Origin of the sequence: Mitsuaria sp. GD03876 (assembly GCF_029840635.1) — a bacterium.
GTDB lineage: Bacteria > Pseudomonadota > Gammaproteobacteria > Burkholderiales > Burkholderiaceae_C > Roseateles.
In genome coordinates this window covers 1-81653 of record NZ_JAOCCU010000029.1, presented here as the reverse complement: position 1 = coordinate 81653, position 81653 = coordinate 1, and the positions used below count along the sequence as shown (strand labels likewise).

At 68.1% G+C, this 81653-nt stretch carries 92 protein-coding genes and 1 pseudogene; 38 read left to right on the top strand and 55 right to left on the bottom strand.

The window, feature by feature from the left end:
* A partial coding sequence (locus tag N5D62_RS18475; protein ID WP_279759341.1) for an aminotransferase class IV occupies positions 1-343 on the top strand: 343 nt, incomplete at its 5' end.
* Positions 344-455: 112 nt separating this feature from the next.
* Here N5D62_RS18475 and N5D62_RS18470 read toward each other — a convergent pair.
* Positions 456-2072, bottom strand: a complete 1617-nt coding sequence (locus N5D62_RS18470) for a gamma-glutamyltransferase (RefSeq protein ID WP_279759340.1) — start codon at positions 2070-2072, stop codon at positions 456-458.
* A 286-nt stretch (positions 2073-2358) separates the two neighbouring features.
* Here N5D62_RS18470 and N5D62_RS18465 point away from each other — a divergent pair, with 286 nt between their 5' ends.
* From N5D62_RS18465 to N5D62_RS18455, 3 genes are all read left to right on the top strand, one after another.
* On the top strand, positions 2359-3852 hold the full coding sequence (locus tag N5D62_RS18465) for an MFS transporter (protein ID WP_279759339.1): 1494 nt from the start codon (positions 2359-2361) through the stop codon (positions 3850-3852).
* A 123-nt stretch (positions 3853-3975) separates the two neighbouring features.
* Positions 3976-6042 carry a prolyl oligopeptidase family serine peptidase gene (locus tag N5D62_RS18460; RefSeq protein WP_279759338.1) on the top strand — a complete coding sequence of 689 codons (2067 nt, stop codon included), beginning with the start codon at positions 3976-3978 and terminating at the stop codon, positions 6040-6042.
* Positions 6039-7079, top strand: coding sequence for a membrane dipeptidase (locus N5D62_RS18455; RefSeq protein WP_279759337.1), 1041 nt, complete (start codon positions 6039-6041; stop codon positions 7077-7079). The genes N5D62_RS18460 and N5D62_RS18455 overlap by 4 nt, the downstream gene beginning before the upstream one ends.
* Positions 7080-7169: 90 nt before the next feature.
* Here the strand turns inward: N5D62_RS18455 and N5D62_RS18450 are convergent, their stop codons facing one another.
* The gene (locus N5D62_RS18450) at positions 7170-8267 is read right to left on the bottom strand and encodes a helix-turn-helix transcriptional regulator (protein ID WP_279759336.1); all 1098 of its coding nucleotides are present in this window, start codon (positions 8265-8267) and stop codon (positions 7170-7172) included.
* Between the two features lie 116 nt (positions 8268-8383).
* On the opposite strand from N5D62_RS18450, the gene N5D62_RS18445 reads away from it, so the two are divergent.
* From N5D62_RS18445 to N5D62_RS18435, 3 genes are all read left to right on the top strand, one after another.
* A complete protein-coding gene (locus tag N5D62_RS18445; RefSeq protein ID WP_279759335.1) occupies positions 8384-10756 on the top strand; it encodes a TonB-dependent receptor in 2373 nt (790 codons plus the stop codon).
* 89 nt (positions 10757-10845) lie between these two features.
* Positions 10846-11352, top strand: coding sequence for a hypothetical protein (locus N5D62_RS18440; RefSeq protein ID WP_279759334.1), 507 nt, complete (start codon positions 10846-10848; stop codon positions 11350-11352).
* A gap of 45 nt (positions 11353-11397) precedes the next feature.
* Positions 11398-11988, top strand: a complete 591-nt coding sequence (locus tag N5D62_RS18435) for a helix-turn-helix domain containing protein (RefSeq protein WP_279759333.1) — start codon at positions 11398-11400, stop codon at positions 11986-11988.
* A gap of 41 nt (positions 11989-12029) precedes the next feature.
* Here the strand turns inward: N5D62_RS18435 and N5D62_RS18430 are convergent, their stop codons facing one another.
* The 3 genes from N5D62_RS18430 to N5D62_RS18420 form a co-directional block, all read right to left on the bottom strand.
* Positions 12030-13724 carry a carboxylesterase family protein gene (locus N5D62_RS18430; RefSeq protein ID WP_279759332.1) on the bottom strand — a complete coding sequence of 565 codons (1695 nt, stop codon included), beginning with the start codon at positions 13722-13724 and terminating at the stop codon, positions 12030-12032.
* Positions 13725-13881: 157 nt separating this feature from the next.
* Positions 13882-14514, bottom strand: a complete 633-nt coding sequence (locus N5D62_RS18425) for a response regulator transcription factor (protein WP_279759331.1) — start codon at positions 14512-14514, stop codon at positions 13882-13884.
* 10 nt (positions 14515-14524) lie between these two features.
* A complete protein-coding gene (locus N5D62_RS18420; RefSeq protein ID WP_279759330.1) occupies positions 14525-15565 on the bottom strand; it encodes a PAS domain-containing sensor histidine kinase in 1041 nt (346 codons plus the stop codon).
* Positions 15566-15731: 166 nt separating this feature from the next.
* On the opposite strand from N5D62_RS18420, the gene N5D62_RS18415 reads away from it, so the two are divergent.
* From N5D62_RS18415 to N5D62_RS18380, 7 genes are all read left to right on the top strand, one after another.
* Complete coding sequence (locus N5D62_RS18415) at positions 15732-16976, top strand: branched-chain amino acid ABC transporter substrate-binding protein (protein WP_279759329.1); 1245 nt, start codon at positions 15732-15734, stop codon at positions 16974-16976.
* 18 nt (positions 16977-16994) lie between these two features.
* Positions 16995-17942, top strand: a complete 948-nt coding sequence (locus N5D62_RS18410; protein ID WP_279759328.1) for a branched-chain amino acid ABC transporter permease — start codon at positions 16995-16997, stop codon at positions 17940-17942.
* Between the two features lie 37 nt (positions 17943-17979).
* The gene (locus tag N5D62_RS18405; protein WP_279759344.1) at positions 17980-19338 is read left to right on the top strand and encodes a branched-chain amino acid ABC transporter permease; all 1359 of its coding nucleotides are present in this window, start codon (positions 17980-17982) and stop codon (positions 19336-19338) included.
* Positions 19335-20105, top strand: coding sequence for an ABC transporter ATP-binding protein (locus N5D62_RS18400; RefSeq protein WP_279759327.1), 771 nt, complete (start codon positions 19335-19337; stop codon positions 20103-20105). Before N5D62_RS18405 ends, N5D62_RS18400 begins: the two co-directional genes overlap by 4 nt.
* The gene (locus N5D62_RS18395; RefSeq protein WP_279759326.1) at positions 20105-20881 is read left to right on the top strand and encodes an ABC transporter ATP-binding protein; all 777 of its coding nucleotides are present in this window, start codon (positions 20105-20107) and stop codon (positions 20879-20881) included. The genes N5D62_RS18400 and N5D62_RS18395 overlap by 1 nt, the downstream gene beginning before the upstream one ends.
* Positions 20882-21011: 130 nt before the next feature.
* On the top strand, positions 21012-23579 hold the full coding sequence (locus N5D62_RS28290) for an SDR family NAD(P)-dependent oxidoreductase (RefSeq protein WP_347881824.1): 2568 nt from the start codon (positions 21012-21014) through the stop codon (positions 23577-23579).
* Positions 23580-23641: 62 nt separating this feature from the next.
* On the top strand, positions 23642-25318 hold the full coding sequence (locus N5D62_RS18380) for a carboxylesterase family protein (RefSeq protein WP_279759325.1): 1677 nt from the start codon (positions 23642-23644) through the stop codon (positions 25316-25318).
* A 28-nt stretch (positions 25319-25346) separates the two neighbouring features.
* Here N5D62_RS18380 and N5D62_RS18375 read toward each other — a convergent pair whose 3' ends face one another.
* Positions 25347-27317, bottom strand: a complete 1971-nt coding sequence (locus tag N5D62_RS18375) for an ATP-binding protein (protein WP_279759324.1) — start codon at positions 27315-27317, stop codon at positions 25347-25349.
* Between the two features lie 160 nt (positions 27318-27477).
* Entirely contained in the window at positions 27478-28011 is a 534-nt protein-coding gene (locus N5D62_RS18370) for a spore coat U domain-containing protein (protein ID WP_279759323.1), read from the bottom strand.
* Between the two features lie 333 nt (positions 28012-28344).
* Between N5D62_RS18370 and N5D62_RS18365 the strand changes: the two genes are divergently transcribed.
* The 9 genes from N5D62_RS18365 (at position 28345) to phaR (ending at position 36491) form a co-directional block, all read left to right on the top strand.
* Positions 28345-29469, top strand: coding sequence for a hypothetical protein (locus N5D62_RS18365; RefSeq protein ID WP_279759321.1), 1125 nt, complete (start codon positions 28345-28347; stop codon positions 29467-29469).
* Positions 29470-29491: 22 nt separating this feature from the next.
* On the top strand, positions 29492-30742 hold the full coding sequence (locus N5D62_RS18360) for a toxic anion resistance protein (protein WP_279759320.1): 1251 nt from the start codon (positions 29492-29494) through the stop codon (positions 30740-30742).
* An 8-nt stretch (positions 30743-30750) separates the two neighbouring features.
* Positions 30751-32313 carry a VWA domain-containing protein gene (locus N5D62_RS18355; RefSeq protein ID WP_279759319.1) on the top strand — a complete coding sequence of 521 codons (1563 nt, stop codon included), beginning with the start codon at positions 30751-30753 and terminating at the stop codon, positions 32311-32313.
* A gap of 1 nt (position 32314) precedes the next feature.
* Positions 32315-32947: a hypothetical protein gene (locus tag N5D62_RS18350; protein WP_279759318.1), complete on the top strand. Its 633-nt coding sequence runs from the start codon at positions 32315-32317 to the stop codon at positions 32945-32947.
* Between the two features lie 18 nt (positions 32948-32965).
* The gene (locus N5D62_RS18345) at positions 32966-33172 is read left to right on the top strand and encodes a ribbon-helix-helix domain-containing protein (RefSeq protein WP_279759317.1); all 207 of its coding nucleotides are present in this window, start codon (positions 32966-32968) and stop codon (positions 33170-33172) included.
* A complete protein-coding gene (locus N5D62_RS18340) occupies positions 33169-33549 on the top strand; it encodes a hypothetical protein (RefSeq protein ID WP_279759316.1) in 381 nt (126 codons plus the stop codon). The genes N5D62_RS18345 and N5D62_RS18340 overlap by 4 nt, the downstream gene beginning before the upstream one ends.
* 11 nt (positions 33550-33560) lie before the next feature.
* Complete coding sequence (locus tag N5D62_RS18335; protein WP_279759315.1) at positions 33561-34592, top strand: LacI family DNA-binding transcriptional regulator; 1032 nt, start codon at positions 33561-33563, stop codon at positions 34590-34592.
* 187 nt (positions 34593-34779) lie between these two features.
* Positions 34780-35772 (top strand): tripartite tricarboxylate transporter substrate binding protein, encoded by a 993-nt coding sequence (locus tag N5D62_RS18330; protein ID WP_279759314.1) that lies wholly within the window; start codon positions 34780-34782, stop codon positions 35770-35772.
* Between the two features lie 131 nt (positions 35773-35903).
* Positions 35904-36491 (top strand): polyhydroxyalkanoate synthesis repressor PhaR, encoded by a 588-nt coding sequence (gene phaR / locus N5D62_RS18325; protein ID WP_279759313.1) that lies wholly within the window; start codon positions 35904-35906, stop codon positions 36489-36491.
* A gap of 3 nt (positions 36492-36494) precedes the next feature.
* Here the strand turns inward: phaR and N5D62_RS18320 are convergent, their stop codons facing one another.
* Positions 36495-36743, bottom strand: coding sequence for a hypothetical protein (locus tag N5D62_RS18320; RefSeq protein ID WP_279759312.1), 249 nt, complete (start codon positions 36741-36743; stop codon positions 36495-36497).
* Positions 36744-36866: 123 nt separating this feature from the next.
* A complete protein-coding gene (locus N5D62_RS18315; RefSeq protein WP_279759311.1) occupies positions 36867-37334 on the bottom strand; it encodes a GFA family protein in 468 nt (155 codons plus the stop codon).
* A gap of 240 nt (positions 37335-37574) precedes the next feature.
* On the opposite strand from N5D62_RS18315, the gene N5D62_RS18310 reads away from it, so the two are divergent.
* Positions 37575-38087 carry a hypothetical protein gene (locus tag N5D62_RS18310; RefSeq protein ID WP_279759310.1) on the top strand — a complete coding sequence of 171 codons (513 nt, stop codon included), beginning with the start codon at positions 37575-37577 and terminating at the stop codon, positions 38085-38087.
* Positions 38088-38172: 85 nt separating this feature from the next.
* Here the strand turns inward: N5D62_RS18310 and N5D62_RS18305 are convergent, their stop codons facing one another.
* The 14 genes and pseudogenes from N5D62_RS18305 to N5D62_RS18240 form a co-directional block, all read right to left on the bottom strand.
* Positions 38173-38418 carry a hypothetical protein gene (locus N5D62_RS18305; RefSeq protein ID WP_279759309.1) on the bottom strand — a complete coding sequence of 82 codons (246 nt, stop codon included), beginning with the start codon at positions 38416-38418 and terminating at the stop codon, positions 38173-38175.
* A gap of 231 nt (positions 38419-38649) precedes the next feature.
* Complete coding sequence (locus tag N5D62_RS18300) at positions 38650-38853, bottom strand: hypothetical protein (protein ID WP_279759308.1); 204 nt, start codon at positions 38851-38853, stop codon at positions 38650-38652.
* On the bottom strand, positions 38850-39335 hold the full coding sequence (locus tag N5D62_RS18295; protein WP_279759307.1) for a hypothetical protein: 486 nt from the start codon (positions 39333-39335) through the stop codon (positions 38850-38852). Before N5D62_RS18295 ends, N5D62_RS18300 begins: the two co-directional genes overlap by 4 nt.
* Positions 39336-39354: 19 nt before the next feature.
* Positions 39355-40059, bottom strand: a complete 705-nt coding sequence (gene stbB, locus N5D62_RS18290) for a StbB family protein (protein WP_279759306.1) — start codon at positions 40057-40059, stop codon at positions 39355-39357.
* Between the two features lie 5 nt (positions 40060-40064).
* The gene (locus N5D62_RS18285) at positions 40065-40499 is read right to left on the bottom strand and encodes a hypothetical protein (RefSeq protein WP_279759305.1); all 435 of its coding nucleotides are present in this window, start codon (positions 40497-40499) and stop codon (positions 40065-40067) included.
* A gap of 10 nt (positions 40500-40509) precedes the next feature.
* Entirely contained in the window at positions 40510-40806 is a 297-nt protein-coding gene (locus N5D62_RS18280) for a hypothetical protein (protein WP_279759304.1), read from the bottom strand.
* Positions 40803-41000, bottom strand: a complete 198-nt coding sequence (locus N5D62_RS18275; protein WP_279759303.1) for a hypothetical protein — start codon at positions 40998-41000, stop codon at positions 40803-40805. Before N5D62_RS18275 ends, N5D62_RS18280 begins: the two co-directional genes overlap by 4 nt.
* A 7-nt stretch (positions 41001-41007) precedes the next feature.
* A complete protein-coding gene (locus tag N5D62_RS18270; protein ID WP_279759302.1) occupies positions 41008-41181 on the bottom strand; it encodes a hypothetical protein in 174 nt (57 codons plus the stop codon).
* A 13-nt stretch (positions 41182-41194) separates the two neighbouring features.
* Positions 41195-43933, bottom strand: a complete 2739-nt coding sequence (locus N5D62_RS18265; protein ID WP_279759301.1) for a toprim domain-containing protein — start codon at positions 43931-43933, stop codon at positions 41195-41197.
* Positions 43930-44301: a hypothetical protein gene (locus N5D62_RS18260; RefSeq protein ID WP_279759300.1), complete on the bottom strand. Its 372-nt coding sequence runs from the start codon at positions 44299-44301 to the stop codon at positions 43930-43932. The genes N5D62_RS18265 and N5D62_RS18260 overlap by 4 nt, the downstream gene beginning before the upstream one ends.
* 182 nt (positions 44302-44483) lie before the next feature.
* A pseudogene (locus tag N5D62_RS18255) lies at positions 44484-44735 on the bottom strand (ogr/Delta-like zinc finger family protein); the annotation flags it as partial.
* Positions 44732-44923, bottom strand: coding sequence for a hypothetical protein (locus tag N5D62_RS18250; protein ID WP_279759299.1), 192 nt, complete (start codon positions 44921-44923; stop codon positions 44732-44734). The gene N5D62_RS18250 and the pseudogene N5D62_RS18255, both read right to left, overlap by 4 nt.
* 45 nt (positions 44924-44968) lie before the next feature.
* The gene (locus N5D62_RS18245) at positions 44969-45160 is read right to left on the bottom strand and encodes a hypothetical protein (RefSeq protein WP_279759298.1); all 192 of its coding nucleotides are present in this window, start codon (positions 45158-45160) and stop codon (positions 44969-44971) included.
* Positions 45161-45211: 51 nt separating this feature from the next.
* Complete coding sequence (locus N5D62_RS18240) at positions 45212-45427, bottom strand: hypothetical protein (RefSeq protein ID WP_279759297.1); 216 nt, start codon at positions 45425-45427, stop codon at positions 45212-45214.
* Positions 45428-45479: 52 nt separating this feature from the next.
* Here N5D62_RS18240 and N5D62_RS18235 point away from each other — a divergent pair, with 52 nt between their 5' ends.
* Positions 45480-45860, top strand: coding sequence for a helix-turn-helix transcriptional regulator (locus N5D62_RS18235; RefSeq protein ID WP_279759296.1), 381 nt, complete (start codon positions 45480-45482; stop codon positions 45858-45860).
* A gap of 34 nt (positions 45861-45894) precedes the next feature.
* On the opposite strand, the gene N5D62_RS18230 is transcribed toward N5D62_RS18235, so the two are convergent.
* The 27 genes from N5D62_RS18230 to N5D62_RS18100 all read right to left on the bottom strand — a co-directional run bounded on the left by N5D62_RS18230 (position 45895) and on the right by N5D62_RS18100 (position 64154).
* The gene (locus N5D62_RS18230) at positions 45895-46935 is read right to left on the bottom strand and encodes a phage late control D family protein (RefSeq protein ID WP_279759295.1); all 1041 of its coding nucleotides are present in this window, start codon (positions 46933-46935) and stop codon (positions 45895-45897) included.
* On the bottom strand, positions 46932-47384 hold the full coding sequence (locus N5D62_RS18225; RefSeq protein ID WP_279759294.1) for a phage tail protein: 453 nt from the start codon (positions 47382-47384) through the stop codon (positions 46932-46934). The genes N5D62_RS18230 and N5D62_RS18225 overlap by 4 nt, the downstream gene beginning before the upstream one ends.
* Before the next feature lie 12 nt (positions 47385-47396).
* Positions 47397-49997, bottom strand: coding sequence for a phage tail tape measure protein (locus tag N5D62_RS18220; RefSeq protein ID WP_279759293.1), 2601 nt, complete (start codon positions 49995-49997; stop codon positions 47397-47399).
* 12 nt (positions 49998-50009) lie between these two features.
* On the bottom strand, positions 50010-50126 hold the full coding sequence (locus N5D62_RS18215; protein WP_279759292.1) for a GpE family phage tail protein: 117 nt from the start codon (positions 50124-50126) through the stop codon (positions 50010-50012).
* A gap of 8 nt (positions 50127-50134) precedes the next feature.
* Positions 50135-50428 carry a phage tail assembly protein gene (locus tag N5D62_RS18210; protein WP_279759290.1) on the bottom strand — a complete coding sequence of 98 codons (294 nt, stop codon included), beginning with the start codon at positions 50426-50428 and terminating at the stop codon, positions 50135-50137.
* 14 nt (positions 50429-50442) lie between these two features.
* On the bottom strand, positions 50443-50952 hold the full coding sequence (locus N5D62_RS18205; protein ID WP_279759289.1) for a phage major tail tube protein: 510 nt from the start codon (positions 50950-50952) through the stop codon (positions 50443-50445).
* A 61-nt stretch (positions 50953-51013) separates the two neighbouring features.
* Positions 51014-52207 carry a phage tail sheath protein gene (locus N5D62_RS18200; protein WP_279759288.1) on the bottom strand — a complete coding sequence of 398 codons (1194 nt, stop codon included), beginning with the start codon at positions 52205-52207 and terminating at the stop codon, positions 51014-51016.
* Between the two features lie 170 nt (positions 52208-52377).
* On the bottom strand, positions 52378-53229 hold the full coding sequence (locus N5D62_RS18195) for a hypothetical protein (protein WP_279759287.1): 852 nt from the start codon (positions 53227-53229) through the stop codon (positions 52378-52380).
* A gap of 301 nt (positions 53230-53530) precedes the next feature.
* Positions 53531-53803, bottom strand: coding sequence for a hypothetical protein (locus tag N5D62_RS18190; protein ID WP_279759286.1), 273 nt, complete (start codon positions 53801-53803; stop codon positions 53531-53533).
* Complete coding sequence (locus N5D62_RS18185; RefSeq protein WP_279759285.1) at positions 53800-54069, bottom strand: hypothetical protein; 270 nt, start codon at positions 54067-54069, stop codon at positions 53800-53802. Before N5D62_RS18185 ends, N5D62_RS18190 begins: the two co-directional genes overlap by 4 nt.
* Positions 54070-54073: 4 nt before the next feature.
* Positions 54074-54841: a hypothetical protein gene (locus tag N5D62_RS18180; protein WP_279759284.1), complete on the bottom strand. Its 768-nt coding sequence runs from the start codon at positions 54839-54841 to the stop codon at positions 54074-54076.
* The gene (locus tag N5D62_RS18175; protein WP_279759283.1) at positions 54838-55347 is read right to left on the bottom strand and encodes a phage tail protein; all 510 of its coding nucleotides are present in this window, start codon (positions 55345-55347) and stop codon (positions 54838-54840) included. The genes N5D62_RS18180 and N5D62_RS18175 overlap by 4 nt, the downstream gene beginning before the upstream one ends.
* The gene (locus N5D62_RS18170) at positions 55347-55994 is read right to left on the bottom strand and encodes a phage tail protein I (RefSeq protein WP_279759282.1); all 648 of its coding nucleotides are present in this window, start codon (positions 55992-55994) and stop codon (positions 55347-55349) included. The genes N5D62_RS18175 and N5D62_RS18170 overlap by 1 nt, the downstream gene beginning before the upstream one ends.
* Positions 55991-56986 (bottom strand): baseplate J/gp47 family protein, encoded by a 996-nt coding sequence (locus N5D62_RS18165; protein WP_279759281.1) that lies wholly within the window; start codon positions 56984-56986, stop codon positions 55991-55993. The genes N5D62_RS18170 and N5D62_RS18165 overlap by 4 nt, the downstream gene beginning before the upstream one ends.
* Complete coding sequence (locus tag N5D62_RS18160; RefSeq protein WP_279759280.1) at positions 56983-57345, bottom strand: GPW/gp25 family protein; 363 nt, start codon at positions 57343-57345, stop codon at positions 56983-56985. Before N5D62_RS18160 ends, N5D62_RS18165 begins: the two co-directional genes overlap by 4 nt.
* Complete coding sequence (locus N5D62_RS18155; RefSeq protein ID WP_279759279.1) at positions 57342-58013, bottom strand: phage baseplate assembly protein V; 672 nt, start codon at positions 58011-58013, stop codon at positions 57342-57344. The genes N5D62_RS18160 and N5D62_RS18155 overlap by 4 nt, the downstream gene beginning before the upstream one ends.
* A gap of 77 nt (positions 58014-58090) precedes the next feature.
* Positions 58091-58459 carry a hypothetical protein gene (locus N5D62_RS18150; protein ID WP_279759278.1) on the bottom strand — a complete coding sequence of 123 codons (369 nt, stop codon included), beginning with the start codon at positions 58457-58459 and terminating at the stop codon, positions 58091-58093.
* A 45-nt stretch (positions 58460-58504) separates the two neighbouring features.
* Positions 58505-58966 (bottom strand): phage virion morphogenesis protein, encoded by a 462-nt coding sequence (locus tag N5D62_RS18145; protein ID WP_279759277.1) that lies wholly within the window; start codon positions 58964-58966, stop codon positions 58505-58507.
* Complete coding sequence (locus N5D62_RS18140; protein ID WP_279759276.1) at positions 58963-59448, bottom strand: phage tail protein; 486 nt, start codon at positions 59446-59448, stop codon at positions 58963-58965. The genes N5D62_RS18145 and N5D62_RS18140 overlap by 4 nt, the downstream gene beginning before the upstream one ends.
* Positions 59432-59989: a lysis system i-spanin subunit Rz gene (locus tag N5D62_RS18135; RefSeq protein ID WP_279759275.1), complete on the bottom strand. Its 558-nt coding sequence runs from the start codon at positions 59987-59989 to the stop codon at positions 59432-59434. The genes N5D62_RS18140 and N5D62_RS18135 overlap by 17 nt, the downstream gene beginning before the upstream one ends.
* Positions 59986-60555, bottom strand: a complete 570-nt coding sequence (locus N5D62_RS18130) for a lysozyme (RefSeq protein ID WP_279759274.1) — start codon at positions 60553-60555, stop codon at positions 59986-59988. The genes N5D62_RS18135 and N5D62_RS18130 overlap by 4 nt, the downstream gene beginning before the upstream one ends.
* Entirely contained in the window at positions 60552-60794 is a 243-nt protein-coding gene (locus N5D62_RS18125; RefSeq protein ID WP_279759273.1) for a hypothetical protein, read from the bottom strand. Before N5D62_RS18125 ends, N5D62_RS18130 begins: the two co-directional genes overlap by 4 nt.
* A 2-nt stretch (positions 60795-60796) precedes the next feature.
* Positions 60797-60997: a tail protein X gene (locus N5D62_RS18120; protein ID WP_279759272.1), complete on the bottom strand. Its 201-nt coding sequence runs from the start codon at positions 60995-60997 to the stop codon at positions 60797-60799.
* Positions 60997-61467: a head completion/stabilization protein gene (locus N5D62_RS18115; RefSeq protein WP_279759271.1), complete on the bottom strand. Its 471-nt coding sequence runs from the start codon at positions 61465-61467 to the stop codon at positions 60997-60999. The genes N5D62_RS18120 and N5D62_RS18115 overlap by 1 nt, the downstream gene beginning before the upstream one ends.
* A gap of 92 nt (positions 61468-61559) precedes the next feature.
* Positions 61560-62261: a phage terminase small subunit gene (gene gpM, locus N5D62_RS18110; protein WP_347881823.1), complete on the bottom strand. Its 702-nt coding sequence runs from the start codon at positions 62259-62261 to the stop codon at positions 61560-61562.
* Positions 62262-62269: 8 nt separating this feature from the next.
* Positions 62270-63280, bottom strand: coding sequence for a phage major capsid protein, P2 family (locus N5D62_RS18105; protein WP_279759270.1), 1011 nt, complete (start codon positions 63278-63280; stop codon positions 62270-62272).
* A 37-nt stretch (positions 63281-63317) separates the two neighbouring features.
* Positions 63318-64154 carry a GPO family capsid scaffolding protein gene (locus N5D62_RS18100; protein ID WP_279759269.1) on the bottom strand — a complete coding sequence of 279 codons (837 nt, stop codon included), beginning with the start codon at positions 64152-64154 and terminating at the stop codon, positions 63318-63320.
* A 146-nt stretch (positions 64155-64300) separates the two neighbouring features.
* Here N5D62_RS18100 and N5D62_RS18095 point away from each other — a divergent pair, with 146 nt between their 5' ends.
* Both N5D62_RS18095 and N5D62_RS18090 read left to right on the top strand, forming a co-directional pair.
* Entirely contained in the window at positions 64301-66097 is a 1797-nt protein-coding gene (locus tag N5D62_RS18095) for a terminase ATPase subunit family protein (protein WP_279759268.1), read from the top strand.
* Positions 66097-67116: a phage portal protein gene (locus N5D62_RS18090; RefSeq protein WP_279759267.1), complete on the top strand. Its 1020-nt coding sequence runs from the start codon at positions 66097-66099 to the stop codon at positions 67114-67116. Before N5D62_RS18095 ends, N5D62_RS18090 begins: the two co-directional genes overlap by 1 nt.
* Positions 67117-67127: 11 nt before the next feature.
* Here N5D62_RS18090 and N5D62_RS18085 read toward each other — a convergent pair whose 3' ends face one another.
* Positions 67128-68549, bottom strand: a complete 1422-nt coding sequence (locus N5D62_RS18085) for a hypothetical protein (RefSeq protein WP_279759266.1) — start codon at positions 68547-68549, stop codon at positions 67128-67130.
* Positions 68550-69530: 981 nt separating this feature from the next.
* Here N5D62_RS18085 and N5D62_RS18080 point away from each other — a divergent pair.
* The 6 genes from N5D62_RS18080 to N5D62_RS18055 all read left to right on the top strand — a co-directional run bounded on the left by N5D62_RS18080 (position 69531) and on the right by N5D62_RS18055 (position 73263).
* Positions 69531-69950, top strand: a complete 420-nt coding sequence (locus N5D62_RS18080; RefSeq protein WP_279759265.1) for a hypothetical protein — start codon at positions 69531-69533, stop codon at positions 69948-69950.
* A gap of 176 nt (positions 69951-70126) precedes the next feature.
* Positions 70127-70450 carry a hypothetical protein gene (locus tag N5D62_RS18075; RefSeq protein WP_279759264.1) on the top strand — a complete coding sequence of 108 codons (324 nt, stop codon included), beginning with the start codon at positions 70127-70129 and terminating at the stop codon, positions 70448-70450.
* Positions 70451-70485: 35 nt separating this feature from the next.
* Positions 70486-70809 (top strand): hypothetical protein, encoded by a 324-nt coding sequence (locus tag N5D62_RS18070; protein WP_279759263.1) that lies wholly within the window; start codon positions 70486-70488, stop codon positions 70807-70809.
* Between the two features lie 68 nt (positions 70810-70877).
* Entirely contained in the window at positions 70878-71441 is a 564-nt protein-coding gene (locus N5D62_RS18065) for a hypothetical protein (protein ID WP_279759262.1), read from the top strand.
* Positions 71442-71481: 40 nt separating this feature from the next.
* Complete coding sequence (locus N5D62_RS18060) at positions 71482-72102, top strand: hypothetical protein (protein ID WP_279759261.1); 621 nt, start codon at positions 71482-71484, stop codon at positions 72100-72102.
* A 678-nt stretch (positions 72103-72780) separates the two neighbouring features.
* Positions 72781-73263, top strand: a complete 483-nt coding sequence (locus tag N5D62_RS18055) for a hypothetical protein (protein ID WP_279759260.1) — start codon at positions 72781-72783, stop codon at positions 73261-73263.
* Between the two features lie 50 nt (positions 73264-73313).
* Here N5D62_RS18055 and N5D62_RS18050 read toward each other — a convergent pair whose 3' ends face one another.
* Complete coding sequence (locus N5D62_RS18050; RefSeq protein ID WP_279759259.1) at positions 73314-74939, bottom strand: recombinase family protein; 1626 nt, start codon at positions 74937-74939, stop codon at positions 73314-73316.
* A 12-nt stretch (positions 74940-74951) separates the two neighbouring features.
* Between N5D62_RS18050 and rimO the strand changes: the two genes are divergently transcribed.
* Positions 74952-76355, top strand: coding sequence for a 30S ribosomal protein S12 methylthiotransferase RimO (gene rimO, locus N5D62_RS18045; protein WP_279759258.1), 1404 nt, complete (start codon positions 74952-74954; stop codon positions 76353-76355).
* A gap of 16 nt (positions 76356-76371) precedes the next feature.
* Here rimO and N5D62_RS18040 read toward each other — a convergent pair whose 3' ends face one another.
* A complete protein-coding gene (locus tag N5D62_RS18040) occupies positions 76372-76974 on the bottom strand; it encodes a hypothetical protein (protein ID WP_279759257.1) in 603 nt (200 codons plus the stop codon).
* Positions 76975-77092: 118 nt separating this feature from the next.
* Between N5D62_RS18040 and N5D62_RS18035 the strand changes: the two genes are divergently transcribed.
* Entirely contained in the window at positions 77093-78307 is a 1215-nt protein-coding gene (locus N5D62_RS18035) for a PLP-dependent transferase (RefSeq protein ID WP_279759256.1), read from the top strand.
* Positions 78308-78310: 3 nt separating this feature from the next.
* On the opposite strand, the gene smpB is transcribed toward N5D62_RS18035, so the two are convergent.
* Entirely contained in the window at positions 78311-78775 is a 465-nt protein-coding gene (gene smpB / locus N5D62_RS18030; protein ID WP_091732110.1) for an SsrA-binding protein SmpB, read from the bottom strand.
* A gap of 36 nt (positions 78776-78811) precedes the next feature.
* On the opposite strand from smpB, the gene N5D62_RS18025 reads away from it, so the two are divergent.
* Both N5D62_RS18025 and N5D62_RS18020 read left to right on the top strand, forming a co-directional pair.
* Positions 78812-79276 carry a type II toxin-antitoxin system RatA family toxin gene (locus tag N5D62_RS18025; protein WP_279759254.1) on the top strand — a complete coding sequence of 155 codons (465 nt, stop codon included), beginning with the start codon at positions 78812-78814 and terminating at the stop codon, positions 79274-79276.
* Positions 79263-79586, top strand: coding sequence for an RnfH family protein (locus N5D62_RS18020; RefSeq protein ID WP_279759253.1), 324 nt, complete (start codon positions 79263-79265; stop codon positions 79584-79586). The genes N5D62_RS18025 and N5D62_RS18020 overlap by 14 nt, the downstream gene beginning before the upstream one ends.
* Positions 79587-79627: 41 nt before the next feature.
* Here N5D62_RS18020 and N5D62_RS18015 read toward each other — a convergent pair whose 3' ends face one another.
* Entirely contained in the window at positions 79628-80134 is a 507-nt protein-coding gene (locus N5D62_RS18015; protein WP_279759252.1) for a DUF4124 domain-containing protein, read from the bottom strand.
* A gap of 60 nt (positions 80135-80194) precedes the next feature.
* Between N5D62_RS18015 and guaB the strand changes: the two genes are divergently transcribed.
* Positions 80195-81653 (top strand): IMP dehydrogenase (gene guaB / locus N5D62_RS18010; protein ID WP_279759251.1); only part of this gene is annotated, 1459 nt, incomplete at its 3' end.

The window sequence follows — 81653 nt, the reverse complement described above, 5'->3', positions numbered from 1 at the left end:
AGGCGCCGGCGAGAACCTGTTCATCATCAAGAACGGCGTCGTCTACACGCCGGACCTGTCGGCGGGCGCGCTCAACGGCATCACCCGGGACACCATCTTCGCGATCTGCCAGGACCTGGGCCTGAAGCTCGTGGAGAAGCGCATCACCCGCGACGAGGTCTACATCGCCGACGAGGCCTTCTTCACCGGCACCGCCGCGGAAGTCACGCCGATCCGCGAGCTCGACCGGCTCACGATCGGCAACGGTGGCCGCGGCCCGATCACCGAGCGGATCCAGGCGGCCTTCTTCGACATCGTGCACGGCCGCAACCCGCAGTACGCGGAGTGGTTGACAGCCGTCTGACTTCGAGCTGACCTCGGGCCGGGCGCGGCGCGGCCCGCATGGCCGAGGGAAGGCGGCGGCATCGGCCGCCGCCGCTCTCATCGACGCCGCCGCCAGGACGGCGGGCGTCCGATCACACGGCCTCGGCGCCGCCCGCGCGGCGCGGATCGGCGCAGGCCTGCGCGCCGTCCTTCGTGAAGTGGATGCCGTCGTAGCTGCCCAGCATGAAGTTCCACGGGCTGCAGGTTTCCAGCGGCAGGCCGCGGGCCAGCACGTCGGCGCGCAGCGCCTCGTTGCCGCAATCGACCTCGATGGTGGTGCTGAGGTTGCCCGGCATCAGCATCGCCGCCAGCGACGGGCCGCCCACGCGCGGCTGGTGCACGCTGGCCTCGATGTCCAGCCCGTACTCGACGATGTTGAGGATGTTGCTGACGCAGGCGGGGATCAGGCTGGCGCTGGGCGATCCGCCGGCCAGCAGCGGCTTGCCGGCGTCGTCGAACACCAGGTGCGGCGCGACGTAGACCGAGCCGCGGCCGCCCGGCTTGGGCATCTGGCGCATGAAATGCACGCCGCCGGCCCAGATGTTCACGCCGTCCACGATCAGCCCGTTGCTCCACGGCATCGACATCACCGAGTGCAGCACGGTGGCGATGTTGCCCCGCTCGTCGACGACGGTGAGGTGGTTGGAGCCGGGGTAGGGCGCGCCGGTGGCGCTGAAGGTGTTGGGCAGGCTCATCTTCATCAGTTCGAGCCGCTGCTGCGCGTAGGCCTTGCTGGTGATCAGGTCCAGCGGCACCGGGAAGGTCTCGGGGTCGCGCTGGCGGCCGCCTTCGTTGAAGACCTCGGTGCAGCAGCGCGCGAGCCAGTACATCGTGTCGGCGCTCTCGTGCGGCGCGCCCCACTGCGACAGCGGCAGCTGCTCCAGCAGCTGCAGGATCTCGATCAGGTGCGTGCCGCCGTTGTCCGGCGGCGGCGAGCCGGCGATGCGGTGGCCCTTGTAGCTGCCCCAGGCCGGTTCCTGCCAGCGCACCGCGAAGCGGTCGAAGTCCTCCATCGTCAGCACGCCGCCGGCGGCCTTCACGGTGTCGACGACCTTGCGCGTGAAGGCGCTGCGGTAGAAGTAGTCCTCGCCGCCGTCCGCCAGCGCCGCCAGCGTGTCCGCCAGGCGCGGCTGCTTGAGGCGGTGGCCGGGGCCGGCGAGGGCGCCGCCGGGGAAGTAGGTCTCGCGGCCCTCGGCGCCCAGGCCGATCCTGCCGGCCTGCTCGAACATGACGCCGTACAGGAAGGGATAGATCGGGAAGCCGTCGCGCGCCAGCTGGATCGCGGGGGCCAGCAGCCGCGCGCGGTCCAGGCGGCCGAAGCGCTTGGCCGCGGCCTCGAAGCCGGCCCAGAAGCCCGGCACGGCGACGCTGCGGCCGGTGCCGATGTCCGCGGCCGAGAAGCCCGGCAGGCCGGCCAGCGGCGCGTTCAGCGAGCCGTTCATGTACTCGGTCCTGCCGCTGGCGGCGTCGTGGTGCAGCAGGCTGAGCATGCCGAAGATCGTGCCCATGTGCGGCTCGATCACCGTCTGCGCGACGGCCGCGGCCAGCACCGCGTCGACGGCGCTGCCGCCCTCGCGCAGCACGTCCGCGCCGACGCGCGACACCACCGGGTGGGACGACACGATCACGCCGCGCCGCCCGGTGACCTTGCTCTTGCGGCCGAACACGGCGCGGGACGTCAGTTCATCGACCAGTTCAGGAGTCAGCATCTGGAGGGTCTCTCGTTGAAGGATGACGACGACCTTAGCGGCGCGGGGCGCGGCGAGCTTTGGACAAGCGGCTCGAGCGTTTGGCGCGACGCATCGACGCCGACGTCGACCGCGGTCCCGGCTCCAGCCCCAGCCCCAACCCCAGCCCCGGCCCCGGCCCCGCATTGGCGCGGCCGCCTAAGTCCGCGTGCGGATCGCCAAAGGCGCGGTGCCCGCCGCCCTCTATCGTCGTGCTTTCGGCAGCGCCGCGCACGGCGGTTGCCCCTACGCGTGACCGGAGCCCTGGATGACTGACGTTCGCCTTTCCCTGGACCTCGAGCGGAGCGCCGATCCGGTGGGCGAGGGCGGCCGCGCCGGCCTGGGATCGGCCTGGTTCGCGCTGGCCGTGCTGGTGGTGGTGAGCGTGTTCGCCGCGATCGACCGGCAGATCCTGACGATCGCGATCGAGCCGGTGCGGGCCGCCTTCCAGTTGAGCGACGTGCAGATCGGCCTGATCCAGGGCCTGGGGCTGACGCTGGTCGCGGCCTTCGCCGGGTTCCCGCTGGCGTGGCTGGCGGACCGCTTCGATCGCCGCCTGATCCTGATGGTCTGCATCCTGGGCTGGTCGGCCGCGACGGCGGCGCGCGGCTTCGCCCAGGACTTCGACCACCTGATGATCGGCACGATCGGCCTGGCCGTCGCGGAGGCCGGCCTCGGGCCGATCGTCTACTCGATGATCCCGGCGATGTTCCGCGGGCCCGAGCGGGCGCGGGCCAACCTGATCTTCTATTCGGCCGCGCTGATCGGCGGAGCGCTCGGCATGGGGCTGGCCGGACTGGCGTTCAAGGTCATCGCGTCCAGCGCGGGCGCGCAGCCGGAATGGCTGCGCGCGCTGGAGCCCTGGCGCGTGGCCTTCCTCGCCGCGGCGCTGCCGGGGCCGGTGCTGGCGCTGGTCGTCATGACGATCCGCGCGGAGCACGGACGGCCGCCGTCGCGTGCGCCGGCGCTGTCCGACGCCGCTGGCGCCCCTGGCACCGCTGACGCCCCTGGCGCCGCTGATGCCGCTGATGCCGCTGATGCCGCTGACTCGACGCCCGGCGCCGCGCGCGCGGCGCGTCATGCCCCTGCGCTGGCCTTCCTGCCTTACCTGCGCGCGCACGCGCTGCCGCTCGCGGGCCTGCTCGGCGCGGCCTGCGCGGCCTCGGCCGCGTTCGCCCCGATCACCGCGTGGCTCGCGCCCGCGGTGTCGCGCCGCTTCGGGCTGAGCCCGGGCGATGTCGGCGTCGCGCTGGGCGGCGTGCTCGGCGCGGGCGTGGTGGCCGGCGTGGCGCTCGCGGCGCTCGCGGTGAAGCTCTGGGGCCGCCGCCATGGCGGCATCCTCGGCCTGCGGATCGGCCAGTACCTGGCCGCCGTGTCGGCCGCGGCCGGCGGCCTGCTGGCCGTGTGCGCGTCGCCGTGGATGGTCTACGCGGCCACCGGCGTCATGTTCGCCACCGCCAGCGCCTTCTTCGCGCTGCTGCCCGGCGTCTGGCAGGAGGTGGCGCCGGCGACGCTGCGCGCGCGCATGCTGGCCTTCTCCGGCGCGCTGACGACGCTGGCCACCGCCGGCGCGCCGGTGCTCGTCGGCGTCGTGTCCGAGCGCCTGGGCACGCGCGGCGACGGCCTGCTGGTCGCGGTCGCGGTGACCAGCGCGCCCTGCATGCTGGCGGCCGCGCTGCTGATGCGCGCCGCGGCGCGGCCGGTGCAAGGCCTGCTGGCGCGGGTGCGCGCGATGGACGCCGGGCAGCCGTCCGGCGGCTAGCGCCAGCGAGCATCAAGCGGCGCCGGGCCGAGCCCGGCAGCGCGAAACCGATCTCCGCGATCGCCAAACCGATCTCCCCAATCGCGAAAGCGGCCGTCAGGCCCGGAAAGTAAGCTGACCCTCATGACCTCCGACCTCACTCCCACCCTGCGAGCCCAGCCGATCCAGCGGACCATCGGCGGCGTCACCTTCGAGGACCGCTTCGAGTACCTGCGCGAGGACCGGCCCGACGTGCTGGACTGGCAATGGGCGCGCGACCGGCTGGCGCAGCGCGCGACGCAGTCGTCGCCGAACTACGCCGCGCTGCGCGAGCGCTACCTCGGCATCGGCCATGCCGAGGGCTACGGCGTGCCCTGCAAGCGCGGCGCGCACTGGTTCGCGCTCGTCAACGACGGCGACGACCAGGTGCTGCGCGTCAGCGACGCGCCCGGCGGCCCGGGCCGCGCGATCGTGTCTCGGCGCGCGCTGGTCGAGTCCGTCGGCGGCGGCACCGCGATGCTGGTGTTCCTGGACCCGTCCCCGCAGGGCCGGTTCGTCGCGCTCGCCTGGGGCGCCAACGGCGACATGCTGGGCAAATGGTCGGTGTACGAGACGGCCACCGGCCGGCATCTGCAGGACCTGCCCGCGATCATGTACAGCGGCGCGCGCGCCGGCTGGCTGCCCGATGAAAGCGGCTTCTGGCTGGACGGGCGCGGCGCCGACGGCCTGCACCAGCTGCGCTTCGTGCCGGTGGCCGACGGCGCGGCCGAGCGCCCGGTGGTGCCGCTGCCGGAGGACCTGGTCGCCGCGAAGCACTCGGGGCTGACGCTGCAGGTCTCGCCGGACGGCCGGCGCGGCCTGCTGGTCACCACGCCGCATGAGCACGTGGCGCTGGTGCACCTGGACCTGGAGACGCTGGAAGCGACGCCGTTCCTGCCGGACGGCGTCGAAGGCGAATGCGACGGCGGCTGGATCGACCAGGACCACTACGCCGCGCGCGTCAGCCACGGCGCGGCGCGCGGGCGCGTGGTGGCCATCCCGGCGGCGACCTCGCGCGACACCGCCACCTGGCGCGAGCTGGTGCCCGAGAGCGAAGGCTTCCTCGGCTGGGCGGGCGTGGTCGCCGGGCGGCTCTATGTCGGCGACCTGGTCGACGTGTCCCTGCGGGTGCGGGTGTTCGACCTGAAGGGAACGCTGCTGGAGACGCTGCCGCTGGAGAACCCGGGCTCGTCGCTGTCGATGTCGGGCGCGCGCGCGATCGCGCCGAACGATGTCTTCGTGCTGACGCACGGCACCTTCACCCGCTCGTCGGTCACGCTGCTGCACGATCCGGATACCGGCGCGTTGCGCCAGCTCGACGCGCCCAAGTGCCGGCTCGACGGCGTCGTGGCCGAGCAGCGTTTCGCCACCAGCCGCGACGGCACGCGCATCCCGTACTTCGTGGTCCGCCGCCAGGACCTGCCCACCGACCGGCCGCAGCCGACGCTGGTGCATGCCTATGGCGGCTTCAACATGTCGCTGCTGCCGAACTACCCGGCGATGTTCGCGCCCTTCGTCGAGGCGGGCGGCGTCTACGTCCAGGCCTCGCTGCGCGGGGGCGGGGAGTACGGCAAGGCATGGCACGACGGCGGCCGCCTGGCCCACAAGCAGCACACCTTCGACGACCTGCGCGCCGTGGCCGAGGCGCTGATCGCCGATGGCGTCGCCACGCGCGACACGCTGTGCTTCCAGGGCGGCAGCAACGGCGGCCTGCTCGCCGGCGCGGCGATGGTGCAGCAGCCCGAGCTGTGGCACGCGATCGTGGCGCTGGTGCCGATCTTCGACATGATGGAGCCGCTGCCGCCGACCCCGGCCGTGGCCGGCGTGAAGGCGATCTTCCTGGAGGACTACGGCGATCCGGACCGCCCGGCGGACGCGGCCAACATCCTGCGCTGGTCGCCGTATCACAACGTCGCCGACAGCGTGGCCTATCCGGCGCTGTACCAGGTGTTCGGCGAACAGGACGTCGGCTGCATGCCCTTCCACGGCCGCAAGTTCACCGCGCGCCTGGACGAGGCCGACACCGGCGGCCGGCCGATCCACCTGCGCGTCTGGCGCGACACCGGACACAGCGCCTCCGATCCGGTGCAGGCCGCCGCGTACCACGCGGAGTGGATGTCCTTCCTGATGGACCAGCTCGGCATGACGGCGGCCGGCGCGGGGACGCGATGAGCGCCGACACCACCTCTGGCACCGGCGCCGGCACCGACGCCGCGATCGCGGCCCGCGCCGCCACGCTCGTCGCGTGCGGCCTGGTCTGGGACAACCACGCCTGCATGCCGCTGCGGCCGCACGACGTGTCCTTCCTGCCGCAGCTGGAGCGCCACCGCGCGGCCGGCGCGGACGTGGTCATGCTCAACGTCGGTTTCGGCGAGACCGGCATCGAGGACCACGTCCGGATGCTGGCCAGCATGCGCGACTGGCTGGCCCGGCACCGCGACCGCTACCGCCTGATCGAATCGATCGGCGACATCGCCGCGGCGCGGGCGGCGGGGCAACTGGCGGTCGGTTTCGACATCGAGGGTGCCAACGCGATCGACGACCAGATCAGCCTGGTGCGCCTGTACCGCGACCTGGGCGTGCGCTGGATGCTGATCGCCTACAACCGCAACAACCGCGCCGGCGGCGGTTGCCAGGACGAGGACGGCGGCCTGACCGACTTCGGCCGCCGGATGATCGACGCGATGGAGGAGGTCGGCATGGTCGTGTGCTGCACCCATGCGGGCCCGCGCACCGCGCGCGAGGCGATGGCGCACGCGCGCGGGCCGACGATCTTTTCCCACTCGAATCCGCGCGCGCTGCGTGAGCATCCGCGCAACATCGGCGACGAGCTGGTCCGCGCCTGCGCGGCCAAGGGCGGCGTGGTCGGCATCAACGGCATCGCGCTGTTCCTGAACGACCGCAACGAGGCCTCGGCCCGCGCGGTGGCCGAGCATGTCGACCACGTGGTCCAGCTCGTCGGCGCGCGCCACGCGGGACTGGGCCTGGACTTCGTCTTCGACCAGGAGGAGCTCAACGAGCAACTCCGGCAGATGAAGCACACCTTCCCGGACGGCTTCGGCTACGAGGCCGGCATCGGCATGGTGGCGCCGGAGGCGATCCCCGAGATCGTCGAGCAGCTGCTGCGGCGCGGCTACCGCGACGAGGACGTCCTGGCGATCCTCGGCGGCAACTGGATGCGCGTGGCCGAGCAGGTCTGGAAGGACTGAGGCCGAAGCGGCGCGCCGCCCCGTGAGGGAGAGGGGCGCCACGAAGGCGCCGCCGGATCCGGGCGCCGTCGACCCCGGACGCCGGCGGCCTCAGGCGCCGTCCGCCGCGCGCCGCGTCTCCAGCGGCGTTTCCCCGAAGGTCCGCCGGTAGGCGGTGCTGAAGCTGGAGTGGTGCTCGTAGCCGCAGCTCAGCGCCACGTCGAGCAGCGAGGTGCGGGTCTGCTGCAGCAGGCGCCGCGCGCGCGCCATGCGCGTGGCGATCGCGTGCTCGCGCGGCGAGATGCCGTAACGCGCCTTGAAGGCCGACACCAGCCGGCCGGTGCTCACGTCCAGCCGGGCCGCCAGGTCGGCGATCTCCGGGCAGTCGTCCGGGTCCGACAGCGCCGCGTGCGCGACCGCCGCCAGGTTGTCCTGCTGCAGCCCGCCGTCGATGCAGGCCAGGTCGGCCGGTTCCATCACCGGGCCGGTCAGCAGATGGCACATCAGCTCGCCCACCTTGCTGCGCAGGTACAGGCGGCGGCGCGCGCCGCTGAACGGCGTCCACAGGATCGCCTGCGCGGCACGGATCGCCGGCAGGTTGGAGTTGCTCACCGCGATGCGCGGCGAGCGGTCGCCGCGGTGCGCGCCCGGCGTGGCGGACTCGATCCAGCGCCGCACCTCGACCGGGTCCAGGCCGAACTCGCGCACCGCCTCGTCGTCGTCGAACAGCACCGACACGCCCTGGCAGCGCACGCCCTGCAGCGAGTGGCGGCAGATCAGCGTGTCGCCCGAGCAGGCCGTGGCCACCGCGCAGCCTTCGGTGTAGAGCACGCGCCGGTGCGCGCCCAGCGGCGTGCCGAGCATGGCCGCGCCGCGCAGCAGCATCGAGAAGTTCAGCGCGCGTTCCTCGCGGTGCCAGCAGAACTGCGCCGTGTTGAGCTGCAGGTCGCCGAACACGAGCCAGACGCCGCGCGACAGCTTCACGTACTCGAGCCCGCCCTGGCCCATCGCGTCGTCGCAGCGCCAGGCGAAGGACTCGCCGTCGAAGCCGGCCTCGTAGCCGGCGGAGGCCGCCTCGCCGGCCTGCAGCACCTCGTGGAAGGTGCGGCTCAGCGAACGCGCCTCGGACGGGGGCGCCGTCAGCACGGCGCCGAAGTCGGTGCGGGTCGACAGGCCGTCCGCGCGGCGCTCCAAGGTTCTCGTGTCCATGACGGTCGCTTCCTGCGTGAATACCCGGTGACGCCAAACTGCAGTCAGAATACTCCAAAAAAGACAGTTGTGTATGCTAAAAAATGCCTACACCTTGTCATCAACCGGACCTCAGCATGGTGTCTCCGATCTCGAAGAACGGCGCGTGGATGGTGTTGCAACCGCTGGCCCTGGCGGCCATCGCGGCGCTGGCGCCCAAGGCGCAAGCGCAATCGGTCCCGGCGCCCGCCGCGTCCGCCTCCGCGCCCGCGGGCGCGTCCGCCCCCACGTCCGCCGGGACCGCGCCGGGACGCGCGGTGGCGCTGGAAACGGTGGTCGTCACGGCCAACCGCCGCAGTGAGCTCGTCAAGGACGTGGCGGGCAGCGTCGGCGTGCTCGGCGGCGCGCAGATGGAGCGGCTGCACGTGACCTCGATCCAGGACGTGGCGGGCCTCGTCTCCGGGCTGCAGGTGGCCGGCGACAACCCGGGCATGAAACGCCAGACCATCCGCGGCATCACGACCGGCACGCTGCAGACCGGCGCGTCGGTGGCCTCCTACCTGGACGAGGCGCCGATCAGCTTCAGCTCCGGCGTCGTGGCCGGCGTGAACCTCAGCCCGGACGTCGACCCGCTGGACCTGGCGCGCATCGAGGTGCTCAAGGGGCCGCAGGGCTCGCTGTACGGCGCCAGCGCGCTGGGCGGGCTGATCAAGTACGTGACCGTCACGCCCAACCTGAAGGAACTGGAGGGGCGCGCGGAGGTCGGCTACAGCGTCGTCGACGGCGGGGGCGGCGGCTTCAGCGCGCGGGGCTCGATCAACGTGCCGGTCTCGCGCGACGTGCTGGCGGTGCGGTTGACCGCGTACTCGCGCAAGGACCCGGGTCATGTCGACGACGCGCTGCGCCATCGCGAGGACGTGAACAGCTTCCGCAACGAGGGCGCGCGCGTCACCGCCTACCTGAAGCCGAGCGCGCGCTGGGACGCCAAGCTGATGCTGGACACGCAGACCATCAAGACGCCCGATGGCGCCACGCCGCGCTTCGACGCGTCGACGCTCGAGCCGGTGGATGGCGGCCACACGTCGAGCAACGTCTTCGCTCAGCCGCTGAAGAACACCTACGACCGCGCCGCGCTGACGGTGAACGTCGACCTGGGCTTCGCCAACCTGCTGTCGGTCACCAGCCTGCTGCGCCAGAAGAGCGAGTTGACCGCCGACGCCTCGCGCTACCTGTCCTACCTGGACTTCGTCACCGCCGGCGCCTACGCGGCGGCGGGCCTGCCGGTGACGCCGCTGGGCGTGACCGGCGCGCTGTCCTTCAACCGGCTCAAGATGGACAAGAAGGTCCAGGAGTTCCGCCTGACCTCGCCCAGCGGGCAGCGGCTCGAATGGCTGGCCGGCGTGTTCTTCCAGAAGGAGACCGGCGACGCGCTGGTCAACTACGACGCGTTCACCGGCACCAACCTGGGCACGCCGGCGGTGCCGGGTTACGTGCACGGCCTGGTCACCGAGGAACTGCGCGAGTCCGCGATCTACGCCAACACCACCTACCACTTCACCGACCGCGTCGACGTGCAGCTGGGCCTGCGCCACACGCGGCTGACGCAGGACTACGACTCGACGGTCCAGAACTACAACTACCTGGTCGGCGCCCCGGTGGCGCTCCCGTCCGCGTCGGCCCGCACGTCCGAGCGGCAGACCACCTGGATGCTGTCGCCGCGCTGGAAGCTCGGCGACGACGACATGGTCTACCTGCGCGCGGCCTCCGGCTACCGGCCGGGCGGCCCGAACACGCCGCCGCTGGCCGGCGAGCAGAAGCCGCCGTTCCACTCGGACTCGATCGTCAACTACGAGCTCGGCTACAAGGGGCAATTCCCCGCGGCGAAGCTCGAGCTCACGGCGGCGCTGTTCCGCATCGACTGGAAGGACATCCAGGTCACCGCGGTCGACCCGACCTACGCGTTCTCGTACTACACGAACGGCGGCAAGGCCCACACGCAGGGCCTGGAGCTGGAGGCGGGCTGGCGGCCCTGGGCCGGGCTGCGGCTCGGCGCCAACCTGACCGCGATGCAGGCCCGGCTGGACCAGGACGTGCCCGAGATCGGCGGCCAGCGCGGCGACGCGATCCCGTACACGCCGAAGTTCTCCGCCGGCCTGACCGCCGACTACAGCTGGGCGATCGGCCCGGGGCAGGCCTCGGTCGGCGCGACCTGGGTGCACACCGGCAAGCGCGGCATCGCGTTCTCGCACCAGTCGGCCACGCCGCTGGCGCCGGGCGTCGTCACGCCCACGCTGCCGGCCTACGACCTGGTCGACTTCCGCGCGTCCTACGCCTGGGACCAGCTGACGCTGAGCCTGTTCGTCAAGAACGCGTTCAACAAGCGCGGCCTGCTCAGCTACAGCGGCGGGTCCAGCGCGATCACCGACCTCGTGACCGGCGTCACCTCGCCGGCCAATGTCGCGGTCACCACGCCGCGCACGATCGGCATCAGCCTGCGCGCGGACTTCTGACCGCGTCGTCGACAGCGTCCGCCTTCAACGCCCGCCCACCGACAACGCGCCCGATTCACCGTCACGCCTCGCCTTCACCCCACCACGCCATGACCGCTTCCGTCCCCGCCACCATCGTCAACCACGTGTCCCTGGAGATCCCGGCGCCGCCGGACGCGGTCTGGGCCGCCATCCAGGAGGAGTACGTCGAGGCCAGGAAGTTCAGCGGAGCCGGCAGCATCGAGCCGTTCGACGATCCCGCCGCGGTGCGCGCCTACCGGATGCGCGTCGTGCAGGGCGAGGTCGTCGACGAGCGCGAGGTCCGCATCACCGAGCGCGACCACGCGGCGCGGCGCCTGAGCGCCTACGCGGACTACCAGACCGTGCCCGCGAGCGGCATGGGCGTCTGGGCGACGTACCACGCCCAGGAAGTCCCGGGCGAGGCGCGACGCACGCGCTACGCGATCGACTGCCACGCGCGCTTGCGGGTGGACGTGCCCGACGGCGCCGGCACGCCCGAGGTGCAGGCCGCGATCGCCGCGATGAAGGCGGCGTTCGACACCGCGCTGCTGGCCTACCTCGAGCGTTTCCGCGCGCAGTTCGAGCCCGGCGCCTGAGCGGCCGCGCTATCCTCCCGGCCCTCATCCACGGACGCCAAGACGATGCCCAACCTCGTTCCCAAGGTGCCGGCGACGACCTGGGTCGACGCCGCGCGCGAAGCGCTGATCGACGAGGGCATCGACGCGGTGAAGGTCGACCGCCTGGCGCAGCGGCTGGGCGTCACGCGGGGCGGTTTCTATCACCACTTCGCCGACCACGCCGACCTGCTGGCCCGGCTGCTCGGCCTGTGGCGGGAGACGGTGATCTTCGTGCCGCCGGGGCCCGCGCCAGCCACGCCCGCGCAGGCGCTGGCGGCGATCGACGCGCTGGTGGAGCGCCTGATCACCGAGGACGGCTACGAGCCCCGCTTCGACATGGCGGTGCGCGCCTGGGCCCATGCCGACGCGGCCGTGGCGCGCGTGGTCGAGGAAGTCGACACCGCGCGCATCGCCAGCCTGCAGCGCCTGTTCGCGGCGCTCGGTTGCAAGCCGCAGGAGGCGCGGATCCGCGCCCGCGTCTTCTACTTCCACCAGATCGGCTACTACGCGATCGGCGTCCAGGAGTCGGAGCCGCAGCGGCGCCGGCTCCTCGGCCACTACCTGAGCATCCTGTGCGGCGAGGAGAACCTGCGCGCCGCCCGCGAGGCCGGCTGAGCCTGCGCGGCGGGGCATCCCGACCCGCCGCGCTCAGGCGCTCAGGGCGCGGTCACCTTGAGCTGCGTCGGCGACGCGTCCAGCACCAGCTTGGCGGGGTAGTTCTTCCAGGTCACGCCCAGCGCCGGCGTGTTGGGATCGCCGGTGCGCGCGAAGGCCGACAGGCTCGCGATCATCGCGTCCGACAGCGCCTCGCGGCCCGGCTTGTTCGCCGTCGAGTACGCGAACGAGAACACGTTGGCGCCGAAGTTGCCGAACACGAAGGGGATGTCCAGCGCATGCGTGGCGCCGTAGACGGTGTTGAACGGCGCCGGCGCCTCGTCCCAGTCGAAGCGGTAGTACCAGACCTTGGTCGGCTGCTTGGTCGCGATCGCGGCCAGCTGCGGCGTGACCGGGCCGACGAAGATCGAGTTCGTCGCGAAGGCCGACAGCGCGTTCCAGCCGAAGGGCTGCGCCGTCACCGGCAGGTAGGCGGCGTTGATCAGGTCCGATTCGGCCAGCGTCGCCGCGCCGTCGGGATTGAAGTTGAACTGCAGCCCGAAGCGGTCGTAGTCGCTGAGCTTGAAGCCCGGGATGCCGCTGCCGGTCACGCTGCCGAAGAGGTTGGCGAACAGCGTGCCCTCGTCGCGCGTGTTGCCCGCCAGCACCGGCACCTGCTGGTACTGCCCGGCGCCCAGCGCGGCCGCGGCGTTCACCGGCACGACGGTGCCGTCCTCGATCGGCGCGGGCGCGTTGCCCAGCTGCGGATTGGCCAGCACCACCTTCAGCAGCTGCGCCGCGGACTGTCCGCGCAGGTAGGCCGCGATCTGCGCGTCCGTCTGCGTGGCGATCCAGGCCTGCGCCGCGGTCGTGTCGGCGGCCTTGCCGTCGGCGACCACGATGGCCGCGAGCAGCGCCCGCGAATAGGTCTGCGCCGTGGCGCGCGTGGCGTTGACGATGCCGCCGCTCATCGGCATGGCCTTGTGGAACAGGCCCGCCGACTGCGGCGAGGTCAGCAGGTTCCAGACGTTCACCGCGCCGGCGGACTGGCCCATGATCGTCACGTTGCCGGGATCGCCGCCGAACGCGGCGATGTTGTTCTTCACGAACTTCAGCGCCTGCATCTGGTCCAGCAGCGCGAAGTTGCCGGAGTCGACCAGCTTGTCGCCGGTCTTGAGCTGCGGCAGGTCCAGCCAGCCCAGGATGCCCACGCGGTAGTTGATCGTCACCACGACGGCGTTGGCCTTCTTCGCCAGCGCCTGGCCGTTGTAGACCGGGTCGGCCGAGTAGCCCGAGATGTTGCTGCCGCCGTGGATGAAGAACAGCACCGGCAGCTTCTCGTCGCCGGTGGCGGGACGCCAGACATTGAGCGTCAGGCAGTCCTCGTCGCCCACCGGCTTGCCGAAGCCCTCGCGCACGGCCAGGCCGTAGGGCGCGTCGTTGGGCGCGGGGCTGAAGTAGCGGCCGCCCTGCGCGCAACCGTGGCCGAAGGACTGCGCCGCCCGGGTGCCGGGCCAGGCCGTCGGGTCCACCGGCGGCATCCAGCGCAGCGCGCCCACCGGCGGCTGCGCGTACGGCAGGCCGAGCCAGGCGTAGGTGCCGCTGCTCTGGCTGTTGTCCACGCCCAGCACCGCGCCGAAGGCGGTGGTGCGCTGCGTGGGCGGCGGCGGGCCGTCGGAGCCGCCGCCGCAGGCGGTCAGCGACAGGGTGGACAGGACGAGGGTCAGCGTCGAGGCTGAACGGAGGATGGGGTTCACGGGCTTGTCTCCTGGTGTCATCGGCGCCTTGTGGCGGCGCTCCGCCGGCTGGCAAGGGGGTCCAGCCCGGCGTGGTCGATGCTAGGAAGCAGGCCGCGTGCCGGCCCTAGGACGATTCCGAGGCCGGCTCGGGACTTCCACCGAGACCGGCCTCGCCCTAGTGCACCAGCCCCTGGCGCACCGCGTACAGCACCAGCTCCGCGGTGCTGCCCAGCCCGAGCTTGACCAGCAGGTTGGTGCGGTGGGTGCTGACGGTCTTCACGCTGATCATCATCTCGTCGGCGATCTCGGTGACCGACAGGCCGCGGATCGTCATCAGCATGATCTGGTGCTCGCGCACCGACAGCCGCTCATGCGGCGGCCGGTCGTCCAGGCCGCGCAGCCGGTCCTGCACCTGGCCGCTGACGCGCGCGCTCAGGTACTGGCGGCCGGCGGCCACGGTGCGGATCGCCCGCACCAGTTCCGCCGGCTCCGTGTCCTTGGCCAGGTAGCCGCTGGCGCCGGCCTGCACCGCCACCAGCGCGTACTGCGCCTCCGGGTACATCGACAGCATCAGCACCGGCGGGCAGCGGGGCAGGGCCCGCATCGACGCCAGCACCTCCAGCCCGCTGCGCCCCTCCATGTTGATGTCCAGCAGCACCGCGTCGAAGGCCTGCGCCCGCACCAGCTCCAGCGCCTCGGCGCCGTTCTGCGCCTCGGCGGCGACGCGCATGTCGGGCTCGTCCTGCAGCAGCCGCGTCAGGCCGGAGCGGAAGATGGTGTGGTCGTCGACCACCAGCACCTGGATCATGGCGGGGGCCTCACAGCAGCGGGACCCGCAGCACCAGCGTCGTGCCGCGGCCGGGCGCGCTGTCGATCGCCAGCGCGCCGCCGACGGCGCGGGCGCGCTCGGTCATGCTCAGCAGCCCCAGCGAGCCGCCGTCCCGCGTCGACGGCTCGAAGCCGCGGCCGTCGTCGCGCAGCGTCATGACGAAGCAGCCGTCCTGCTCGCCCAGCGTGACGTCCACCTGGCGCGCCTGCGCGTGGCGCGCGATGTTGGTCAGACCCTCGTTGAAGACCCGGTAGACGGCGATCGCGCGCCGCGCCGGCAGGCGCAGCGGCGCGTCGTCGCCGCCCAGCGTGTGCCGCACGCCGAAGCGCGCGGAGAACTGCTGCAGGTCGTGCGCCATCGCCACCGCCAGGCCGGCGTGGTCCAGGGCGCTGGGGCGCAGCGACTCGGAGATCGCCTTCACCGTCTCGATGATGTTCTGCGTCAGGCCGAGCGCCTCCTGCGTCAGCGCCTGCTGCTCGGCGGTCTCGGCGCGCCGCGCGATGCGGGTCACGTCCATCTTCAGCGCGGTCAGCATGCCGCCCAGCACGTCGTGCACGTCGCGGGCGAAGGTCAGGCGCTGCTCCTCGAGCTTCTCGCTGGTGTACGCCGTCAGCTGCTGCAGCTGCTCGCGCGAGCGGCGCAGCTCCTCGTCGCGGCGCAGCCGCTCGGAGATGTCGATGCCCACGCCGCCCACCGCCGGCCGGCCGCGGAACATCATGCGGCTGCCGTGGATCTCGATGTCGACGATGTGGCCGTCGCGGTGCACGCCGCGGGTGTGGAAGCGCATGCTCTGCACCTCGCCGTGCAGGCGCTGGTAGTAGCGGTGCAGCACCGTCTCGTACATGTCGGGCGCGACCAGCTGCTTGAGCGTCATGCCGGTCAGCTCCTCCGGCGTGTAGCCCACGATGCCGGCCCAGGTCGCGTTGGAGTAGACGAACTGCTCGTCCTGCATGATGTAGATGCCGGCCAGCGACTGCTCGATGATGGCCTGGAAGGGGATGGCCGGCGTGTCGTCGTGTGACGTGTCCATCGCCCCATTCTGAAAGCTTCGCGCGTCCCGCTCCAGACCGGGGATTGCCCTAGTGCGGCCTCGGAATCGTCCGATGGGCGCGGCGCGGCGCGATTCCTACTCTCCTGGCACCAGAACACGACCCCGGCGATGGCGCCGGCGGCCGGACGAACCAGGAGACAAGAGCATGAAAGTCGGAGCGCGGCTGGCCGCGGCCATCGCCCTGTGCGCCCTCGCGGGCGCCGCATCGGCGCAGAAGGGCGAGACCGTGCGGATCGCCTTCATCGATCCGCTGTCGGGACCCTTCGCCAACGTCGGCCAGAACCAGCTCAAGAGCTGGCAGTACACCGCCGAGCGCCTGTCGGCCGACAACCCGGCCGGCGTGAAGTTCGAGGTCACCGCCTTCGACAACAAGGCCTCGCCGCAGGAGAGCCTGAGCGCGCTGCGCGCCGCGATCGACCAGGGCTTCCGCTACGTGGTGCAGGGCAACGGCTCCGGCGCCGCGCAGGCCATCATGGAAGCGGTGGCCAAGCACAACGCCCGCAATCCGGGCAAGGAACTGGTCTACCTCGACTACGCCGCGGTCGACCCCGCGCTGACCAACGAGAAGTGCGACTACTGGCACTTCCGGCTGGACGCCGACACCTCGATGAAGATGGAGGCGCTGACCTCCTTCCTGCGCGAGCAGCCGCAGATCAGGAAGGTCTACCTGCTCAACCAGAACTACTCGCACGGCCACCAGGTCGCGAGCTTCTTCAAGGACGCGGTCAAGCGCCGCCGGCCCGACATCGAGATCGCCGGCGAGGACCTGCATCCGATCGGCCAGGTCAAGGACTTCGCGCCCTACGTGGCCAAGATGAAGCGCGCCGGCGCCGATGCCGTCGTGACCGGCAATTGGGGCCAGGACCTGACGCTGCTGGTGCGCGCGATGAGCGACGCCGGGCTGAACGTGCCGCTGTACACCTACTACGCGATGGCCGCGGGCACGCCCAAGGCGCTGGCCGCCGGCGGCGCCAGCGAGGTCTACGTCGTGTCCTACGGCCATCCCAACCTGCCCGCGCCGATCGCGCCGATGGCGGCCGAGTTCAAGAAGCGCTTCAACGACGACTACTTCACCTTCGCCACCTACAACGGCATCGGGCTGCTGGCGCAGGCGATGGCCAAGGCGAAGTCGACCGAGCCGGCCAAGGTGGCCGCGGCGATGGAGGGCCTGCGCCTGAAGAGCTTCGCCGGCGAGGTGACGATGCGCGCCGCCGACCACCAGCTGCAGCAGACGATGTTCATCACCCGCTGGCAGAAGGCCAAGCCCGGCGAGTACAGCGTCGAGGGCACCGGCTACACCTTCGCGCCGGTCAAGCGGCTGGAGCCCTACGTGTCGACGACGCCGACGAGCTGCGAGATGAAGCGGCCGGCCGGCGGGGCCGCGGGCTGACGCGGGGCGGAGCGACGCATGGAATTCTTCGCGATCTCGCTGCTGAACGGGCTGAGCTACGGGCTGCTGCTGTTCATGCTCAGCGCGGGCCTGACGCTGATCTTCAGCATGATGGGCGTGCTGAACTTCGCGCACGCCAGCTTCTACATGCTGGGCGCCTACTTCGCCTACACGGTGACTGACCTGGTGGGCTTCTGGGCGGCGCTGGTGGTGGCGCCGCTGCTGGTGGCCGCGCTCGGCGCGCTGTTCGAGAAACACGCGCTGCGCCGCGCCCACAAGCTGGGCCACGTGCCGGAGCTGCTGATCACCTTCGGCCTGTCGTTCATCGTGCTGGAGATCGTGCAGCTGACCTGGGGCACGAGCTCGGTCGACTATCGGGTGCCCGAGGCGCTGTCGGGATCGCTGTTCACGCTGTACGGCACCACCTTCCCGGTGTATCGCGGCTTCATGATGGCCGTGGCGCTGCTGATGCTGCTGGCGCTGTGGCTGCTGCTGACCCGCACGCGGATCGGGCTGGTGATCCAAGCCGCGCTGACGCACCCGGAGGCCGCGCAGGCGCTGGGCCACAACGTGCCGCGCGTGTTCATGGGCGTGTTCGGCGGCGGCGCGGGCCTGGCGGGCCTGGCCGGCGTGATCGGCGGCAATGCCTTCGTCACCGAACCCGGCATGGCGGCCACCGTCGGCTCGCTGATCTTCGTGGTCGTGGTGGTGGGCGGCATGGGCTCGCTGGTGGGTGCCTTCATCGCGTCGCTGCTGATCGGCGTGGTGCAGACCTTCGCGGTGGGCATCGACGCTTCGCTGCCCGGCGCGCTGCAGTCGCTGGGCGTGACCGTCACGCCGCAGACCTTCGGCTACGCGGTGCTCAAGCTCAAGGTCAGCCAGGTCGCGCCGATCCTGCCCTACCTGTTCCTGGTGCTGATCCTGGTGTTCCGGCCCAAGGGCCTGCTCGGCAAGCGGGAGGGATGACATGAGCACGCCCGCCACGCATCTCCCGTCCTCATCGATGTCCTCGTCCTCGCCGTCCTCCGCGTCCTCGCCCACCTCGCTCCCCGCCTCCGCGTCGCCGTCGGCGAGCGGGCGGCGGGCCGTCGGTCCCGTGCTCGTCTGGGGCGGCTTCGCGCTGCTGCTGGCGGTCGCGCCGCTGGTGTTCAGCGGCGGCCTGGGGCAGACCATCCTGAGCCAGATCGGCATCGCGATCATCGTGTGCCTGTCCTACAACATGCTGCTGGGGCAGGGCGGCATGCTGAGCTTCGGCCACGCGGTGTACGCCGGCTTCGGCGCCTTCATGGGCATGCATGCGCTGAACCTGGTGGCCGACGGCCGGTTGCCGCTGCCGGTGAGCCTGGTGCCCGTCGCCGGCGGCCTGGCCGCGATGGCGCTCGCGATGGTCCTCGGCCACGTCAGCACGAAGAAGGCCGGCACGCCCTTCGCGATGATCACGCTGGGCATCGGCGAACTGGTGTGGGCGTCCGCGCTGATGTTCCCCGAGTTCTTCGGCGGCGAGGGCGGCATCTCCGGCAACCGTGTCGCCGCGGCCGAGGCGGCGGGTTTCCTGCCCGGCCTGGGCCTGAGCTACGGCCCGCAGATCCAGATGTACGGCCTGATCGCGCTCTACACCTTCGCGTGCACGGCGGCGATGTACGCCTTCACGCGCACGCCGCTGGGCCGCATCAGCAACGCGGTGCGCGACAACCCCGAGCGCGTGCTGTTCATCGGCTACGACACCCGCCGCGTGCGCTACCTGGTGTTCGTGATCTCTGCGTTCTTCGCCGGCATCGCCGGCGGGCTGACCGCGCTGAACGCCGAGATCGTCACCGCCGAGGTGGTGGGCGCGTCGCGCTCCGGCGCCTACCTGCTGTTCACCTTCGTCGGCGGCACCACCTTCTTCATGGGGCCGATCATCGGCGGCGTGCTGATGGTGCTGGCCTTCGCGCTGCTGTCGGAGTTCACGCGCGCCTGGCTGCTGTACCTGGGCATCGCCTTCGTGGCGATGGTGCTGTGGGCGCCGGGCGGGCTGGCCAGCCTGGTGATGGCCAACGTCCGCGTCGCGGCGCACGGCCGGCTGAAGGCGCTGCTGCCGGCCTACCTGGCGCTGGCCGCGACGCTGCTGACGGCGCTGCTCGGCGCCGCGACGCTGATCGAGATGGTCTACCACCTGCAGCTGAACGCCGCGCTCGGCCCGGCGCTGACCTTCCTCGGCCTGCCGCTGAACGCCAAGGCGCCCGGGCACTGGATCGCCGCGGCGATCGCGATGGTGGCCGGCCTGGCGTTGTTCAGCGTCGCGCGGCGGCGCTTCGCGGATCGCTGGGAGGCCGCGCAGGCGGTCATCGAGGAAGAGACTAGGCGGAGGGACGCGCGATGAGCTACGCGCTCGAACTGAAGGACCTGCGCAAGCGCTTCGGCCGCGCGGAGATCATCCGCGGCTGCCACCTGCAGGTGAAGCCCGGTGAGCGCGTCGCCGTCATCGGTCCCAACGGCGCGGGCAAGTCCACGCTGTTCAACCTGATCAGCGGCCGCTTCGCGCCCACCAGCGGCGAGGTGCTGCTGCACGGCCAGCGCATCGACGGACGTACGCCGTTCGAGATCAACCGCCTGGGGCTCTCGCGCAGCTTCCAGATCAGCAACCTGTTCCCGACGCTGTCGGTGTACGAGAACCTGCGCTGCGCGGTGCTGTGGAGCCTGGGCCATCGCTACAGCTTCCTGAAGCTGCTGTCGGGCCTGCGGGACGCGAACGAACGCACCGAGCAGCTGCTGCAGCAGCTGCGGCTGGAGGCCCGGCGCGACGTGAAGGCGATGGACCTGACCTACGCCGAGCAGCGCGCGCTGGAGGTCGGCATCACCATCGCCGGCGGTGCCAGCGTGGTGCTGCTCGACGAGCCGACGGCGGGCATGAGCCGCGCCGAGACGCGCCATTTCATCGCGCTGATCAAGGACGTCATGCAAGGCCGCACGCTGCTGACGGTGGAGCACGACATGGGCGTGGTGTTCGGCCTGGCCGACCGGATCGCGGTGGTCGTGTACGGCGAGGTGATCGCCTTCGACACGCCGGAGAAGGTCCGCGCCGACGCGCGGGTGCAGGAGGCCTACCTCGGCTCCGCCGTGGCCGACGCGCAAGGAGGAGGCCACTGATGGCGCTCGAGATCGACGACCTGCATGCCTTCTATGGCAAGAGCCACGTGCTGCACGGCGTGCACCTGCGCGTCGCGCCCGGGGAGATCGTGGCCCTGCTGGGGCGCAACGGATCGGGCCGCTCCACGACCGCCAAGGCCATCATGGGCATGGTGGACGCGCGCGGCGGGCTGCGCTGGCAGGGCCGGCCGCTCAACGGCCTGGCGCCCTACGAGATCGCGCACCGCGGCATCGCCTACGTGCCGGAGAGCCGCGACATCTTCCCGCGGCTGACCGTGCACCAGAACCTGATGCTGGGCCAGAAGCGGGCCCCCAGGTCGCCGGGTACGGCGCCCGCCCCCCGAGGGGGTGAGCGCCTCTTGGGGCGGTCCGGCGAGGCGCTCGCCCCGCGTCGGCCCGGCGGCTGGACCTTCGACGACATGTACGCGATGTTCCCGCGGCTGAAGGAGCGCGAGCATGTCGAGGCCGGCGTGCTCTCCGGCGGCGAGCAGCAGATGCTGACGCTGTGCCGCGCGCTGATGGGCGATCCCGAGCTGATCCTCATCGACGAGCCGACGGAGGGGCTGGCGCCCAAGATCGTCGAGCTGGTGGGGCAGTACCTGCAGACGCTGAAGGCGCGCGGCGTCTCGGTGCTGTTGATCGAGCAGAAGCTGACCATCGCGCTGTCCATCTCCGACCGCGTGCTCGTGATGGGGCACGGCAGCATCGTCTTCGACGGCACGCCGCAGCGCCTGCTCGACGACACCGCCGTTCGCAAGGAGTGGCTGGAGGTGTGACGCGCCTCGCCGCCATCGCCGGCCGCCCGGCCGCGCCGCACGCGGCGTCGCGCCCGGGCCCGCGACCACGCCCCCGCCCCCGCCTGTTCGCCGACTCACGTCCGTTTTCGTCTTTCCATTCCTCATCGACATGACTTCCAGGACTCCGACCGCCGCGCGCCCCTGGCTCGCGCATTACCCGCCCGGCGCCGAGGCCGAGATCGACGCCGCCGCCTTCGACAACCTGCCGGCGCTGCTGGAGGCGATGACCGCGCCGTTCGCCGCGCAGGTCGCGGTGACGAGCGGCGACGAGCACCTGGGCTTCGCCGAGCTGCATGCCCGCGCGAACGCCTGGGCCGCGTGGCTCGGCGCGGTCGCCGGCGTGCGGCCGGGCGACCGCGTCGCGGTGATGCTGGGCAACGTGATGGCCTTCCCCATCGTGCTGCTCGGTTGCCTGAAGGCCGGCGCGGTGCAGGTCAGCGTGAATCCGCAGTACACGGTGCGCGAGTTGCGTCACCAGCTGCGCGACTGCGGCGCGCGGGTGCTGGTGGTGTCGCCGCAGGCCTTGCCGGTCGCGGTGAACGCGCTGGACGCGGCCGAGGTCGACCGCATCGTCGTGGTGGGCAGCACGCCGGCGAGCGTCGCGCGCGGGCGGGTGAGCGCCGTGTCCTTCGACGACGCGCTGGCGCGCGGCGCGGAGGCCGCCGGCTGGACGCCGCCGCCGTTGCGGCGCGAGGACCTGGCGCTGCTGCAGTACACCGGCGGCACGACCGGCCTGTCCAAGGGCGCGGAGCTGACGCACGGCAACCTGGTGGCCAACATCCTGCAGATGCGCGCGATGCTGGGCGGCGCGATCACGCCGGGCGCGGAGGCGATCCTGACGGCGCTGCCGCTGTATCACATCTTCGCGTTGACGGTGAACCTGCTGACCTTCGCGACCTTCGGCGCGCGCAACGTGCTGGTGGCCGATCCGCGCAATGCCGAGGCGCTGTCCCGCGCCTTCACCCATGAGCGGGTGACCGCCGTGACCGGCGTCAACACGCTGTTCGGCATCCTGCTGGCGCTGCCGCAGCTGCGGGACGAGCACCTGCGGCGGGTGAAGCTGGCGATCGGCGGCGGCGCGGCGGTGCAGCGCGCGACCTCCGAGCGCTGGTGCGAGCGCGTCGGCCGGCACATCCTGGAGGGCTACGGCCTGAGCGAGACCGCGCCGGTGCTGACGGTGAACTCGTTCGCGCAGACGCGCTTCAGCGGCACGGTGGGCCTGCCGGTGCCGTCGACCGACGTGCGCATCGCCGACGCCGCGGGGCGGCCGCTGCCACCGGGCGAGCAGGGCGAGATCTGCGTCAAGGGCCCGCAGGTGATGCGCGGCTACTGGCACCAGCCGCAGGCCAACGAGGTGGCGTTCACCGCGGACGGCTACTTCCGCACCGGCGACATCGGCCTGCTGGACGAGCAGGGCCTGCTGCGCATCTGCGACCGGCAGAAGGACATGGTGCTGGTGTCGGGCTTCAACGTGTACCCGAACGAGGTCGAGGGCGTGATCGCCGCGTTGCCCGGCGTGGCCGGCTGCGCGGTCATCGGCGTGCCCGACGAGAAGACCGGCGAGGCGGTGCGCGCCTTCGTCGTGAAGCGCGACGCGGCATTGACCGAGGCCGACGTGCTGGCGCACTGCCGCGAGCAACTGGCCGCCTACAAGGTGCCGCGCCACGTGGTGTTCCTGGAGAGCCTGCCGACCTCGTCGGTGGGCAAGGTGCTGCGCCGCGAGCTGCGCGAGCCGCCGCTGGCCGCGTACGCGCAGCCGCCGCGAGAGGGCGGCGCGATGCCGCTGCAGGGCCGCGTGGCCATCGTCACCGGCGCGGGCGCCGGGCTGGGCCGCGCGCATGCGAAGTTCCTGGCAGGGCAGGGCGCGCGCGTGGTGCTGGTGGACCTGGGCGACAGCGCCGCGGGCGTGGCCGAGGAGATCGCGCGCGCCGGCGGCGAGGCGGTGGCGCACCAGGCCTCCGTCACCGACGAGGCGCAGATCCAGGCGGTGGTGGCCGACACGCGCCGGCGCTGGGGCCGGATCGACATCCTGGTCAACAACGCCGGCATCCTGCGCGACAAGAGCTTCGCCAAGATGAGCCTGGACGAGTTCCGGCTGGTGCTGGACGTGCACCTGATGGGCTCGGTGATCTGCTCCAAGGCGGTGTGGGAGGTGATGCGGCGGCAGAACCACGGGCGCATCGTGATGACCAGCTCGTCCTCCGGCCTGTACGGCAACTTCGGCCAGGCCAACTACGGCGCCGCGAAGATGGCGGTGGTCGGCCTGATGCAGACGCTGGCGCTGGAGGGTGCGAAGTACGACATCCGCGTCAACTGCCTGGCGCCGACCGCGGCCACCGGCATGACCGACAGCCTGCTGACCCCCGAGGCCAAGCGCGCGCTGGTGCCCGAGGCGGTCAGTCCCGCGCTGCTCGCGCTGGTGGGCGGCGACGCGCCCACGCGGGCCATCCTGTGCGCCGGCGCCGGCCACTACGCGCGGGCCTATGTGTCGCTGACGGCGGGCCGCTACATCGGCATGGCGCCGGACGCGGCCCAGCGCGTGCAGTCCCACTGGGAAGACATCAGCGAGCGGGCCGGCGACTCCATCCCCGGCGCGGGCAGCGTCCAGGTGGACCAGCAGCTCGCGGCGGCCTTCGAGGCCCGCCACCTCCGTCCGGAAGGCGTACCCCCCGCGTAGGGCCGCGGCACGGGCCGCTGCCTGAGCGCTTGTTCCCCAACGACAACGACCAGGAGACAACGATGCCGAGATTCCGTTGGATGGCCCATGCCCTTGTCCTTGCCGGCGCCGCGCTGCTCGCGGCCGCCGCCCCCGCGGCCATGGCCGCCGAGGCGACGGCGGGCGCCGCGTCCGTCGACCCGCGCCTGTGGCGCGCCACCGCCCAGGGGCTGGTGCGCGGCGCGGCGGAGGCCCGCACCGGCACCTTCCGGTGGCTCGGCCTGCCGTACGCCAAGCCGCCAACCGGCGCGCTGCGCTGGAAGCCGCCGGTCGATCCCGACGCCTGGGCGGGCGCGCGCGATGCGACGGCCTTCGGCCCGTCGTGCGCGCAGTCGGGGCGCTTCTTCAGCCCCGCGCCGGACAACGCGCCGTTCGGGCTGTCGGTGCGCGACGGCTTCGGGCAACTGGTGGGCTCGGAGGACTGCCTGACGCTCAACGTCTGGCGCCCCGCGGACAACGCCGGCCCGCTGCCGGTGATCGTCTTCATCCACGGCGGCAGCAACATCAGCGGCTACTCGTCGGACCCGATCTACCAGGGCGGCCCGCTGGCAGCGAAGGCGCGGGCGGTGGTGGTGACGATCAACTACCGGCTCGGGCTGTTCGGCTGGCTGGACATGGGACAGCTCAAGACCGGCGAGCCCCGCAACGACTCCGGCAACTTCGGCAACCTGGACCACCTGCAGGCGCTCAAGTACATCCGGACCAACATCGCGGCCTTCGGCGGCGATCCGGGCAACGTCACGGTGATGGGCGAGTCCGCCGGCTCGGTGAACACCTGGGCGCTGCTGGTGTCGCCGCTGGCGCGGGGGCTGTTCCACAAGGCGGTGTCGATGAGCGGCGGCATGCAGACCACCGACGGGCTGACGGCCAAGCTGTACGCCGGCGCGCTGATGCACAAGCTGCTGATCGCCGACGGCCGGGCCTGGGACGACGTTTCCGCGGAGCTCTACCTGCTCACGCAGACGCGGCAGCAGGTGGCGGACTTCCTGCGTTCGCGCACGGCGCAGCAGCTGGTGCAGGCGGAACGGGCGGTGGGCGTGCCGGCGCCGGCGGTCTTCGCCGACGGCACGGTGCTGCCGTCCAGTCCGATCGCCGCGATCTGGACGGGCCAGTACAACCGCGTGCCGATGCTGGCGGGCAACACGCGGGACGAGGGCAAGCTGTTCGGCCCGTTCAAGGCGAGCGAGTACGACCGCTTCACGATGCAGTACCAGTTCGATCCCGACGCGCCGCCGACGCTGACGGAGGCGGATTTCCTGAACCCGCTGTTCCTGCCGGTGGACCGGCCGGTCACGGGCTGGAACACGATCTCGTCGGTGGCGACGACGGCGGTCTTCGGCAAGGGGACGATCGAGTCGATGAACGCGCTGTCCTTCCAGCAGCCGTGGCAGACCTGGTACTACCGCTTCGACTGGGACGAGGAGCCGGCGCCGTTCGACACGGTGTACGGCGCGGCGCATGCGATGGACCTGCCGTTCGTGTTCGGCAACTTCGGCCGCAGCGCGCTGTCCTTCGCCTTCAGCGAGGCCAACAAGCCGGGCCGGCTGGCGCTGTCGGACGCGATGATGCGGTCGATCGGCGCGTTCGCCTGGACCGGGAATCCGCAGAACGCGAGCCTGGGCAGCTACTGGCCGACCTGGCCGGGACGGATGGTGTTCGATGCGTCGAAGACGCAGGGGGCGATGCGGGCGGAGTGGTGAGGATGCCCCGGGCGGTGCCGGGCGGCGCTCACTGGAGCGCCCGCCCCAGCGCCGCCAGGTCGTACGGCTTCCTGATCACCGGCAGGCCTTCCGCGCTCGCGGTCGCGGCGGCGTCGCTGTAGCCGGTGACCAGCACCACGCGCAGGTCCGGCTTGAGGCCGCGGGCGCGGCGCGCCAGCGCGACGCCGTCGATGCCGCCCGGCATCACGACGTCCGAGATCATCACGTCCGCGCGCAGCTCGCCTTCGAGCAGCGCCAGCGCCTCCGTCGCGTTCCTGGCGCTGCGCACGACCCAGCCGCCGGCCGCCAGCAACTGCGCCGACGCCTCGCGGACATCGTCGTTGTCGTCGACCAGCAGCACCACCTGCCCGGCGCGCAGGCCGTCCGACGGCACCGTCTCCGCGTGGCCGGCGGCCTTCGCGTCGTCGACCGGGAAGGTCATCGTCACCGTCGTGCCGCGGCCCGGCGCGCTGTCCACCTCGATCGCGCCGCCGCTGGCCGACACGAAGCCGTAGACCTGCGGCAGCCCCAGCCCCGTGCCCCTGCCGGGTTCCTTAGTCGTGAAGAAGGGCTCGAAGACGCGTTCCAGCAGCTCCGGCGCCATGCCGGCGCCGCTGTCGCGCACCCGCAGGACCAGCGACGCGCGGCCGGCCGCCGCCGACCGGGACGCGGCGATCTCCACCGTCCCGCCGTCCGGCATCGCGTCGCGCGCGTTCGTCGCCAGGTTGGTCAGCGCGATCTCGAGCTCCAGCGGGTCCGCCTCGATGCCGGGCAACGGCGTCTCCAGGCTCAGCCGGACCTCGTGGCGCGGCGCCAGTAGCGCCCGCAGCCCCTCGGCGATCTCCGGCAGCACCGTCGCCGGATCCAGCGGCCGCGCGTTCAGGCTGCGCCGTCCCGACAGCAGCGTCAGCTGCCGGGTCAGCGCCTCGCCCTTGCGCACGTTGCGCCGGATCACCGCCACGTCGGCGTCGACCACCTCGCCCGCCCGCCGCTGCAGGATCGACAGCCGGCCCGTCACCACCTGCAGGATGTTGTTCAGGTCATGCGCCAGGCCCGCGCCCAACTGGCCGACGGCCTCGAGCTTCTTCGCCTGCGCCAGGTGCGCCTCGGCGCGCTCGCGCCGGTGGATCTCCGCCTGCAGCGCCTCCGTGCGGCCCTGCAGCATCGTCACCGTCTCCGCCAGGTCCAGTTGCAGGCTGCGGAAGTGCCGCGCCAGCACCACCAGCACGACGGTGCTGGCGACCAGGCCCTCGGCGCGGGTGACGTACCAGGCCAGCGTGTAGCGCCCGCCGCTGAAGGTGCTCAGCCAGACGCCCGCGGCCTCGGCCATCAGCACGAAGACCAGCCAGACGAAGAGGGAACGCCGGAACAGCCCGCGCAGCCCGATCAGCGCGGTCGCCAGCGCCGCGAAGGCCGCGCTCGCGTACGAGCCGTGGCGGCTGACGTCGCTGAACATCTGCCGCCCGGCGACCGTCGACAGGGCCGCGGCGTCCGACCACTGCGACACCGCGAAGGCCGCCACCGTGGCCAGCAGCGCGATCAGGATCGGGGCCGAGCCGGCCTGGCGCGGGCCGGGCGCGGTCTCCCGGCCGGCGACCAGCACGGCCCAGAAGACGAAGGCGGCGAAACCGGCCCGCCAGGCGATGAACAGCAGGCTGACCGCGTGCGGCGAGCCCAGCACCGGCTGGCCGGGAAAGACCGCGCCAGGGAAGGTCAGCACGTGCAGCACGGCCATCAGGCCGGCGAACAGGTAGGCCGCGGCCAGGATCGCGTGCGAACGGGGCTGCCGCGGCGCGGAGGCCAGCAGCCAGAAGGTCGCCAGGTCGATCATGGCGGTGGCGGCGCCGTAGATGCCGCTCACGTGCGGCAGCGCCTGCAGCGGCAGCGAGGCGAACGGCAGGGCCAGCGCCATCGACGCCAGCACCGCCAGCGTCATGAGCAGCGCCAGCCGCTGCTGCGCGCGGCCTGCCATGTCCTCCATCACCTCGGCATGCGTCATCGTCCGGTCCACCCGTCAGGGCCTGAAGCGGGGCGGATTGTCGCCGGACGGAAATGCCAAAGGCGCGCCCGGGGGCGCGCCTTGGGGGCGGGCGGCGGCGCCTGGACGCCGGGCCGCGGGGAGGGGGAACCCGCGGCCGGGGAGGCCCGTGCCGGGGGGATCAGTAGGTGATGGTGACCGTCACCGTGTCGGTGTAGGTGCCCGGCACCACGTTGGCCAGCGACGGGATGCGGCCGTAGACGGTGACGGACTGGGCGCTGCCCGAGCCGGTGCCGCTCTTGGTGCTGGAGCTGGCGGTGCCGTCGCCGAAGACCGTCGTGCGGCCCGAGTCCAGGTAGAGCTGGTAGCCCAGGGTGTTGGAACCGCTCTTCATCGTGCGGGTCGTGAAGTTGGACGCGCCGCCGGCGTTGGCGCCGGCGTTCAGGGCGACCGCGTAGGGGGTCGTGTTCGAGCAGGTGACCGTCAGCGTCGAGGTCGCGTCCAGCGGCACGCCGGCCGCCAGCGGGTCGATCGCGCTGCCGAAGTTCAGCGTCGAGCCCGACACGGTGCACGAGCTGGAGATCGTCGCCGTCACCTGGAAGGTGTTCTGCGCCGTGGTGGCGTTGGCCGTCATCGTGCCGGTGGCCGCCGCGGCCAGGCCCAGGCCGATGGCGATGCGCTTGAAACGGATGGCTTGCTTCGAGAACGTGTTCATGTGACCCCCTGCTTTGTGATGGATGAATCTTCGTTTCCAGGGAGGTTCTCCAACAGAAGCCAGGGGCGACACCCCGGGTCCGCGCGTCCACGCAGCCGCGTGTAGGCAATGTGCCGACGCCTGTGGGCCACCCGGCGGCGCCGGACGCCGGACGCCGGACGGCGGGACGGCCGTGGCGACCGCGGGGGAGGCGGCTCGCCCTGGGTCTTCCTGGCTCTTTCGGGCCCTGCCGCTCGTCACACACTCCACGGGGTGACTTGTTGGCGTCATCACCGGTCGATATCGTCCGCCCTCGCGTGGCCTTTCACGCCTGCCTTCAAGGGGCTTGTCACCTTGGAAATTCGCAAACTGATCGCCCCCGTCCTGGCGATCGCGCTCATCGCCGCGGTGGGCGGCGGCATCTGGTACTCCAACGCGCGGCTCGGGCAGGACAAGACCGCCGCCGTCACCGCCCAGCAGGAGCGCGACCGCCAGGTCACGCTGCGCGGGCTGATCGGCTCGGAGAAGGAAGCCTTCTTCAACGACCCCCGCGTCCAGCAGGCGCTCGCCGCCCGCGGCATCACGGTCGCGGTCGAGAAGGCCGGCTCCCGCGCCATCGCCGCCCGGGTCGACGCCACGAAGTACGACTTCGGCTTCCCCTCCGGCGCTCCCGCCGGCCAGCAGCTCAAGGCGGCGGCCAAGGCGCCCAACGTCTACACGCCGTTCTACACGCCCATCGTCTTCGCCAGCTGGAAGCCGATCGCCGAGATCCTCGTGGCCAACGGCATCGCCCAGCGCGACGGCGACTTCTATTACATCGTCGACCTGCAGCGCCTGATGACGCTGATCGAGCAGGGCACCCGCTGGCGCGACCTCAAGAAGAGCGAGGCCTTCGCCACCGGCAAGGCGGTGCTGGTGAACTCCACCGACGTGCGCACCTCCAATTCCGCCGCGATGTACCTGGCGCTGGCCAGCTACCTGGCCAACCAGCAGCAGATCGTCCAGAGCCAGGAGGAGGTCGAGCAGGTGCTGCCGGTGGTCGCGCCGCTGTTCCTGCGCCAGGGCTTCCAGGAGCAGAGCTCGGCCGGCCCCTTCGAGGACTACCTCGCGCTGGGCATGGGCAAGGCGCCGCTGCTGGTCGCCTACGAGTCGCAGATGGTCGAGTTCTGGCTGCGCAACCCGGACCGGGTCAAGGGCGACATGGTGGTGCTCTATCCGCGCCCGACCGTGTACTCGAAACACGTGCTGGTGCCCTACAACGACAAGGGCGCCCGCCTGGGCGAGGCGCTGGACACCGATCCCAAGCTGCGCGAGCTCGCGCATGAATACGGTTTCCGCACCGGCGGCGACGTCAAGGGCCCCGAGACCTGGGCCCAGCGCGGCGTCAAGGTGCCGCCGGTGCTGGTCGACGTCGTCGACCCGCCGAGCTACGAATGGCTCGAACGCATGATCCAGGGCGTCGAAGCCCGCTTCAAGTGACCCTCGTCCCCAGGAGGACCGCATGACCGCTTCGCAGAACCAGACCACCACCACCGCCGCTCCCACCGCGCTGGACACGCTCCAGCCGCCGCAGGCCTTCACGCTGGAGCCGCCCGCGCCGGTGCAGGTCGTGCCCGCCGAGGCCGCCGCCGGCAAGGTGCGGCTCAAGCCCGAGGACGTCGCCGAGCTCGACGGCCAGGTGCGCCAGTTCATCGACGACATCACCACCCACGACGCCCAGCATCCGACCTTCAAGCAGGCCGTCGAGCGCATCCACGCGATGGGCAACAAGGACATCGAGGCGGCCGCTTCGGCCTCCAACCGGATGCTGGACCGCCCGGTGGGCTCGCTGAAGAACGGCATCCTCGACCAGGGCGCGCAGATCGGCCAGTCGCTGATCGACCTGCGCCGCACCGTCGAGGACCTCGATCCGTCGCGCCAGGGCGACCTGTTCTCCGCGCGCAAGCTGCTGGGCTTCATCCCGATGGGCAACAAGCTGGCCGACTACTTCGACCGCTACCAGTCCTCCCAGGCCCACCTGAACGCGATCATCGAGGCGCTCAAGGGCGGCAAGGACGAGCTGATGCGCGACAACGCCGCCATCGAGCAGGAGAAGGTCAACCTCTGGACGCTGATGGAGCGGCTGGAGAAGTACATCCACATCGGCAAGACGCTCGATGGCCAGCTCGACGCGAAGGCCAAGGCGCTCGACCTGGTCGACGGCGAGAAGGCCCGCGTCGTGCGCGAGGAGATGCTCTTCTACACGCGGCAGAAGGTCACCGACCTGCTGACGCAGCAGGCCGTGAACATCCAGGGCTACCTGGCGCTGGACCTGATCCGCAAGAACAACCTGGAGCTGATCAAGGGCGTCGACCGCGCGACGACGACGACCGTCTCGGCGCTGCGCACCGCGGTGATCGTGGCGCAGGCGCTCAACAACCAGAAGCTGGTGCTGGACCAGATCTCCGCGCTGAACACCACCACCGGCAACCTGATCGCCGGCACCAGCGAGCTGCTGCGCGACCAGAGCGCCGCGATCCACCAGCAGGCCGCCTCCAGCACCATCGAGATCGCCAAGTTGCAGCAGGCCTTCACCAACATCTACCAGACGATGGACACGATCGCCGACTTCAAGACGAAGGCGCTCGCGTCGATGCAGACGACGGTCGACGTGCTCTCGGACGAGGTCGCCAAGAGCAAGACCTACCTGGACCGCGTGCGCCGCCAGGAATCCGCCGCGGCGCTGCAGGCCTCGGGGGAGGTGTCCCTGTGAGGTCGGCGATGCGGTGGGCGGCTGCGGCGCTGTCCTCGACGCTGCTGCTCGCGGGCTGCGGAAGGCGCGACGAGGCCTCGAGCGCGCCGCCCGCCGCGCCCGCGTCGCTGGCGTTCACCGTGCTGGCCGGTTCCGAGGTCAAGGACCTCGAACCCGCGATCGTCGCCGCCGGCAAGGCCGCCGGGGTCGAGGTGAAGATGAGCTACGCCGGCACGCTCGACATCGTCGAGCGCATCAACGCCGGCGAGGCGTTCGACGCGATCCTGCCGCCCAACGGCGCCTATCCGTCGCTGGCGCTGGCCAAGCCGCCGCTGGCGCGGGAGAAGCTCTTCTACTCGCGCATCGCGCTGGGCGTGAAGGCGGCCAAGCTGGCCGACCTGGGCTGGGACCGGCGCGCGCCGACCTGGGCCGACATCGCCAAGGCCGCCAGCGGCGGCAAGCTGCATTACGCGATGACGAACGCGGCCAGCTCCAATTCGGGCATGAGCGCGCTGTTCGCGGTCGCCGCGGCGTCCTCGGGCAAGACCGAGGACATGGCCGCGTCCGATGTCGACGAGAAGGTCATCACCGCCTTCCTGTCCGGCCAGCGGCTGACGGCGGGCAGCTCCGGCTGGCTGGCCGACGCCTTCGCCCAGGACCCCGGCCCGATCGACGCGATGGTGAACTACGAGGCGGTGATCCTGCGCGCCAACGAGAAGCTGCCGCCGGCGCAGCGCCTGACGCTGGTCTACCCGCGCGACGGGATGATCTCGGCGGACTACCCGCTGATGCTGCTGAACGAGGCCCGGCGCGAGCCCTACAACAAGCTGGTCGCCGCGCTCAAGGCGGTGGAGTTCCAGCGCGACGCGCTCGGCCCGGCCTTCCTGCGACCGGCCAATCCGCAGGTCGCCGCCGCGGCCGCGCTGCCCACCGCGGCGATCGCGGAACTGTCCTTCCCCAACAAGCTCGAGGTCATCGACGCGGTGCTGTCGGCCTACCAGGCCAAGTGGCGCAAGCCCTCGACGTCGATCTTCGTGCTCGACATCAGCGGCTCGATGAAGGGCGAGCGCATCGAGCTGATGCGCGAGGCGCTCAAGGTGCTCGGCGGCGCGGCGCAGACCACGGCCAGCGCGCGGCTCGCGGCCTTCCAGGGGCGGGAGCGCGTGATCCTGATCCCGTTCGACGACCGCGTCGACGAGCCCATCCTGGTGCCCTTCGACGCCGGCGACATCGCCGGCGCCCGCGCCCGGCTGGCCGGCGTCGCCGACGAGCTGCGCCCGCGCGGCGGCACGGCGGTGTACTCGGCGCTGGCGGCGGCGCTGGAGGTCGCCGCGCAGGAACGCCGCGAGCACCCCGAGCGCTTCGTCAGCGTCGCGCTGCTGACCGACGGCGAGAGCAACAAGGGCCTGTCCTTCGCCGCGTTCAAGCAGCGCTACGGGCAGGGCGCGCCGGCGCGGGTGTTCCCGATCCTGTTCGGCGAGGGCAACGTCGACGAGATGAAGCAGATCGCGCAGATGACCGGCGGGCGCGAGTTCGACGGCCGCCGCTCGCGCCTGGCGCAGGTGTTCCGCGAGATCCGCGGCTACCAGTGACATGGCGGCGCAGCGATCCCTGAAGCTCCGCGCGCTGCTGTTCCTGTACGGCAGCGGCAACATCCTGGGCTGCGCGCTGGCGCTGGCCGGGCCGGCGCTGCTGTTCGCCGGCGTCATCGACCACGGCTGGCTGCTGATCACCGCCGGGCTGTATGTCGCGGGCCTGCTGCTGGGCCGGCGCCAGCCCGAGCTCGAGCGCGCGATCGAGGACAGCCTGACCCACGAGCAGACGATGCAGCGCCTGGACGACGTGATCGCGCACGCGCTGCCGCACCTGCCCGACGAGGTCCGGCCGGGACTGGCCTCGATCCGGGCCTCGGTGGCCGAGGTGCTGCCGCGGCTGCGCGACTCCGGCCTGCACAGCGAGGACCTGTTCACCGTGCGCCAGACGGTGCTGCGCTACCTGCCGGAGACGCTGGCCAACTACGTCGCGCTGCCGCCGGCGTTCCGGGCCAGCCATGCGCTCAAGGACGGCAAGACCGCGCGGCAGCTGCTGGCGGAGCAGCTCGCGCTGCTGGAGGCGCAGATGCGCGAGATCGTCGCCAACGCGGCCCGGCAGGACGCGCAGGCGCTGATCGCCAACGGGCACTTCCTCGAGGAGAAGTTCCGCCAGCCCGACTTCCTGGTCCGCTGAGCGCGAAGGCCGAGCCGCATGACCCGCACCATCGTCGACATCCCCGCCGCGCAGCTCGTCGAGATCGACCGGCTGTGCCGGCTGATGGGCATCTCGCGCGCGGAGGCGGTGCGCCGGGCGCTCGCGGCCTTCGCCGTCGGCCATGCCGAGGTGACGCCCGAGGCCTTCGGGCTGTGGAAGGGGCAGGGCGAGGCCGGCACCCCGCCGCCCGGAGAGCGCCGGTGAATGCCGTCATCGACGAGGACCTGCTGCTCGACTACCTGAACGGCGAGCCGCGCGCGGCGCGGGCGCTGGAGGCCTGCGCGCACCGCTCGATCAGCGTCGTCACCTGGCTGTCGGTGATGGCGCGCTGCCCGGCCGGGCTGCTCGAGCCCACGCGCGGTTTCCTGCGCACCTTCGAGCGGCTGTCGATCGGCGAGGCGGTGGCCGACGAGGCGCTGCGGCTGCGGCTGGCCTCGCCGGCGCTGGCCCAGCCGCGCGCGCTCGCCTGGGCCACGGCCAACGTCAACCAGCTGATGTTCGTGACCTCGCGCCGGGAGGGGCTGGAGGCGGCGGGACGCAATGTCGTGCTGGCCTACGACGGCGAATCCGCGCCCCTATGATCGGCGCCCATATGTCCGACACCGAGACCTTTCCCCGTCCGCGCCGCCGCAAAGGGAGCGGCGCCGTCACGCTGCGCGATGTCGCGCAACTCGCCGGGGTGGCGCCGATCACCGCGTCGCGCGCGATCAACACGCCGCAGCAGGTCTCGCCCGAGGTCCGCGCGCGCGTGACCGAGGCGGTGAAGCAGACCGGCTACGTGCCCAACCTGCTGGCCGGCGCGCTGTCGTCGATGAAGAGCCGCATGGTGGGCGTCGCGGTGCCGACGATCGCCGGGCCGGTGTTCCTGGACACGGTGCAGAGCCTGACCGAGGCGCTGTTCGAGGCCGGCTACCAGGTGCTGCTCGGCCAGACCGGCTACGACAACGCCCGCGAGGACGCGTGGCTCGACGCCATGATCGGCCGCCGTCCCGACGGCCTGGTGCTGACCGGCACCAGCCATTCGCCGCAGGCGCGCACGCGGCTGCGCGCCGCCGGCGTGCCGGTGGTCGAGACTTGGGACCAGAGCGACGATCCGATCGACATGCTGGTCGGGTTCTCGCACGTGGAGGTGGGCCGCCAGGTCGCGAGCTTCCTGCACGGGCGCGGCTGCCGGCGCCTGGCCGGCGTCGCGGGCAGCGACGAACGCGCGATGCGGCGCTTCCGCGCGTTCCAGGACCAGGCCCGCGCGCTGGGCATCGCCGACGTGCCGGTGGCCACCGTCGAGACGCCGACGACGCTGGGCAGCGGCCGCCGCGGGCTGGCCGAGCTGCTCGAGCATCCGGCGGGCATCGACGCGGTGTTCTGCAGTTCCGACTCGCTGGCGCTGGGCGTGCTGATCGAGGCGCAGGCCCGCGGGTTGCGCGTGCCCGAGGACCTCGCCATCGTCGGCTTCGGCGACCTGGCGCTGGCCCGCGATCTGGAGCCGGCGCTGACCACGGTGCGCATCGACGGCTTCGCGATCGGCCGCCAGGCCGCGCGCTTCATCCTCGACCGCGCCGACGGGCCGGTGGACCGGCGCTCGATCGACATCGGCTTCGAGCTGGTCCGGCGCGCCAGCGCCTGACTTCCCCCTGACGCCGCCCGCGCGGCCGCCCCTCGCCCCCTCGCCGCGACCCCGGGGGAATCCCTCATCCACGCCGTCTTGACGCTCGGGACGGTACCGATACCATTCGTGCCATCACAACGATGGTATCGGTACCAACGCTGTTGGGGCGCGGGACCGGATGCCGTCATGGACGGAGACAAGCGAGATGAATTCGGTGAATCGGAACCGCCTGCGGATCCTGGCGGTCGCGGCGGCGGCACTGGCGGCCGGGTCGATGTCCTCGGCCTGGGCCGCCGACAACTGGCCGAGCCAGCCGGTGAAGCTGGTGGTGCCATTCGCGCCGGGTGGCACGTCGGACGTGCTGGCGCGCGAGATCGCGGCGCGGCTGCAAGTGGCGCTCAAGCAGACCATCGTCGTCGACAACAAGGCCGGCGCCGGCGGCGTGCTGGGCGCGGACAGCGTCGCCAAGGCGGCGCCCGACGGCTACACGGTGCTGCTGGGCACGATCGCGACGCACGCGATCAATCCGGCGCTGCTGCCCAAGGTGCCCTACAAGGCCGACAGGGACTTCGCCCCGGTGATCCTGCTGGGCAAGATCTCCAACGTGCTGCTGATCGGGCCGGGCTCGCAGGCGAAGACGGTGAAGGACATCGTCGCGGCCGCGAAGGCCAAGCCCGGCGACCTGACCTTCGCCTCGGCGGGGCAGGGGACGTCGCAGCACCTGTCGGGCGAGATGTTCCGCCTGCTGACCGGCGCGCAGCTGACGCATGTCCCCTACAAGGGCAGCGCCCCGGCGATCCAGGACGTCATGGGCGGCCAGGTGCCGATGAGCTTCGAGACGGTGACCGTGGCGCTGCCGCAGATCAAGGCGGGCAAGGTCCAGGCGCTGGCGGTGACCTCGGGCAAGCGCAGCGCGCAGCTGCCCGACGTGCCGACGCTGGCCGAGTCCGGCGTGCCCGGCTTCGACGTGTCGAGCTGGCAGGCGCTGTACCTGCCGGCGGGCACGCCGGCGGCGATCGTCGCCAGGCTCAACGCCGAGGTGCAGAAGGTCGTCGCGCAGCCCGAGGTGAAGGCCAAGATGGAGGCGCTGGGGCTGGAGTACGCGCCCAACACGCCGGCCCAGTTCGCCGAGTTCCAGAAGGCGGAGCAGGCCAAGTGGGCCAAGGTGATCAAGGACGGCAACGTCAAGCCGGACTGAGCGGATCCGCGCGCCCGGCGTCGCCCGGGCGTCGATGGGCGGAACGCCTCCCGCACAGCAAGGGAAATCACCCGGCGGAGGGCTCGACGGGGGCCTCCTAGAATGGGTTTCAGACCCTCAGAGGAGACAGCATGGTGACGGCCCGACGCGGCAAGACCGCCCCCGGCAGCGACGATCCGGCGCAACCGAAGGGACCGCGGGTCCTGAAGAAGTACCCCAACCGGCGGCTCTACGACACCCAGACCAGCAGCTACATCACCTTGGCGGACGTCAAGAAGATGGTGCTGGAGGGGGAGGACTTCGAAGTCCGAGACGCCAAGTCGGGCGAGGAACTGACCCGCTCCATCCTGCTGCAGATCATCCTGGAGGAGGAGATGGGCGGGATGCCGATGTTCTCGACGCCGCTGCTGGCGCAGATCATCCGGTTCTACGGCCATGCGATGCAGGGCCTGATGGGCGCCTACCTCGAGAAGAACCTGCACGCCTTCGCCGAGATGCAGTCGCGTTTCGCCGAGCAGAGCAAGGGCGCGGGTTTCGACCCTCAGCTGTGGTCGCAGTTCATGAGCGGCCAGGCGCCGATGATGCAGGGCCTGATGGGCAACTACCTGGAGCAGTCGCAGAAGCTGTTCCTGCAGATGCAGGAGCAGTTCCAGAACGCGGGCAACATCTTCCCGGGCGTGCCCGGCATGCCGGGCTTCACGCCGCCGACGAAGAAGTGAGGGTCACCGACCGGACCCGAGGCGGCACTCGATCTGGTTGAGCGCCGCGTTCACGACGACCGGCGTGCCCTCGCGTTCGAGGCAGGCCTCATGGTCGGCCTGGTGGTCCTGGCCGGTCCAGATCGCCAGCAGCACGATTCCCCCGATCAGCGCGAGCCCCGTCAACACGGGGCGCCGCTTCGTCCAGGCGAAGGGTTCGGCGCGCGCGCGGGGGGTGTCGTCGAGCAGCGGGGCGGGGCGGGTGCGGGACATGGGCGGGATGCTAGACAGCCGGTTCGGCCTTGTCTGCGCCGGCGCGCCGCCCGGCCGTGACCGAATGCGCGCCGCGCGCCGATCCGAGGCCGGGCTCCCCGGTTCGAGGGGACGGCCCGGCCGCTAGAGCCCGTGCCGGCGATGCCAGTCGGCCAGCGATTCGTCGGGGAACTGGTCGAAGCGCGCGTCGCCCGGTTTCCCTTCCACCTGCACCCAGGACGCCTTCGAGTCGAGCAGCCCATGCACGTTCTCCGGCGGCTCCGGGAGCGGCGTGTCGATCGCGCTGGCGTGCGGGTGGATGAGGTCGGGCCAGTTGTCGTCGTACATCCAGAGGGCGGTGCCGCAACGGCCGCAGAAGTGGCGCTGGCCGGAGCTTTCCTTGCCGTCGATGACGGCGCGGTAGACCTTCAGGTCGCGTTTGCCCTGGAGCAGCTTGAAGCTGTGGTGGTCGCCGGCGATGTTGATCGCGTAGCCGCCGGTGCCGGCGGTCTTGCGGCAGATCGAGCAGTAGCAGCGCATGAACGGATAGGGCTCGGTCGAGTCGAGCGAGAAGCGGATGCTGCCGCAGTGGCAGGAGCCTTCGAGGTGCATGGCGGACGCCCTCCGTGTGGGGAATTGACGGCAAGGTGGCGGCAAGTCGCATGCCCCGGGCGCACGCCGCCAGGGGCAGTGTCGTAGAATGCCGCCCCAGCTCCCAGCCAGGCCCTCCGGCGGAAATCAAATGGAATCAACGACTTACGACCCCTCCGCCGCCAAGCAGGCTGCCGCGCCCAAGATCGGCTTCGTCTCGCTCGGCTGCCCTTAAGCCAAGAGTTCTATACCATCCGACAGATGGCCTTTCCCGACGTCATGCTGGGTCCTGAGCCCCCAGTTAAGGGCTACATGATCTATGGGCATACCGAAACCGGTTACTGGTTTGACGCCCTGGGCTGGGTAGCCTACTTCTTTGCGCAGGTTGAATGGGCCGCCTACGTGGTGGTCGAGAAGTTAGAGGCACCTGCGGATCGTTTGCGGTCCTCCAAGTTGCTCTTCAAGGCTCGGTGCCAACGCGCTGATGTCTTGATGGCTGCGCATGTCAAAGACGCTCAGTTGGCCGATGAATGGTCTGAATTCTGGGCCGACGCAATCGCCGCCGCCCCGATGCGAAACAAGATCCTGCACAACCCGTTTACCCTGGGTCTCGATGGCAGGGACGTTGCGACAGAGCATGACGGCATCAAGCTTATTCAAGACGCGGGACAGCCGGTTCTGAAGCTTGGCCGGGTGCAGACCTACAACGAACAGCTCTCTGCGTTGGTGAGGCGGATGCACGAGTTGTTCTCACGGACACAGCTTCCTTTGTAGGGCCTCCCCGCTCTGCGACGACCAGGGAAATCAGAAGAGAAAAGGCCCGCAGATGCGGGCCCTTCTTGTTGCAGGAGGGGGCGACTCAGCGAGGCAGGGGCGCGCCGACAACGCGCATATGTCCTCGTCCTTGCAGCATCTCGCGATAGGCATTCACGGCCACCGCTTCAGCCTCTCGCGCGACGCGATCTCCTTCTGCGATCACGTGACCGTCTTCGGTCAGCACTGCAAGTCGCCCTGGCTTTCCGTCTATCGAGACGGTGAGGCCCTGATGGGATATCGCCGTGATGACGACACCTTCGATGGCGCCCTGTTCTTGATCTCCGATCATGGGTGTTTCAAAGGTTGGCCGGTTTTAGGATTCGACTTGTCTTCGACGCGTCAGCGCGGATCCCGAGACCCGGGATGCATCCCGACGCAAGTGCACGTTGATACGGGTCGTCCGAGGCTCGCATGGCGGCGACGCGAGCACTGGCCTTGCCAGACGCCGCTGATGCCTGGCGCCCCTTGGGGGTCATAGCCATGCTGGCGATCTGACCGACGTAGTTCCGATCGAAAGCGTTCATTCGACTATCCCTTTGGGAACGACGGCCCAAGCCTGCACCGGCTCGGCGACAACGCCACCGCTCTCGCACCAGCGCCATTCCACGCCGTCGAAGAAGCCGGAGTCCACGCCCGCTTCGGCAGTGCTCAGCAACACGGTCACTTCGGCATCGGGCATGCCGTCCTGCGGCAGCTCCTGCCACTCGATCACTTCGCGCTTCATGCCGCCAGCTCCAATGGCGTGACCTGGTAGATCTCCGCGCCGGCGACGTCGTCCATTCGAACGGTGCCGCTGCGCACTCGGGCGGACAGGAAATCGGCACCGGCCACCGCGACTACCGCAGCGTTCGGGTGGGCCATCATCAAGTCGCGAGCTTCCTCCACTGCAGCCCAGATCGGCTCCGCCAGGTCGGCTCGCCAGCGGCAGTCAGCAATCGCGAGCTGAACCAGGTTGCGCAGTACGGTGTGCTGGCGCCGGGCAGTGACGCTGCCCTCCACGACCTGCAGCGCGATCTCGGCGCCCATGCCGATGATCCAGGTCAGGTGCGATAGCAGCCCCTTCGCATGGTCGCCGTCCTGGGTCAAGAAGATCACGATGCCGACGCTTCGTGCGTGGCTGCGCATGGTGTTGCGAGCCACGGCGTGCGCGACGGAATTGTTGGGAAGGCCGCGCGAGGGAGCGCGGCTCTTGTTGGTCTTGGACACGTTCTCTCCCTCCGATGCCTTACGCCTGAGCCAGGCCAGCCCAGACCTGGTCCAGCTCGTCTTGCGCGGACTCGGCCATGCCGAGCGTCGCGATCGCGCGGACGACAGCCAGGCGCTCGTCGGGCGACTTCGCGCTCTTGCGGGCCAGCTCGAGCTGGCCGAAGTCCTGCATCACGACCTGAGCAATCGTCTGGCCCGACGCCGCCAGGCGGCCATAGACCTCGCTGTCGCTGATGTGGCCCTGGACAACGCTCCCGCGCTTCGTTTCCTCCAGGTAGGCCAGCAGCGGGGCGAAGGCCGTTGCGGCGGTCTCGGTCGCCTCGAGGCCGTTCAGGATGACCTTCACCTTGTCGGACGGCACGCCAATCTGCGACAGCGCGTCGATCGTGGCGATCGCGTCACGGATCTGTTTGGCGCCCGGCATCACCGGCACGATGAACGCATCGAAGAGCTGGTGCGATCGCCGGGTCTGGGACAGGCGTTGCAACCAGTCCTCGACGTTGCTGGCGCCGACGTCGACGACGACGCCGTTGTCGCTGATGGCGACCACGTCGAGCAGCTCGGTGAACTGACGACCGCGCAGCGTCACGTCCTCCTTGCCATCGGCGTTGATGCTCTCCACCGAGGCCAGGAGCGCGCCAGGGATGCGTGGCGCGAAGAGGTTGCGGGCCAGGGTGGTCTTGCCGGCGTTGCCCGAATAGGAGAGCAGGACGATGTTCTTCATGGGGGTCAGGTCTTTCGGTTGGTCTTGCTGGACAGCAATCGCGTCACCAGCGGGTTGTGGATCTTGTTGAGGTACTGGTCGCCCACGGCCTGGGCGCGATCCTTGAGGGTTGCGTCGGGCCCGGGTCGGGGAGCGGCGCTTGGGTTCGTCGATGTCTTCCATGGCTGCGTTCCTGTTGCCTCTCCTTGCATGTGGCTCAGCGGCGATTCACCGCGCTGGGGCCGGTTGGACGCCGGCGTCGACGCCGGTTCGGATGCCAGGGCCTTGGTCACGGCCTGGCGCGACACCTGGACGCCTTGGGCGGCCAACCAGGTGCGGATCTCTTCATGCGTGTAGCCAGCGTCGGAGAGCTGCTGCATCGCCTTCCTATGCGGCGCGAGCGGCCCGCGCTTTGCAGGCGGATTGCTCGCCATCCAGTCCTCGAGGGACTTCTCGGTCATGGGGCCTCCTTCAGTCATCGCGGTCAGCCGCGGCGGCGCGCTTGCGGTCCAGCGCTTGCGACGCCCTCGTTTGGCGGGGGTAGGGCCAGCGCGTCTCCGTTTGAGCCTTGGCGGGCCGTTCTGGCGCGTTGGCGGCTGCTCTGACCTTGGCTCCGGCAGCGATGCGAAGCAATCGAGAGAGCAGCGGGTCCTGCATGGCCGCACCGAAGTCGGCAGGCCAGTGATCGCGACCAGGGCGCATCCGCTCCCAGGCCTCTCGGAGGAGACTCTCCGGTAGATCCGCATGCGAAACGAACAGCAGGCTCACGGCTTAGCTCCCGGCGCACTGACGGAGCTGGCTCGCGCCGCGTCGACCAAAGCGACCGCGAGAGCGGCGCCGAACGACTGGTTCAACCGATCGGATGCTTCTCTGGCGATCCGCTGGCGCTCAAGCTCGAAGGCCTGGCGCACGTCGGTAGCGTGCCAAGGCGTGTAGGGCTTGTTGAGCACAGGCTTGACCATGGCGTCCTCAAGCGGCCGGCCGGACACGCAGCTGCACCAGGTCGTCACCAAGCAGCCGGACGGCGATCGCAGCAGCGCTGCCGCCGCAGCTCGTGACGATGACCAGGCGCCCACGCTGACCCGAGGACAGCAGGTAGCGGGCGCGATAGCGACGCAGTCGGATCGTTCGGTTCTTCTGCATGATTCCCTCCCGTTCAAGCCTTGGCAGCCTTGTTGCGCTCGAAGGTCCAGCAATGCACGGCGACGGAGCGGACGTCTCGTTGCTCGTCGAGCTGGCCCCGGATGGCGCTGTTGACGTTCTTGATGTCCTTGAACCGGTGTAGGCGGCTGGTCTTCAGCACCTTCTTCAGGTCGCCGATCGATGGCACCTGCTGATTGCGCTCGCGCGCCACCTGGATGAAGTGGTTCAGGTTGATCGCGATTTCCTCGTCGGGCTTGCGCGAGTGGTTCAGCGGCGCATTGCCGCCGTCCAGGTACTCGAAGGCTTCCCAGAACTCCTGCACCAGCGGGTGATCGCTGTTGATGGCTTGCTGACGCTCTGTCGCCATCACCACGATCTGCACCTGCAGCGCCTGGTGCTGCTCCTCGCTCAGCGGGACCACGTGCAGCAGCGCATCGGCGAGAGCGAGGAGCTGAGCGTGGTTCTTCGCAACGCGGGTGCTGCGCACCTGAGGGTGATCGAGCAGCGCGACCTCATGGACCGGCGTCCTCTCGGCCAGCGTCTTCAAGATCTGCTCCTCGCGCTGCGCGGCGAGAAGGATGAAACCGCTGACGTCCTCCACCGGCATGCCTTCCAGCGCTGTTGCGTCCTGACGCGTCTTGGGCGTTTGGCGCGACTTGTCGAAGGTCAGGTGGACGATCCGCTGCAGGATCGGGTCGGAGGCGTTGACCTCGTTGTTTTGGCTGATCACGATGGCGCCCCGGAACGGCGGCTCGTAGGTCTCGTTGCCGCCGGTCGCCATACCGCGTGCGCGCACGCTGCGACCGTTGAAGGCGGTCTTGAGCTCGTCCCAATCGAACGACTTCACGTGCGGGCCCTTCTCGCTGCCCAGGCGCTCGCGATCCGACTCGATCAGCACCACGGGCAGGTTGCTGACCTGAGCGAAGTTGCGAGCGCGCGCGGCCAGCGAGGACTTGCTCGGGTCGAAGCCTTCGTAGTCGCGGCGGCCGCACAGCTTCCAGAGGAACTCGATCAGCGTGGACTTGCCGGCGCCGGCCTCGCCGACGATCTCCAGAAACGGGAAGGACTTCTGCGTGGCGCGGATCTGCTCGGCAAAGAGGGCGCCGAGCCAGAAGGTGAGGGCGGCCAGACCTTTGGCGCCGAAGCAGTTCCAGAGCAAGCCCAGCCAATCCGCGTTGTAGTCGGCCAGGTCGCGGTTAATGGTGAGCTGGACGGATTGGTTGAGCGACTTCAGCGACAGGTTGCCCATGTCGAAGTAGTCCTCGGCGTTGATCTCGTACAGCCGGCCATCCTTCACGGCGGTGTCGCCGAGGACGAAGGCGCCGTGCTCCCGCGAGTAGCCGATGTAGTCGATCGTCTCGACGCGCTGGATGTTGAAGAGCTGGCGCTCCATCATCCGCTCGAGCATCTGGCTCGTGCCGGTGAAGACCGCGCCAGGCGCCAGGTGCAGCAGGCGCTTCTTGAACTCCGCCGCCGCGCTGAGGTGCGAGCTGGTGAAAGTGTTCTTCACCGCCGGCGCGTCGTGCGGAAACTCCACGCGGAAGTAGTACCAGCTCTCGTCCGTGAGAGCGTTGCGCTGGTAGTACAGCGGCGAGGGCAGGCAGTTGGCGATCGGCCTGATGTTGTGCGATTTCTTCAGCGCCTCTTCGCGGATCTCCTCCTCGCTCAGCCGGCCTTCGTTGCCGTCCTCGATCGTGCGCACCGCGCGGTCGAACGCCTCCAGGTCTAGCTTGAACCAGTACAGGCGCTTGCGGAACGCGACGTCAAACTCAGTCTTCTGGCCGCCCGAGTGGCGGTAGGTCTCCAGAGCCTTTTCGCCAGCGGATGGCGCGATCAACAGCGCGCCGTGATGGCGGTACTCCTTGAAGTCCTCAGGCTTGAGACGGTCGCGCAGCAGTAGATCGTTCCAGTCCACCTTGCCGCGAGCGGGCTGGGGGATCTGGGCCGCTTCGCAGGTCCAACCGTCCTGCCGCGCGCGCTCGACGTGCTTGAGCGTGTATGCCTGGCCGGCGTGGTCGCCGTCGAGGCCGAAAACCAGGCGCGGCAAACCGCGGCCCGTCGCAACGCAGTCCTTGCGCAGCTGCTCCAACGCCAGTTCGGGGTAGTTGTTGCAGCTCATCAGCGCCACCGCGTTAACGCCGCTGTGGCCGAGCGCGATGGAATCGAAGATGCCCTCGACCATCCACAACTCGTCCGCCTCAGCGGGAACGAAGTTGGGCGGGCACCACCAGGTGCCCTGGTAGCTCATGCCCGGCTTGAACATGGCCTTCTTCTTGCCGAAGCGGGAGGGCCGGTCGATCAGACGCTCCCAATGCCCGGTGCCAACAGCGAAGCGCACGGTGGCGCTGCCAGCGCCCTTCCCGTTGTCGGCCTGGCGGTCGTAGTGGCTCTCCTCCGTGTACCAGCCCTTGATGAACGACAGGTCGAAGCCTCTCGCCTGCTGCAGGTACAGGTCTGCGGCGGCGTTCGGGTTCGTGGCCTTCATCGGCTCGGCCCGCTTGCTCCAGTCGTTAAAGAGGAACGGGTAGAGGTCCTTGACATGGGCCTCGTAGCCGCAGTTGTTGAGCCGTCCGCAGCGCACGATCCATGGCTTGTCCTCCTTGATGTACAGCTCCCGCTTCTTGCAGGAAGGGCACTCGCCCTTGCGCATCCATCCCCCGCTGTTCGCATCCTTGAACCCGAACTCGCGCAGCTCTTGCAGAACTGCCTTGCGCAGCTCCTCAACGCGATCCGCCAGCTCTGCCTGGTTCACGCGGCGTCCCTCGGGCGATAAACGCTGACGCTGATGCGCACAGCGCCTTTGGCAACCGCGACCAGGCTGATTCCGCCAACGAAGTCTTCCCGGAACACTTCCGTATAGCCCAGCTCGAGCAGCGCAGCGTGCAGGCGGTTCGCGTCATCTCGGCAACCCATGTGGATCGAGAGCGAAGCGGGCAGCGGGATCCAGCGAATCTGCTCAGGCTGCGGCGCGATGCGACGCTTCTCCAGCGCCGCCAGGTCGGGCTCGAACAGGTCCAAGCTCAGGCGCATGGCGCGCAGCTCGCGGACCCGCGCGGCGTAGGAGTTCGACGCATCGAGGACAGCTCGCGAGTACAGCCGCTGCTTCGGGTCGGAGTTCATCGTGGAGACCTTTCAGGGTGAGCGCTGCCCGCGTTGCCTCCAAACAGGCATCGCTAGGCATGAATTCGTGGGGATGGCGGGGTAGGGCTACCTACCCGGGTACGCGTGGATCAGGGGCCGTGTGCGGCGCCCTCGAACAGATCCAGGTTCCTCGCCGGCGCGTCCAACTCACGGACGGTCGAGACCGGAGCGACGTCGAGCTGCACGCTCAGCAGTCTTCGCTCGACGTGGGGGCTGAGAGGAATGTTCACCTGCGGGTTGGGCATAGCGCTGGGCGACAGCGTGCGCATGACCTCCAGGCCGGCAACGTAGGTGTGGCCGCAAAGCACGTTCGTGCATTGATAGGTCACCTCTCGCATCGTCACCGTCATTTCGCGGCTCTTCACCGCTCGGGCGCGGGAAGAGCAATGCGGGCACTTGATCGTCACTCTCATTTGGGTGCCCCCCTCGGCACTACATACAGGGCTCTTCCTCGGCCCGTAATGCTGCGCACCGAACGGCGCAGCCTGCTCTTGATCAGCCATTCGGCTGCCTGCTCCAACGTGTCGAGCCCCTGCTGCAGACGGACGCGCTCAAGCACGTCGCGGTCGGCTTCGTTGATGGCGATCTGCAGCTCGGGCATGGGTAGCTTTTCGTCAGACGTTGATGCGCTTCAGAAAGCCTGGGATCAGGCGACGCGCGACTCGACACTCACGTCGCCGGTCAGGACCTGCTGCGCCTCACGCAACAGCAGCTCGCGCGCCATCGTGCTCGGCTGATCTCCCTGGTAGTTCGCCAGGGCGCTGATCAGCTGGTACTCGTAGTCGTCCAGTCGCAAGGTGATGCGGTTGTTGCGGACGCGCTTCGGGTCTGGATACATGGGTGCCTTCGAAATGACAGAACAGGACCGATGAACAGAGGAAAGAGGAAGTCAGGAAATTGGTTTGCCGGCCTCAAAAACCTTGAGGGCGTAGAGCACGAGTAGCCGGGCGAAGGCCGCGTCGGTGCGCTGTTCCTTGTGTGCTCCGGCCTTCAAGCGCTTCAGCTCGTCCTCGTACAGCCGCAACGAAACCGGGCTGCGTGTCAGCACGCCGGTCGGGGCTCGACTCTTCTTTTCGGGCTCTCGTTTCGTTGCAGTTTTGGGCATGGCTCCTCACCGGCTTTCGAGGAAACGGTGTGTATCCTCGCGATGTAAGTGGATGCACAAATTATGGTCGAAATATTTCGACCTCGTCAATGAATTTGGAGGTCGTTTGTCTACCTTTGGGGAACGATTGCGCGAGGAGCGCATCCGGTTGGGTCTGAACCAGATCGACTTTGGCGCGCTGGGAAGCGTCACGAAGTCGACGCAGATCAACTATGAAAAGGGCGAAAGGAGCCCTGATGCGGACTACCTCATGACGCTCATCCCCCACGGCGTCGATGTCGTGTATCTGCTGACTGGAGAGCATGCGTCTGTCGACGCTGCGAGGCTCACGCCAGATCAACTGCGCCTGATCAGCGACTTCGCAATCCTGTCGCTGCAGGATCGAGAAGTGGCGCTTCGGGTAGTCAGTGCGCTCGGCCAGGTCGTCGAATGACGACTTCGACTTGGCGCCCTGCCTTCGAGCATCGTTAGGCAGTCGGCGCATCGCTGTCCTCCACCTTGTGCGAGCCATCGACGGAGGTGGACGTCTCTAGCTCGATGCGCGTGACCAGCCCACCGTCGCCGAGGCTGTGCGTGGACTTCACGGTAAGCCACGACACAGCGTCGATCGCCGGCTTGAAGCCGACCACAGTCACCGGCGTTTGCGGTCCCAGCTCAGGCCGCCCGCGCGCCAGCGTGAGTTCCAGCGTCGCCGCACCACGCTGTATGCGCTGCCACTCGGCTTTCGCGCCCGCGAGCGCGTCGGCCTGGTTGGCGTAGGTGTCGCGCAACCGTTTCGCGTTGCCGCTGAGCCCCACAATGACCCCGCGCCGCTTCGCACGCTTCGTGTCGTGCCAATACGCGCGCACGCCGCTGTAGACCTCCCGCTCAGCGGAATGGAATCGGTGGCCGTCGCCGGCGTCGCGTGAGATGGTCTGCGGGCTCAAAGCCAGGCCCTGGCTGTCTCGCGTGCCGTTGATCGGCACGAAGATCAGCGTCCCCTTCTTGACGCTTGAGACGGCGTCGAAGCGCTTCGCCAGACGCGAGATGAAGTTGAGGTCGCTCTCGTTGGTCTGGTCGATGTGATCGACCACGGTTGAGGCCAGCCGCTTGTCGATACGTGGCGTGAGGCCATGCTTGGCGGCGATGGATCCGACGATGGTGCCGAGTTGGTGCTGGTGCCAGCTTCTCTCGACGCGAACTTTGATGGTCTGCGCCATGTCGGCGCTGCGCGCGCGGATCTGGAGCTGGTCCGGAGCTCCGCTGTGTTCGACCTCGTCGACGACGAAGGTGCCCTTGTCGACCAGCGCCTGCCCGGCCCATCCCAGGTGCAGCTCGATCGTGGCCTTCTTCGGCGGGATTGCCAGCCGACCGTCAGCGTCATCGAGCACCAGGTCAAGCTGGTCCGCCTCGCCACCACGGCACTCGGTCAGGCTGAGGCTGATCAACCGAGGGTTGATCTTCACCGTGATGTCAGTGCCGTCGACGACCAGGCGGTAGTCTGGCGCCGGGTAGCTGCTGCGGGTCACTCGCCACCTCCAATGTCCGCCGGCGCCGCGTCGCTCGGCGAGGCCTCGTCCACGCCCAGCTCAGTTCCCTCATCCTCGTCGACGCGGGTCAGCTGGATCTGGAACTCGATCCGCCGCGCACTGCCGTCGTCCATGAAGACCGTGCGCGTCTCGTTCAGGCTCTCTATCACGAAGGCGCCGATCACCTCGCCGACGCCGGAAACGAGCGGCCAGGCGAGGCCCGCGTCCGCCATCTCACGCAACTGGTCCAGGCTCGCGACGTCGCCGACGAACTCCGGCGCCACGATCCCGGAGAGGTTGATCGTGTCGTCCCCTGGCCCGAGGAACTGGCGAGCTGGGCGCGCGCCCACTCGGCTGTTGCTGGGGTGGCGCCAGGCAGACTGCCGCTGCAGGTCCTGGTAGGCCAGCGTCGGCAGGCTGAACACGAACTGACCGTAGCCCATCATCATGGTGGGATCTCCTTAGCTGATGTCGCTGAGGCTGGACCGGCGCGCCGCCAGCTTCGTGCGCTCGCGCCGATCCAGCTCGGCGCAGACGACCCGCGCCAGGGTGCGCTCGTCCATGCCCGGGGCGGCGTGGATGTGGATCTCGTACTTATCGCCGGCGCTCACGGGCGCGGCAGCGGCCGGCGCCGAGAGCGGGGCCCGCCGGTCCATGTGGACGGTAGAGGGCCTGGTGGAGAAGTCGCCGTCTGGCGATACGTTCATGGCGGCTGCAGGCATGGCCACGGTGGCGCCGACGGCCATTGCCATCACCGCGCGCCGGACGCTGGCCTGCCGGTTGGCGACGCCGGCGGCGGCGCCGTTCGAGATCTCCTCGCCGGCGTCGATAAAGACGCGGCTCGGGCTGCGGATGCCGAGCTTCTCCTTGAACCAGCCAATCGCACCGTCTGCAGCCCCGCTGATCGCGTCACGGACCAGTGCCAGGCGGCTGGTGATGCCCCCGGCCAACCCCTGCAGGATGTTGGCGCCGAACTCGCTGAACTTCTGCGGCAGGTCGAAGCCGAACCAGCGCAGCACACCGGCAAACGCGTGGTAGAGGAGACCCAGCGGTGACCAGTTCACCAGCAGCGCAGACACACCGCCAATGCCGCCGGAGAACGCCTCGCGGACGCTGCTCCACACACCGCCGAAGAAGGCCTTGATGGGCTCCCAGTAGCGGATGAGCAAGAAGGCCGCTACAGCGATCGCGGTGATCGCCAGGCCGATGGGCGTCATCAGGAGAGCGCGACCGAGCCAGAGCACCGCCTGACCGGCGATGCGCAGCGCGCTGCCGATGCGCCCTATCACGGACGCCACGCCGACGCCGTTGATGCTCAGCATCGCCATGCCGTAGCGCAACAGCGCGAACGGACCGATCAACGACGCCAGTGCCACCGTGACCGTTCCGCCCACCACGAGAAGGACGGAGAGGGCGGCGGCGGCTTTCAGAATGAAGCTCACCAGGCCAGGGTGGGCCGCTGCGAAGGCGGCCAGCTTCGAGGCCATGGACCCCAAGGTGGTCATGATGTCGACCAGGGCGGGCTTCAAGGCCTCGCCGAGCGTGGTCGTCAGCTCGAAGGCGCGGTTCTTCGCCATGATCCACTGCGCCGACGTCGTCTGGCTGCGGGCGTCCGCCTCGCGCCGCATGGAGCCCTTTGCCGCGGTGCCGTTCGCTAGCTCGCGCTGGCGCGCCAGCTCCTCGGGCTTGTCGACCAGCTTGGCGAGCGTGTCCGAGTGCTCCAGGCCAACCAGCTCGACCATGACGCCGACGCGCTGGCTCTCCGGCAGCCTGCGGATGCCCGCGATCACCTTGTCGAAGGTGGCCGACGCATCTGTCGCCATCCCTTGCTGGATGTCCTTGCTCTTCAGGCCGATCTCGTCGACGGCGGCCTGGAACTTCTTCGTGCCCTTGGTGGCGGCAGCCAACTTCTGCGTGATGGCGTTGATCGCGGTGGCGGCGGTCTCAGGGCGCTCGCCGAGCGTGAGCAGCGTGGACGACAGCGCAGCGGCGTCCTGCGCGCTCATCTTGACCGTGGAGACGACCCCCGAGATCCGGTTGAGCACGTTGATGATCTCGTCGCCCTTCGAGATCGCGTTGTCGTCGAGGTAGTTGATCGAGTCGGCCAGGCCCTCGATCTGCATGATGGGGATCTTGAAGTTCTTCGCGACCTTGCCCATCTGCTCGGCAATCTCGCCGGGCACCGCGTCGAATGCCGTCGCCATCATCGCCGCCGTGCGGGTGAAGTCCTTGAGCTGATCCGTCGCCACCTCCATGCGCGCGCCGGCGGTGACCATGTCCGCGATCTCATTGGTCGCCAAGGGGATCTCTCGCCCCAGCTCGCGGATCTGCTGCCGGACGGCGGCGTAGACGGGGGTGAGCCGCCCGGCGTCATCTCGCGCGCCCTGTACTTGGCGGGCGATGCCCAGCATGTGGTCCTCGAACGAGGCGAAGTCCCGCACGGCGATCGCGATAGGGGCGCCGATCGCGGCGCCCGTCGCGCCCATGGCGACGCCGGTGCCGGTGAGTTTGCCCTGCAGGGCCTGGGCCTTGGACAGCGCCGCGCCGGCGGCGACGCTGCGGCGCTGGCGCTCGGCCAGCTCGCGCAGCGCTGCCGTCTGCCGTCCGATGCTCTCGGTGGTCGACGCGATGCTCGAGCGCAGATCTCGCTCATGCGTGGCGAGGTCCCGGGTGCTGATGCCCACGGCGCTGAGCCGGTCGCGGACGGCCTGGAGTTGCACGCTCTGGCGCTGATGCTGGTCGGCCAGATCGCGGGCGAACTGGCGAGCCGTGGCGAGCTGGGCCGTCATGGCCTTGGTAGGCGGGCCGGCCTGGCTGAGTTCGCGGGCCAGCCGGGTAGCCTTCTCCCGCGCGTTCTCGAGCTTTGCGCTGGTGGCGCCCAGGCCGGTCCGCATCTCGCGGAACTCGCCGATCGCCTTCTGCTGCGTGCCGAGTTCCTTCAGGCGCTCGCGCGTCTCCCGCAGCGCCTTGGCGGTTGCCGTGCTGCCGGTGTTGATGCGCTGCAGCGGCGCCGTGGCGCGGTCGATTGCCTGAAGGATCACCTGCAGGCGCAGGTCGCTCATTGCCATGGCGGCTCACTCGGACGGTTCATGCCGGGACCGCGCGCGCTCTCGCCAGTCCATCAGCTCGGGGATCGAGAGGCCGTCCATGTCGGACGGCGCCCAGTGGAAGACGATGGCGAGGTCCGCCATCGCGTCCTCTACGCGGTCTGGTAGTCCTGCTCCTTCGCGGCTTTCGGCGACAAAAAAGCGGCGACCTCCGCAGAGAGCTGGAACAAGTCGGCCGGGTCGAGGGCGTCGATCTCGGGGCGCGTCAGCGAAGGGACCGTGATGCGCGGCAGGATCGTTTGCGCGGCAGCGACATCCATTCGCACCAGGTCGAAGAGGGAAACGCCGCGCAGCTCGCCGGCGCTGGGCTTGCGCAGCTCGACCTGGTTGATCTCCTGGGTGCCGCGCTTGATGGGCTGGTCGAGGGTGATGGTGGTGGTGGTCATGGTCGGTCAGGGGATCAGATGGACAGGGCAGCGCGGACTTCGGCCAGGCGGTCGATGCCGCCGATGTTCTCGATCATGTTGACGAAGTCGATCTCGACGAGGAGCTCGCCGTCGAGCGTGAGCTTGTAGTAGCTCAGGGCCGTCTTGATCTTGACCTCGGTGTTGTCGCCGGCCTTGGCCTTGCCGGGGTCGATCTCGGTGTGGCGGCCGCGCACGACGACTTCCAGCGTCTGCGGGCGCTCCATGTCGTCGGCCTGCAGGGCGCCGTTGAAGCGCAGCAGCACGCCGTCGACCTTCAGCGTGCCGAACTGGGTGAAGACTTCGCGCAGATAGCCTGCGGCGGTCCACTCCATCTCCATGCCTTCCATCCCGTTGTCGAGCTTGATGGGGCCGTTCATGCCGCCGCCGCGATAGTCCTCGGTCTTGCGGCTGAGCTTGGGCAGATTCACTTCCGGCACCTCGCCCATGTAGCGGACGCCGTCGTTGAAGAGGATGAAGTTCTTGAGCTTGCGGGGCAATGCCATTGCTTAGATCTGCGGAGGGGGATAGGGGCCGCCGCTGGCGACTGCCGGCGGCGAGGTGGCGTCAAGCGTTGACGCGCGCGGCGAAGTCCGCGAAGTACTTGTCCGTGATGCGCTGGCGGAAGGAGAGGTCTTCCACCGGCGGGATCGGCGTGTAGTCGTAGTCGATGATCAGCTTGCCGGACTTGAGCGAGGACGCGGAGTTGGCCTCCTCGTCGTACCAGGCCTTGCCGTCGAGGATGTAGCCGAAGTTCTTCAGCTCCCGGAACTTGGCGTTGACGCCTTCGAGGATGTCCTTGACCAGCGACGGGTGCAGCGGCTTGTCGACGGCCCAGAAGTGGGCCTCGGCGATCGAGTCGGCCAGGACCTGCGCGGTACGCGTGGCGCTCTCGAAGGCGAACAGCGGGTCATCGCTGCAGGTGCGCGAGCCCCAGAAGCGGTAGCCCTGCGCGTTGATCAGCGCCGTGACCTCGCTCTCGTTGAGCAGGCCGGCGTCGGTCGCGGATTCCTGCAGGTCCCAGTAGATGTCGCGCGAGAGGCCGGTCACGCCGTTGATCGGCAGGTTGGACAGCGTCTTGTGCCAGCCGACCTCCTGGTCGATCTTGGCGCGCAGGCCTAGGGCGTAGGCCACCGGCGAAACGCTGATCGTCGCGTTGGTCGTCGTGTCCCATCGCGTGAACTCGGGGTGCAGCAGCATCAGCTCGCGCGCGCCGAATTTGTCCCGGTAGGTGATCGCCTCGGCGATCGTCTCGGCGCCGGCGGTGCTGGCGTAGGCGAAGGCGCGCAGTTTCTGCGCAATCGCCACCAGCGCGGTTGTCACCTCCTCGGAGTCGTACTCGGGGACGCCAAGGATGCGCGGCTTCACGCCGAGCTGGGTCTGCGCCGCGAGCAGCGCCTTCATGCCCGTGTACTGACCGGAGGGCAGCGTCGTGCCGATGATCTTGCTGACCTGGTCGGCGGCCTTCGCTTCAGCGGTCTCGCCGACTCCGTCAGCGACGCGCACGACGACGATGATGGGCGAGGACTGCTGGCTGATCGCGTCGAGGGCCGCGGCGAGCGTGCCCTTCGTGCCGGCCTTGCCGATGGCGGAGTTGACGTTGGTGACCAGCGCGGGTTTGTTCAGAGGGAACGTCGCCGCGTCGGCGTCGGAGGCCGTGCCCACGAGACCGATGATGGCGGTGGAGATGGATCGGATCGGACGGACGCCGTCGCTGATCTCGATGACGCGCACGCCGTGGTGGTAGGAGTCGAGTGCCATGGGGCTCCCTGGGGGTGAAGGGGGAGCCCGCACCGGGACGAAACCCTGACGTGCTGGCGGCTCCGAGAAGGAGCCGCCAATGTGCGCGGTGCGTCGCGCTAAGTCATGCACTTAAGAGTTTGCTGACGTCGGATCAACCTAGACAGTCGTGCGATCCATTCCTGAGCTGTTCAATCGGCCGTGTTGTGTTCCAGTATGTGGTCGTACTCGAACCTCAGAGCGCCGTCGGGGCGTCGCAGTGGGCGAACAATCCTGCAGACTGTTGTGACATGTTCGCCACCGTTCACCGTATCTATGTACCTCATCCGGCCGAAAAGTTTGAGTTCGCCCTGTCTTGCCAAGGCAATTTCCAATGAGCGTTCATCGAGCTTGATCGGGGGTGCTTCAAAGAACTGACCTGGGAAGACCACAGCTGCTGGGAGCCATTCCAACGAGTCGATGTATGAATCCGGGACAGGATCGCCGTTTTTGAGCAGGATAAGGCCCGCCTGTGTTGCTCCGTTTATCCCGGGCGTGACGCCAACATTCGTCCACTTGAATCCGAAGCTCCAGCGGCCCTGCGAGTCCGAGCCGTGTATTTCATCAGGTCTCATCCAGGCGCGAGCGGCATTCTTGTGGGCGATGGCAGCTTGATGCGTCGCCTCGGCGCTCCGCGCTGCCGTAGTCGCCGCGTGTTCAGCGTCACGGATTGCGTCGCGGGCCATCCTCAACTGCCAGAAGAACATGACGGCCTGCACTATCGCGACGAGGAGCGTTGCACCGGAGATGGCGCCAAGCACGTAGTCACGGTTCTCTTCGAACAAGCGGTGACGTCGATCATCCTGCCGTTGGGCGATCTGATCAGCACCTTCAACCGCATCGATGATGAACGGACTCTCTCGGGTACCTCGAGCTTCGAGGATCTTCGGCTCGGGCGAGGAGGCCGCCACTGGAGAAGGTGGGGGAACAAAACGTGCTTCTTCCGCCGCCGCAAGTGGAAGAGGCACCAGTAGAACTACCCACAAAGAGAGCAAGAACCACACGATGTTCCTCCCTGATCAGGCTAGCTTGCTAGCGTTGCAGCATCGCATTGCGTGGATGTATAGCGCAATCAGAACAATCCTCCTGATGTAGATGCATCCCAGTTTGTGATGACCAACTCTCCACTTGCGAGCCGCTGCTCCACATCGCGACCATTGCCCACGGAGTAGCGGACCTCCCGGGGAATCAGGCGGTCCGCCAAGCGGCGCTTGCCACCAAGCCAGGGAACGATGGGGGAGGGCTGGTACATCGGGATTAGAAAGGGCGCCTTGAAGGCGCCCTGGTACTGCTGACGAGATAGGACTACAGGGGGCCGATGCCGCACGCGAAGGCGATCAGGCCGCCGATCACGGTAGCCGCGGCGTCGAGCAGATCAGGCGTGTGCTTGGCGCGATGGTGGAGGTCATAAGCTTCCTTCGCGCACCCGACGATGACCACGACCGCGCTGGCTGCGATCGCCGCCTCAACCGCCGTCACACCGAAGGCCAGCGCCGCGCTGCGAGTGACGCCGAAGGCTACGACGCCTCCAAGGCAATGCAGGGCTTTGTCGTGCGGGATCCGCTCGAGGAGCTTCACGGCTGGATCTCCAGAAGATCAACGAGGCTCGGTGCCTCGCCGTTCGACCATGCGCGGCAGGCGTCGATGAACGTGCCCATCGTCGAGACGGCTTCGGGTTCTCCGGTGCGCAGGAGGTTGATCTGCGTGTGCAGCGGATAGAACTTGACGATGTGGTCCTCGCACTGGCGGCGCGCGGCCTCCGCTGCGGGGGTGGAAAGACCCGCGCTGGTCATCAGCTGGGCATCGTCGATGTGGGAGGAGTCTTGCATGCTGGCTTGGCTCATGTGATCAGGCGATGGAGGGGAAGTTGCGCTTCACCTCGTTGACGATGTTGACGATGTTGCCGAGCTTGCGGCCCTCGGGCCACGAGCCGAGCACCACGGTCGGCAACGCGAGATAGAGGACGTCCCCCACGCTGCTGTTCTGCACCTTGAAATCGAGCTGCAGGTAGGAGCCCACACCGCGCCCATCGTTCGTGCCGGCCGGCCAGGTCGTCGCGAATTGCTTCCATTGACCGGCAGTGCTGGGCAAGTAGTCCCACGTGGACGATCCCACCGTCTTGGCGTATGCAACGAATGACGCGCCGTTCCCGGACTTCACGTGGCGGGCAGGGATGTAGAACACCAGGCTGGAGATCACCACGGCATCCTTACGGGTGAGCTTCAGGATGTTGAAGCTGCTCGTGAAATGCTGCGTGCCGCGCCCGATGCCCATGGCGTCCAGCAGCGCCTTCGCCTCGTCATGTCGCGTCGCCGGATCCGCGCCCGTGTTGACGGGAATCAGCTCCGCGCTGAAGCGGTTCCAGAACGCGCCATCGGCCGAGACTGCGAGTCCGACCGGCAACTGCTGCGGCGCTGTGCCGGAGACGTCGAGGAAGTCGTGGTTGTAGTTCAAGGCCATCATGGGCAACTGGCTGAGCAGCCCAGCCTTGAACGCATCCAGTTCCGCCACCTTGGCGTTGACCGTCGTGTTGATGGCGTCCATCTTCGACGCGACAGTTTGGGTGAGTTGGTTGGTCGAGTCGACCAACGCGGCAATCTGACTCTCGAGACTCACTTCAGGGCTCCTTTAACGAACTGCTTGACGGAAATATGTTGAAGGTCGACGAGAGCTTTCGCCATCGTGGCGAATTCCTCGGCCATCGACAGATTGAGGTCGCCGGTCGCTTCGATGACGACGGAGCCAGCCGGAATGCCGGACAAGAGGAGGTCGAAGCCCAGCAGGAGATCGACCCCGGGCGCCTTGTAGGCGAGTGGCTTGACCGGATCGCTCCAAACGGCCAGGAAGGTGCCGTCGCTCAGCACGAAACCCACTTCTCGGACCCAGAACTCGGTGGGGCCGTCTGCCTTGGCGGCGACGTGGAACTGTCTGGGTCCCACGACCTTGCCTCCCGCGACGGAGAAGCGAGCGCGCTCATTGCGCAGGCCGGCTTGGGTCTGCGCAGGCGTGTAGGCTGCGTCGCCGAGCGCGACATGCGAGATCTTGGCGGCGAGGCCGTCGCCGGCCTGGAGCAGGATCGCGGCCAGGCCGACCTCCAGGGTGGTGGTCACGAGGGTGGTCATCAGGACTCCATGCTTACGCGAACGATGGTCACGACCTGCGCGCCGGTGGCTGCACGCAGGGACTGGGCGAGTGGGCGAGGCTGAACGGGCAGTGCCTCGGCGGAGTTGCGCGCGATCGTGGTTGCGGAGACCGACGATCCGAAGAACAGGCCGTGATCGAAGCGAGCTCCTACGTTGAGGCCGTAGTGACTGCGTTCGTTCTTCACCGCATCGACCATGCGGCGGATCCGGGCATACAGCTCGAGATTGATCAGGCCGTCGTCACCGGCGGACGGGTTGTTGCCGGCCCAGACGGTGAGCGTGAACGTGTAGGGCGCGCCTCCTGTCTGCTGCCACTCCGCCAGATCGATCGACGCGCCGATGGCGCCGAGCACCCGCCGGATGGCGCCTGCGGTGCCTTTGCGCTGGTGAATCGCCACGGAGTTGCGCACGAGCGCCCGACGAGCCTCCTCGGTCTGGGCTTCTTGCCATCCGTCCGTGGAGGCGCCCCAGGCGAGCCACGGCAGGAACGTCGCCGGGATCCTGCTGGAGTCGCCTAGGGTGCGCAGCGGGGCCGGATCGATGGGCGGCACCGAGACCGCAGCGGCGGCACGCTCGAGGCGGGTCGCAGAGGGCGGCAGCAGTGAGGGGATCGGGCCGAGCGTCATGGCTGGACCTGCGCGATCGTCACGCCAGTGCAGTTCGGGTAGTGGCGCAGGTCGCAGACGACGTCGACGGGCGGCTGATCGAGCAGGACGCGCCGCACGCCGGGCGCCTGTAGGGCAGCGAAGAGCACCGAACGGGGCATGAGCCCGCCGAGCCTACGTCCCGCCGTGATCGCGTCCTGCAGGCGCTGGTTGGCGTTGGCGAGCACCACGGTGTGATCCGGTCCGTCCTCGAACTCCAGCACGGCGCTGACCAGGTAGTCGGTGGGCATGCCGCTGAGTACGCGGGGACGGTCCGTCAGCGGGCGCACCTCGTCGGCAGAGAGCGCGGCTTGCGTCATGGTCACGAGCTCGTCGGCAGGCACCGAGGCGGTCTTGGCCGGCAGCACCGCCACGGTCACGTCACCGGGCAGCGGATCGACCAGGCCGGCGGCATAGCTGCAGGTGACCACGATGGCGCCGGCGGGCAGCAGCGCTCTCAGCTCGGTGCCGACGTCGACCGCCTCGAAGGTAGGCGAGTCGATCGACGCGTCGGAGATCTGGGCGTGGGCGGAGAGGGCGTGGAAGTGGTACGCGCCGCGGCTCCCAGCAACGGTGAGCCCCTCCAGCGCCATCTGGCAGCGATAACGCAGGCGTTCGTCGCTCTCGTAGACGGCATCGACGGGCGGGACGGCATCCGGATCCGCCGGGGACAGCAGCAGCCGCCTCACGCCGTAGTCGGCGGCGCGGTTGTCCAGGTCGGTCTTCTGGGCGTAGGCCAGAAGCGAGGCCTTGGCGGCTTCGTTCACGCGCTGGCGCCAGATCAGCTCGCGGTACACGTTCTCCTCGAGGAGCTTGGTCAGCGGTTCGGACTCTAGGCTGAGAACCTGCGCGAGGTCGGCGCGTTGCTCCTCGGGCATCAGCTCGAGGAAGGCGCGCTTGCGCTCGGCCAGCAGCGTCTCGAAGTCGAGCGCCTCGACGATGGCGGGGGCGGGCAGTTGCGGGAGGTCGATCACAGGGCAGCCCTCAGCTGAAGCGGCAGCACGAGTGCGAGAGCCTGCTGTTGGCCCTGCAGCGGACGGTAGACGCCCTCCAGCTCGACAACGACCTGGCCGGGGCGCTCACCCTGCGCCAGGCGGATGCGGCTGACCTTGAGGCGCGGCTCCCAGCGCATCAGCGCGCCGGCCGTGGCCGCGAAGATCCGTACGCGGGTGGCGCCGTTGTCCGGATGGTCGACCAGCTCGGGCAGCAGGCTCCCGTAGGTGCGCCGCGCGATGCGGCTGCCGATGGGGGTGGTGAGGATGTCGGCAACGCTCTGGCGCAGGTGCTCGACGCCGTCCACGGCGCGACCCGTGCGCTGGTTCAGGCCGCTCATGGGACAGGCTTCCCGGAGGTGAAGTTGCCCCTTTGCACCTGGTCGTGCGCGTGCTGTGTCAGGCTGATGTTCTCGACGACGATGTCGGGAGAGCCCTTGATACCGGACGCGCCGATCGTCAGCGACGCCGCGCCGACCTTGAGTGTGATGCTGGTGCCGGCCTCGATGACGATCGACTGGGCGGCCTGGATGGCCAGGGAGCCTCCGGCGCGGGCGGAGACATTTCCCTGCGCCTCGAGCGCGATGTCGCCCTCGGCCTTGCTGGCGATGTTGCCCTGTGCGATCGCGACGATGTCGCCGACGCACTGGATCAGGTGGCGATGGGCGGCGTGGTCGTACTCGACAAGGGTGCCGTCCGGATGCAGCGTTGCGTCGGTGCTGGCGCGGCTGTCGTTCGCCGGGTGGCTATCGCTGAAGAGGCCCACGAGCGCAAAGCCGTTGGCAAGGTCACCGCCTGGCGAGAACAGCATGCACTGCTCACCGACCGACGGCGGGCACCAGGCGCGCACATCACCGGCGCGACGAGTGAACCAGCGGATCCAGGACGACAGCAGACCGCCGGTGCGCACGCGGACAAGCGCCGCGTTGACGTCGATCTGGTCGATGGTGCCAGGGCGCAAGAGGTTTTCTAGTCGGCGGATCACGTCGCTGATGTCCGGAGAATCCATGCCGCTCATCTTGCCGGCGTGCCTCGCGCGAGGCACGCGTTGCAGGGTCTGCCCGTGACGGGCAAGCCCCGCTGCGATCACATGTGATCGAGTAGCGCAGCACTCGCCCGCTGCAGAGCGGTGGAATGGGGCCGCAACAGCGCGGCTACGCCCGCTGCGGAGACCTGGCCCGGTGCTGCTTCCAGCAGCGCCAATAGCGCGGCGATGCCGTCATCGGCCTGGCTGATCGCCGTGGCAAGGTCGGAGATCCGTTGATTGACGACGGCACTGAGGTGATGGCTGCCGTTCCCTGACGTTCTTCTTTGCATGTCCATACTGCTTTCTTCTCGCTGATAGCAGCGCGAAATCAGTGCGGAATTGATCCGCCATGAAGCCGCGCCGATTGACGCCCGGCGTCCCGGCCCGCTCTTCGTCGGTTCACGATGGGCGCGCCGCGCGGGCGCCATTCTGGGAAGTTCTCGGCAATCTGCTTGACGCAGGCTTAATGGCCTTCAGGGCGCGTAGGAGGCCAGCACGTGCAGGATCCGGTCGCGAATCCATTCGCGATCCTCTGTGGTCAGTCCGAGGAGGCGGCGAGCCGCGTACTGGACCTCGGGCCCGTCCGGCCGTACCCGATCTCGCAGGCCGAGCTGGTGCACAGAAGCGATGCGCGCGACACGTCCCGCGAAGCCGACGCTCGCCTGGTCAGGCGAGGCCTCGACGCGAAGGTGAGTCGCGGTGCGGATCTTCGCGAACATGGCGCCACGGCGAATCTTGCCCTTGCGATCGCGAAGCGTCGCCTTGCGGGCCTCGTAGCGCGTTCCGTCCGGGTTGAGCTGTGCAGCGATGCGCTGCTGCTGCTGGCGGCGGAGATCGCGCGCGAGGTCGCGCGCCAGGCGCCGGCGCGCAGTAGGGGTGATGCCGGCGAGCAGCGGGGCGAGCCAGTCGTCAAGCGCGCGCAGGTCTTCGGTCATGCCGGATACGTCCAGCTCGCGAGCAGATCGCCCGCGAAGTAGACGTCCCAGCGCTCGCCAGCGGGCATTTGACCAACGTGGGCGGGCTCGCCCAGGTGCTTGACGTCGAAGCCGGACGCGCTCTTGCGCGGCTGCACCAAGACTCGCTCCGTGAGGTCCACCTCGATCGACAGGTCCACCGTCTTCGAGTTGAGGAACTCCACCTCGAACCGCAGCGCCTTCTCGCGCAGATCCGGGTTCTCGGCGATCTCGGGCTGGTTGACGCGCAGCCAGGCCAGCAGCGGCACCATGACCGCGTCGGCATGCTCAGCGTAGTCCAGCAGGACCAGGTTGAGCGTGTAGCGGTACTCGAAGGACAGCGTTTCCCCGGCGGCAGCAACGAGCTTGCCCTCCTTCAGGAACACGCTGAGCTTGTCCGGATCGCGTCGCAGTGCCGGGACGGCCTGCGACAGGTGCTCGCGCAGGCTATTGGGCTTGAGCACGGGCCATCTCCTCGCGCAGCGCGTTCAGTCGCTGGCGGACTTCGTTGTAGCGGTCGATGCAGGCGTTGAGCTGGACGATGGCGGCATTGCCGTCTGTGGCAATGGCTGCAAGATCTTCAGCAGCCGCTGGCGCAAGTTCGGCTCGCGTTTCGTTCCGATCTCCGCCGGCAGTGCCGGCACTTCGGGCAGCGTCGGCGATACAAGCCGCACCGCCGGTGGCGACGATGGGGACTGACAGCCGGACAGCGCCAGCGCGCAGCTCAGCCACAAGGCGATCGTGTTGAGTCTTCTCATCGTGTAGCGCCCGCTTCAGGGCGTCAGTGGCGGTGGACGAGCTGGTGCGGAGGTCCGCCTCGACGCGGCGTAGGCGCGTATCCGCTGCCCGCAGAGCCGCGGCGTGTTGGGCGGAGACGTCGCGCTCGCGCTGTTCTGCGGCGAGCTGTTGATCGGCGCCCCCCAGTGCGCGGCCCTGAAGGGAGCCTAGCCAGAAGGCGGCGGCAATCGCGAGCAGGACCAGTGCCCCATCAGCGAACCGGTTCATTGGGCGGCCTTGCACTGCTGGTGTCGCCGCTGCTGACGCGTCCAGACCCCGGCGCAGACCTTGTTCCCTGGCGTGGCGCAGTCGAACTTCCAGCGCGTCGGGCGGCCGGCGCTGTCGCGCCGGGACACCTCCCAGCCGTCATGCTCGATGGGCGAGGTCATGAAACGGAACTCGAGGAGCGCGTCGCAGGCCTGGTCGTAGCGCAGCGCGCGCAGATGCCCCACGATCGGCGACGCGCACAGCGTGGGCATGCCGTACTGGTAGGCGAAGTCCAGGTATAGGTCGAACTCGGCCTGGTGCAGCGGCACGTCGACGCAGCGGCGGAAGCTGACTTCTGCCGTCTGCATGTAGGCCAGGGAACGCTGCAGCGCCGCCACGGGCGTAGTGCGATCGCCCAGCTTCACGGGCGACCCATCGAGCTGCCGGGTGCTGCCGAATCCGTTCGTCGGGACGTCGCCTTTGACCGGTACGGTGGCGACTTCGACGTAGTTCTCGCTCACGGCCAGGTGCACGAAGGCAGCCGCGCTGAAGGTGAGCAGCGCGATCGCGATGCGGGCGCGGCTCAAGACTCGATCTCCGCCTGGCGCGTGTCGGCGACTGGCCGGCCCGCGAGGCGGCGCATGTGCACCCCCCACTCGGTCTCCTCACGCCACCACTTGCGCACCAGGTAGGCGGCCTGGAGCGCGCCCAGGATCAGCGCGATCCACTGGGCAAGGGTCAGCGAGGTGATGAGCGCCCAAGCGCTGGTCGGCGTGGCGACGGCGGCTTGCACGGCGAGGTCCTTGAACTCCTGCTTGATGGTCACGGTCAGGTCCAGAGCTGCACCATGGGGCGGGTGCTAGGTTGCGGGATGGGGAGGTCGACGGCCAGGCCGACCGGAAGCACAGGGCCGTGGTCGGCCAAGCCGGGGTTGAGAAGCAGGGTCTGGGCAACGACGCCTTCCGTGCGGCCCAGGTGGCGCCAGCACAGCGCGTCGACCGTGTCGCCTTGCAGGGTGCGCACGCGCATCAGATCAGCTCCACCGTCGTCTGGCGGCGCCCGTAGAGGGCGGAGATTGCCCAGCGCCGGTCGCGGCGCAGGCCGTCCACGCGCAGTTCCAGCTTCTCGGCGGCCTTGTCGCCGGCGCCCGTGGTGTCGAAGTCCCGATACAGCTCGATCAGGTCGGCCTGGACGCTGGCGTAGACGGCGCGGCGGTAGCGCTGCAGCTGCACGCTCTCGTCGTCGAGCTTGATCGCAGGGACGTCGGCTAGGCGGGCGTGGCCGGCGGAGGTCTGAGCTTCCTTGTAACCCTGCAGCTCGACGTTGACGCTCGCCACGGCCTCGAGCGTGACCTCGCGCAACCGTTGGGAGGTCACCGTACCGTCGAGGCGACAGGCGGCCCGCAGATGCGCCAGGTCGACGTCGGGGAACCAGCCGTCGTTCTTCAACGGCTGCTCGTCGGCGGCGGAGGGAGAGGGAGGGGTTCCGAGGAAGCTCATGGTGTAGGTCGGCGGTGGTCGGGCGTCACGCTTCGAGGCCGAGGCCCTTCGCGATCAGCCCGAGCCGCCGGGGTTCCGGGGTCCGGAAGCGGTCAGACGCTCAACTCGCCGGCGGACTTCAGCCGGCGCTCCAGGCGCTCAATGTCTTTTTTCACGCCGACCTGGTCGAACAGCTCCAGGGCGCGGCGGCAGTGCTGCAGGGCGAGCTTGGCGGCGTCCGCCGGCACGGTGCCGACGTCCACCTCGCTGGCGCCCGTACGGCCCATGTAGGCGTACCCCAAGGCCTTGTGGACCTTGGCGCGAGCCTGGTCCGGTGTGTCGGCGTCCTGGGTGAGCTCAAGGACTCGGTCCAACACCGGCACGGACTCGCCCAACGTCAACTTCCCGGCCAGGGCAGCACCGCCGATCTCGTCGAGCAGCACCGTCGCGAGGTTTCGCTCGTACTGGTCGGGCATCTGCAGGTCGTGCTCGATGGCGTAGGACGCGACGTAGAGCGCGGCCTGGAAGTCGCCGACGTCGATTAACCAGACCAGCACAGTCATGAGCACCCGGTCCTGCGCGCCGCGGCCCGTTTCGACGGCCGCCTCGACCCAGTCCTTGTAGATCGGCAGGAAGTTGCGCTTGGCCTCGATCTTGCGTTCCACGGACTGGATCGTCTTGAGATGGCGCAGATGCTCCACGAGCTGGGCCCGCATCAGCTCGTAGGCGCTGCCGACCAGCTCGCCGCCAGCGGAAGCCGAGGCGCAGGCCTCGGCGGCGAGCACGCGGGCGCGGTGGGCGCGGGCAGGGCTCATGCGCATGATCAGGCGGCCTCGGCGATCTCGATGTGCTCCACCAGCGCGGCGCGCCCGTAGTCCTCCACCACGAAGGCGTCGTTCGAGGATTCGTAGTTCTCGATGCGGTCGCGCTTGGGGTTGTCCTCGACGCGACGGCGGCGCGCGCTCTCCTGCCAGTAGATCGACAGGTTGTCGAAGCGCGTGATCAGGATCGCATTGGGTGGGAAGAAGGGCACCGTGGCCGCCGGCAGGCCGCCCACGCGCTTTTGCGACAGCACGACGTCGGCGGCGAGGATCTCGGTCGGCGCCTTGTCGCTGTTCACGATCGGGAACAGCTTGTCGTGCATCAGGTCGCGGCCCAGGATGGCGACCAGGCCCGGGTCTTCCTGGAACCACGGATCCAGCAGTTGGCGCGCGTCGTAGACGGCGGCGTCGAGGTTCTTGTAGTCGGCATCCTGCGCGTCGCCGATCTTGATCGGGGCATTGGCCTTGCCCATGACACGCGCCGGCGCGTTCTCGCGCATCTGCTGCAGCCATCCGATGTTCACGTCCTGCAGCAGCGGATTGGCGACGACGTCAGTCTCGGCGGCCACGGAGGTGCCGTTGAAGCCGATCATGATGCGGTCCAGGGCCTGGCGCTGCACGATCAGGTCGCGGATCATGTTCTGGAACTCAGCGAACTTCGCCCAGGCGTCCAACTTCGCATAGCCGATGTGCGTGTCGAAGTTCGTCTTCTCGCACTTGTAGGTCGTCGCGTCGATGCCGGTCAGATCGCGCGTCTGGCGATCCTTCTGGGCGGTGTTGGTGCGGCTGGCCGCCGGACCCGAAATGCCCAGGCCCAGCTTCTCGCCCTGCATCTCGGCCACGCCGATGATGTTGATGCGCTTGAGGAAGTCGCTGGTTTCCTGGATTTTCTTTTCGAGCGTCTGCTGGACAGAAGGGGCCACGGCGAAGGTGTGCGCCGCGTTGGCGACCGAGCTAAGCGCGGCGACGCGGGACATGTACGAGTTGAAGACGACGCGGGTTTCGTTGCGCATGAGGGTCCTAGGTGCGATGCGTGAAGGGAGTGGCTGATCAGCAGTCGGTCTGCGCGCCAGCGTTGGGATTGCTGCCCGTGGCCGGCGGGCGCTGCGAGAAGCCCGGGGCAGGCGTGGTGTCGAATTTCGCGACGGTCGCCTTGACCTGGTCGAACTCGGTCTTCAACGAGCTGAAGGCTTTCTCGGCGGCGTCGGCGCGGCGCTGGTGCGCCGCCGAGGCCTCGGCCTGGTCGGAGAGGTGCTCGGTGATTTGTTCGAGCGCCTCGACCAGCTCGCCGAAGCGCGCGTCATCACTCTTGCCCTTGCTGGTGAACGACTTCACCAGCCCGCGCAGCCGCTCGCTGAACTTCCTGCTCTCTTCGCTGTCGGGTTCGTCCTCGAAGGCCAGCTCGGTCTCCACGGCCTCGGTGAACAACGCGTCCGGCGAGGACTTGCGGGCCGCGAACGGGCTCGCCTTGGGGTTCTGCTGCGCGAAGCTCAGCATGTCGGTGCCCAGGCTTGCCGGGTTGTCCGTGACCGCGACGCCGACCACGTAGGCCTCGCCCGTGTCGGCGAACTTCGGATTGATCTCGATGCTGGTGAACAGCTTCTGGCCGGCCTTGGTCAGGGCGACGAGTTCGGGCAGTGGCTTGATCTCGGCGTACAGGCGCAGCTTGCCGTCTTCTTCCTTGGTCTCCAGCGACACGATGTCGCCGTATGCGCGGAACGCGCTGTCGGGATAGACGCTGCGCAGGTGCTCCAGGTTGACGCGCGCGCCGTAGGTCTTGGGGTTGTAGTTCTTGGCCGCCTGCACGAGCCACTCGCGCTGGATGGTGCGACCGTCGGTCGTGGCGCCTTCGGTGGCGACGCGGAACTTGCGGGACTTGATGGACATGACGAACAGGGCAGGTTGCTGGTGTCGTCATCGTCTTCGGTGGGCGCCCTGCTATCAACGCGTTCCGGGTTTCTCGGCGACCGGTAACTCCGCGCGCGGGCCCCTATCCATCGCGTATGCACGCGCGCGCTCATACCCTCGCGCTCATGACTTCGCAAGCCGCCGAAGCCCTGCCGCCTTCACGTGAGAAGCCGGCCGAGGGCGTCAACGCAGACAAGCGCCGCACCGCGCGCCACCTCTACTGGCAGGGGTGGCGCGTGTCCTCGATCGCCGAGTGGATCGAGGAGCCGCGCTCGACCGTGCAGGGCTGGAAGGACGCCGAGGCCTGGGACAAGGCGCAGCCCATCGAGCGCGTCGAAGGTGCGCTGGAGACGCGCCTGGTGCAGCTCATCGCCAAGGACCAGAAGACCGGCGGCGACTTCAAGGAGATCGACCTGTTGGGCCGTCAGGTCGAGCGCCTGGCGCGAGTGCGCAAGTATGAGAAGACCGGCAAGGAATCGGACCTCAACCCCAACATCGAGCGCCGCAACGAGGGGCCGAAGAAGAAGCCCGAGCGCAACCACTTCAGCGAGGAGGCGATCGAGAAGCTGCAGTCGGCCTTCAAGGACTCGCTCTTCGGCTATCAGAAGGTGTGGCTGCGCAATGGACACCAGCGCACGCGCAAGATCCTGAAATCGCGGCAGATCGGCGCGACCTGGTACTTCGCCCGCGAGGCGCTGATGGACGCGATCGAGACGGGGCGCAATCAGCTCTTCCTGTCGGCGAGCAAGGCGCAGGCGCACATCTTCAAGCAGTACATCCTGCAGTTCGCTGCGGAGTCTTGCGGTGTCGAGCTGGCCGGCGATCCGATCGTGCTGTCCAACGGCGCCCACATTTACTTCCTAGGCACCAACGCGCGCACCGCCCAGGGCTACCACGGCAACTTCTACTTCGACGAGTTCTTCTGGACCCACCGCTTCGAGGAGCTGAACAAGGTCGCCTCGGGCATGGCGATGCACAAGCAGTTCCGCAAGACCTACTTCAGCACGCCCAGTTCCATCCAGCACGAGGCCTACCAGTACTGGAGCGGAGACAAGTTCAACAAGCGCCGCGCGAAGAACGAGCGCTTGCCGTTCGACCTCAGCCACGACCGGCTGGGCGGCGGTGGCTTCACGGGCGAGGACAAGGTCTGGCGCAACATCGTCAACATCATCGATGCCGCCAACAGCGGCTGCGACCTGTTCGACATTGATGAGTTGCGCCTCGAGTACACGCCCGAGGAGTTCGAGAACCTGCTGATGTGCGGGTTCATCGACGACACCTATTCGGTGTTCCCGCTGTCGGAGTTGCAGCGCTGCATGGTCGACAGCTGGGAGGCCTGGGACGACGTCAAGCCCTTCTCGCTGCGGCCCTTCGGCCACCGGCCTGTGTGGGTAGGCTACGACCCGTCGCACACCGGCGACACCGCCGGGTGCGTCGTCGTTGCCCCGCCGGCCACACCTGGTGGGAAGTTCCGCGTCCTCGAGCGCCACCAGTTCAAGGGCATGGACTTCGAGGCGCAGGCCGAGTCGATCCGCAAGATCACCGAGCGCTTCAACGTGCAGCACATCGGGATCGATACGACGGGCCTGGGGCAGGGCGTCTATCAAATCGTGCAGAAGTTCTTCCCAGCGGTGAAGGCGATCAACTACTCGCTGGAGACGAAGACGCGCCTGGTGCTCAAGGCCAAGAGCGTGATCGCCAAGGGCCGGTTGGAGTTCGACGCGGGCTGGATCGACCTGGCGCACGCGTTCCTTGCTATCCGCCGGACCCTGACGGCGAGCGGGCGCAGCGTCACCTATGACGCGGGCCGCAGCGAAGAGACAGGGCATGCAGACCTGGCCTGGGCCTGCATGCATGCATTGGACAACGAGCCCCTGGAGGGCTTCACGCTGCAGAGCCGCAGCATCATGGAGATCTCGTGATGGAAACGATTGAAGCGACCGCACCCCAGGGCCGTCGTGAGCCTCGCGTCGAGGCGTTCACCTTTGGCGATCCGGTACCGGTGATGGATCACCGGGATCTGCTCGATTATCTGGAGTGCGGCCTCGTGGGGAAGTGGTACGAGCCGCCGGTGAGCTGGGAAGGGCTCGCGAAGAGCTTCCGGGCCAGCACGCACCACAGCAGCAGCATCTACTTCAAGCGCAACGTCCTGGTGTCGACGTTCAAACCGCACAAGCTGCTCAGCGCCGAGACCTTCGGTGCGCTGGTGCTGGACTTCCTGATCTTTGGCAACGCTTATTTGGAGCGGCCGAGATCGCTCACGGGGCGTGGGCTTGAGCTGCGTCATGCGCTCGCGAAGTACGTGCGCCGCGGTGAGGACCTGGAGACCTACCACTTCGTGCGTCGATGGGGCGACGAGCACGAGTTTCCGAGGGGTTCCGTGTTCCACATGCGCGAGGCCGACATCAACCAAGAGGTGTACGGGCTGCCCGAGTACCTAAGCTCGCTGCAGGCCGCCTGGCTGAACGAGTCGGCGACGCTGTTCCGGCGCCGGTACTACAACAACGGCTCGCACGCCGGCTTCATCATGTACATCAGCGACCCCGCGCAGCAGCAAGAGGACATCGATGCGATCCGCCAGGCGCTGAAGGACAGCAAGGGGCCGGGCAACTTTCGCAACCTGTTCCTCTACTCTCCCAACGGGAAGAAGGACGGCGTGCAGCTCATCCCCGTCAGCGAGGTCGCCGCAAAGGACGAGTTCTTCAACATCAAGAACGTGAGTCGCGACGACGTACTAGCAGCTCATCGCATCCCGCCCCAGTTGCTCGGCATCGTGCCGGGCAACACCGGGGGATTCGGCGCCGTGCTGCCGGCCGCGAAGGTCTTCGCGCGCAACGAGATCGAGCCGCTGCAGGCGCGCTTCCGAGCTCTGAACGATTGGGTGGGCGAACAGATCATCGACTTCGTGCCATACGAGATCGGCGAAGCTCTCGGGGAGTAACGCCGCTGCTTTTAGCCTTCAGTGGAGGGCACGGGCGGATAGTCGAGGTAGTTCTGCAGCAGCTGAGTTGGGCTGTGAAAGTCAAAGAGGATTCGATCTCGCGTGCCTGCGCCAAGAATTACCTCTTGCCCACCGACGTTGCAGATGACGGGGCATCCATCCAAGGTGAAGTCCTGTATTCGTGGGGACTGGGCCTTGGCACCTTCGGACCTTGATCCCAAGCGCATGAAACCTGGCAGGAGCTTGTTGCCGCGCTCTATGAGCCGGTGAATGTCCAGACACAAGATCACCAGAATGTCGCCTCGCAGGGCCTTCAAGCGCAGCTCGTAGGTCATGTTCGCAGCGCCTAGCGGTCGGACAGCGGGCTGGCGGAATGAATCAAGAAAGTTCACAACGGGGGCGGTGCACGCCTGAATCTTCATCCAGCTTTGGAAGCCTGCGAAGGCCATCTTTGGGTCCGTGTAGACGCCGATATAGACGCAGTCTTCGACTACATCGATAGCCCACTGGCGCTCCGCTGTGAGCGAGGCTGCGCATGCTGCGATTCGGTCTCCCCAAGTCTTGGGTGGTGCCACCCGCTGGATCTGCACGCGTCCTCCGGTGAAGGGGTCGTCTCCGCCTTCGTTCTTGATGATCGATATCGCTGCGTTGTTGCGTTCGGCCTGCCGCTTCGCGCGTGCGAAATGCTTCAGATCCTTCGGGCTCAAGGAACCTGTTGCGAACGATTCGAACGCCGCGCATTGAGACTTGACCGCGAAGTCCGCAGCCTTGGCCAGCGCGACGTTCTTGTCGCCCGCCTTGAGCTCAACGAAGGATAGGGTCCCGGTCCTCGCGTCAAACAGCACTAGATCCCCGATGTGGACTAGAGAAAGCATGTCGCAGCAAAGAGCGATAGTCATCGGCTCCTTGTTGAACTCCTCTGCTGCGCGCATCGCTTCCTGAATGTTGGCGACGGTGAGGCTGTGTCGACCGTCAGCCACCAAGAGTCGGCGAAGCGTGGAATGCTCACAGCTCACCATCGTCCATAGCGCGGCATCAAGCATCCGCCTGGCTACGGCGATCTCCGCTTCAATCCGCCTTCGATTTTCCTTGGCGAGCTTTCGCCCGGTTACGTCCTTTGCGGCGTGGAGTCGCTTCTCCTCCGCCTTGGCAGCAGTGAGTTGCGGTAGAGACTCGATCAGGAAGTCTGCAATTTCGCGCTGGGCCAGCTTCCACCCGTCGTGGCACTTCGCGTAGAAGACTTCGAACTCTTCGCGGGTAGTTGGCGGACCTGGCACTGATGCGAAGCCGTGATCACTCACGAGGAAATGCCATCGCTCGGCTTTTTGCATGTACTCCTCACCGAGTGCCTTGGCGAGACGCAAGTAGGGGCGCAATAGGCCAGCCGTCTCGTCGTCGAGGTCTGGTGGGGTGCCGATGGAGGGTCGGGTCATGTCACGAGTCTGCCGTTGGACGCGACGATTTGACGCCTCGGCGTTGCTGTTCACAAGAGCCGGGCCCGTAGCAGTGCTTCGATTGCTTCCGCCCGCGCAACTCGATGCAATCGTCCGGCAACTTCGATGCAACCCCTTGGCAACTGCAACGCAACCGCTTAGCAACTTATGGCAACCACTCGCAATCGGTGGCGCGAGCAGTTTGTAGCGAGGAGGGAGACTCAGCGAGGGACCCGCATGGTGCAGCTGCGCCTGTTCAACGCCGTTGCGTGCGCAGTAGCGCCATGAGGGCGCAGGCGCTCGGAGGCGGCAAGGCCGGCCCGGACCCAGGCGAGGCCGCGTTCGTCGCCTACCGGGCCGATCCGGGCGCCTGGAGTGGGGGCTCCGAGGCGTGGGTTAGTGGCCGAGGGCTGTCGCAGCCGACCCAACCCGCCGGCGCGCGCTCGGGACCCCGCCCCGCCCGCGCGCTAAATGGGGCGCTTTCGACGGCAATGCCGAAAGGGCCTGGCGCCAGGCGCGGTGCTGCCTAGCGCGGTCCAAATGCGGTGTGCCCGCGTGACGGGATCTGCCGGAGTTTGCGTGCGATGTCGACCGCTCCCGCCGTTGGTGGGGGGCCGGGCAATCGGCCCCAGCTCAGCATGCGACGAGGCATTTCCTGGAAGCTGCTCGGGAACTCCCTAATCTTCCTAACCGCCCCTGAAAAGGTGGGCTAAGTCGTTGTCGCTGCAATGTTTTTCTGATTAGGGCGTGAACCTAATCAGACCTAACCAGAAACCTAACATTTCCGTAAACCGTTGATTCGAAAGGACTATTTTTTCGAGGGAAGTTAAGGTCGATCTTCCTAATCTGGTTAGGTCAAGGTTAGAAAAAGATTAGGGTGGATGGGTTTCGCTAAGCCCATGATCTGTAATGGAAATTTGTCGCTCTATGGGAACTGGTTAGGAAGATTAGGGAGTTCCCGAGGCCGTTCCAATTTTAGGGATGCGCCTTCCGGATGGCGCCGGCGGCACCTACAGTCGCCTCATGGACGCAGAGAATTTTTGGGCTGACGTCGACGTCGACGAGACCGAGGAGGGCAAATTCGTGCCGGTGCTGGTAATGGGTGTCGGCGACGACGCTGACCAGGTCACGCGGGTGCCGCTCGCCGGCGAGTACGAGCTGCCCGAGCAGGCCAGGAGTGCTGCGATCGACGCGATCGCGGCCATGGCGCTCGAGGACGACAGCGAAGGCGACTGCGCTGCAGATCCGCCGGCGAAGGCCCGGCCGACGTGCAACCTGTACCGCATGTCACCGAAGACCGACATGAGGTCTACATCCGCGTCACCTTGCGAAGGGCTGGCTGCATCCGAGTTCTTCGCCTCGAGTTCGAGATGGTCGACCGCGCCGGCCGATGGCGTCTGATTTGGCCGTCGTCATACCCGCGCAACTTGCGACCTTTGGCGCCTGACATAGCGTTGTCGTCGGTGAGCCGCGTCGACGTCGTACCCGAACGTCGGATGTTCGAGTCAAGCAATCCCACCTAAGAGGGGCAGAAATCGTGCTGACGCTTGCGCACACTCAAAATTTTTGGAGGAAGAATGAAGCAGGTTCTCGTATTCGCAAGCATTGTCTCGGCACTTTTAAGCAGCCTGCCGACGGCAGCAAGTGCCGCCATTGTTCAGGCAACGGGGCAGATTCAAGGGCCTCGAATTGAGAGTGGCGTTGCCATCTTTTCCGTGGGCGCTTTCGGATCTGGCTGCGGTTCTCGCGCCTGGGTCGATCTCTCAACTAGTGCAGGTCGGGCGTCATACAACACTGCCCTTATTGCTTTTGCTATGGGGCGTGCCGTTGCTGTTCGAGTGAATACCGATGATCCAAAGGTGTTCGGTGAGTGCAAGCTTTACGACATTGCAATCGTCTAAAGGTTATGCGAGTTTGTGCCCTAATCGCCATCTGCTTGTCGCTTGTCTTCGCCGACGCGTCGGCGCAAAGTAAAGATGCCAAGAAAGGAAGTTTATTGACGCCTCAAGTGAAGGCGCTATCCGCCAGCGAAGAAGATCCCGGGGAGGATGATGTAATTCCTACTTTTATTGCCGCATATATCGAAATGAAGAGGAAGGCTGCACTCTCAGCTGGAAATGCCTCCACGCCGCCGGCCGCGCCCGGGCAACTGATAAAGGCTCCGATGGAAAAGGTCATGCCGCCACAGGGGCGGCCACCTTATCCCCCAGATCGCAGCACATTCATTTATCCTGTTTGCCCCAACAATCTATGTCAATGACTAGCGTCTGTCGCTTCGCGTCAAAGGTATGCGTCTTGTTGATGTTAGGTAGTACGGCGGGATCCGCTTTGGCGCTCAGCAAATTCAGTCGCGCATGTCGATTTGCGGATATTCCGCGCCCGCTCCAGTCAACCGCGCTGGACTTTTTTAGTGTGATCAGCACTGCGCCTTCTGGAAAATTTAACTATCTTTGGAATGGCACGGCAGCCCAACGGGAATCTGCGTTCATTATTGAATCGTTAACCACCGATTACGGTGAGGTGCGATATAATTTGTACGCTGAGAATCAAGTTTATGAGGCGAGGTTCGACTCGCGGGATACATTCATTGGGTTTGAATATGTAAGGAGCATGTCAAGCGGCGGCTGGACTGCGGAAAAGGTCCCTGACGATGTGGCAAAGAATTCCCGCTTTGAAATCTTCTTTCAGAATCGTGGACTTTTATATAGTGCGCGAGCTGGAAACTCTGAAATTATTGAACAATTTCCTCTGGCGGATCCGTTGCGATTCTGGAAGTTTAAGGTAATAGGCTATCATGCATACTTCAATTTCAATGGGAACCAAACGGTCACGTTGGGGAAATCGGAGTCTACCAATTGCAACCTCACGGAGTGGGGATTTGAGCAGCGTTAGGCGCGTCATTGCAGCCGTCTTATGCTATCAATGCAGCTTGATGGTTGGTGCTGCGCCCCAGTCGAGCGCACCACCCCCGGCGGTAAAAGAGGTTTTCACTACCCCCGGAATCCTGAATCGGGATGGGGTTAAGATATTCAAGGCAAGCGAACTGAAGAATAGTAATTTTTTTCGTCAAGGCGTGGTTTACTATTCTGACTATTTTGAGGTTTCAGTTCCGAGGAGTTATGCCGGTGTGGCGATGAATTTGGAGCGAAACGCCAAGTCCCGCGACTGGGATGAACAGTTGAGGGTGTGCACAATCGCCGATGCCTCGTTGGCTCCTACCAAATTGCTGTTCGAGTCGGAAAATAGGGTTGCGCATTTCTTTAAGAATAAAGATGGTGTGCGTCTGATGCTGACGAGCTGGAAGTTTCAGAAGGATGAGGCGACAATAAGCATTCCGGAAGAGTCGCTAAATTCTTTCATTCATGGAAGAAGAGCCACTGTGTCTCGCAGCGTAGTCGCGGGGGAACCTACGCTTACAGTATGGAATGCATACTGGCAAATATCCGGAATCTCATATGAGCTGGTGGTCCCTGAAATCGTGCTGGGCACGAACAGTGCTGCCTCCATGGTTGCGTTGGCGGAAAAGGTTAAATGTCGACAGGCGCAAGACTGACCTGCAAACTTGCTTTGGTTTGGAGCGAACGGCTGCAATCAGCCTTTAGCGCTCCTGGGCGAGGGAAAGATCGGCGCTCAAGCCGCGTTGCTCTCATCCTGTGCGCGTTGTGGCTGATTGCTGGTATCGCGCCACGCGCCCAGGCCGACGCGCCGCCTCCGGCGAACTGGGTGTGGGTCGACGTTGACGTCAAAACCTGCTCGCCGATGACCTTCGAAGCTCCCCGAAGCGACCGCTCTTTGACTGGTGGCAGTTTTCGCACTGCCGTCATCGCGGGTACTGTTGTGCGTTCCGGTTTCGATGGTCCAGCCCTGGATTCGGAAGACGAGGCTCGTCGATCAGGGGTACTTCCTGCAAGAAGGTCATCCGTCACCTACGCGCTTCCCGGATGGGACCACAGGATCTGTGGGCAGATTGGCACAGGAGTGAGAAGGTTTCGTTTCACGTACGCCTGCGACGCCGGCGATCCTCAGGGCCAATGCTTGTCGCCGTTTCGACTGGTTCGGCCAGATCTAGCTGCGCTGAGATAGACCTCTTTCAGCCTGAAGCTGCTGGCCGGCCGCCTCGCGGCGACAGCGGCCATGGCCCCAAGGCAGGACTGATCGCCGCAGACCCTTCGTTGCGCTCGTTCAGCATTCGCCCCGGTAGGATGTCTCTATCAACACTTCGAGAAGTGCGATGAAAATGCTGCAGCGCAAGGTCTCAGCCGGCCACCGAAAGCGGACTCCATTGCTGGCACTTTTAGCGACGACGCTACATCTACAGGCGCTGGCCGACGGGCCGCTTCCAGCAAATCAAGTGTGGGTCGAACTTGATGTCAAAACTTGCTCGGCGGTGACCTTCGAAGCGCCGGACGACAAGCGCTTCTACGTCGTCGGGGAGAAGCATCGGACCGCAGTAATCGTCGGCACGGTTGTTCGCTCGGGCTTTGCTGGTCCTGCGGCTGACGCGCACCAGGAGGCGCGGCGAGCGCCCAGACTTCCATTGCCGAACGCCTCTGCCGTCTATGCACTGCCGGCGTGGGAGGAGAAGGTCTGTCAGCGTATCGGCAGTGGTGTAAAGCGATTTCGCTTCGACGATTGGTGCGACACGTTGCCACATCGAGGCAGGTGTGTGTCTCCTGTGCAGATGGTCACGCCGGATCTGCGGACTCAGCCGTAGCGGTGCTCCTGGCCTAGCGCAGCTTGAGGGCCTGGTTGTGTAGCTCGCCATCAGGGTAGGTTCGCAAGCTCGACGTCCTCGCCGGCGATCCATTGGCCCTTCGTGTCAATCCGAAGAAGTCGCGATCGGCCCCCTTTGGCGATGAGCACGACGTCGATGAAATTGCTGGTCTCGGCCGGCCGCATGCCGCTGGCGTAAACCACGATACGTTCGAACGTGTCTGCAACGAGCTGACGGGCTTTGAGACGCGCGTCGTACTCCAGGTCTTGCACCCCTCGCGCCAGGTCTCTCCAGAGCTTGTCTGAGCCCGCCAGATCCTTTCGAGCAATGGTGCTGAGCCGATGCTCTGCAGCCTGCAGCCCAGCCTGGATTTTTTCGCGCTGGGCCTCGAGGTCGCGCGCCTTCCGGGTGAAGACCGCCGGTGGGTCATCGGAGCCCGAATCCAGCATCGCGGACATCAGCCGATCGATCTGGCTATCCACAGTTGCCAGCTCGGCTCGCAACCTCGCGATCTCAGCCCTCACCGGTGCAGATTGGTCGCCGCCATACAGAGCTCGCAGGTTTAGGATGTCCGAGCAATGCGCCATGATTGCCCTCTCCACGGGGGCGACGCTTCGTGATTTCGGGTACGCGCAGCGACCGCCCTTGCCGTACGAGAGGCCAGCGCAAAGCAACCTTCGGTAGCCGTCCTTCAGCTTGTCCCCTCGCTTCTTGATCTTGCCGAAGAGGTGCTGTCCCGACATGGCTCGCCCGCAATATCCGCAGTAGGTGATGCCGAGGCCGGTGATCACGTGAGGAATGTCGCTCTTGGCGCCGCGGCGTCCTCGCTGACTACCCACCGTCGCAAGTTCGGACCACTCTGCGTCCGAGAGCACTCTCGGGTAGTAGTCGACCAGCTCAAAGTCCTCGCCGCCCACTGAGAGCCTTTTTGTGCCGATGAGTGCTGGGTTCTTGAGCAGCTTGTACAGGTGAGTCGCCGCGAGGTAGTTGTCGAGTGGCGTACGGCCAGCTTCTCGAAGCCTGCTGATGATGTCTCGCGGGCCAAGGCCGTCCATGTACATCTGGATCGCCTCTCTGAGGGCCTCAACCCGATCAGGTATCAGCTCCCAGCCCGCGTCGGCTTCGCGCACCCACTGCGGATCCTTCCCATTCCTTATGCGCCCTCGATAGGTTCCGTCCACCCAGCCTCTGCATAGGCGCACGATCGAAGCTGTCACCCGCTTGCTTTTCGTGTCGCTTTCCTCATGGGCTCTGATCATCACCAGTAGGCTGTAAATGAGGTCCATGGGGTTCGACTTGAGGCTGTCCCTGCTGTAGGCCTTCCCGTCTTGTGCCGTGACGACTGTGATGCCCGCATTTACAATCGAGCCCAGCTGTGCTTGAGCCAAGAGTGGCTCAGCTCGGGATAGACGGTCTAGTCCTTCCACGACAAGCACAGAGCCCTCAGGCACTTTCCCTTCGTTGATGGCGGCCAGGAACACACCCAGCGCACCGGCCTTGACGTGGCGCTGGTGATAGGCCGAGAGACCTTCGTCCCGCATCGTCAAAGAATCGTCCAGGCGCAAGCCGTGCTCTTCTGCCCACCTGGCCGCATAGGCCGTCTGCCGCTCCGCGCTGTGTCCGGCGGCCTGGCTGGGATCTGAGAAGCGCAGGTAGCTGAAAACCAGACCGGTCATATCGACATCACCATGACAAACACGATTGAAACGCCCGCCGCAACGAAACGGGCGCCGAGTATAGGATTCGTATCCCTCGGGTGCCCCAAGGCGCTGACCGACTCCGAACTGATCCTCACCCAGCTGCGCGCCGAGGGCTACGAGACCTCCAAGACCTTCGCCGGCGCGGACCTGGTGATCGTCAATACCTGCGGCTTCATCGACGACGCGGTCAAGGAGTCGCTGGACACCATCGGCGAGGCGCTGGCCGAGAACGGCAAGGTCATCGTCACCGGCTGCCTCGGCGCCAAGGCCGGCGCCACCTCGGACAACATGGTCCGCGAGATCCACCCCAGCGTCCTGGCCGTCACCGGCCCCCATGCGACGCAGGAAGTGATGGACGCCGTCCACACCCACGTCCCCAAGCCGCACGACCCGTTCATCGACCTCGTGCCCGAGGCCCGCGGCGTCGCCGGCATCAAGCTCACGCCCAAGCACTACGCCTACCTGAAGATCTCCGAAGGCTGCAACCACCGCTGCAGCTTCTGCATCATCCCGAGCATGCGCGGCGACCTGGTCTCGCGCCCGATCGGCGACGTGCTGTCCGAGGCCAAGGCGCTGTTCGAGTCCGGCGTCAAGGAACTGCTGGTCATCAGCCAGGACACCTCCGCCTACGGCGTCGACATCAAGTACCGCACCGGCTTCTGGGACGGCAAGCCGGTGAAGACGCGCATGTTCGACCTGGTCGCGCAGCTCGGCGAGATCGCCAAGCCCTACGGCGCCTGGGTGCGCCTGCACTACGTCTACCCGTATCCCCACGTCGACGAGATCCTGCCGATGATGGCCGAGGGCCTCATCCTTCCCTACCTGGACGTGCCGTTCCAGCACGCCCATCCCGACGTGCAGAAGCGCATGAAGCGCCCCGCCAACGGCGAGAAGAACCTCGAGCGCATCCTGCGCTGGCGCGAGATCTGCCCGGAACTGGTGATCCGCTCGACCTTCATCGCGGGCTTCCCCGGCGAGACCGAGGCCGAGTTCCAGTACCTGCTCGACTTCATGCGCGAAGCGCAGATCGACCGCGCCGGCTGCTTCGCCTACTCGCCGATCGAAGGCGCGCCGGCCAACGCGCTCGACGGCGCGCTGCCCGACGAGGTCCGCGAGGAGCGCCGCGCGCGCTTCATGGCGGTGGCCGAGGAGGTCTCGATCGCCAAGCTGCAGCGCCGCATCGGCGCGACGATGCAGGTGCTGGTGGATTCGGCGCCGGCGCTCGGCCGCAAGGGCGGCGTCGGCCGTTCGTACGCGGACGCGCCCGAGATCGACGGCACCGTCCGCCTGTTGCCGCCCGAGAAGGCCAGCAAGCAGCTGCGCGTGGGCGAGTTCACCCGCGCCCGCATCGTCGGCGCCGAAGGCCACGACCTGATCGCGTTGCCCATCTGATCGGCAACGCGGCGGGTCAGGCCGTCGTGATCGGCAGTACCGCCGGCCCGTCGCCGGCGGGCGATGCCGGCGGCAGGGGACGGGGCGCGCCCCGGGTGAGACGCTTGATCACCGCGCTCAGCTCGACTTCGGCCTGGTCGCGCGCGGATTCCACCGCCTCGCGATGGCGTCCCGGCATGAGCCCGCTCACCCGGAGGTCGGTCCAGTCGGTCAGGTGCCGTCGGCAGGCGGGGTCCTGCAACAGCGCGCCGAGCGCCGCCTCGTCATTGGCCTCGAGGAACAACTTCGCATTCGCCATGACGTCGATCAGGCCGGAGGGGGCGGGGCCCTTTCCGGCATGACGAGACAGGGCCAGATGATCGGCCCGGATGGCCAGGTGCGCGAAGAGCGCGATCACCACCTGCCGCGCCGGCGGCGTCAGCGCCGGCTCCGGGCGCTCGGCCAGCAGTAGATCGGCGCGCGTTTCGCAGGCGCGTCGCAGCGACGTCTCCCACTGGGGCAGGGCCTCGAGCGCATTGCCCAGGGGATGGGGGTTCTTGGAGTCCTTGAGCAGGTGAAGGTGCTCGGTGACGTCCGTCCAGGAGTCGGATCGGGTCAAGGCAGCGGGGGTTGGCAGCATGTGTGCGGGCTAGCGTGGAGGAGGGTTGTCAGTTGCTCCTGGTGGGCGCTTGAGTTCCTCGATGCGACCGGTGCGGGACAATGCCGCGCACTGTCCGTCCGTCGAACCAGGAGACTTCGTGAGCAAGCGCGGCCCGTCCACCGAACTGATCCATCACCCGTTCCGCGCGCCCGAGGGCTGGGACGCCGTGCCGGTGCCCGTGCACAAGGCGTCGACGATGCTGTTCAAGGACACGGCGCAGCTGAACACGCCTCGGGCCCGCGACGGCATCAGTTATCGCTACGGCCTGCCCGGCACGCCGACGACCTACACGCTGGCCGCGCGCATCGCCACGCTCGAGCACGCCGAGCACTGCGTCCTCACGCCCAGCGGCCTGGCCGCGATCACGCTGACCAGCCTCGCGTTCCTGAAGCCCGGCGACGAGGTCCTGCTCCCCGACAACGCCTACGGCCAGAACCGCCACATCTCCAACGGCCTGCTGCGCCGGCTCGACATCGCGCACCGCTTCTACGACCCGCTGGACCTGCCTGCCTTCCAGGCGCTGCTGTCGGAGCGGACGAAGCTCGTGTGGATCGAGGCCGCGGGATCGGTGACGCTGGAGTTCCCCGATGTCGTCGGCCTGTTGAAGGCCTGTCGCATGCATGGCGGCGTGCGGGTCGCGCTCGACAACACCTGGGGAGCCGGGCTGGCGTTCAACGCGTTCGACCTGCTGCCCGATCGTGAGCCGGGACTCGGCGTGGACCTGTCGATGCAGGCGCTGACCAAGTACCCCTCCGGTGGTGCCGACGTGCTGATGGGTGCCGTCTGCACCCGCGACATCGCGTTGCACCGGGAACTCGTGGCGATGCACGAGAACCTGGGCTACGGACTCGGGCAGAACGACGTGGAGGCCGTGCTGCGCGGCCTGCCGACGATCGCGCTGCGCTATCGCGCGCAGGACGCCGCGACGCGTGACCTGGCCCGCTGGATGGCCGCCCGGCCCGAGGTGGCGCGGGTGTTCCACCCGGCGCTGCCCGATTCGCCGGGCCACGCCCATTGGCGCGAGGTCAGCCCCGACGGCGCCGCCTGCCTGTTCGCGGCGCTCTTCAAGCCCGCCTACAGCCCGGCGCGCATCGACGCGTTCGTCGACGCGCTGCGGTGCTTCGGGATCGGGTATTCGTGGGCCGGGCCGATGAGCCTGGCGGTGCCGCACGAGATGAGCCGCAGCCGCTCGCTGGGGCTGCCGTGGACGGCGGAGGAGGGCGGCACGCTGGTGCGCTTCGCCATCGGGCTGGAGGAGGTCGAGGACCTGCGCGACGACCTGGCGCGCGCGCTGGCCACGCTGGCGGACTGAGCCTCAGTCCTTCGCCGGTCCGGAGACCTTGTGCCGCATCAGGCGGCCCTTCTCGCGTTCCCAGTCGCGCTTCTTCTCGGTCTCGCGCTTGTCGTGCTGGGCCTTGCCCTTGGCCAGCGCGATCTGCGCCTTCACCCGGCCGTTCTTGTAGTGCAGGTCCAGCGGGATCAACGTGAAGCCGCGTTGTTCCACCTTGCCGATCAGCCGGCGGATGTCGGCGCGGCTCATCAGCAGCTTCTTCGTGCGGTCGGCCTGCGGGTGCACGTGGGTGGAGGCGGTGCGCAGCGGGTTGATCCGGCAGCCGATCAGGAACAGCTCGCCCTCGCGGATCAGGACGTATCCGTCCGGCAACTGGACCTGGCCGGCGCGGATCGCCTTGACCTCCCAGCCTTCCAGGACGATGCCGGCCTCGTACTGCTCTTCGATGTGGTACTCGAAGCGGGCCCGGCGGTTTTCTGCGATCGACATGCGCTCTCCTACAATCCCGCCATTCTAAGAACCGCCATGAAGCAAGTCCGGAAGACAGTCCTCCTTTGGTACTCGCCGCGCGAGATGTACGACCTGGTCACCCAGGTCGAGCGCTACCCGGAGTTCCTGCCCTGGTGTTCCGCCGCGGATGTCCTGGAACGCCACGACAACGGCATGACCGCCAAGCTCTCGCTGCACTACGCCGGCCTGCGCCACGCCTTCACCACCCGCAACACGCACGAGCCCTGCGAGCGCGTGCGCATGGAGCTGGTCGACGGCCCGTTCTCGATGCTGGACGGCGTGTGGCACTTCCAGCCGCTGAATCGCCCGGGCACGCCGCCCGGCGGCGAACCGAAAGCCTGCAAGATCGAATTCGAACTGCGCTACGCCTTCTCGAGCTTCGCGCTGGAGGCGGTGGTCAGCCCCGTGTTCGACCGCATCGCCAACACCTTCGTCGACAGCTTCGTCAAGCGCGCCGAACAGGTCCATGGTCCCCGCTGAGCTGTCGATCGAGCTCGTCTGGAGTCCCGCGCCCGGCGAGCTGCGCGAGCGGCAATTGACGCTGCCCGCCGGCGCCACCCTGCGCGACGCGCTCGTCGCGAGCACGTGGTTCGAGCCGGACCGGCTCGAGGCGCTGAAGGCGGGGATCTGGGGGCGGATGCAGCCGCTGGACACGCCGCTGCGCGAGCGCGACCGCGTCGAGGTCTACCGGCCCTTGACCGTGGATCCGAAGGAAGCGCGCCGCCAGCGTTACCAGGCCACGGGCCGGCGCATCGTCACGCGGCATCGGCCGCTGGGCCGCAAGGCCTGAGGCGGGGCGTCGCATCCCGCGACGCCGCCCGCCCTCGACGCTCACTTGCAGTTCGTCGAGATCATCGTCTGCATCTGGCGCATCTTGTCGGCGCGCATCGCGTCCGTCATCGGCTGCGACTCGCCGCCCGGCGCGCCGGTGCGCATGCGCACGCCCGACTCCAGCATGCGCATCTGCGTCTGTGCCTGGCGGCAGTTCTCCGCCATCACGTCGGCGCGCGCCTTGTCTTCCTGCGCCTTGCGTTCGCGCTCCACCTTCTCGCGCGAGGAGACCTCGCTGGCGGGCCGGCCCGGGGCCGACGCGGCGGAGGCGGCGTCGGACGCGGCGATGGCCGCGGGCTGGGCCTGCGTCGCGATGCGCTGCGCGTTGGACGGGCGCTGGAGGATGTCCTTGTCCGCGACGCCCGGCGGCGGCGGACGGTCGCTGTACTGGACGCGGCCGTCGGCGTCCTTCCACTTCCATTGGGCCTGCGCGACCGAGGTCAACGCCAGCAGGGCCAGCGCGCAGATCACGCCGAGCGGGCGTCGCGGGAGGGGGTGAATCTTCATGGGCGTGGAGTGTAGCGTCCGGCTTCTCTATAATGCGCCTTTGCGTCTGGAGCTTCCCTCATGCGCCTACTCGGAAAGGCCCTCACCTTCGACGATGTGTTGCTGGTGCCGGCGTTCTCCCAGGTGTTGCCGCGCGACACCAGTCTGGCCACGCAGTTCACGCGTGGCATCCGCCTGAACCTTCCCCTCGTGTCCGCCGCGATGGACACCGTGACCGAAGCCCGCCTGGCGATCGCCATCGCGCAGGAAGGCGGCATCGGCATCGTCCACAAGAACCTCACGCCTCAGCAGCAGGCCGCCGAGGTCGCGCGGGTCAAGCGCTACGAGTCCGGCGTGCTCCGCGACCCGATCACGATCACCCCCGAGACGACGGTCCGCCAGGTCAAGCAGCTCAGCGACCAGCACGGCATCTCCGGCTTTCCCGTCCTGGTGGGCGCGAAGGTCGTGGGCATCGTCACCGGCCGCGACCTGCGCTTCGAGACCCGCATGGACGCCCCGGTCAGCGAGATCATGACCCCGGCCGAGCGCCTGATCACCGTCCGGGAAGGCGCCTCGCTCGACGAGGGCAAGGCGCTGATGCACCGCCACAAGCTGGAGCGCGTGCTGGTCGTCAACGACGCGTTCGAGCTGCGCGGCCTGATGACCGTCAAGGACATCACCAAGCAGACCAACTTCCCCAACGCCGCCCGTGACGACCACGGCAAGCTGCGCGTCGGCGCCGCGGTCGGCGTGGGCGACGGCACCGAGGAACGGGTCGAGCTGCTGGTGAAGGCCGGCGTCGACGCGATCGTCGTCGACACCGCGCACGGCCACAGCCAGGGCGTGATCGAGCGCGTGCGCTGGGTCAAGAAGCACTACCCGCAGGTCGAGGTCATCGGCGGCAACATCGCCACCGGCGCCGCGGCGCTGGCGCTGGTGGAAGCCGGCGCGGACGCGGTCAAGGTCGGCATCGGCCCGGGCTCGATCTGCACCACCCGCATCGTCGCCGGCGTCGGCGTGCCGCAGATCGCCGCAATCGACTTCGTCGCCACCGCGCTCAAGGGCACCGGCGTGCCGCTGATCGCGGACGGCGGCATCCGCTACTCGGGCGACATCGCCAAGGCGATCGCCGCCGGCGCGAGCACGGTGATGATGGGCGGCATGTTCGCCGGCACCGAGGAAGCTCCTGGCGAGGTCATCCTGTACCAGGGCCGCAGCTACAAGAGCTACCGCGGCATGGGCTCGATCGGCGCGATGAAGGCCGGCTCGGCGGACCGCTACTTCCAGGAAAACGACGAGACGACGAACCCCAACGCGGACAAGCTGGTGCCCGAGGGCATCGAGGGCCGCGTTCCGTACAAGGGCTCGATGGTCGCGATCGTCCACCAGATGGCCGGCGGCGTGCGCGCCTCGATGGGCTACTGCGGCTGCGCGAGCATCGCCGACATGCACGACAAGGCCGAGTTCGTCGAGATCACCTCGGCCGGCATCCGTGAGAGCCACGTCCACGACGTGCAGATCACCAAGGAAGCGCCCAACT

Coding starts and splice junctions, on each gene's coding strand:
- N5D62_RS18470 (WP_279759340.1), bottom strand. CDS start 2,072: ATGCTGACTCCTGAACTGGTCGATGAACTGACGTCCCGCGCCGTGTTC.
- N5D62_RS18465 (WP_279759339.1), top strand. CDS start 2,359: ATGACTGACGTTCGCCTTTCCCTGGACCTCGAGCGGAGCGCCGATCCG.
- N5D62_RS18460 (WP_279759338.1), top strand. CDS start 3,976: ATGACCTCCGACCTCACTCCCACCCTGCGAGCCCAGCCGATCCAGCGG.
- N5D62_RS18455 (WP_279759337.1), top strand. CDS start 6,039: ATGAGCGCCGACACCACCTCTGGCACCGGCGCCGGCACCGACGCCGCG.
- N5D62_RS18450 (WP_279759336.1), bottom strand. CDS start 8,267: ATGGACACGAGAACCTTGGAGCGCCGCGCGGACGGCCTGTCGACCCGC.
- N5D62_RS18445 (WP_279759335.1), top strand. CDS start 8,384: ATGGTGTCTCCGATCTCGAAGAACGGCGCGTGGATGGTGTTGCAACCG.
- N5D62_RS18440 (WP_279759334.1), top strand. CDS start 10,846: ATGACCGCTTCCGTCCCCGCCACCATCGTCAACCACGTGTCCCTGGAG.
- N5D62_RS18435 (WP_279759333.1), top strand. CDS start 11,398: ATGCCCAACCTCGTTCCCAAGGTGCCGGCGACGACCTGGGTCGACGCC.
- N5D62_RS18425 (WP_279759331.1), bottom strand. CDS start 14,514: ATGATCCAGGTGCTGGTGGTCGACGACCACACCATCTTCCGCTCCGGC.
- N5D62_RS18420 (WP_279759330.1), bottom strand. CDS start 15,565: ATGGACACGTCACACGACGACACGCCGGCCATCCCCTTCCAGGCCATC.
- N5D62_RS18415 (WP_279759329.1), top strand. CDS start 15,732: ATGAAAGTCGGAGCGCGGCTGGCCGCGGCCATCGCCCTGTGCGCCCTC.
- N5D62_RS18410 (WP_279759328.1), top strand. CDS start 16,995: ATGGAATTCTTCGCGATCTCGCTGCTGAACGGGCTGAGCTACGGGCTG.
- N5D62_RS18405 (WP_279759344.1), top strand. CDS start 17,980: ATGTCCTCGTCCTCGCCGTCCTCCGCGTCCTCGCCCACCTCGCTCCCC.
- N5D62_RS18400 (WP_279759327.1), top strand. CDS start 19,335: ATGAGCTACGCGCTCGAACTGAAGGACCTGCGCAAGCGCTTCGGCCGC.
- N5D62_RS18395 (WP_279759326.1), top strand. CDS start 20,105: ATGGCGCTCGAGATCGACGACCTGCATGCCTTCTATGGCAAGAGCCAC.
- N5D62_RS28290 (WP_347881824.1), top strand. CDS start 21,012: ATGACTTCCAGGACTCCGACCGCCGCGCGCCCCTGGCTCGCGCATTAC.
- N5D62_RS18380 (WP_279759325.1), top strand. CDS start 23,642: ATGCCGAGATTCCGTTGGATGGCCCATGCCCTTGTCCTTGCCGGCGCC.
- N5D62_RS18375 (WP_279759324.1), bottom strand. CDS start 27,317: ATGACGCATGCCGAGGTGATGGAGGACATGGCAGGCCGCGCGCAGCAG.
- N5D62_RS18370 (WP_279759323.1), bottom strand. CDS start 28,011: ATGAACACGTTCTCGAAGCAAGCCATCCGTTTCAAGCGCATCGCCATC.
- N5D62_RS18360 (WP_279759320.1), top strand. CDS start 29,492: ATGACCGCTTCGCAGAACCAGACCACCACCACCGCCGCTCCCACCGCG.
- N5D62_RS18355 (WP_279759319.1), top strand. CDS start 30,751: ATGCGGTGGGCGGCTGCGGCGCTGTCCTCGACGCTGCTGCTCGCGGGC.
- N5D62_RS18350 (WP_279759318.1), top strand. CDS start 32,315: ATGGCGGCGCAGCGATCCCTGAAGCTCCGCGCGCTGCTGTTCCTGTAC.
- N5D62_RS18345 (WP_279759317.1), top strand. CDS start 32,966: ATGACCCGCACCATCGTCGACATCCCCGCCGCGCAGCTCGTCGAGATC.
- N5D62_RS18335 (WP_279759315.1), top strand. CDS start 33,561: ATGTCCGACACCGAGACCTTTCCCCGTCCGCGCCGCCGCAAAGGGAGC.
- N5D62_RS18330 (WP_279759314.1), top strand. CDS start 34,780: ATGAATTCGGTGAATCGGAACCGCCTGCGGATCCTGGCGGTCGCGGCG.
- phaR (WP_279759313.1), top strand. CDS start 35,904: ATGGTGACGGCCCGACGCGGCAAGACCGCCCCCGGCAGCGACGATCCG.
- N5D62_RS18320 (WP_279759312.1), bottom strand. CDS start 36,743: ATGTCCCGCACCCGCCCCGCCCCGCTGCTCGACGACACCCCCCGCGCG.
- N5D62_RS18315 (WP_279759311.1), bottom strand. CDS start 37,334: ATGCACCTCGAAGGCTCCTGCCACTGCGGCAGCATCCGCTTCTCGCTC.
- N5D62_RS18310 (WP_279759310.1), top strand. CDS start 37,575: ATGGCCTTTCCCGACGTCATGCTGGGTCCTGAGCCCCCAGTTAAGGGC.
- N5D62_RS18305 (WP_279759309.1), bottom strand. CDS start 38,418: ATGATCGGAGATCAAGAACAGGGCGCCATCGAAGGTGTCGTCATCACG.
- N5D62_RS18300 (WP_279759308.1), bottom strand. CDS start 38,853: ATGAAGCGCGAAGTGATCGAGTGGCAGGAGCTGCCGCAGGACGGCATG.
- stbB (WP_279759306.1), bottom strand. CDS start 40,059: ATGAAGAACATCGTCCTGCTCTCCTATTCGGGCAACGCCGGCAAGACC.
- N5D62_RS18285 (WP_279759305.1), bottom strand. CDS start 40,499: ATGACCGAGAAGTCCCTCGAGGACTGGATGGCGAGCAATCCGCCTGCA.
- N5D62_RS18275 (WP_279759303.1), bottom strand. CDS start 41,000: ATGGTCAAGCCTGTGCTCAACAAGCCCTACACGCCTTGGCACGCTACC.
- N5D62_RS18270 (WP_279759302.1), bottom strand. CDS start 41,181: ATGCAGAAGAACCGAACGATCCGACTGCGTCGCTATCGCGCCCGCTAC.
- N5D62_RS18260 (WP_279759300.1), bottom strand. CDS start 44,301: ATGAACTCCGACCCGAAGCAGCGGCTGTACTCGCGAGCTGTCCTCGAT.
- N5D62_RS18250 (WP_279759299.1), bottom strand. CDS start 44,923: ATGCCCGAGCTGCAGATCGCCATCAACGAAGCCGACCGCGACGTGCTT.
- N5D62_RS18245 (WP_279759298.1), bottom strand. CDS start 45,160: ATGTATCCAGACCCGAAGCGCGTCCGCAACAACCGCATCACCTTGCGA.
- N5D62_RS18240 (WP_279759297.1), bottom strand. CDS start 45,427: ATGCCCAAAACTGCAACGAAACGAGAGCCCGAAAAGAAGAGTCGAGCC.
- N5D62_RS18235 (WP_279759296.1), top strand. CDS start 45,480: ATGCACAAATTATGGTCGAAATATTTCGACCTCGTCAATGAATTTGGA.
- N5D62_RS18225 (WP_279759294.1), bottom strand. CDS start 47,384: ATGATGATGGGCTACGGTCAGTTCGTGTTCAGCCTGCCGACGCTGGCC.
- N5D62_RS18220 (WP_279759293.1), bottom strand. CDS start 49,997: ATGAGCGACCTGCGCCTGCAGGTGATCCTTCAGGCAATCGACCGCGCC.
- N5D62_RS18215 (WP_279759292.1), bottom strand. CDS start 50,126: ATGGCGGACCTCGCCATCGTCTTCCACTGGGCGCCGTCCGACATGGAC.
- N5D62_RS18210 (WP_279759290.1), bottom strand. CDS start 50,428: ATGACCACCACCACCATCACCCTCGACCAGCCCATCAAGCGCGGCACC.
- N5D62_RS18205 (WP_279759289.1), bottom strand. CDS start 50,952: ATGGCATTGCCCCGCAAGCTCAAGAACTTCATCCTCTTCAACGACGGC.
- N5D62_RS18200 (WP_279759288.1), bottom strand. CDS start 52,207: ATGGCACTCGACTCCTACCACCACGGCGTGCGCGTCATCGAGATCAGC.
- N5D62_RS18185 (WP_279759285.1), bottom strand. CDS start 54,069: ATGAGCCAAGCCAGCATGCAAGACTCCTCCCACATCGACGATGCCCAG.
- N5D62_RS18175 (WP_279759283.1), bottom strand. CDS start 55,347: ATGACCACCCTCGTGACCACCACCCTGGAGGTCGGCCTGGCCGCGATC.
- N5D62_RS18170 (WP_279759282.1), bottom strand. CDS start 55,994: ATGACGCTCGGCCCGATCCCCTCACTGCTGCCGCCCTCTGCGACCCGC.
- N5D62_RS18160 (WP_279759280.1), bottom strand. CDS start 57,345: ATGAGCGGCCTGAACCAGCGCACGGGTCGCGCCGTGGACGGCGTCGAG.
- N5D62_RS18155 (WP_279759279.1), bottom strand. CDS start 58,013: ATGGATTCTCCGGACATCAGCGACGTGATCCGCCGACTAGAAAACCTC.
- N5D62_RS18150 (WP_279759278.1), bottom strand. CDS start 58,459: ATGGCGCCCGCGCGGCGCGCCCATCGTGAACCGACGAAGAGCGGGCCG.
- N5D62_RS18145 (WP_279759277.1), bottom strand. CDS start 58,966: ATGACCGAAGACCTGCGCGCGCTTGACGACTGGCTCGCCCCGCTGCTC.
- N5D62_RS18135 (WP_279759275.1), bottom strand. CDS start 59,989: ATGAACCGGTTCGCTGATGGGGCACTGGTCCTGCTCGCGATTGCCGCC.
- N5D62_RS18120 (WP_279759272.1), bottom strand. CDS start 60,997: ATGCGCGTGCGCACCCTGCAAGGCGACACGGTCGACGCGCTGTGCTGG.
- N5D62_RS18115 (WP_279759271.1), bottom strand. CDS start 61,467: ATGAGCTTCCTCGGAACCCCTCCCTCTCCCTCCGCCGCCGACGAGCAG.
- gpM (WP_347881823.1), bottom strand. CDS start 62,261: ATGAGCCCTGCCCGCGCCCACCGCGCCCGCGTGCTCGCCGCCGAGGCC.
- N5D62_RS18105 (WP_279759270.1), bottom strand. CDS start 63,280: ATGCGCAACGAAACCCGCGTCGTCTTCAACTCGTACATGTCCCGCGTC.
- N5D62_RS18100 (WP_279759269.1), bottom strand. CDS start 64,154: ATGTCCATCAAGTCCCGCAAGTTCCGCGTCGCCACCGAAGGCGCCACG.
- N5D62_RS18095 (WP_279759268.1), top strand. CDS start 64,301: ATGACTTCGCAAGCCGCCGAAGCCCTGCCGCCTTCACGTGAGAAGCCG.
- N5D62_RS18090 (WP_279759267.1), top strand. CDS start 66,097: ATGGAAACGATTGAAGCGACCGCACCCCAGGGCCGTCGTGAGCCTCGC.
- N5D62_RS18085 (WP_279759266.1), bottom strand. CDS start 68,549: ATGACCCGACCCTCCATCGGCACCCCACCAGACCTCGACGACGAGACG.
- N5D62_RS18080 (WP_279759265.1), top strand. CDS start 69,531: ATGCGCCTTCCGGATGGCGCCGGCGGCACCTACAGTCGCCTCATGGAC.
- N5D62_RS18075 (WP_279759264.1), top strand. CDS start 70,127: ATGAAGCAGGTTCTCGTATTCGCAAGCATTGTCTCGGCACTTTTAAGC.
- N5D62_RS18060 (WP_279759261.1), top strand. CDS start 71,482: ATGGTTGGTGCTGCGCCCCAGTCGAGCGCACCACCCCCGGCGGTAAAA.
- N5D62_RS18055 (WP_279759260.1), top strand. CDS start 72,781: ATGAAAATGCTGCAGCGCAAGGTCTCAGCCGGCCACCGAAAGCGGACT.
- N5D62_RS18050 (WP_279759259.1), bottom strand. CDS start 74,939: ATGACCGGTCTGGTTTTCAGCTACCTGCGCTTCTCAGATCCCAGCCAG.
- rimO (WP_279759258.1), top strand. CDS start 74,952: ATGACAAACACGATTGAAACGCCCGCCGCAACGAAACGGGCGCCGAGT.
- N5D62_RS18040 (WP_279759257.1), bottom strand. CDS start 76,974: ATGCTGCCAACCCCCGCTGCCTTGACCCGATCCGACTCCTGGACGGAC.
- smpB (WP_091732110.1), bottom strand. CDS start 78,775: ATGTCGATCGCAGAAAACCGCCGGGCCCGCTTCGAGTACCACATCGAA.
- N5D62_RS18025 (WP_279759254.1), top strand. CDS start 78,812: ATGAAGCAAGTCCGGAAGACAGTCCTCCTTTGGTACTCGCCGCGCGAG.
- N5D62_RS18020 (WP_279759253.1), top strand. CDS start 79,263: ATGGTCCCCGCTGAGCTGTCGATCGAGCTCGTCTGGAGTCCCGCGCCC.
- N5D62_RS18015 (WP_279759252.1), bottom strand. CDS start 80,134: ATGAAGATTCACCCCCTCCCGCGACGCCCGCTCGGCGTGATCTGCGCG.